Raw genomic sequence first — 113,692 nt, 5'->3', positions numbered from 1 at the left:
TCATCGGCAACGTCAAGGATTCCAGCCTCGTCTACTTTCTCGGCCTGCTGGCCTCAGAACGTGAGATCTTCCGCATCGGCCAGGACCAGGCAGTCGTTACCGGGAACCTGTCGCCCCTGCTTCTGGCCGGCATGTTCTACCTCATCATCACCGTGCCGCTGACCCACGTGGTTAACACCATCGACAACCGCTTGCGCCTCGGCAAGCAGAAGCCGGGCGGCGTGGTCAGCGGGTTGGTCGAGGTCGGCGAGTTGAAGGACACTGCTTCGTCGGGCGCGGCACGGCCGGCGATCAAGGCCGGCAGTCTCGAAGTGAGCGATCTCGACATGGCCTATGGCGAATTGCAGGTCCTGAAGCAAATAAGGCTCAAGGTCGAACCCGGCACTGTCACCTGCGTCATCGGGCCGTCCGGTTCGGGAAAGTCGACACTGCTGCGCTGCCTTAACCGGCTGGTCGAACCCAAGGCCGGTGACGTGCTGCTCGACGGCCAGAGCATCCTCGCGATGAAACCAGAGATGCTGCGCCGGCGCGTCGGCATGGTCTTCCAGCATTTCAACCTGTTTCCGAACCATACAGCGATCGAGAACGTAATGCTGGCGCTGACCAGGATCAAGGGCATGCCGGCAAGCCAGGCCAGGCGCACAGCCGAAGCGCGCCTAACTGAAGTGGGACTTGCCGCCCGCGCGGACTACCGTCCGAGCCGCCTTTCGGGCGGCCAGCAGCAGCGCGTGGCGATCGCGCGGGCTCTCGCGATGGAGCCCGAGGTCATTCTCTTCGACGAAGTCACCAGCGCGCTCGATCCCGAACTCGTCAAAGGCGTGCTCAACCTGATGGCCGATCTCGCTCGGCGCGGCATGACCATGATCGTCGTGACCCACGAGATGGGTTTCGCTCGCAAGGTAGCCGACCAGGTCGCGTTCATGGACGAGGGCTGCATCGTCGAGGTCGGGCCGCCGACGGAGATCTTCGACAGGCCGAAGAGTCCGCGGCTTAAGCAGTTCCTGGCCGAGGTGCTGTGAGGGACCCCGCGCCAGACGGCCGACGTGCTCAGCCTCCTTCAAACTCAACCCGTTGCGACAATCGAAAGCTGCACAAATGACTGGTAAATCCTCCCTCAAGGTCGTCATCATCGGCGGCGGCATCTTTGGCGTATCGACGGCTGTCCATCTCGCGCGGTTAGGTGCGGACACGACGCTCGTCAATGACGGTCCCGTTGCGAATGGGGCATCATCGCGCTCACTGGCGTGGCTCAATTCGGCGCGAATGCGCTCGGCGGCATATCACGAGCTGCGTGTTCAAGGCCTTGATCGCTACAAGGCTTTTGCGGCCAGTCGGGATTGCAGCGCCTGGCTGCGGTTCGGCGGCGGCGTCACCTGGGACGCCGACAATGCTTCCAATCAGATAGCAGAAATCCACCGGCACGAGCGGTCGATTGGCTACCAGACACAGCTACTCGCGCCTTCGGAACTCAGCGCCGTCACGCCTGGTGTCGACCCGCGCGCTGTCTCGCCTCAGGGCGCCATCTTCAATGCCGGCGAAGGCTGGGTAGACCTGCCTTCTCTGATCGACCTCCTCTTGAGGGAATTTCGCGAACTTGGCGGGCGCGTGATAACCGATGCCGGCGCCGCCGAGGTGACGCTCGCCAATGGCCGCGCCAACGGTGTAAGGATCGGCTCCGGCCAGGTGATTGTTGCCAATGCCGTGGTGGTTGCGACCGGTCCGGCAGTACCCGCCATGGCCGCGAAGGTCGGCCGGCGCATAGGCGACGGCACCACCCGTGCGCTCCTCGTCTTCAGCAAGCCGATCCAACATCCGCTCCGAGCCGTGCTTAACACGCCGCGCGTCGCCATCCGCCCGACGCCGAACGGCGCCTTCGCGCTGGATTCGGCCTGGTCTGAAGAGGAAGTCATCGTGCGCGACGATGGCACATACGAGGCCAAGCCATCCACGATCGCGGGGCTGCTCGATGAAGCCTCCAAGGTGCTGGAGGGCAATCCGAGGCTTGTCCTGGAAAGCCTTCACATGGGCCCGAAACCAATTCCGGCCGATGGCGAACCGGTCGTTGGCCAGTTGACCGGCATTCCTGGCTACCACGTCGTCTTCAGCCACAGCGGCGCGACGCTTGGCCTCGTGGTGGGAGAATTGCTCGCTGGTGAGATTGTCAGCGGCACACCTAATGCGTTGCTTGAGTCGTTCCGCCCGGCGCGGTTCGATAGCTGAGAAGCCGTTTGCCAAGCGATTGCCTTTCAGCTCAGATTGCGCTCGACCGGTACTCGCCGGCGCTAGCACGAGAAGCGGCAAAGGCATGGATCACTTCGACCTCGGCGCCTACCGCCGCCCCATCTCCACCTCCTCGGCCGAGACGCAGCGCTGGTTCGATATCGGGCTGAACTGGTGCTACGGCTTCAACCACGAGGAAGGGATCAAATGCTTCGAGAAGGCGCTGGAGAGCGATCCGGGCTGCGCTTTCGTGCATTGGGGCATCGCCTACGCCGCCGGGCCTTTCTACAATCTGACCTGGAAAGAGCATGGCAAGGCCGAGGCCGATCATGCCGCAAGGCGCTGTTTCGAGCACGCGCGGTTGGCGCAAGCGAATGCGGCGAGCGCTAGCCCTGTCGAACGGCGGCTAATCGAGGCGTTGGCTGATCGGTTCCAGCAGCCGCATGGCGTGAGCGCTGCGGAATTCGAGCAATGGGACGATGCCTATGCGGCCGCGATGCGCGAGGTCTATCGCGACTATCCCGACGACCATGACGTGATGGCGCTGACCGTCGAGGCGCTGATGATGCGTACGGTGCGGCGGCTGTGGAACCTCAAGACCGGCGCGCCGGCGCCGAATTCGGACGTGCTCGAAGCGCTGGAGATCTGCGAGCGCTCGATCCGGCTTTCGGACGAGGCAGGTGCCGCGCCACACCCGGCCGCCCTTCATCTGCATATCCACCTGCTTGAAATGTCGACGCAACCCGAACGCGGCATGCGCTCGGCGGAGCGGCTGGGCACGATGTGTCCCGATGCCGGCCATATGAACCATATGCCGGGGCACATTTACGTGCTGTGCGGCGAGTATGAGAAGGCGAAGATCGCCAGCGAGAAGGCGGTGCGCGCCAACGATCTCTACCTCGCCTACGCCGGCGAGCCGACCTATTACCTGCTTGGATGCTGCCACGACCTGCATCTGATGATGTTCACCTGCATGTTTCTTGGCCAGTACCGCCCAGCGCTCTGGGCGGCCGACAAGGTGCGCAGCCTGGTGACGCGCGACGTCGTCAGCATTCCGGAGCGGCCCAAGCTGACGCAGACGGTCGAGGGCTACCACGCGATGAAATCGCATGTGCAGGTGCGCTTCGGGCGCTGGCGCGAGATCATCGACGAGCCGATGAACGGTGAGCCCGGCCTCTATGTGGTGACCACCGCGCTCCAGCATTACGCCAAGGGGGTGGCGCATGCGACGCTGCGCGATTTCGCTTCCGCCGAACGCGAGCGCGATCTATTCAGCCGGCAAATCGAAAACGTTCCGCCGGAGCGCCGCTTCCTCAGCAACCCTACAAAAGCCTCGCTTGCGGTGGGCGCGGCACTTCTCGACGGCGAGATCGCCTATCACCGGGGCCGGCATGACGAGGCCTATGGTCATCTGCGGCGCGCGGTCGAGCTTGACGACAATCTGTCCTACACCGAGCCATGGGCCTGGATGCATCCGCCGCGCCACGCACTGGCGGCGCTGCTGCTGGATCAAGGCCACGCGACGGAGGCGGGACAGGTCTATCGCGACGATCTTGGCTTGAGCGGCGCCGTGCAGCGCTGCGCCCAGCACCCAGACAATGTCTGGGCGCTGCACGGGCTCGTCGAATGCCTGAAGCGGCGCGGCGAGAAAGACGAGCTGCCGGGATTGGAGGCGAAGCTGGCGGCGGCGCTTGCCAAGGCGGATGTGGCGATCACCTCGTCATGCCTGTGCCGGACGAGCGTGCAGGCGGACTGTTGCTGTTGTCACTAGACGGCTGTCGCTCCTCGACGGTGCCGGCCGCTACGAGAAAATCTCCGCCAGTTCGTCGATGCTTGCCCCTTCCTTCGCCTGGCGGAGCTCAACATAGCTCACTGCCGTGGCGATCGAGAGCACCATCGACACCACGGTCTGCACCAGCGCGGCTCCGATCTCGGCGATGATGCCGCCGAACAGCACGAGGACGAGCAAAATTCCCCACTGAATGATCATCGCGATGATGATGAGAATGAGGAACAGGCCGAACAGCGACCAGCGGCTGCCCTTGGTCAGGGCTCGGCTGCGCGACATAGAACCGAACACGCCCCGCCGTTCCTGGATCAGGACGGGCACCGACATCGACCAGCCGAGCCAAAGAATGATGCCGGGCACGATCAGCAGCATCAGGCCGATGCCCGCGCCGAGGGCGACGAGAATGCCGATCGCCAGCGTCGGCAGCAGAAAGCGGATTGCAATCTGGACGCAGTCGCCGAAGGACGGCCGCTTGCCGTTGAGGTCCTCGATGGTCGCCCGCACCAGCGCCGATTGCAGCAGAAGCGTGCACACAAAGGAAATCAGACCGGCGATGATGGTGATGTAGGAATTGCGAAATGCCGCGCTCGGATCAGGCATGGCACCAGGATCCCTTTGCAGAATGGCGTCGATCTGAGGCTGGGTCGCCATCCGGATCACCAATGTCGGCAGGCCGGCGAACAGCGCCGCCAGCCCCACGCAAAGCCCAATGTTTCGCCCGATTACCCCGAATGTATTGCTGAATACCCTGCCGATCTCGAACCTGCCGGGTCGTCCCAATGTCGCAGTGGTCATGATAATTTCCCCCGAGTCATCGTCTCATCCGATCGGTGACTTCAAAGTAAATTTGCCAAGATTGCGGGGCTGCGTCCAGTGCACTTGCAATTGTCATGGCGTATTGCCAGTGTCGGTCCCGAACCGCAGGTTGCAGGGGAAACGGGCGGGTGACAGCCGCAGGGACGGAAGACGCGGAACGGCTGGCACAGTTGCACAAGCAGCTGCTGACTGACGATTCGATCCAGTTCGGGCTGCCGACCTATGTGCGGCCCGAGCCGCCGCAGTGGCTGAAGCCGTTGCTGGACGGACTGGCCAAGCTCGGCCCCTACATGATCTATCTGTTCTGGGGCGCGGTGATCATCGGGGTCGCGATCATCGCTTTTCTGCTCCTCCTTGAAGCCAAAGGCGTCGCCTGGCGGCTGCCCTGGCGGCGCAAGCGCCAGGAGACCGAGGATAAGGAGGAATGGCGCCCGGACGCTGAAGTCGCCCAGGTCCTGCTCTCCGAGGCCGATGCGCTCGCCGCGCGTGGCGAGTTTGACGAGGCGGTGCATCTTCTGTTGCGCCGCAGCGTCGCCGATATCGCCACCCGCTTGCCAGACTTCCTGCGACCGTCGCTCACCGCGCGCGACATCGCGGCCGCCAGCTCGATCCCCACCCGGCCCCGCGCCGCCTTCAGCGAGATCGCCCGCATTGTCGAAGCCGCGCTGTTTGCCCGGCGGCCCGTCGGCGCCGAAGGCTGGCGGCAGGCGCGCGGCGCCTACGAGCGTTTCGCCTTCCGGGACGCCTGGGCATGAGCGCGGCGACGACGGAAACAGTGCAGGAACCGTTCAGCCGCAAGACGTTGTTCTGGGGCATTTTCGCCAGCCTTCTGGCCGCTGCCGGCTTCTTCCTGCTGTCCACCTATGCGCCCGATTTCCGCCAGCCTGAAGGCGGCGCCACGCCGTTTTCGAAAGGCGGCACCGGTTATGCCGGGCTTGTCGAATGGCTGAAGCTCACCAATGGACAGGCGCCGCCGATGGACCGCGGCGAGAAGGATCTGGATTCGCCGCTGGCTTCGACCTTCCTGCTCGTCGTCACCATCGCGCCGGGCAGCGACCCGGCCGCGCTCGATCACCTCATCAAGCTGCGCTCGGGCAAGGACACGCTGTTCGTGTTGCCGAAATGGCAGACCATGCCGTTGCTGGGCCGGGACGGTTGGGAAACAAAAATCGAACGGCTGCCGAACTCGGTCGTCAACGACTGGCTCGGTCGCATCGCCAAGGCGAAGCTTGGCGAAGGCAAGCCGACGGCCGACACGATCGATGTCCAAGGCCGCAAGATCGCCGCGCCGGACGAACTGCAATGGGTGGCGGACGATCATCCGCTGATCGCGGCCGGTGACGGCAAAGCCATCCTCACCGAGCTCGACAACGAACCCTTCTATATCCTCACCGATCCCGACTTCATCAACAATGCCGGGCTGAAGGACGAGCAGACGGCAGCCGCCGCGCTCGACATGATCGCCATGCTGGAGCCCGCCAAGGGCGCGGTCATGTTCGACCTGACGCTGCACGGCATCGGCCAGAAATACGATCTCGCCAAGCTCCTGGTCGAACCGCCTTTCCTGGCGCTGACGCTTTCGGTGCTGGTGGCGGCCGCGCTTGCCTTCCTGCACGGACTCGGCCGCTTCGGGCCGCCAAGGGCGGAAGGCCGCGCCATCGCCTTCGGCAAGCGGGCGCTGGTCGACACCACGGCGACGCTGCTCAGGCGCGCCGGGCGGTTGCAGGGGCTCGGCGACCGATACGCGGCGCTGGTGCGGCAGCGCGCCGGCGCGCTGCTTGGCGCGCCGCACGGGCTGCAGGGCGAGGCGCTCGACCGGTGGCTCGATTCCCGCGATAAAAGCGAGGCGCACGGCTTCACCCGGCGCTTCCAGGCCGCGAACGAATCCAACAATTTGGCAGCAATGCATGAAGCAGCCGAACAGCTGCATGACTGGACGACAAGGAGGCTCGGTGAACGTCGATGAAGTGAAGGCCCTGGCGAACGCGATCAGGGAAGAAGTGGCGAAAGCGATCACCGGCCAGCACGACACGGTCGACCTGATGTTGACGGCGCTGTTTGCCGGCGGCCATATCCTGCTCGAAGGCCCGCCGGGCACCGCCAAGACCATGACGGCGCGCTGCTTCGCGCAGGCGCTCGGCGTCGCCTATGGCCGCATCCAGTTCACGCCCGACCTGATGCCCGGCGACATCGTCGGCGCCAACATCTACAATTTCCAGACCGGGCAGTTCACGCTGACGCGCGGCCCGATCTTCTGCGATCTGCTGCTCGCCGACGAAATCAACCGCACGCCGCCGAAGACGCAGGCCGCCCTGCTAGAAGCCATGCAGGAACACGCCGTCACCTTCGACGGCACGACGCATTCACTTGGGCGGAATTTCATGGTGGTGGCAACGCAGAACCCGATCGAGCATCAGGGCGTCTATCCGCTGCCCGAGGCTCAGCTCGACCGCTTCCTGTTCAAGCACCGGGTAAGCTATCCGGACCTCGCGGAAGAGCGCGCCATCATCGTCAACCACGGCGGCGGCTCGGCCTCGCACGATATCGGGCAATACGGCATCAGGGCGCAGACCGACCGCAAGACGCTCGAAGCCGCACTTGCGACCGTCGGCGACGTCACGCTGGTCGGTGATGTCGTCGGCTATATCGCGGCACTTGTGCGCGGCACGCGCGAAAGCCCCGACCTGGAGGTCGGCGCCAGCCCTCGCGCGGGCGCCATGCTGGCGAGAGCCGCACGCGCCAGGGCGGCGCTCGACGGCCGCAACTATGTCATCCCGGACGACGTCAAGGCCTTGGCCGTACCGGCGCTGCGCCACCGCGTCGTGCTTTCGCCGGCCGCACAGATCGACGGGCGGCTGGTCGAGCAGATCGTCTCCGACCTCGTCGACCATACGGAAGCGCCCCGTTGATCTATCCGAGCGGGCGAGCGGTCTGGGCAGCGGCGGCGGGGGCGATCCCCGCCTTCCTGATCGCGCTCGCGCTGCCCTCTGTCTGGTATCTCGGCCTGTTGTGGATCTGCGTTCTGCTTGCCTTCCTGGCGGTGGATGCGGCCGCGGGCAGAGGCCGCGCCTCGCTCGATGCCACGCTAACGGCGCCGCCGCAGGTGGGCATCGGCGGTCGCTTCACGTTGCACATCGCGGCCGGTGTCGGGGCAAAGTTGCGGCGCCTGCAGGCGCGTGTCGGGCACGACCAGCGGGTTCAGCCGGTCGCCGGCACAGGCGGCGCGCTGCCGGCCGGTGGCGGCACGATCGATCTCGAATTCGAGGCCATCCGCCGCGGCATGGCCAGCTTCGACCGGCTCTGGCTGCGCTGGCAGGGCCCGTTCGGGCTGGTGTGGAACCAGGTCATATTGCCGGTCGACCGCAAGGTCGCGGTGCTGCCCAACGTCAACAGCGCGCGCGACGAGGCGATCACGCTCCTGCAGCGCTCGGCCCTTGCCGATGGCCATGCCAAGAAGCGCGCTGGACAGGGCCGCGAGTTCGAGGCGCTGAAAGACTACCAGCCCGGCATGGGCCGGCGCATGATCGACTGGAAGCGCAGCGCCCGCCACGGCAAGCTTTTGGCGCGCGAGTTCCGGATCGAGGAAAACAACAACATCGTTCTGGCGATCGACGGCGGCCGGCTGATGTGCGAGCCGGTCGACGACGTGCCGAAGGTCGACCGCGCGGTGACGGCGGCCCTTCTGTCGGCCTTCATCGCGCTCAAGAGCGGCGATCTCGTCAGCCTGTTCTCCTTCGACGCCAGGCCGCGCGTCTCCAGCGGCGCGGTGCGCGGCTCGCCGAGTTTCACGATGATCCAGAAGCGCGCCGCCGAGATCGACTATTCGACCGAGGAGACCAACTTCACCCTGGCGCTGACCACGCTGTCGGCCAAGCTCGACCGGCGCTCGCTGGTCATCGTCTTCACCGATTTCGTCGACCCGATCAGCGCCGAATTGATGCTGCGCACCGTCGGCCGGCTGACCGAGCGGCATCTGGTGCTGTTCATGCTGATGCGGGACGTGGAGCTCGAAACGCTGGCCGACATGGCGCCGGCGGCGCCCGAGGATGTCGCCCGCTCCGTCACCGCAGGCGACCTGTTGCGGCAGCGGCAGGTGGTGATCGGCCGGCTCAGGCTGCTCGGCGCGCATGTCATCGAGGCCGACCATCAGCGGCTCGGCCCGGCGCTGGTCGAGCGCTATATCCAGCTCAAGGAGGAGAACCTTCTATGACGCTCGCCGCCGGCACCGATGCGGTGCGCCAGTCGCTGGCGAGCTTCCGCCAGGAGCGCGAGGCCGACTGGAAAGCGTTCGAGGCGCTGCTGGCGCGGGTCGAGAAGCGCGCGCCGCGCGCGCTGTCGGAAGACGAATTGTTGTCGCTCCCCCTGCTCTATCGTTCGGCGCTGTCCTCGCTTTCGGTGGCGCGCGCGACCTCGCTCGACAGCGCCCTGATCGCCTATCTCGAGGCGCTCTGCCTGCGCGGCTATTTTTATCTCTACGGGGCGCGGCGGAGTTTGCGCACGCGCATCGGCGATTTCTTCCTGCGCGATTGGCCGGCGGCAATCCGCGATCTGTGGCGCGAAGTGTGGGCGTCGGTCGCCCTCACCGTGATCGGCGCGATCGCCGGCTATTGGCTGGTCGCCTCCGACAAGCGCTGGTACGACGCCATCATCGCGCCGAGTCTGGCCGGCGGGCGCAATCCTGATTCGTCGGCCGAGGTCTTGCGCAGCGTGCTTTACGGCGGCGGCGACCATTTCCTGTCCGGCTTTGCCGCCTATCTCTTCACACATAACACGCAGGTGTCGATCCTGGCCTTCGCGCTTGGCTTCGCCTTTGCCGTGCCGAGCGTGCTGATCGTCCTGATGAATGGCTGCATGCTCGGCGCCATTTTCCAGATCTATGCCGCCAAGGGCCTTGGCTTCGAGCTCGGCGGCTGGCTTTCGATCCATGGCACGACGGAACTGTTCGCCATCGCCATCGCGGGTGCTGCGGGTATGCGGATCGGCACCAGCATCGCCTTTCCCGGCGAACTGACCCGGATGGCGGCTGCCGCCCGGGCCGGACGCGTCGCGGCGACCGCCATGATCGGCGTCACGGTGATGCTGCTTTTCGCCGGATTGTTGGAGGGCATCGGCCGGCAGACGATCACCAGCGACATCGTCCGCTATTCGATCGGTGGCGGCATGCTCGCCTTATGGATCTGCTATTTCTACCTGTTCCGGATGGTGCGGCATGGCGACCGCTAGGACAGCGAAGGTCAAGAACCCGGCGGCATTGATCCGCCCGCTTGTCACGCCGGAGGGCATCGACCTGCGCGTGAAACTGGCGGATGCCGGCACCCGGGCTTCCGGATTCCTGCTCGACGTGGTGATCATCGTCGTGGCGGCAATCGTGGTCAGCCTCGTCGCGCTGTTCGGCCTTGGCGGGCTTGGCGTCCAGGATGCCGAGCCGCTGTTCATCGTCTGGATCATCTTCATCTTCTTCCTGCGCAACGTCTATTTCATCGCCTTCGAAGCGGGACGGCGGGCAGCCACGCCCGGCAAGCGCATGGTTGGCGTCAGGGTCGCGTCGCGCAGCGGCGCCGGCCTCACGCTGGACCAGGTCATCGCGCGCAACCTGATGCGCGAGATCGAGGTTTTCCTGCCGCTGTCGATCCTCGCCGCGCGCGCCAGCGCCGATGTCGCCGATACGCTGTCGACCATTTTCGGCCTGGTGTGGGCGCTGCTGTTCTCGCTGTTCCCGCTGTTCAACCGCGACCGGCTGAGGATCGGCGACCTGCTCGCCGGCACCTGGGTGGTCGAAGCGCCGAAAGTGGCGCTGGTCGAGGACCTGTCGCTGCGCAGGGACCCGATTGCCTCCCGCTTCCAGTTCAGCCCGGCGCAGCTCGACGCCTATGGCATCGCGGAGCTGCAGAAGCTGGAAGAAGTGCTGCGCCGCGACGATCATTCCGCGCTCAAGGCAGTGGCGGAGACGATCGCCCGCAAGATCGGCGCCAGGGTCGAGCCGATCGATTCAAAGGCTTTCCTCACCGCCTATTACGGCGAGCTCCGCGCACATCTGGAACGCAAGCTGCTGCTCGGGAACCGCAAGGCGGATAAGTATGCGCGCTAACGGGAGCCGAGGATGCCCGCCAGAACTAGCAAAGCAGAAGCGGCCAGGATCGAGCGTGCCATTGATGCCGCGGTTTCGGGATCCTGGGAGGAATTCGCAAAACTCACAGATGAACCGTTCGCAAACGATGCATCGATGAGGGAGCAATTCGAAGACTCTGCTCCCCGACTTCAGCAGGCCGGCGGAAATTGGGAAATGACCTCAGGCATAGGTATCGTGCCTGAGGATGGGACACGCGTGATCACAGTGATGATCAAAGCGCCGCCCACCGTGGACATCATCCTCACGCTGCACAGCATGAGCGATAGCGATGACAGCGCCATCAGCATTTGGACGTTTTTTCAGCAGTTGAATTGGGACGACTAGGCCCTGGGCTACCCCACCCACTTCTCATAATCCGACACCAGAAGGTGCAGCGGCGCGACGTCCTCGTCGATGTTGGAGAAGCGCCCGATCGGCTCGCGGAAGACGTTGTCGGTGAGATCGTCATTGACGGTTGAGACCTCGCCGATCAGCACATCCTTGCCCTCGGCCCAGAAGGCGTGCCAGACGCCGGGCAGCAGCGTGACGCTCTGGCCGGGATCGAGCTTCAGGAGCCCGCCGGCCGGCAATCTGGTGATGGTGCCGTCGACCGGCACCGAGACTTCGGCCTTGGGGTCGATGCCGCCGTCGCGGTCGTGCATGAACAGTTCCAGCACCAGCTTGCCGCCGCCGCGGTTGATGATGTCCTCGGCCTTGATGTTGTGGCGGTGCATCGGCGAGAGCTGGTCCTTGCGCGAGATCATGATCTTCTCCGCATAGAGCATGCCCATGCCGAGCTTCATGTCCTCGTATCGGCCGTTGCGCACGGTGAACAGGAACAGGCCAAGCTCGTCGAACTTCTCCTGGCCGTAGTCGGTGATGTCCCAGCCGAGGCGCGAGGTGAAGATTGCCGATGAGTCGGCCTTGTGCGCCTTCATCTCTTCCGGCGACCAATAGGCGAAGGGCGGCATGATGTAGCCGAACGAACGGATGAAGGCGTCGGCTTCGCGGATGATGTCGTTGATCTTGGAGCGTTTCATGGTGATTCTCCTCCGGCCGATGCCTTGCTGAAATCTGACCATCCGAATAGCCCAATGCCGGTCGGCTGTCGACGCAAACCCGCTGTTCTGGCCCCGTGACATCCGGCCGGATCGGGACCATAAACCCAGCCGGACTTTTCGATTTTGCGCATGTCTTTGTCCAGAAACCGGATCCCGCTCCCGGGAGACATGCTTTGAATGGTGACTTTCATGCCAAGCATAGACGACCTCGACACGCCGGCGATCCTGATCGATGCGGCCCGCGCCGAAGCCAACATCAAAAAGGCGCAGGCGCATGCCGACGCCCATGGATTGAAGCTGCGGCCGCACATCAAGACGCACAAGCTGCCCTATTGGGCCAAGAAGCAGGTAGCGGCCGGCGCCGTCGGTATCACCTGCCAGAAGATCGGCGAGGCCGAGGTGATGGCCGATGCAGGGCTGCAGGATATTTTCCTGCCCTACAACATCCTTGGCCGCGCCAAGCTGGAGCGGCTGAAGGCGCTGCATGGGCGCGTCACTCTTTCGGTGACGGCGGACAGCCATGAGACGCTGGAAGGCCTGGCCGCCACCTTCACCGATGCCGGTCATCCGCTGCAGGTGCTGGTCGAGTGCGACACCAGCATGGGCCGCTGCGGCGTGCAGACCCCGGCCGATGCGGTGGCGCTGGCCAAGGTGATCGACCAAGCCAAGGGCCTCGCCTTCGGCGGGCTGATGACCTACCCGGCGGCCGGCCGCGCGGCGCAAGCCGAGGCCTGGATGAAAAGCGCGCAGGACGCGCTTGCCGCGACGGGGCTTGAATGCCCGCGCGTCTCCAGCGGCGGGACGCCGGATATGTGGCGCTCGGGCGAGAACAGCATCGTCACCGAATACCGGCCCGGCACCTACATCTATCTCGACCGCTACCAGGTCGCCAAAGGCGTCGGCACGCTGGACGACTGCGCGCTGACGGTGCTTGCCACCGTCGTCAGCCACCCGACGCCGACCCGCGCCATCCTCGACTCAGGCAGCAAGGCGCTGTCCTCCGACACGCTCGGCCTGCCGGAGTTCGGCGAGTTGCTGGGCATGCCCGGCGCCCGCGTCACCGGCTTGAGCGAGGAGCACGGCACCGTCACGCTTGCCGATGGCGCGGGGCTTCGCATCGGTGAGCGGGTGCGCGTCGTGCCCGATCATTGCTGCGTGGTGACGAATTTGTTCGATCAGGTGCATCTGATCGACGGCGACACGGTGCTGGAAACGCTGCCGGTGGCGGCAAGGGGTAAGATGGGGTGAAGCGCGCCTCTCCTTCTCCCCTTGTGGGAGAAGGTGGATCGGCGCGTTAGCGCCGAGACGGATGAGGGGTGTTCCAGCGGAGTGAGAGGATGGCGTTCCCTGGAACACCCCTCATCCGGCCGCTTCGCGGCCCCCTTCTCCCACAAGGGGAGAAGGGGGAGCCTTCTCAGCCTGCCTTGCCGCAACTCTCCGCATCGCCGTCACCCGCCGCCTGAATATCTCCGTGCGCATGGCCATCAGATGCAAGGCGAAGAACAGCACGGTGAAGCCCAGCGCCATCACGGCAAGCGGCCACAGCATCGACGGGTCGATGGTCGGGCCGCCGAGGCGGAAGACGGAGGCGGGCTGGTGCAGCGTGTTCCACCAGTCGACCGAGAATTTGATGATCGGGATGTTGATGAAGCCGACCAGCGTGATGATGGCCGCCGCCCAGGCGGCGCGGCCGGCATCGTCCAGCGCGCGGGTCAGCGCGATGATGCCCAGATACATCAGGAAAAGCACGAAGACAGAGGTCAGCCGCGCATCCCAGACCCACCAGGTGCCCCACATCGGCTTGCCCCAGATGGAGCCGGTGATCAGCGCGAGCGCGGTAAAGGTGGCGCCGATCGGAGCGGCCGATTTCAGCGCGACGTCGGCCAGCGGGTGGCGCCAGACCAGCGTGCCCAGCGCCGAGATCGCCATGATCGTGTAGCACATCATGGCGAGCCAGGCGAAGGGGACGTGGATATACATGATGCGCACGGTGATGCCCTGCTGGAAATCCTCCGGCGCTGTGAAGCTCATATAGAGGCCGACCGAGAGCAGGATCGCCGCCACCACCGCCAGCCACGGAATGACCTTGTCGGCCAGCCCGACAAAGCGAGTCGGGTTGGCGAGATCGATCCAACCGGCAAAGCGTGAAGTGGTGTCGCTCATGGCGACCTAAATAGACCGGCAATGTGTCGGGGGCAATTCCCTTCCCCTGTTGTGGAGAAGGTGTCGCCGATGGCTACGGATTAGGGGCGTTCCAGATGACACCAACGTCTCACTCCGCTGGAACACCCCTCATCCGTCTCGGCGCTATCGCGCCGATCCACCTTCTCCCACAAGGGGAGAAGGGAGAGCTCTGTGCTTTTACGCCGCTTCCGTCACCGGACGGCTGAGGCGGCGGACCTCTTCGTCGTTGAGCAGGCCGCCGGCACGCAGCAGGGCGGCGAAGCGGCCGTTGCGCAGCGACAGCTCGGTGAAGCCGCCCATCTCGACCACCTTGCCCTTGTCCATGAAGACGACGAGGTCGGCGTCGCGGACCGTGGTCAGGCGGTGGGCGATGATGAAGGTCGTGCGGTTGCGGCGCAGCTCGTCGATCGCTTCCTTGACACGGTCCTCGGTCTCGACGTCGAGCGCGCTGGTGGCCTCGTCGAGCACCAGGATCGGCGCATCCTTCAGCACGGCGCGGGCGATGGCGATACGCTGGCGCTCGCCACCCGAGAGCTGGCCGCCGCGCTCGCCGACGACGGTGTCGTAGCCGCTGCTCTTCGCCAGGATGAAGTCCTGCGCGGCGGCCGCATTGGCCGCGGCGTGCACTTCGTCATTGCTCGCATCGGCGCGGCCGACGCGGATATTGTCCTCGATCGAGCGGTTGAGCAGGCCGGCGTCCTGGAAGACGGTGGCGATCGAGTGGCGCAGCGACTTGCGGGTCACGGTCCTGGTGTCGATGCCGTCGATCAGGATACGACCGCTGGACGGCGTGAAGACCCGCTGCAAGAGATTGATCAGCGTCGTCTTGCCGGCGCCGGTCGGACCGACGATGGCGACCGTCTGGCCAGCCTGGACCTCGAACGAGACGTCCTCGATGCCGTGGCCCGAATTGGCGAACTCGAAGCTGACATCCTCGAAGCGCACATGGCCGGTGACGTTGGTGAGCTCGCGCAGGCCATCCGGCTCGATGGTCTCGGCAGCCGAGTCCTCAAGGCGGTAGAAATCCTCGAGCTTGGCGCGGGCCTCGGAAATCTGGGTGGTGAAAGCCGACATCTGGTCGAGACGGGCGATCAGCATTCCGGCAAAGCCGGTGAAGGCGACGACATCGCCGACGCGGAGCTGGCCACGGGTGACCAGATAGGCGCCGATCGACAGCACGATCATCATCGAGATGGTCGACGACAGGCGGTTCAGCGCATTGGCGATCGCCCACCAGTCGAGCACAGGGTTCTGCGCGTCGAGCAGGTCCTTGACGTAACGCTTCAGCGTCGCGGTCTCGTGGCCGATGCGGTTATAGCTCTGCAGCACGGCGACATTGCTGACCGAGTCGGACACATGGGCAAAGACGGTGTGGTAGTGGCGCTCGACGGCGGTCTGCCCCGCCTTGGTGCGACGCATGACGATACGGCCGATGCCGACATAGAGAATGCCGAGGCCGAGCAGCACGACGGACATGCGGATATCCATGGCAAGCGCGGTCGGCACCAGCAGCACCAGCGCGATGGCCGTCGACAGATGCACGCGCATGAATTCGAGCCATAGGCTGAACAGGGTCTCGACGGCGCGCAGCAGCGTGTGCAGCGAATTGGACGTGCCGCGCTGGTGATGCCAGGCAAGCGGCATGGTGATCACGCGCTCGAAGGACTGGCACAGCACTTCCGAGCGGCGGGCATGGGCGAACCGGTCGGCGCCGCGCGCCACCAGCACGAAGGCAATGACGTTGAAAGCACCAAGCGCGGCCCATACGGCGAGCGTCGAAAACACAGGGCCTTTCTCGGAGATGGCACCGATCACCCTGCCCAGCAGGATTGGCTCGAGGATCGCGATCGCGGCGAGCGCGATGTTGGCGCCGCAAATCAGCGCGACGCGCTTCTTGTCGGCCGCCAGATAACCCAGCGCTCTAAAGTAGATCTGCAGAAGTGACACTTCAGCTACTCCGCCAAACTCTTGTCTGTGCTCAATGCCCGAATTGTGCACCGCACCATTTTGTGACACGTAACGGTAAACGTGTCGCGAAACAATGCGTCGTCTATCCCTTCCGTTCCGATTTAGCGAACAAAAGATGACGACGGTACGAAATCTGACGTGATCACCTAACGGTTTGAGATAAAAGGTGAAATGTCAGCCTTGCGGCAAAATAGTGGCACTTTGCTCCCACTGCCACATTTTTAATCACAGCCTGCTTGCTTAGCCTGCCCTAAAGGAAGGCCCGCGATCGCGCGCGGGAGCGGCGCCAAGTAAAAAACGGCGATCGGCCGCGCACCACGAGGGATGCGCGGCCGACAAGCCAAGTCTTTGATTTTATGCAGGTATCCTTACGACGACCTCGGTCTTGTCGCCGGCTTTCGGCTCAAAAGATGCAGATTTTTTCTTCGAACCATCGACTTCTAGCGAGATCGACTTGGTCTTTTTGTCGCGGATGACCCGAACCTTGATCTCGCCGCCGAACATCTTGAGCGTCGCGGCGTAACCATCCCAGTGTCCGGGCAGCTTCGGCCTAAACGTGATCTCCCTGCCGCGCCGCTCGATGCCGAGGATGCCTTCCACCGCGGCGCGGTAAAGCCAGCCGGCCGAGCCCGTGTACCAGGTCCAGCCGCCGCGGCCGCCCTTGCCTTGGCCGGCATAGATGTCGGCGGCCACGACATAGGGCTCGACACGGTAATGCTCGGCCGCCGCCTCGTCCGAGGCGTGATTGACCGGGTTTAGCATCGAGAAGCAGCGATAGGCTTCGTCGGTGCGGCCCATTTCGGCCAGCGCGATCACGAACCAGGTGGCGGCATGGGTGTACTGGCCGCCATTCTCACGCACGCCCGGCGGATAGCTCTTGATGTAGCCGGGGTCCTTCTCGCTTTTCGAGAAGGGCGGCGTGAACAGCTTGACGATCTTGAGCTCGTCATCGACCAGCATGTTGGTCGCCTGCTCCATGGCCGTCGTCGAGCGGGCCGGATCGCCCTCGCCCGACAGCACGCTCCAGGATTGAGCGATCGAGTCGATCTTGCACTCGTCCGAATTGTGCGAGCCGAGCGGCGTGCCGTCGTCGAAACTGCCGCGCCGGTACCATTGACCGTCCCAGGCGGTGCTTTCCAGCGCCCGCTTCAGCATGTCGGCGTGCTTCAACCAGGCCTGCGCCCGCTTGGCATCGCCCTGCCCTTTGGCGACAGGCGCAAAGTCGGTGAGGGTCTTCAGGAGGAACCAGCCCAGCCACACGCTCTCGCCCTTGCCGCCCTCGCCGACACGGTTCATGCCGTCGTTCCAGTCGCCGCCCAGGATGAGCGGCAGGCCGGCAGGGCTGCTGCGCTTGATCGCGAGATCGAGCGCCCGCGCGCAATGATCGTAGAGCGAAGCGGTGTTCTTGGTGATCTCGGGCGTGAAGAAGGCGTCATGCTCGCCTTCGCCGAGTTGCTGCCCGTCGATGAAGGGCAACTGCTCCTTGAGGATAGCGGCGTCGCCGGTCACCTCGATGTAGCGCGCCGTCGCATGCGCCAGCCAGACGACGTCGTCCGAGATCATGGTGCGGACGCCGGCATCGGTGCGCGGCAGCCACCAGTGCTGCACGTCGCCCTCCGGGAACTGCCGGCGCGCCGCATTGAGGATCTGGTCGCGCGCCAGCTTCGGATCATGCGCCAGAAGGGCGAGCGTGTCCTGCAACTGGTCGCGGAAGCCGAAGGCGCCGCTGGCCTGGTAGAACGCCGAGCGCGCGCGGATGCGGCAGGCCAGGCTCTGGTAAGGCAGCCAGTGGTTGACCATGGCGTTCATCGCCTCGTCCGGCGTCTCGACCTGGATGGTGTCGAGGAAGCCGCGCCAGGCCTTTTCATTGTCGGCAAGGCGCTGGTCGAAATCCTTGCCGCGATGGGTCTGCACCAGCGCGCTTGCCTCGGCGGGCGTTGCCGCGTCGCCGAGCAGCCAGGACAGCGTGACGTCGCCGCCGGCGGGGATGTCGATGTCGCTGGCGACGACCGCGCAAGGGTCATCGCCCGCCTCGATGCGACCGGAGAGCGCAAGCCCGCCCAGCACGGCCTGCGGATACTCCGTCGTGCCGTGCCTGCCGATGAATTCGGAGCGGTCGGCGGTCACCGAATGGATCGGATGGCTTGCGCCCAGGAAGGCGACACGCTCGCCGAAGTCGAGGCCGTAGGGGTTCTGCGCCAGCATGGCCCCTGTTGCCGTGTCCCGCGCGGGCACGATGGTCGCCGCCGTGCGCGAGCGATGGCCGCCCAGCACCCATTCGGCATAGGCATAGACGCGCAGCCGCGCCGGCACCGATCCGGAATTCTGGATGCGCAACCGGCTGATCTTCACCGGATCGACGGGATCCACCACCTGCGTCAGGTCCATCGACAACGGGCCGCGCTTGGAGCGGAAGGTCGAAAAGCCCTGGCCGTGCCAGGTCTCATACGTCATCGACGGATCGCGGACCGTCGCCGCCATCGGCGAGAACGCCTTGCCGCTGGCATGGTCGAAGACATAGAAGCCCTCGCCCGGCCGGTTCGACACCGGATCGTTCGACCATGGCGTCAGCTGATAGTCGCGGCTGTTGCGGCTCCAGGTGAAGCCTGCGCCTTCGGCCGAGACGTGGAAGCCGAAGGAGGCGTTGGAGATGACGTTGATCCAGGGCTGCGGCGTCACACGCCGTCCGGTCAGCCGCGTGACATAGTGGCGGCCGTCGCCGTCGAAGCCGCCATAGCCGTTCCAGAGGCTGAGGCCTCGGCCGTCGGCGGCGATATCGGCTCCAGCCTGGCTTGCCGGCACCGGCAAAGGCAGCGGAGGGCTGGGTTCGCGCGGTGAACCGCCCTCGGCCTGCAGCAAGGCATCGCGGGCCTGCAGCGCCGCGGTCTCGGCGCGTTCGAGCTGATCGAAGATCGTGCCGTTGCGGGTGTGAAGAACCACCCGCGCGACCGACAGCAGGGTCTTGTAGGTCGGCTCGTCCATCAGGTCGCGGCGCACCGCGAAGATGTGCTGGCGCGGCCCAAGCTCGCGGCCGCGCAGGCGGCTGTTCTCGCACAGCGTCTCCACCGCGCGCTGCAGGTCCTGCACATAGGACGAGGCCTGCTCGTTGACGACGACGAAGTCGATCATCATGCCGCGCGCCCGCATATATTCCTGGAAGCGCAGCGCCTGGGCGACGATCTCGAGATCGGCGACGTCGCCGATGCGCACGAGGAAGATCGGGAAATCGCCGGAGATGCTGGTCGGCCACAGGCTCGACTGGCGGCCGAGACCCGAGGCGATGGATTCCGCCGGCAGGCGCAGGAACGGATCGGGATAGATCAGGTAGCGCGCCAGCTTCTGCACATTGGCGGCGTCGGTGAGGCTGAGGCCCAGATGGCGCGTCTGCACCTGGCTGCGCGTCCAGGCAAGCATCGCCTGGCGGGCGAAGCTCTCCTGATGGTCGAGCCGGGCGATCGCCTCGTCGAGCTCGGCGCGATTGGCGCCGACGGCGGTCCAAAAGGTCAGCGAGATCTTCTTGTTGGCCGGCACGCGCACCTGGCGGCGCAGCGCCGCCACGGGGTCCAGCGTGAAGCCCTGGCTGCCGGAAAGCCGGACGCCGGGGTCGAAGGCGACGGCATCGGCGATGGTGCGGCCGCGGCCGATGAAGGCGCGCCGATCGGTTTCGGCCTCGGCATCGCGCGACGGGCCCGACGGGTCGGTGACGAAATGCACCATGGTAAGGTCGGGGTCGTTCTTGTCGCGCTTGCGGCGCGTGGCGAAGATCGCGCTGTTGTTCGGCGCGATCTCGGTCTCGACGAACATCTTGGAGAAGGCCGGATGGGCGTTGTCCGAGGCCTCGTTGCCGAGCACCAGCTCGGCGAAGGATGTCACCTCGATATGCCGGTCGGTGACACCGTCATTGTAGAGGGTGATGCGGCGGCCTTCGCCATTGCCCTCGGAAATGACGATGCACTCGACCTCGGAACGCAGCGAGCCGACGGACTTGGTGAAGCTCGCCTTGTCGTCGCCGAACAGCGTCTGGACGCGCTCGCCCTCGGCGCGCTTCGGCTCGGCGGTGGCGGACCACCAGTCGCCCGTCGCGGTGTCGCGCAGGAAGATGTAGGAGCCGAGGCGATCCTCGCTCGGATCCGGCTGCCAGCGGGTGACGGCAAGCTCGCCGAAGCGGCTGTAGCCGGAGCCGGTCGCGGTGACCATGACCGAATAGCGGCCGTTGGACATGACGTTGGTCGCCCGCAGCGCCTTGATGGGATCAAGGATGACGCGGCTGTCCGGGCTCTCCGTCTCGGTCTCGTCCTTCGATCGCTCGTCGGCTTCCGTCCTGACGGTCGCGGTCGGAATGTCGCGCGGCGCCTTCTCCTGCAGGAGAAGCTCGGCCGACTCGATCACCGGATCGCTGTGGAAACGCTCGCGCAGCCGGCCCTCGAAAATGGCGTCGGCGACAGCGGCAATCGACATGCCGGAATGGTGCGCCATATAGTTCTGCACCACCGCATGGTCGGTGCCTTCAGGCACGCGCTGCGGCGTGAAATCGACCGCGTCATAGAAACCGTGGCGGCCAAGCGCGCCGATCGAGCGCAACCTCTGCAGGTTCTGCACCGCCTCGCGCGGGCTGAACTGCGCCGCGAGAATCGTCGCATAGGGCGCGATCACGGTGTTCTGGCCAAGGCCGCGCTTCAGGCCGAGGCCGGGCACGCCGAAATTGGTGTACTGATAGGTGAGCTCGCGGTCGCGGGCGTTGTAGGCCGCTTCCGAAATGCCCCAGGGCACGTTCTTGGAACGCGCATACTGGATCTGGCGCTTGATGATGAGCTTGCTGGTCTGGTTGAGGATCGAGCCCTGCGGCTCCTTCATCACCAGAGGCGGCATCAGATACTCGAACATCGAGCCCGACCAGGACATCAGCGCGCCCTGGAAGCCGATCTCGACGATCGGGCGTCCCAGACGGAACCAATGCTCGGTCGGCAGGTCGCCCTTGGCGATGGCGAACAGGCTCGTCAGCCGCGCCTCGGATGCGAGAAGGTCGTAGCAGCTTTCGTCGAGCTGGCGGTCCTCGACGCGGTAGCCGATCGAGAGCAGCTTGCGCTCCTGGCGCATCAGGAAGGAGAAATCCATCTCGAAGGCGTAGCGGCGGCAGCGCTCGCGCAGAGCGAGCAGCTTGGCGCGCAGAGCGGCGACGGCGCTCTCGTCATTGTGCGAATCGTGCACATGCGCCTCGCAGGTCGCCTCGAGCCTCGCCGCCCAGTCGGCGATGACATCGCTCTTGGGCGAGGCCGCCTCGGTGTGGATGGCGGTGGCGAGCTTGCGGATCTCGCCGGCGAGCACGGCAAGGTTGATGGTGCGGATCGAGGCCATCTCCGGCTGCGCCTTGATGGTCGCAACCGCGCGGCGCATGCCGTCGAGACGGTCGGCCAGGCGCTGGCGCAGCGGCCGCAGCTGCCGGCGATCGTCCGGCAGCTCTTCCAGGCTTTCGTCGAGGATGGTGACGGTGTCGATGATGCCTTCGAAATCACCCTGCAGATGCACGGACGGCGCTTCGGCCCATTCGGCGCAGGAGGCCGCAACCGCGACCAGATGTCCGGCGAGATTGCCGCTGTCGACCGCCGAGATGTAAAGTGGATAGAGCGGCTTCAGCGTCGTCGTGTCATACCAGTTGTAGAGATGGCCGCGGTCGCGCGGCATGTTCTCGATGGTCGTCATCGTGGCGTCGATGCGGGTGATGGCATCCGACAGGCTGATCCAGCCGAAATCGCGCGCCGACACCACCGACAGCAGATAGACGCCGATATTGGTCGGCGAGGTGCGCGGCGCCACCACCGGCGCCGGGCTTTCCTGGAAATTGTCCGGCGGCAAATGATGCTGCTCGGGCGTGACGAAGGTCTCGAAATAGTGCCATGTGCGGCGCGCGAAGGTACGCAGCACCTGGATGTCGGCGCTCGAGATGCGCAGCCTGTCCTCGGTCTCGGCCGAACGGCTGATCCAGCAGGCGACGGCGGGAGACGCGATCCAGAAGATGGCGAAGAAGAAGGCGACGAAGGCGCCGGTGGAATCGGCCAGCACCGGAATGGCGAGGCCCACCACGCCGATGATCACCGCGCCATACATCATGCCGTAATAGGCGCCGAGATCGTTGCCGCCCTTGGCCGCCTGCGAGGCGGTGCGCCATTCGAGCAGGTTCTGCCGGCTGACGAAGAGGCGGTAGATGGTGCGGATGATGGCGTCGCCCATCATCCAGGCGAGATGCGCCATCAACAGCACCTTCAGCGCCACAAGCGCAGTGCCGAACACAGTGTCGCGCGCAAGCGCCGAGAAGTGGCCGCGCGGCGTCTGGTCGCCGCTCTTGGGCAGGATGCCGTTCACGATGTCGAAGGTAGGCGCCATGAACAGGCTGAGGATCATAAGCGCCTGCCACTGCGCCGCCTGGGTGAAGGGCAGCAGCGTCCAGCCCGCGACGCAGGCCATGACCCAGAAGATCGGGGTGACCGAGCGGCGCAGATTGTCGACCATCTTCCAGCGCGACAGCGCCGGCACGCCGGAGCGCGGGTCGAAAATGTAGCCGAGCAGCTGCCAGTCGCCCCGCGCCCAACGGTGATGGCGCGAGGCGTCGACCGAGTAGCGGGTGGGATAGTCCTCGACCAGCTCGACGTCGGTGACCAAAGCGGCGCGCGAGAGCGCGCCTTCGAGCAGGTCGTGGCTGAGGATGGTGTTTTCGTCGATGCGGTTCTTCAGCGCCGCCTCGAAGGCGTCGACATGGTAGAGGCCCTTGCCGGTGAAGGAACCGTCGCCGAAGACGTCCTGGTAGACGTCGGATACGGCGAAGACATAAGGGTCGAGGCCGCGATTGGCCGAGAAGACGCGCTGGAAGAAGGAGGCATCGTCGCCGCTGGTCAGCGAGGCCGTGATGCGCGGCTGCAGGATGGTGTAGCCGGCCGTGACGACGCGCTTGACCGGATCGAAATGCGGGCGGTTCAGCGGATGGGCGAGCTTGCCGACCAGGCTCGAAACCGCATCGCGCGTCGTGCGCGTGTCGGCGTCGAGCGTCATCACATAGACGACCTTTTCCGGCAGCGGCACGTCGAGCGGCAGGAAGGTGGTGTCGCTGTCGCCACGCAAGAGAAGGTTCAGCTCGTGCAGCTTGCCACGCTTGCGCTCCCAGCCCATCCAGCAGCCCTGCGCCTGGTTGTAGAGCCGGCGGCGATGCAAGAGGTAGAAGCGCGGCGAGCCTTCCGACGGATAGCGGGCGTTGAGCCTGGCGATCTCGTCACGGGCATATTGCAGGATCTCGATGTCGGCGGCGTCGATCTCGGTCTTGGAATCCGGCCAGTCGGACAACAGCGCGAAATGGATCTCTTCGGCCGTGTTGGCGAGGTGGTGCACCTCGATGTTGCGGATGTTTTCCTCGACGTCGTCGCGCGAGCCGATCAGCGAGGGCACCACGACCAGCGTGCGCGCCTGCACTGGAATACCGTGCTTGTTGTAGTCGTAGCCGACAAGCCGGGTCGGCTTGAGAAACAGCGCCACGACGGTGTTGAAGAAGGCCAGCGCGCCTTCGCTTGCCGGCACCGCGAACAGCGCCAGCATCAGCGTGATCGATTCCACCGACAGGCCGAGATTGGCGAGCGCCCTGCCCGACAAAACCAGCAGCAGCGCCGTCAGAAGGAAAACCGGGCCGACGATGCCCATCCAGCCAGCGCTGGCAAAGGCACGCTTGAAGGTCACATAGAAAGGCGGCCGGTAGCCGATCGCCTTTTCCAGCTCCTGACGGCGCGGCCCGACCAGGAAGAAGCCGACATCGGTATGCACGTCCGGGTCCGCCGTTTCCGGTACACCGGATGCATCGGTGACGCCGGGCGTGTGGCCGGCAAGCTCGATCGCCTTTTCGGCCACCCGATATTCGGACAGCTCGGAGCGCCGCGCCAGTTGCTCGATCGCGGTGCGGTACTGGTCGCGCGAGAAGAAATCGAGGTCGGCGAAATCGGTCTTCTCACGCAGCAGCGTGTCGATGCGGCTGACGCCTTCGAACCAGACCGTCCAGTCGACGTCGTTGATAAGGCGCAGGCCGCGGATGATGTTGCCGGTGGTGACGTTGCCGCTGGACAGCGTCTGATGCTCGGAGATGATGATCTCCTCGGCGTCGGAGCCGGTCTTTTCCAGCTCGCCTTCCAGCCATTCCAGCGCCCGGCCGGCGTTCTGCGACCCGTCGCGCAGGCGGTAGAGCAACTGGGTGGCAAAAGTGGTGTCCTGCGCATGCGCGCTGTAGTTGGACAGGATCCTGGTGCGGTCGGCATTGTCGTCGGTCGCCAGCACTCGGTCGGCAACCTCGTTGGCGATGTGTCGCATCTGCCTGGTGCGGTCGACGCGCACGGCGATGCGACGCAGGTTCTCGATCAGCACAAAGCGCAGCAACGAGGGCAGCGCCCAGAGCTCGCCGATCTTCATCGGCTCGACCGACTGGAAGCCCTCGACGATGGCCTTGAACATGTTGGCCGAGACGGAGCTGTCGGAATGCTCGACATAGCTCCAGGCAACGACGAAGGCGCGCGGCAGCACCGTGCCGTCGCCGAGCGTGAGCGTCGGCAGCTGGCGGTAGAAGCGGCGCGGCAGGTCGCGCTTGACCTGGAAGATCGTCTCCTCGACCAAATAGTTGTTGTCGAGCAGCCACTGCGCGGCCGGCGTGATGGTCTCGCCCTTGGCCTGGGCGGCATTGGTCGAACGGTAGACTTCGAGGATCTTCTTGGCGCTGTCGCGGATGCGGGCCTGGAACTCGAACGGGGCGAGGCCGAACAGGTCCTTGACCTCGCCCTTGGCTAAAGCGACGCCCAAGGCGCGCAGCCGGTCCTCAGGCAGGAAATTGGAGCGTATCGGCGCTTCCGTCACCAACGGGAAGCCGGCGCTTGTCTGTTCGATCTTGTTGGGATTGGTCTGAATGTTCATTGAAAATTCCGTAAGCGGGGGCGCAATGCGGCGTCACCGCCACGGCAATGGCCCTAAAACCGGTTCAATTGCAATTGGTTGCATGACTGATCCGCCGAAAGTTTGTTCTGCGCACCACAACAGGGGCGTGCCCTTTCGACAGCTTGCGGGCGAACGCCCCTCGCTCTTCGCCCCCGGTTGGATCAGGGCAAGGAATCAGGCTTTTTCGTGATACATGCAAGGGGCCGGGCGATAATTCGCCCGCGCCGCGATCATGTTTGGCAACAGCCGTTAATGGTTGGCGGCAAGGCGATCGATCGCGATCACGAAAAGCAGCCCCTGCCCCTCAGGCTGGAGCCGCAATTCCGGGCTGTCGCTCTCGAGGATCAGCGTATCGAGCGGTCCGAGGCTCTGCCTGTCATCCGTGAGAAGCGTGAAGCCTGCGCTGACGGCCAGAACCAGCGTCGTGTCGGCGCGCGACGTGATGCGAATCTCGCCGGAGAGCGGCCTGCGCTCGACGGCATGGACCATGCGGCCACGGCGGGTCATGACGTTGAGATCGGTGATCGGACCGCCGATCAGCGCTGCGCTGGTCGGCACGTCGCCCGCAAAGGCGAGCGGCACTGACGCCGTGGTCAACCGAGCCGTCGGCTGGCCGGCGATATCGAGGACAATCCCCTCGCCTTCCAGCACCGAGAGCGTGCGATCAATGCCGGCAAAGCTGGAGAACGGCCCGCTGGTTTCGACGCGCGCCATGGAGATGCGCCAGTCGAACTCGTCGAGCCCGGCGCCGTCGGGCGAAACCGCGATCTCGGTGGTCGTGCCGCCGCCATTCTTCCACGGCATGACGCGGTAATCGGCGGCACGAAGGATGCGCATGGCTTCAGCCCAATATGCCCGGCAGGTTGAGCTGGTGCTCCTTGGCGCACTCAATGGCGATGTCGTAGCCGGCATCGGCATGGCGCATGACGCCGGTCGCCGGGTCATTCCACAAAACGCGCTCCAGGCGCTTGGCAGCATCCGCCGTGCCGTCGGCGACGATCACCATGCCGGCGTGCTGGGAAAAACCCATGCCGACGCCGCCGCCGTGGTGCAGCGATACCCAGGTCGCGCCCGACGCGGTGTTGAGCAGCGCGTTGAGCAGAGGCCAGTCGGAAACGGCGTCGGAGCCGTCCTTCATCGCTTCGGTCTCGCGATTGGGCGAGGCGACCGAGCCGGAATCGAGATGATCGCGGCCGATGACGACGGGCGCCTTGAGCTCGCCCTTGGCGACCATCTCGTTGAAGGCGAGACCGAGCCGGTGACGGTCGCCGAGGCCGACCCAGCAGATGCGCGCCGGCAGGCCCTGAAAGGAGATGCGCTCGCGCGCCATGTCGAGCCAGTTGTGCAGATGCGTGTTGCCGGGAGTGAGCTCGCGCACCTTGGCGTCGGTCTTGTAGATGTCCTCCGGATCGCCCGAGAGCGCTGCCCAGCGGAATGGACCGATGCCGCGGCAGAACAGCGGGCGGATATAGGCCGGTACGAAGCCGGGGAAGGCGAAGGCGTTTTCAAAGCCTTCGTCCTTGGCGACCTGGCGGATGTTGTTGCCGTAGTCTAGCGTCGGCACGCCGGCGTTCCAGAACGCCACCATCGCCTCGACATGCTCGCGCATCGACGCGCGCGCCGCCTTTTCGACCGCCTTCGGGTCCGAGGTGCGCTTCTCGCGCCACTCGGCCATCGTCCAGCCCTTGGGCAGGTAGCCGTTGATCGGGTCATGCGCCGAGGTCTGGTCGGTGAGGATGTCGGGGCGGATGCCGCGCTTGAACATTTCGGGCACGATCTCGGCCGCGTTGCCGAGCAGGCCGACCGATTTTGCCTCGCCGGCCTTGGTCCAGCGATCGATCATCTCCATCGCTTCGTCAGGCGTCTCGGCCTTCTCGTCGAGATAGCGGGTGCGCAGGCGGAAATCGATCGAGTCCGGGTTGCATTCGATGGCAAGGCAGGAAGCGCCGGCCATCACCGCCGCCAGCGGCTGGGCGCCGCCCATGCCGCCGAGACCGCCGGTCAGGATCCACTTGCCCTTGAGGTCGCCGTTGTAATGCTGGCGGCCGGCCTCGACGAAGGTTTCGTAGGTGCCCTGCACGATGCCCTGCGTGCCGATATAGATCCAGGAGCCGGCCGTCATCTGGCCGTACATCATCAGGCCCTTCCTATCGAGCTCGTTGAACTTCTCCCAGGTCGCCCAGTGCGGCACGATGTTGGAGTTGGCGATGAGCACGCGCGGGGCATTGGAATGGGTCTTGAAGACGCCGACCGGCTTGCCGGACTGAACCAGCAGCGTCTCGTCCTCGCCCAGCGTCTTCAGCGAGGCGACAATGCGGTCGAAATCGTTCCAGGTGCGCGCCGCCCGGCCGATGCCGCCATAGACGACCAGCTCATTGGGGTTCTCTGCGACCTCCGGGTCGAGATTGTTCATCAGCATGCGCAGCGGCGCCTCGGTCGTCCAATAGCGGGCGTTGAGCTTGTCGCCGCGGGGCGCACGCACTTCGCGAATGTTGTGGCGCGGATCGTTCATCATTGTCCCTTTCGAGTAAGGCGGCGCGTCAGCGCCCAGCCCATTCAATGGCGGTTTCGAGAATGGTTTTCAGCGTGGCGCGGATCGGCGCGGCATAGCTTGGGTCGTAAGGCACCGGCCAGTTTTCCGGCGAACCCTTTTCGGCCGGCTCGCGCATATAGCCGCGATTGGAGAGCTCCATCTGAAGCGCGTGGACGCCGTTCTCGGGCTGGCCGAAGCTTCTGGTGATCCAGCCGCCCTTGAAACGGCCGTTCACCACCCAGCTCTCGCCGGTCGCGGCAAGGATCTCGCCGACCTTTTGCTGCAGCGACGGATCGGTGCTCCTGCCGTCATTCGTGCCGAGGTTGAAGACCGGCAGCGTGCCTTCGAACAGGCGCGGCAGCACCGAGCGGATCGAATGGCAGTCATAGAGCACGATGTTCTCATGCATGCCGCGCAGCCGGTCGATCTCGGCCTGCAGGGCGGCATGATACGGCACGAAATAGGTCTCGCGGCGCTGGTCGATCTCGGACGGCGTCGGTTCGTCACCCATATTGTAGAGCGGATCGCCGTCAAAAGTGTCCGTCGGGCAGAGCGTCGTCGTCGCCTGGCCCGGATAGAGCGAAACGCCGGACGGGTCGCGGTTGACGTCAATGACGGTGCGCGAAATGGCGGTGTGCACGACGGTTGCGCCAAGGTCTGCGGCAAAATCATAGAGCTTGTCGATCCACCAGTCGCAGTCGCGCCGGCCAAGCCAGGTCGAGACCAGGCGGGAGTCCAGGCCCGCAAGATCGATGCCTGTGTGCGGGATCGAGACCAGCAGAGGCGCAGTGCCTCGGGTGACGGCAAGCCAGTTGGGCGAGGTCATGAGAGATCTCCCATCGCTGGAGTTCTACGGCGCCCCCCTCTGCCCTGCCGGGCATCTCCCCCACGAGGGGGGAGATTGGCGGCTTCGGCGCCTCGCTCGATCCTGTGACGTTGAAGGTTGGCGCAAGCCGGCGTGATATCTGATCTCCCCCCTTGTGGGGGAGATGTCCGGCAGGACAGAGGGGGGCGCGACAGAACTCGGTCCGACATGGTTAGCGTTCTCACGACGCAATCCCCGGCAGCGCGACCGCGCTCGCCGCATTCACCGCGGCGCCGCTGCGCACCATGGCGATCGCCTTTTCCATGTCGGGATGGAAATGCCGGTCATTGTCGAGATACGGCACCTCGGCGCGGACCAGCCTGCGCACCGCTTCCAGCGCCTCGCTCGAAGCAAGCGGCGCTTGGAAATCGCAACCTTGCGCCGCGGCCAGCAATTCGATGCCGATAACGGCGGTCGCATTCTCGATCATGCCGAGCAGCCGGCGCGCGCCGTGCGCGGCCATCGAGACATGGTCTTCCTGGTTGGCCGAGGTCGGGATGGAATCGACGCTCGCCGGATAGGCCTTCTGCTTGTTTTCCGAAACAAGCGCTGCCGCCGTCACCTGCGGAATCATGAAACCGGAATTGAGCCCCGGCTTGGGCGTGAGGAAGGCCGGCATGCCCGACAGCGCCGGATCGACCAGCATGGCGATGCGCCGCTCGGACAGCGAGCCGATCTCGCAGACCGCCAGCGCAATCATGTCGGCGGCGAAGGCCACCGGCTCGGCGTGGAAATTGCCGCCGGAGAGCGCCGTGTCGTCCTCGGCGAAGATCAGCGGATTGTCGGTGACACCATTGGCCTCGGTCTCGAGCGTGTCAGCGGCCTTGCGCAGCACATCGAGCGCGGCGCCCATCACCTGCGGCTGACAGCGCAGGCAGTACGGATCCTGCACGCGCTCGTCGTCGACGCGATGCGATTCACGGATGGCGCTGCCGGCCATCAGATTGCGCAAGGCATCCGCCGTTTCGATCTGACCGCGATGCTTCCGCAACAGATGAATGCGCGGATCGAAGGGGGCGTCGGAGCCCTTGGCGGCGTCCGTCGACAGCGCGCCGGCAACCAGCGCCGACTGGTAGAGCACCTCGGCCTCGAACAGGCCGGCCAGCGCAAAAGCGGTCGAGAACTGCGTGCCGTTGAGCAGCGCCAAGCCTTCCTTGGCGCCGAGCGTCACCGGCTCCAGCCCATGCGAGACGAAGGCGACCTTGGCCGGGAAGCGCCCATGCGGGGTAAAGCATTCGCCGACGCCGATCATGACGGCGGTCATGTGCGAGAGCGGCGCGAGGTCGCCGGAAGCGCCGACCGAGCCCTGCGCCGGCACGACCGGAATGACGTCGTTGGCGAGCATCCCTTGAAGCAGGTCGATGGTCTCGGCGCGCACGCCGGAGGCGCCCTGGGCGAGGCTGGCGAGCTTCAGCGCCATCATCAGCCGCACCACGGCGACCGGCATCGGCTCGCCGACGCCGGCGGCATGCGACAGCACGATGTTGCGCTGAAGCGTTTCGAGATCGCTTTCTGGGATACGAACGCTGGCCAGCTTGCCGAAGCCGGTGTTGATGCCATAGACCGGCTCGCCCTTGGCGAGGATGCGGGCGACCGCCTCGGCGCTGGCTCGGATCTTCGGCCGGCAGGCCGCATCCAGCTTCGGCACGGCACCGCGATAGATGGCGCGCCAGTCGGCAAGCGTCGCGCTGCCGGGCGTCAGGGTCAGTTCGGTCATTGTCCTCTCCAGATGCGGGCATGGAGCGGGTTGAAGCCCATGCGGTAGACGAGTTCGGCCGGGCGCTCGATGTCCCAGATGGCGAGGTCGGCCGATTTGCCGGCTTCCAGCGTGCCGGTCTTGTCGAGGAGCCCGAGCGCACGCGCGGCCTCGCGGGTGACGCCAGCGAGACATTCGTCGACGGTCATGCCGAAGAGCGTCGCGGCCATGTTCATGGTGAGCAGCAGCGAGGTGAGCGGCGAGGTGCCGGGATTGCTGTCGGTGGCGACCGCCATCTTCACGCCGTGCCGGCGGAACAGATCGACCGGCGGATTTTTCGTTTCGCGGATGAAGTAGTAGGCGCCGGGCAGGATCGTCGCCACGGTGCCGGCCTTGGCCATCGCCGCGGCGCCCTCTTCGTCCGTGTATTCAAGATGGTCGGCCGACAGCGCGCCATAGCGCGCGGCAAGCGCTGCGCCATGCAGATTGGAAAGCTGGTCGGCATGAAGTTTCACCGGCAGGCCGAGCGCCTTGGCCTTGTCGAAGACGCGCGCCATCTGCTCCGGCGAAAACGCGATGCCCTCGCAAAAACCGTCGACGGCGTCGGCGAGCTTTTCGGCGGCGACCTGCGGCAGAATGGTATCGGCGACGAGATCGATGAACGCGTCCTTGTCGCCCTTGGCTTCCGGCGGCAGCGCATGGGCCGCGAGACAAGTGGTGCGGATCGTGACCGGGCGCTCGTCTGCCAGGCGGCGGGCGGCGCGCAGCGATTTTTTCTCGTTGTCGGCATCGAGGCCGTAGCCCGATTTGACCTCGACGGTCGTGACGCCTTCGGCGATCAGCGCATCGAGGCGCGGCAGAGTCTGGGCGACGAGCTCGTTCTCGCTGGCGGCGCGCAGCGATTTGACCGAGGAGACGATGCCGCCGCCGGCGCGCGCCACTTCTTCATAGGTGGCGCCGGCCAGCCGCATCTCGAATTCATTGGCGCGGTTGCCGGCATAGACGAGGTGCGTGTGGCAATCGACCAGGCCGGGCGTGATCCAGCGTCCGGCGCAATCAACGGTCTCGGCGCCTTGCCCGGCCGCGAGCGGCATATCGGCCTCGGGACCGGCGTAGACGATAAGTCCATCGCGCGCGACGACCGCGCCATTCTCGACGATACCGAGACCGGCCGCGCCCTCAGCCATGGTCGCCAGGCGCGCATTGCGCCAGACCCGATGGCCGCTCTTCCCGCTTGCTCCACCCATTATCTTTTCCGTTTGCTTGGATAGCGATTATGTATATACATATTGAAACGCGACGCAAGTGATAATGTCGCTCGGACTTCAGATTCGGAGAGGAACGTGACGGCAATCTTTGCGGAACAGGCGCTGCTGCCCGAGGGCTGGCAAAGCAATGTCAGGATCGCCTTTCAGGACAGCCGCATCTCCGCGGCCGAGGCCGGCGCTTCGGCGCAGGCCGGCGACGAGCGCCATGCCATCGTCGTGCCCGGCATGCCCAACCTGCACAGCCACGCCTTCCAGCGCGGCATGGCGGGTTTGGCCGAATTGCGCGGCCCTTCGGCGGACAGTTTCTGGAGCTGGCGCGAGGTGATGTACCGTTTCGCTTTGTCGATGACGCCGGACCAGGTCGAGGCGGTGGCGGCGCAGCTTTATGTCGAGATGCTGGAAGCCGGCTTCTCGCGCGTCGGCGAGTTCCACTACCTCCACCACGACCGCGACGGACAGCCTTACGCCAACATCTCCGAGATGGCTGAGCGGATCGCGGCGGCAGCCGGAGAGACTGGCATCGGCCTGACGCTCCTGCCGGTCTTCTATGCACATTCGGCCTTCGGCGGCGCCGCTCCCAATGAAGGCCAGCGGCGATTCATCAATGATGTCGAACGTTTCGGACGTCTGCTTGAGAAAGCCCGCGAGGCTGTTCGTCCGCTTGAGCAGACCGTTGTCGGCGTCGCGCCACACAGTTTGCGGGCCGCAACGCCCGACGAGCTCAATTCAGTCGCAGCGCTGACGCCGAACGGTCCGATCCACATCCATGTCGCCGAGCAGGTGAAGGAGGTCGAGGATTGCGTTGCATGGTCGGGCCAGCGTCCGGTCGAGTTCCTTCTCGCCAACGCCAGGGTGGACAGCCGTTGGTGCCTGATCCATGCCACGCATATGACCGAGGCCGAAACGATCACCATGGCCCGGACCGGAGCGATCGCCGGGCTCTGCCCGATCACCGAGGCCAATCTCGGCGACGGCACTTTCGCGGCGCCGCTTTTCGTTGAGCATGGCGGCCGTTTCGGTGTCGGCTCCGATTCCAACGTGCTGATCGGGCTGCCGGACGAGCTGAGGCAGCTCGAATATTCGCAGCGCCTCGCCCATCGTGCCCGCAATGTGCTGGCGCATCCCGGCGGTTCCAACGGGCGCGCCCTGTTCGATGCGGCGCTCGACGGCGGCAGCCAGGCGCTGGGCGCCGGCTCGTCGCAGATTGCCGCCGGCGGCGCTGCCGATCTCGTCTCGCTCGATGCCGGCCACCCTTCGCTGGCCGGCAAAACGGGCGATGCGATCCTCGACACCTGGATCTTCGCCAATGGTAGCACGATCGATTGCGTCTGGGTGCATGGCAGAAAGCAGGTCAGCGGCGGCAGGCATGTCAAGCGCGAGGCCGTTGCCAAGCGGTTCCGCGAAGTCATGGCCGCATTGTCGCAAGGCTGAACGGACCGTTCGATGAGCCTGGTAGAGACAGACGATGTCGATGGCGGCGAGATCCTCTCGCTGCATCAGCGGATCCTGTCCGACATCCGTGAAAAGATCCTCTCAGGCGCCTGGGCGCCCGGCCATCGCATCCCCTTCGAGCACGAGCTGACGGCTCAATACAATTGCTCGCGCATGACGGTGAACAAGGCGCTGTCGCAGTTGGCCAAGGCCGGACTGATCGAACGGCGGCGCCGTTCCGGCAGCTTCGTGCGCCAGCCGCAGTCGCAGGCGGCGGTGCTGGAACTGCACGACATCAGGATCGAAGTCGAGGCACTCGGCCTGCCTTATCGGTATGAGCGGCTGGAACGCCTCAGGCGGCGCAGCAGTGCCGAGGACCGCGCGCGGCTCGGGCTTTCCGCCGCGGGTCCGGTGCTTGCGCTGGAAGGCCTGCATTTTGCCGGCAAGCGACCGTTCGCGCTGGAGCAGCGGCTGATCAATCTTTCAGCCGTGACCGAGGCCCGCGAGGAGGAATTCCTCGACATCGCGCCAGGCCCCTGGCTGATCGGCCGCGTGCCGTGGAGCGAAGCCGAGCACCGCATCCGAGCCATGGCCGCTGATGAGAATATCGCCGACGCGCTCGACATCGATCCGGGCGCGCCCTGCCTGGTGGTCGAGCGCCGCACCTGGAGCGCTGAGCACCCTGTGACGCATGTGCGGTTTATCTACCCGGCGGAAAGCCACACGCTGGTGGCAAGGTTTACGCCGTCACAGGGGTAGCGCCTCTTTACCCTCCCCCCTGTGGGGAGGGTCGCCGCAAAGCGGCGGGGCGGGGGTCGGCGCAGTCCCCCACCCGGGCCTTCGGCCCGACCTCCCCACAAGGGGGAGGTAGAAGGCAGGCGCTAGATCGCCGCCGTCACAATGATCTCGACCAGATATTCCGGCGTGGCCAACTTGGCTTCGCCGGTGGCGCGGGCCGGGGTGTGGCCCTGCGGCACCCACTTGTCCCATTCCGAGTTCATCTCGGCGAAGGTGCCCATGTCGGCCAGCCAGATGATCGCCTGGACGATCTTGGTCTTGTCGGTGCCGGCCTTGGCCAGCAATTCGTCGATGGTCTTCAGGATGTCGCGCGTCTGCGAGGCGACGTTGCCGCCGGGCTGACCAACCTGACCGGCCAGGTAGACGGTATTGCCGTGGATGACGATCTGGCTCATGCGCGGGCCGACATCGATGCGACGAATGCTCATTGAAGGTTCCTTCGTTTCTTGGAGTCGCGCTTGTTTAGAGTCCGGACCGCCCTGGGGCAAGGCCGGTGGCAGTGAAACCAATTGAGCCAATTGCCTGGTCCCTGCCCATCCGCCTACACGGCGAGTTGACCGGCCATGTCACAATTCCGCCGGACCGCGATGTTGACTAATGTAATAACATCACATATCGACAAGCTACCCGATTTCGCGGACCGACGCCTGATGACCAACGCCTGCCTGACCTTCCGCGACCTGACGCTCGGCTATGGCAGCCATCCGGCTATCCATCATCTGAACGGCGTCGTCCGCAAAGGCTCGTTGACCGCGGTGGTTGGCGCCAATGGCTCGGGCAAGTCGACGCTGATGAAGGGCATTGTCGGCGTGCTGAAGCCGATGGAAGGCACCGTGGTCCGCATGCCGGGCGTCCGCACAGCCTATCTGCCGCAGCAGTCGGAACTCGACCGCTCCTTTCCGGCGCGGGTCGTCGACCTGGTCTCGCTTGGCCTGTGGCCGAAGCGCGGCATGCTCGGCCGCTATACGAAAGAGGATCGCGAGTCGGTCAGCAAGGCGCTGATGGCGGTCGGGCTCGGCGGCTTCGAGACGCGGCCGATCGATACGCTGTCCGGCGGCCAATTGCAGCGCACGCTGTTTGCCCGCGTGCTGCTGCAGGACGCCGATCTCATCCTTCTCGACGAGCCTTTCAATGCGGTCGACGCCAAGACCGTCGGCGACCTCATCCAATTGATAAAGCGCTGGCATGGCGAGGAGCGGACGATCATGGTCGTCGTGCATGACCTCGATCTCGTGCGGCAGAATTTCCCGGAAACGCTGCTGCTGGCACGCCAGCCGGTCGCCTGGGGCGACACAAGGGAAACGCTACGGCCGGAAAACCTGCTCAAGGCACGGCGCTTCCATGAAGCCTGGGAAGAGAATGCACCCTGGTGCGAGCCAAGCGGGCATGATCACGCGCATGACCATGGGCACGACCATCATGATCATGCGCATGATCACCAGCACGGCTCCGGACCGAGGGCGGCGTGATGGAATTTTTCTACGGCCTGTTCATCGCGCCCTTCGCCGATTTCGCCTTCATGCAGCGGGCGCTGTTCGGATCGCTGATGCTGTCGCTCGGCGCCTGCCCGGTCGGCGTCTTCCTGATGCTGCGGCGCATGAGCCTTTCGGGCGACGCGATGGCGCATGCCATCCTGCCGGGTGCCGCCGCCGGCTTCCTGCTCTATGGGCTCGAAATCCTGCCGATGACAGTCGGCGGGCTGATCGCCGGCATCATCGTCGCGCTCGGCGCGGGCGCCGTCTCGCGCTTCACCATCCAGCGCGAGGACGCCTCGATGGCGGCCTTCTATCTCATCTCGCTTGCCGTCGGCGTGCTGATGGTGTCGATCCGCGGCTCCAGCGTCGACCTCATGCATGTGCTGTTCGGCACGGTGCTGGCGCTCAACAATGAGGCGCTGACCTTGATCGGCGGCATCGTGGCGGTGACGCTCGCCTGCCTCGCCATCTTCTGGCGTGCGCTGGTCGCCGAATGCCTCGATCCGCTGTTCCTGCGCTCGGTGAGCCGCATGGGTAGCCCGGTGCATTTCATCTTCTTGGGCCTTGTCGTGCTCAACCTCGTCGGCGGCTTCCAGGCGCTTGGCACGCTGCTCTCTGTCGGGCTGATGATGCTGCCGGCAGCCGCCGCCCGCTTCTGGACGGTGCGCGTGGAACCGATGTGCGCGCTCGCGGTGTTGATCGGCTTTGCCTCCTGCATCGCCGGACTGCTTTTGTCCTACCACGCCTCGCTGCCTTCCGGCCCTGCGATCATCCTTTCGGCCGGCGTCGTCTATTTCAGCTCGATCCTATTCGGCACGCGCGGCGTGCTGCGCGCCCGCATCGTGCATCACCGGCACCGCACCGCCTGACCAATCCCCAAGCAAGGAGACTGTCCCAGATGCTGAAATCCTTCCGTGCCGCCCTGGCGTTGAGCGTTATAACATTAAGCGCCTTCGCGACCTCTTCCGCCTTCGCGGCGCCGCTCAAAGTGGTGGCGAGCTTCACCGTGATTGCCGATTTCGCGAAGAATGTCGGCGGCGACCGGGTCAACATCACCACCATTGTCGGGCCGGACGGCGACGCGCATGTCTATGAGCCGAGCCCGGCCGACGCGGTGGCGATGGCAGGCGCCGACGTGGTTCTGGTCAACGGCCTACATTTCGAAGGTTTCCTGCAACGCCTGGTCGATGCCAGCGCCACCAAGGCCGCGATCGTGACGCTGACCAAGGGTGTCACGCCGATCGACTTCAAGCCGGAATTCGCCGATGCGGACGCCGCCGAAGGCGCCGGCACGGGCGGCGGCAAGACCGTCACCGATCCGCACGCCTTCCAGTCGATCGCCAATGCCAGGATCTATGTGAAGAACATCGCCGAGGCTTTCTGCGCGGCCGACAGTGGGGGTTGCGACAGCTACAAGGCCAACGCCGCCGCCTACACCACCAAGCTTGACGCGCTGGAAGGCGAAGTGAAGGCCGCGATCCAGTCTATCCCGGAAGCCAAGCGCGTCGTCATCACCTCGCATGACGCCTTCGGCTATTTCGAGCATGAATACGGCCTGACCTTCCTGGCACCGCAGGGCATCTCGACCGATTCCGAGCCTTCCGCGGCCGACGTCGCCAAGCTGGTCGAGCAGGTGAAGCAGGACAAGGCTGCGGCGATCTTCGTGGAAAACATCACCAATCCGCGGCTGATCGAGCAGATTGCCGGTGAGACCGGCATCAAGGTCGGCGGCACGCTCTATTCGGACGCGCTGTCGGGGTCGGACGGCCCGGCCTCGACCTATATCGACATGATGCACAACAACATCACGCAGATCAAAGGCGCGATCCTGGGAAGTTGAGCCCGGCTTGTCGGGCGTGGCGAAACGGCCAACGCCGCCTTTCCAGCCGGACCATTTCCGGCTGGATTCCCATGCGAAAATGCCTATCTGCTGAAAGAGCATCTCCTGATCGACGCGGATTGGCCTTTCCATGACCGACTTCACGCCTTTCCAGTCTCTGCTTGGCGGAGCCCTTATCGGCCTGTCGGCCGTGCTGCTGATGGCCTTGCATGGCCGCATTGCGGGAATGACCGGGATATTGACCGGCGTTATCCCGCCGGTGTCCGCCGACTGGAAGTGGCGCGCTGCCTTTCTCGCCGGCGCGATCGGCGCGCCGTTGCTGATCCAACTCGCCGGCAAGGATATCGAATTGAATGTGCCGGTGCCGACGGTGGCCCTTATCGTCGGCGGCTTTCTCGTCGGTGTCGGCGTGCATTTCGGCGGTGGTTGTCCGAGCGGCCACGGCATTTGCGGCATCGCGCGACTGTCGCCGCGCTCGTTCGTCGCCGTCGCGACCTTCATGGCCACAGCCTTCGCCACTGTTTTTGTCGCCCGTCATGTGATTGGAGGCTGAACCATGAGCAAGCTCGCCTCGGCCTTCCTGATCGGCGGACTTTTCGGTTTGGGCATTGCCGTGTCCGGCATGATCAATCCGGCGAAGGTGCTGAATTTCTTCGACATCGCCGGAAGCTGGGACCCCAGCCTGATCTTCGTGATGGGCGGCGGCCTGGCCGTGGCCTTCGCCGGTTACCGTCTCATATTCGCCCGACGCAAGAGACCGGTGTTCGAAACGGCTTTCGCCTTGCCGGGCAGGAAGGACATCGACAGCCAACTCGTCGGCGGCGCCGCGCTGTTCGGCATCGGCTGGGGCATCGCCGGCTTTTGTCCAGGCGGCGCCATTCCGGCGCTCGGCCTTGGCCGCACGGAGACGCTTATCTTCGTCGTCGCGATGGTGGCGGGCATCGCGGTGGCGCGCTTGGCCAGTATCCGGCTTGCCCGCGTGGCGACTACATAGGATTTTTCGCCAAGGCAGTGGTTGCCCCCCGGTCCGCAGAGTGGCAGAACTGCGCCCAAGCCAACAGGCGCCTAGGATTGCGAGGACGACACCATGGAATACCGCCAGATCAGCGACGACTATTCGGTCTCCGGCCAGATCCAGCCGCAGGATATCGCCGCCATCAAGGACGCCGGGTTCAAGAGCGTGATCTGCAACAGGCCGGATGACGAGCAGCCTGGCCAGCCTTCGGCCGAAAGCGTTCAGGCCGCGGCCGAGGCGGCAGGCCTCGCCTTCCGTTACATTCCGGTCATCAGCGGCCAGATCACCATGGACAATGTCGAGGATCAGGCAGCCGCGCTCGACGAGCTCGAAGGGCCGGTGTTCGCTTACTGCCGCTCCGGCGCGCGCTGCACCAACCTTTACGGGCTGATCCAGCAGCAGTGCGGCTGACGATTTGCCGAGAAGCGGCTTAAATCGGCAGCGCGCCGGTCTCCTTAAAGTACGTGAGCACCGGAAGCGCAGGAAGCCGCCATTTGCAGGCCGGCCTCACCTGAATATCGGCACACTTTAAATCGGCAGCGCGCCGGTTTCCTTCAGCGTCTCCAGCACGATCGCCGTCTTCACATGCTGCACGGATTCATGCGGCAGCAGAACGCCGTTGACGAACTCCGACAGTGACTTGAGGTCAGGCGTCACCACCTTCAGGATATAATCCATCTCGCCGGTAAGCGCGTGCGCCTCCTGCACCTCGGGCAGGCGCGCCACCAGTTCGCCGAAGCGGCGGGCATTGTCGCGGTTGTGGGTGGCCAGGGTCACCGAGATGACGTTGACCAGCGAAAAGCCGAGACGATCGCGGTCGAGCACGGCGCGGTAGCCCTTGATGTAGCCATCGTCCTCCAGCCGCTGGCGGCGGCGCGAGCATTGCGAGGGCGACAGGTTCACGCGCTCCGAAAGATCGTTGTTGGTGTATCGCGCATCGTCCTGCAGAAGCGCCATTATCTTGCGGTCAAACTGGTCAAGGCGCGCATCGTCCATGCGTATTCCTCCAATCATGCACAATTTGCGCACATGATGCACATTATGGGCGACTGAATGCAAGCACCGTGCGGCGGCTCCGCGCTATCCTGATGAAAGACGGCCAAGCCCGGCCGCAACAGCTTTCGGAGGATTGCCATGGGCCCCTTCCCGCACGACGCGCCACCCGCGAAAATCAGCAAGCAAAATCCCGCCGGCACCGACGGTTTCGAATTCGTCGAATTTGCGCATCCGGAGCCCGCCAAGCTCGCCGAACTCTTCACCCGCATGGGCTATGTCGCAGTGGCGAGGCATCGCTCGAAGGACATCACCGTCTGGCGCCAGGGCGACATCAACTATGTCGTCAATGCCGAGCCGGGCTCGCATGCGATGAAGTTCGTCGAAAAGCATGGCCCTTGCGCCGCCTCGATGGCCTGGCGCGTGGTCGATGCCAAGCACGCCTTCGAGCACGCCGTGTCGAAGGGTGCGACGCCCTATGAAGGCACCGACAAGGCGCTCGACGTGCCGGCAATCGTCGGCATCGGCGGTTCGCTGCTCTATTTCATCGAAGCCTATGGCGAGAAGGGCTCGGCCTACGATGCCGAGTTCGAATGGCTGGGCGCGCGCGACCCCAAGCCTGAAGGCGTTGGCTTCTATTTCCTCGACCACCTCACCCACAATGTCTATCGCGGCAACATGGACAAATGGTGGGATTTTTATCGCGACCTGTTCGGCTTCAAGCAGATCCATTTCTTCGACATCGACGGCAAGATCACCGGCCTGGTGAGCCGCGCCATCACCTCGCCCTGCGGCAAGATCCGCATTCCGCTGAACGAGTCTAAGGACGAGACCAGCCAGATCGCCGAATATCTGAAGAAGTATAATGGCGAAGGCATCCAGCATATCGCCGTCGGCACCGACGCCATCTACGAGGCAACCGACAAGCTGGCCGCCAATGGGCTGAAGTTCATGCCAGGCCCGCCCGACACCTATTACGAGATGTCGCATGAGCGCGTGCACGGCCATGACGAGCCGATCGAGCGCATGAAGAAGCACGGCATCCTGATCGACGGCGAAGGCGTGGTCGACGGCGGCATGACCAAGATCCTGCTGCAGATTTTCTCCAGGACCGTAATCGGCCCGATCTTCTTCGAGTTCATCCAGCGCAAAGGCGACGAAGGCTTTGGCGAAGGCAATTTCCGCGCCTTGTTCGAGTCGATCGAGCAGGACCAGATCAAGCGCGGCGTTATCAAGCTGAGCGGCAAGGCGGCGTAGAGCCGGCTTGCGGCTCGACTTCTTATGACCTAAATTCTGGTCATAAGAGGTCGACTATGAACATTCCAATGGCAAAAGCCAAGGCGCAGCTTTCCGAGTTGGTCAAACGTGCCCAGGCTGGCGAAAAGATCCATCTGACAAAGCATGGAGAGGTTGTCGCAACCTTGAGCGCTCCCATTCGGCCTGGCGGGAGCAAAGGCCTGTTTGGGGCGCTGAAGGGCCAAATCTGGATAGCGGACGATTTTGATGAACTCGGTCCCGAATGGGACGAGTATACTAAATGAGCCCCAGATATCTGGTCGACACCCATATTCTCCTTTGGGTGCTCAACGCCGACTCACGTCTTTCGGATCACCATCGCGACATTTTTCTGGCGGGCAAGGATGTGACCGTCAGCGCCATCTCAGTGGCCGAGATTGCCATCAAGAGGTCGCTCGGCAAAATCACACTCACTGGCAACATCGTCGACATTCTGCAATCGAATGGAATTCCAATCCTCGGGGTGAATGAACTGCATGCGGCAAGGCTTGAACACCTGCCGCTCCATCATCGCGATCCCTTTGACCGCCTGCTCATCGCACAGGCTCAAATTGAAGGCCTGACTCTGGTCACCGCGGATCGGCATTTCTCAGCTTATGATGTCGCGCTGGCTTGATCATTCCAGCCCCAGCCGCTCGACCTCGTCCCTTCTCAGCTTGATGTCGTAGTCGAGCAGAAACTCATCCAATTGCGGCGGCGCGACTAAATGTGGCGCGCCGAGCCATTGGCGTCGATGCGGTGGTGTTTAAAGCTACTTTTGGAGGCCGGCGGCTTTGCGCAGGATATCGTTGATGCGGCTCTGCCAGCCGGGTCCGCCGGCACGGAAGCGGGCAACCACATCGCTATCGAGGCGCAGCGTCACCTGTTTCTTCGGATTGTCGAGCGCCGGCCGGCCGCGCGAACGGCGAATGCTTTCGGCAAGATCCGGAAACACGTCGATGAAGGGACGAGCGTTCCGAAAATCCTCCTCGGTCCATTCGGGATTGTCCGAAACGGCGTCCCAATCTTTCTGGGTAAAGCCCTTGCCTGGCTTGAATTCCTTGTCAGGCTTCGTGATGTGCAGCTTAGTTTTCGCCATCGAACAATCGCCTTTCCGTCTGGTTGGCCGGCCGCATCGAAACAATCGAGATGCCTTCGGAGCCAAGTCGGGCAAAGACCACGGCAACCACGCCGCTAACTATCCGGCCAATCGCCATGAAACGACCGGCTTTAGCCGCCCGGATCGTCGACGCAAGGAAAAACTCCTCGTCCAACGCAGCAAAATCCAAGCCGTGTTTGTCAATGTTGGCCAACCGTTTCGTTTCATCCCAAACGATCCTCATCTGAATTTATGTACCTACAATAATTAAGTCAACAATTTTTGTAACTACGATAATTCCCGAAGCGCTCTCGCTCGTTCACAGCCCTAGCCGTGCGACCTCGTCCTTCCTGAGCTTAATGTCGTAGTCGAGCAAAAACTCATCCAATTGCGGCGGCGCTACCGAGGTGCCGGAGAGCATGGCATGCACCTGGCCGCGATGATGGATGTCGTGCAGGAAGACGTGGGCGAGGATGTCGCCGATGCGTTCGGGGATCTTGCCATCCTCGCGTCGGTCGGTGATGACTCGCCGGTCGAGATCGGCTTCCGACAGGCCGTCGCAGAAAGCGATCAGCCTGTGGTCGAAATCCGCCTGTGCCGCCGCCAGGCTCGCCGCATCGTCGAACGGCACGAAAGTGTCGTATGCCGAGGCGCCGAGACCACCATCGGTCAGGAAATCGAGATAGAGACGGTCGACCGCGAGGATGTGGTTGAGCGTCTCCCGGATCGATGGAAAGAAGCTGGTGCGACCGGCCTCGAACTCGCCGGGCTGCAACGCAAGCACGGCGCGGTAGAGCCGGTCGTTCGACCACAGATTGTTGCGCGCCATGCGGCGCAGATGCTCGAGCAGGGTCACCGTTTCGGCCTCCTCCCCGGCCGCGCCTATTTGACGTATTTCTCGACCTTCTGCTCGATGGCACCGAAGATCGAGTGACCGGCCTTGTCCTTCATCTCGATCCGCACCGTGTCGCCGAAACGCAGGAACGGCGTCTTCGGCTCGCCGCTTTCGATGGTCTCGATCATGCGCAGTTCGGCGATGCAGGAATAGCCGGCGCCGCCGGCCGAGACGGGTTTGCCCGGCCCGCCGTTCAGCTTGTTGGAAACGGTGCCGGAGCCGATGATGGTTCCGGCGGCGAGCGGCCGGGTCTTCGCGGCATGCGCGATCAGCGCCGGAAAGTCGAAGGTCATGTCGACACCGGCATTGGCGCGGCCGAAGGGCTTGCCATTGAGATCGGCGAGCAGCGGCAGGCTGACCTTGCCGCCATCCCAGGCATCGCCCAACTCGTCGGGCGTGACCGCGACAGGCGAGAAAGCCGATGAAGGTTTCGACTGGAAGAAGCCGAAGCCTTTGGCCAGCTCCGGCCCGGTAATGGCGCGCAACGTCACGTCATTGACCAGCATGACGAGGCGGATCGCCTCCCTCGCCTCTTCCAGGCTCGCGCCCATCGGCACGTCGTCGACGACGACCGCAACCTCCGCCTCCATGTCGATGCCGAAGGCTTCATCAGCCATGCGGATCGGATCGCGCGGCGCAATGAAGGAGTCAGAGCCGCCCTGGTAAATCAGCGGATCGGTCCAAAAACTTGCCGGCATCTCGGCGCCGCGCGCCTTCCGCACCAGTTCGACATGGTTCACATAGGCCGAGCCGTCGGCCCATTGATAGGCGCGCGGCAGCGGCGAATGCGCGTTGTGCTCATGGAAGCGCTCCGACGGTACCGCGTTGGTCTCGAGCGATTCCGCCAAGGTCGCGAGATGCGGAGCAATGCGGCGCCAGTCATCGAGCGCGGCCTGCAGCGTCGGCACCAGGAAGGAGGCATCGGTGAACCGCGTCAGATCGCGCGAGACCACGACCAGCTTCCCGTCGCGCGTCCCGTTCTTCAGTGTGGCAAGCTTCATGCGGTTTCCTCTCCTCGCGCGGCTTTGGCGCCGCTTAGTTGTACAACAAGGCCGTCGCGTGCGATCGTCAAGTCACCCGGCCAAGTTTTCCTGACAGCGGCGACCCAATCCGCTTCGCCAATGGCTGGATCGTCGGCCGGAATGAGGTGGTTGAGCACCAGCCGCCGCACGCCGGCATCGCTGGCGATCCGGCCGGCATCCTCAGCGAGGCTGTGGCTGGCGAAGAGGTGCTCGCGAAGTCGCGCGCCGTTGCCGGTCCGGGCGATCAGGCTTTCCACGCCTTCCTCCAGCATGGCCTCATGGACAAGAATGTCGGCCTCTTTGGCAAAGCCGGCCAGCGGCGGAAAGAAGGTCGTGTCGGCGGAAAAGACCACGCCCCTGCCGCCATGCTCGAAACGCAGCGCAAAACAGTCGGTCACCGGCGGATGGTCAACGCGCAGCGCCGTCACCGTCAGGCCTCGCTCGTCCAGAACCGAGCCTTCGCCGAACTCTTCGACCGAAACCAGCCTGCGGATATCCGGCCGACCCTCGTCGACGATGCGGATCGCGATGTCGAACTCCATCGCCCGGCAGAAATGCCGCCAGTAGTCCTGTGTGCCGGGTGGGCCGAAAACAGTCGCCGGCGTCGCCAGTCCCGCCGTCCAGGCGGTGTGGATCAGCGGCCCGAGTTCCAGAACATGGTCCGAATGGAGATGCGTGATAAAGATCAGGTCGAGCGCCTTCAGGCTGATGCCGGCATCGACCAGGCCGCGCGTGACGCCCAGCCCGCAATCGACGACGATGTTGCGTCCACCGAGTTCCAGCAGCGACGAACTCGGCCATGGCCCGCCCGGCCGCAACGCCGGACCGCCCTTGGAGCCGAGCAGCACGAGTCGGTCTGCTGCTTCGGCGCTCAAGACCAATCGCCCTCCGGCGTGCCGTTGAAACGCTTCTTCAGGTCGGCCCAGCAGTCGATATAGTTCTCCTGCAAGGTGCCGAGCTCGGCGGCGTAGCGCGTCAGCATCTGGGGAAAGCGCGTCTCGAACATGAAGGCCATGGTGTTGTCGAGCTTGACCGGCTTCAGCTCCGCACGCGTCGCCTTCTCGAAGCCGGAAGCGTCCGGTCCATGCGCCAGCATCTGATTGTGCAGGCTGATGCCGCCCGGAACAAACCCTTCTTCCTTGGCGTCGTACTGGCCATGGATCAGGCCCATGAACTCGCTCATGATGTTGCGGTGGTACCAGGGCGGCCGAAAGGTGTTTTCCGCCACCAGCCAGCGCGGCGGGAAGATGACGAAGTCGACATTGGCCGTGCCCTCCTCGCCGCTCGGCGCCGTCAGCACGGTGAAGATCGACGGGTCGGGGTGGTCGAACAGGATGGCGCCGACCGGCGAAAAGGTTGCGAGATCATATTTGTAGGGCGCGTAGTTGCCGTGCCACGCGACAACGTCGAGCGGCGAATGGCCGAGCTCGGTTGCGTGGAAGGAGCCGCACCATTTGACGATCAGCCGGCAGGGCGTCTCCTTCTCTTCGAACCAGGCGCAGGGCGTCTTGAAGTCGCGCGGGTTGGCCAGGCAATTGGCGCCGATCGGGCCGCGGTCCGGCATGGTGAATTTGGCGCCGTAATTCTCGCAGACATAGCCGCGCGCCTCCTTGTCGGCGAGCTCGACCTTGAAGACCAGCCCGCGCGGCAGCACGGCGATCTCGCCGGGCCGAAGCTCGATGACGCCCATTTCGGTGACGAAGCGCAGCGCGCCGACCTGCGGCACGACCAGCAACTCGCCGTCGGCATTGAAGAAGTGGTCGTCGACCATCGAGCGGTTGGCGACATAGACATGCGCGGCCATGCCGGATTGCCCGACAGCATCGCCGGCCGTGGTGAAGGTGCGCATGCCTGAGATGAAGTCCGTCGGCTCGGAAGGCATCGGCGTCGGATTCCAGCGGTATTGGCCGAGCGCCAGCTCATGGTCGCCGATGTTGGGTCCGGTCTTCCACAAGGGATAGCTGGCACTTTTGAAGCGGCCGGTATGCTTTACGCTCGGACGAATTCGGTAGAGCCAGGAACGCTCATTGGTGCCGCGCGGCGCGGTGAAGGGCGAGCCGGAGAGCTGCTCGGCATAAAGCCCATAGGCCGGACGCTGCGGCGAATTGCGGCCCTGCGGCAGCGAGCCGGGCAGCGTCTCGGTCTCGAAGTCATTGCCGAAGCCCGGCATATATGAAAAGCCCATCCGATCCTCCCTGATCCCGACGTCCAGCCTCACGGTGCTAGCCCGTTGGCGATGTTGACCAAACTGGTTTCATTTGTAACCATCGAAAATGTAACTATCAACGGCGCGCTGCGTCCCGGGAGCGCTTCATGGAACCTGAAATCCTCGAGCTGGAAAGCTTTCTCCCGTACCGCCTCTACCGGCTTGCGGACACCGTCAGCCGCGAGTTCTCCCGCATTTACAAGGAGCGCCACGGCCTGACGAGGCCGGAATGGCGCACGCTTTCAGGACTCGGCCAGCGCGGCACGATGACGGCGACGGAGCTCGGCCGGCAGTCGGCCATGCACAAGACCAAGGTGTCGCGCGCGGTGACCGAGCTGGAGCGCCGGCGCTGGCTGACGCGCACGCCGGACGAGATGGATCGGCGGGTCGAGCATCTGGCGCTGACCAAGGTGGGGCTTGCGGCCTATCGTGAGATGGTGCCGCTGGCGAAGGCGTTTGAACGGGAGTTGCTGGCGAGGTTGAGCGTAAAGGAGCGCGCGGCGGTTGCTACGGGAGTGGCGGCGCTGGAGGGCGCCTTGGAAGAAAAGAACTGATAGGCAGGTGCGAAGGAACTCGACGTTTCCTTAGAAGCCCCTCACCAATCCATCACCACCTTGCCCGAGCTGCCGCTGCGCATCGCATCGAATCCAACCTGGAACTCATCGATCCCAATGCGATGCGTGATCAGCCCCGACACATCGAGGGGCCCCTGCACCAGGGCGATCATCTTGTACCAGGTCTCGAACATCTCGCGGCCATAGATGCCTTTCAGATGCAGCATCTTGAAGATGACCTTGTTCCAGTCGATCTCGAAGCCGGTGGGCGCGATGCCCAAAATGGCGATCTTGCCGCCATTGTTCATGGTGTCGATCATGTCGCGGAAGGCGGGTGCTGCGCCCGACATCTCCAGGCCGACATCGAACCCTTCGCTCATGCCGATCGAAGGCATGACGTCGCGCAGCTTCTCCTTCGAGGCGTCGACGACGTGCTGAACGCCAAGCTTGCGCGCCAGGTCGAGCCGGACCGGGTTGATATCGGTGATGACGACCTTTCGCGCGCCGACGCACTGCGCCACCAGCGCGCCCATGATGCCGATCGGGCCGGCGCCGGTGACCAGCACGTCCTCGCCGACCAGATCGAAGGACAGTGCGGTGTGAACCGCATTGCCCAGCGGATCGAAGATCGCCGCGATCTCGTCCGGAACGTCGTCCGGGATCGGCACGACATTGTGCTGCGGGATCGCCATGTACTCGCCGAAGGCGCCGGGACGGTTGACGCCGACGCCCAGCGTGTTGCGGCAAAGATGCCCCCTGCCCGCGCGGCAGTTGCGGCAATGGCCGCAGACGATGTGACCCTCGCCCGAGACGCGCTGGCCGACCTTGTATTCGGTGACCGCGGCGCCGAAATCGGCGACCGTGCCGACGAATTCATGGCCCGTCACCATCGGCACCGGCACGGTCTTTTGCGCCCACTGGTCCCAATTGTAGATGTGGACGTCGGTGCCGCAGATCGCGGTTTTCTTGACCTTGATAAGCACGTCGTTGGGGCCGATCTCCGGCACCGGCACCTCTTCCATCCAGATGCCCGGCTCGGCCTTGGCCTTCACCAGCGCCTTCATCATGTTGGACATTCTTTTCTTCCTTGAATCGCTCGATCCGGGACCGTTTTTCAGCGCCAGCCGTTCACGAAATCACGCCCAGTTCCTTGCCGACCTCGCCGAACGCTTCAACCGCCCGATCGATGTCGGCGCTGGAATGGGCGGCCGACATCTGGGTGCGGATACGCGCCTGGCCCTTCGGCACCACCGGGAAGGAGAAGCCGATGACATAGATGCCGCGCTTCAGCATGCGCGCGGCCATCTCCTGCGCCAAAGCCGCATCGCCCAGCATCACCGGGATGATCGGGTGATCGGCGCCGGCCAGGGTGAAGCCCAGCTTGCCCATGCTGGAGCGGAAGCGATCCGCATTGGCATATAGGCGCTGGCGCAGCGCGTCGCCATGGCGGATCAGGTCGAACACTTTGATCGAGGCGCCGGCGATGGCCGGCATCAGCGTGTTGGAAAAGAGATAGGGCCGCGAGCGTTGGCGCAGCCAGTCGACCACCTGCCTCTTGCCGGACGTGTAGCCGCCGGAGGCGCCGCCCAGCGCCTTGCCCAGCGTGCCGGTGATGATGTCCACCCTGCCCTCGACACCGCAATGCTCGGCCGAGCCGCGGCCGTTCCTGCCCACGAAGCCGACCGCATGGCTGTCGTCGACCATCACCATCGCATCGTATTTCTCGGCCAGATCGCAGACGCCGCGCAGATTGGCGATGATGCCGTCCATCGAAAACACGCCGTCGGTGGCGATCAGCCGGAAGCGGCAGTCCTTCGCCTCCTTCAGCCGGGCCTCGAGATCGGCCATGTCGTTGTTGGCGTAGCGGAAGCGCCTGGCCTTGGAGAGCCTGACCCCGTCGATGATCGAGGCGTGGTTCAAGGCATCGGAGATGATGGCGTCCTCCTCGCCAAGCAGCGTCTCGAACAGGCCGCCATTGGCGTCGAAGCAGGAAGAATAGAGGATGGTGTCCTCCATGCCGAGGAAGGATGAGATCGTCGCCTCGAGTTCCTTGTGCTCTTCCTGCGTGCCGCAGATGAAACGCACCGAAGCCATGCCGTAGCCGTAGCGGTCGAGCGCCTGCTTTGCCGCGTCGCGCAGGTCCACGCTGTCGGCGAGGCCGAGATAGTTGTTGGCGCAGAAGTTCAGCACCTTTTCGCCGCCGACCTCGATCTCGGCGGACTGCATGGAGGAAATCACCCGCTCGGATTTGTAGAGCCCGGCCGATTTGAGGCCCTGGAGCTCGCTGTCGATGTGGGAAAGGAATGCTTTGCTCATGGGTCCAGCCCTGTTCGGTTCGAGGCCGGACTGTCGCGCCACGGCTGCAAAAAATCCATCGCAAAAGCGACCGCTTCGGTGGCGTCGCGAAGGCCGGAAGGCAATCCTTCCCGGCGACGCACCAGCAATGCGATCAAAAAGCTGTGCGCGGGAAACGACATGATAACCATCTTGCGAGCTTTGTCGCGCCGCCGCGATCGCCATCAGCCTCCTTTGCCGAGCTGTTAACCCTTTCAAGGCAAGTGTCTTCCCGTAACGAATCCAAGGCGGGAATCCGTCGACCGGAGGGTCACTTAAGTCATGTCGCAGCAGCCAGTGCAGAGCGTTTCGCGCAAGCTGATCCTGCTCATCAAGACCGGCTACTGGCTGGCGCTCACGATTATTGCCGCCATGGTGGTGGCCTCCTTCATTCTTCTGCAGCAGCTGATGGCGCAGCAGCAGCACAATGATGCCCTGCTCGACATCGTCTCGACGCAGAAGGCGCTGTCGCAGCGCATCGTCTTCCTGGCGAGCGCCACGGGCGCTGCCTCGCGCGACAAGCAGCCGGCGCTGGTAACCGCGCTCAAGCAGGCGACGGGCGAATTCGAAACCAGCTACGACCGGCTGCTCAAGGAAACCGGCGCCGATCCGCTGTCGCCGGCGCGCAACGATCCGAAGTCGATCGAATATGTGCTGTTCAACAAGCCGTTCCACCTCGATTACTTCTCGGTCGGGCTCGTCGCCAATGGCGAAAGGCTGGTCTCGTCCTTCGAGTCGCAGCTCGGCATGCAGAGCAACGGCTACAAGGCCGGTGGCGAACGCGCCGGCCTCGACGCTTCCGTCGCCAATGCGACACTGTCCGGCTATGCCGCGCTCGGCCAGCGCATCAGCGCCTTCGCCGACGCGCAGTCCAGCAACATCCTCGACCTGCACCGCACGCTGTTCTTCGCCACCCTCGGCGTGATCGTGCTGGTGGCACTGTTCATCTTCCGGCCGATGTCGAACGCCATCCTGCGCAAGACCCGCGAGCTAGTCGACGCGCGCAACTCCATGGCCTTCATCGCCGTGCATGACGGCTTGACCGGTCTCCACAACCGCACCTTCCTCACCGACCATTTCGATACGCTGATCAAGGGCGCGCACCGGCGCCGCGAGCGCCTGGCGGTGGTCCAGTTCGATCTCGACCGCTTCAAGCAGATCAACGACACGCTCGGACACGCCGCCGGCGACTATGTGCTGGTGGTGACGGCGCAGCGCATGCGCGATTCCTGCCGGGCGTCGGACCTCTGCGCTCGGCTCGGCGGCGACGAATTCGTCATGATCCTCAACGGGGCCGGCACCACCGAGGACATCCATGCGCTGGCCAAGCGCATCCTTGCCGAAATCAACGAGCCGATCACGTTCCAGGGCACGACCATCATGCCTGGCGCCAGCGCCGGCATCGCGGTCTATCCGGTCGACGCCGACAATGCGCAGGACCTGCTCGTCCATGCCGACCTCGCGCTCTATTCGGCCAAGAAGCTTGGCGGCGGCAATTTCTCCTTCTTCTCGGAGGAGTTGCGGCGCGAGCTGGACTACCGCAAGCAGCTCGAACAGGACATCCGCACGGCGATCGCCGACCGGAGCTTCGAGGTCTATTTCCAGCCGCAGGTGTCGCTGACCAGCGGCAAGATCAGCGGCATCGAGGCGCTGGTGCGCTGGAACCACGCCACGCGCGGCATGATCTCGCCCGGCGAGTTCATTCCCGTCGCCGAGAAATGCGGCTTCATGCCGGATGTCGGCCGCATCGTCATCAGCAAGGCGATCAACGAGGCCGCCGAATGGGACCGCGCCGGCATCGATTTCGGGCGCATTGCCGTCAATGTCTCGGGCACCGAGCTGCGCGAGCCTGATTTCGACGCGTTCCTGTTCGGCACGCTGGAGCGCGCCGGGCTGGCGCCGCAGAAGCTTTCGCTGGAGATCGTCGAATCCGTCATCCTCGACGACGAGAAGACCGGAATCGCCGCCAAGCTCCGCCACATCCGCGCCGCCGGCGTGCATCTGGAGCTTGACGATTTCGGCACCGGCTATGCTTCGCTGAGCCACGTCAACCCCAACGAGATCGATCGGCTGAAGATCGACCGCCGCTTCGTTCAGAACATCAACGAGAACGGCGACAACAGCAAGATCGTGCGCGCCATCACCGAGCTTGCCAGGGGGCTGGGCATCTCGATCGTCGCCGAGGGCGCCGAGACCGAGGCCGAGCTCGACTCCCTGATGGCGATCGGCTGCGACCAGGTGCAGGGCTATTCCATCGCCTTCCCGATGCCGCAGGACAAGGCGCGCGAATGGCTGGCGGCGCGCAGTCCGAAAAGGGCGAAGCTCAAAGTGCTGCAAGGCAGCCTGGGCTAGCGCAACCGTCGACAAGCTTGATACAACCGGGCGTTATGGCGGCCTATCGTGACCGCAACCGGGTTTTGCGAATGCCGCTTCGTTATATCCTGCCGTTCCTGCTGCTTGTCGCATCGCCCGCCTCGGCCGCCGATCGCATCATTTACCTCACTTTCGATGACGGTCCGCTGAACGGTACAGCCAACATCCTCGACGTGCTGCAGGCCGAGCAGGTGCCCGCAACTTTGTTCATGGTCGGCATGCATGCCGAGGCCGACGCTACCAACCGGGCGTTGTTGCAGCGGGCGAAATCGATGCCGCTTGTGACGATCGGCAACCACAGCTACAGCCATGCCTATAATCACTACCGGCATTTCTACGGCGACACCGAAGGCGTGGTCGCCGACATGCTGAAGGCCAATGTTGTGCTCGGGCTGAAGCCGGCCGTGCATGCGCGGCTGCCCGGACGCGACGTGTTCCGGCTGCCCAATTACTCGAAGGACGACAATTCGCTCGGACCGGCCGAGGCCGGCCGCGAGGATCCGGACTACGAATTCGTCGCGGCATCGGGCTTCTGGCTTTACGGCTGGGATCACGAGTGGGTGCATGAGGACAGCGGCAAGCCGGTTCAGAGCGTCGACCATCTTGTCAGCGAGATCGACCATCTGTTCGGTTACGGCCATTTCGCCAGGCCGAACAAGCTGATCCTGCTTATGCATGACGAGATGTTCCAGGACGCTTTCGACGGCAAGACGAAGCTGACGGCTCTGATCGCGGCGCTCAGGCTGCGTCACTACGCCTTCGGGGCGATAGTGGGTTATGATCGCTAGAAGATCATGACTTGATTGCGCGAGCCGGCCTGCCAGGGCGAGGCGGGATGTCGTTTTCGTCACCGGGGAAAGACGCCAGCAAACGTCCGAAGCTCGACGCTTCGACGTTCGCCCGCAGCGCTGCGAGCACCTCGGCGAATTCGGCCAGCCTGTCATCGGGAATGCCGGCCCGCAGCCGCTTGTCGAAGTCGACGGCAGCGAGACGCAATTTCTCGAACAGCGCTTCTCCGGCTTCAGTCAGCGCCACCTGATGGACCCGGCGGTTTTCTGGATCGCGGCGGCGCGTCAGCAACCCCTGCGCCTCCATGGCGTTGAGGTGATGCGTCAGCGTCGCGCCCTGGATGCCGATCATGCCGGCAAGCTCGCGCTGGTTGGCCAGTTCCTTCGACTTGACCGACAGCAAGGTCAGCCAGACCGGCAGCGTGCCGCCGGCCTCGACCAGCGCGGCATCGAAGGCCTGCGCCACCACTTTCGAGGTGCGGGCGAGGTTCATGCCGATGGGCGGGCGATCAAATGGTGTCATGACGTGACAGTAGAGCATGCAATGAGAACGTGAAACTCGGCTTTATGAATTGACATCTAATCGTTAGATATCTAACTTTGTCTTATTGATGGCGTCGCGACATGGCAGCGACGTGCGGCGGGAGGCAGAGAGGAATGCGGTCATGCAATATATCTACATCGTCGTCATCGGCCTGCACGTCATGGCCGGCGTATTCTGGGCCGGCACGACCATTGCGGTCGCACGCGATCCGGAGATCAAGGCGGAGCGCTTCATCCGGCCGCAGCTCGGCGCCTCCAGCGTGGTGTTCCTGACCGGCATACTGCTCTGGTATTTCTTCCACGAGGGCGCGTTCGGCCCGATGGAGAAGGCGCTGGCGCTGGGCATCTTGACGGCACTGATCGCCGCCGGCGTGCAGGGCGCGCTCGTCGCCTCCGCCAGCCGGCAACTGGCCGGCGCCGATCAAGCGACGCAGACGCAGCTGCGGGCGAAGATGACCAGGGGCGAACGCATCGCCGGCGGGCTGCTGGTCATCACGGTGTTTTGCATGGCCACCGCAAAGCTTTTCTGAAATCGCACGGCCGGCGAAACCGACCGGGCGCGGCGCGCAACGGACCCAAGCGGCAGGTGGCTCTCCTTGCAAAGGTCCGTTGCGCACCACAAGCGGGCGGACTGGGCGACACGCCTAAGCCATTTCGGGGCGCCTGGATGCCTCGCGAATGGCTTTGTGGACATTGCGCTGCAGGTCCATGAAAGCGGCGCTTTCCATGACCTCCTCACGGCGCGGCCGCTCGATGTCGACGTCGAAAGTCCGCATGATGCGCCCTGGGCCGATGCCCATCACAACGATGCGGTCCGACAGATAGACGGCCTCTTCTACGTCGTGGGTGACGAAGAGCACGGTCAGCCTGTGCTCCTCCCATATCTGGGTGAGCAGCTCCTGCATCTGATGCCTGGTCAGAGCGTCGAGGGCGCCGAAGGGCTCATCCATCAAGAGCATCTTGGGGCGGTAGGAAAGAGCGCGCGCAATGGCGACGCGCTGCTTCATGCCGCCCGACAGCTCGGATGGATAGAGATTGGCCGAGCGCGGGAGCTTGACCAGGTCGAGATGTTCAAGCGCGATCCTGCGGCAGGTGGCGCGGTCATGGCCGGCGGCCTTGAGAGCGAACTCGATGTTCTGCTGCGCCGTCAGCCAGGGCAGCAGCGTATAGGACTGGAAGACGACGCCGCGATCGAGACCCGGCTTCAGGATCGGCGATCCGTCAATGTCGAGCTCGCCCGAGTCGAAATCCTGCAGTCCGGCGACGATCGACAGCAGCGTGCTCTTGCCGCAGCCCGACGTGCCGACCAGCGACACGAACTCGTTGTCGGCGAGGTCGAGATTGATGTCGCGCAGCACTTCGGTGCGCCGCGCTGCGGTGCCGAAGCTCTTGTGAAGACCCTTGATCCGCAGTTTTGGGGAATTCATCGACCGGACCTCGTCATGAACGGCTGTCCTGACGGAACAGCACCTTGCCCAGCGCCTTCATGACCTGGTCGGTGATCAGGCCAAGAATGCCGAGCAGAAGGATGTAGCCGATGATGGTGTTGGTCTGGAAATAGCGCTGCGAGACGGTGATGCGATAGCCGAGGCCGGACGTCGCCGCGACGAGCTCGGCCAGCACCAGCCAGGTCCAGGCCCAGCCCAGGCTGATGCGCAGCGTATCCCAGATGCCCGGCAAGGCGCTGGGCACCACGATGCGCGTCAGGATCTTGCGGTCCGGCAGGCCGAGCGTCCGGCCGAGACCGACGAAGTCGGCCGGCACGCGCTTGACGTTGTCCATGATCATCAGCACCTGCTGGAAGAAGGTGCCGATGAAGATGATCAGGAATTTCTGGACGTCGCTCGTGCCCGCCCACAGGATGGAGAGCGGCACGAAGGCAACGACCGGCATATAGCGGATGAAATCGACCAGCGGCTCGATGGCCGCTTCCCAGGTCCGGAAGCTGCCGATCAGCACGCCGATCGGAATGGCGAGCGCCGAGGCGATGAGGAAGCCGACCGAAATACGGTAGATCGAGGCCTCGAGATCGGTGAGCAGCGTGCCGTCGGCCCAGAGCTTGCCGAGTTGCGTCGCCACGCTGGCGGGCGACGGCAGGAAGATCGGCTTGACCAGGTCGAGCCCCGTCGCCGCCCACCAGGCGACGCCGAGGCCGGCAAAGACGGCCACGGCGATGATCAGAAAACGGGCGCGCGCGATGGGCGCACCGATCCCGGAGGATCGGCGGCGGCGCATCGCCTGGCCGGCGGCAGGTCCCGTCGCCGGGCCAGGCGGGCTCGCTCTGCCGGCAGGCTCGTCGGACATCTCGGCGGCCGCTACGAACCGGCCTACTGCGCGGCCTTGACGAAGGCCGGATCGATCATCTGCTCCGGCGTCACGTCGGCCTGAAGCAGCCCGGCATTCTTGGCGGCTGCCTCGACATCGGCGAAAGTCTTGGTGGAAAAATCGCCTGTCAGCGCGCTCTTGTTCTCGGCCAGCGAATAGTAGCGCACGCCGTCGAAGGCGGTGTTGAGGTCCTCGACGCTCGAGCCGACCGCCTTGGAGATGATGGTGCGGCCGCCGGGCGTGTCGGCATTGTAATCCTTGAGCGCGGCATCCCAGGCCTTGATCATGGCCAGCACCTGGCCGGGCCGCGACTTGATCACCTCGTCGCGCACCACCAGCACGTCGCTGATCAGGCCGGGATCCTCGCCGGCGGTAAAGAGAAGCTTGACGTCCTTGTTCTGCGCCCTGGCCGTGGTGAGATAGGGCTCATAGGTGACCGCGACCGGGACGCGGCCGGCGATCAGCGCGCTGCCGGCATCCGCGGCCGGCATCGGCACCGGCTGGACGTCGGCGATCGACATGCCGTTCTTGGCCAGCGCGTATTTCAGCAGGATGTCGCTGGTCGTGCCTTCCTCGAAGGCGACCTGCTTGCCCTTGAGATCGGCAACAGAGTTGACGTCCTTGCCGGCGATCATGGCGTCGGCGGTCATCGAGACGTCGAGCAGCAGCACGATCTTGACCGGCAGGCCGGCCGCGACCATGCCCATGGCGGTGTGGGTGGCGATGTTGGCCGCATCGAGCTGGCCGCTCGCCAGGGCGGCGTTGATGTCCTTGTCCTCGGTGAAGTTGACGACCTGGACGTCCGACAGACCGCTCGCCTTGAACAGGCCCTTGGCTTCGGCGACATGCCACTGGCCGTAGCCCAGCCATGGCTCAATGCCGATCTTGAACGATCCGGCCTCGGGCGTCGCGGGAATGGCCGTATCGGCGGCGTGGGCGAGTGGGGCGAAGCCGATGGTCGCCGCTACCACGAGCGCACGGAATTGTCCTGTGAGGTTACGCATCATCTTTGTTCCCCTTGATGATCCAGAGCGCTTTTTTGAACCAAACTTCCCGTCCGGTGAGAATGCGGCTTCTGCTTCTTGCGGCACTGTGCCTCGGCGTCTTACCTGCCACGTCGACGGGAGTGAAACGATATTCAACGTCGGCGACGATGGATGTCAAGGCTAAAATACATACATGCATATACAAGCTGGAGAGGCTGGTTTTCGTGCTCTTGGGAGCATTTGGGCGGGCCGATCCCTGCCCCCTCCCGAGCGGTGCCGGAGGCATGAACAATTCACGTCTTGCGCGACGGAGAATAGCGGCTGCCCAGCGAGTAGCGGCTGCCGACATAGGTGAGTTTGCTGATGGTGGCGACGACCGCGCCGGTCCATGTCCGGCGATGCAGGAGAAGGCAGCAACTGCCGACGTCGATGGCGAGGCGCCGCGCCGTCTCGGCATCGGCCGGGACCGCCGAAATGATGTGTTCGACCTCGGTCACCGGCGTCTTCTGCATCAGGTAATCATAGGTCGCCGTCTTTGAGAAATCCTGCTTGTCGTAGTCGGGTATCAGGCTCGGATTGACGAAGCGCTCTTCCAGTTGCACGGGTAGGTCGTTCTCGAAATTGACGACCACCGAATGATAGATCGCCGCGCGCTTGGCGAATTCGAAGGACAGCGAGAGCTCCTTGGTCGGCGTGATCCTTTCGAGGACGAGAACCTCGGAGCGATGCCTGTTGCCGCGCGCGACGATCTCGGCCGCGATGTTGTTGATCTCGATCAGCGTCGATTGTGGCTTTGGCGGCGCGATGAATGTCCCCACGCCCTGCAGCCGAATCAGAAAGCCGGCCGAGGTCAATTCCCGCAAGGCGCGGTGGACGGTCATGCGCGACACACCGAGCGCGGCCACGAATTCATTCTCGGACGGCAGCTTGCTGTCCTTGGCCCACTTGCCGGTTCCGATGTTGGTCAGGATGTAGTCCTTGACCTTCTCGTAGAGGGGGCTGGCCGTATCGGGCAAAGCACTCATTTCAAAGTCCTTTCCGGCGAACATCGGAAATCAGGTCCCGGCAGGCTGCCGCAGCCGGATGATGGTTTTCAAGCCGTCGCCCTGTCCCACCAAAAGACGCTCATAAGCGGCGCGAATGTCGTCCAGGCCGATCTCGCGATCGATCAGGCTGATCAGCGGTCCGGACAGCTCGGCCAGCATCCCGATGGCGTCGGGCAGCTCATCGGCAAAGGCATGGCAGCCCAGCAGACCGATCTCGCGTTCGACCAGCATGTTGGGATCTATGTCGAGGCGGCCGTGGAAAATGCCGACCAGCGCCACGGTGGCGCCGGAACCCAGAACACCCAGCAGCTGGTTGAGCGCGGCGATGCTGCCGGTCGCCTCGACGGCGGCAAGCAGAGGCGCATCGGCGGTCGCGGCGGCAATGGCCTCGCGGTCGAGATGGACGATGGTGGCGCCGGTCACCCGGGCGACGCGCTCGCAGCGGGCCTGGTTGCGGTCGGCGATCAGCACCCTGCCCGGGAACGTCCGCGACAGGAGCAGCGCCGCCAGGCCGCCGATGGTGCCGCAGCCCACGACAAGCACCGAACCCGCGGTCTTCGGCAGGCGCCGCACAGCATGCAGCGCGACGGCGAGCGGCTCGGCCATGGCCGCCACTCTTTCATCCAGCGCGGCGTCTATGACATGCAGCAGGCGCGCCGGCAGCACCGTCTCCTCGGCAAAACCGCCGTCGCATACTTCGCCGACGAAGCCCAGCGAGGCGCACAGATGCCGCCTGCCCGCAAGGCATTGCGCGCATTCTCCGCACCAGAAACGTGAATCGGCGACCACCCGGTCGCCCACGGCGACGGTGCCGACGCCCTCGTCGACCGCAACCACCGTGCCGGTCAGTTCATGGCCGGCGGTCGACGGCGCGTGGCTTATCCATTGTCCGGTGCGGAAATTGTGGAGATCGGAACCGCAGATGCCGGCGGCGTCGACATTGAGCTTCACCCAGCCCGCCTCGGGAGCCCCCGGCGCGGCGATGTCCTCGACGCGCAGGTCGCCGGGTCCATAGAGTCTGGCGGCCTTCATCGCGCCGGCCCGTCAGGCGCCGATATAGCGGTCGCGGATTTCCGAGACCGCGTTCTCGTGCGAGCTGAAGCCTTCGTAGCGGGCAAGCCTGCGGGCATGGCCGGCAAGCTCCGGATAGGCGGCCGAGGTCACATAGCCGACCGACGAACGTTTCAGGAAATCCGTCACTGAAAGCGGCCCGTAAGTGCGCGCCCAGCGGCTGGTCGGCAGCACCGCATTCGGCCCGAGGACGAAATTGGCTAATGTCACCGGCGTGTGCGGACCCATGAGGATCTCGGCCGCCTCGGTGATGTGGCCGAGATGCGCGAACGGCTCCCTGGACAGGATTTCGAGGTGCTCGGGCGCATAGTCGTTGATGAAGCGGTAGCTGTCCTCCAGTGACGCGGTCAGCACGATGCCGCCGCGCTTGCCTGTCAGCACCGCGCGCGAGAACTCGACCCGCTGCTCGGTCATACGGGACCAATGGTCGGGAAGTGCTGCCAGGGCCGCGTCGGCGACCTTGCGGCTGTGCGTCACGAGATAGGCGGAAGAGTCCGGTCCGTGCTCGGCCTCGATCAGAAGGTCGAGCGCGGCGAGGCCGCCGTCGACGCTGTCGTCGGCCAAGATGATCGCTTCCGACGGGCCGGCCGGAAGGCCGGTGTCGATGATCGAGGACAACAGGCTCTTGGCCGCCACAACCCAAGGGCTGCCCGGGCCGACGATCTTGAGCGCGGGCTTCACCGTCTCGGTGCCGTAGGCGACGGCCGCGACCGCATGCGCGCCGCCGCATTTGTAGACGGTCTCGACCCCGGCGAGCCGAGCGGCGACCAGGGTCGCGGCATCGACGGAACCGTCCGCGGTCGGCGGCGTCACGATGGCGATCTGCGGCACGCCGGCGATGACGGCCGGAACCGAGGTCATCATGGTCACCGACGGGAAGGCGCCCTTGCCGCGCGGAACGTAGAGCGCGACCGAGCCGATCGGCGTGTAACGGTCGCCGGCATAGGCGCCGGGGCGGACTTCCTTGAGCCACATCGTCTCGGGACGCTGCTCCTCATGGAAATGCCTGATGTTTGCGATGCCGAAGCGGATGCTGTCGATGACATCCTTGTCGACCTTGCCGAAGGCCGCGTCGAACTCAGCCTCCGAGACCTTCAGATTGCCCGCGGCCACATCGGCCTTGTCCAGATCCCTGACGAAGCGGAGCAGGGCCGCGTCGCCTTCGGTCCTGACCGCCTCGAGGATCGGACGGACCTTCTCGACGAAGACCGAGAGGTCGGCCTCGGCGCGCTTCAGCAGGCTCGCCCGCTGTTCGGCGCTGGCGGATGAGAGGTCGTGGAAGCTGATCTCGGACATGGCTGCTCCTCAGAAACGCGTGAAAAGTATATACATGTATGTATAATGCTCGCCAGTATTTTTCTGCATCCTCCGGGCGGACCGGCCACGGCAAACCGATCAGATCGAGGCAAGAAAGCCACCGTCCACCGGAAAGCACTGCCCGGTGATGTAGGCCGAGGCGTCCGAGGCCAGGAAGACCGCAATGCCGTGCAGATCCGAAAGGTCGCCGAAGCGGTGCTGCGGTATCTTGGCGAGCATCGATTGCTGCCACCCCTCGTCGGCGTAGAACACCTCGGTCATCGCCGTCCTGAAATAGCCGGGCGCAATGGCGTTGACCCTGATCCCGAGACCCGCCCATTCCGCCGACAGCGCCCGCGTCATGCCGAGCAGGCCCGACTTCGACGAACCGTAGGGCACGGCCGTGGGTATGCCGACCTCGGAGGTCAGCGAGCACATATTGATGATGGCGCCCGGGCGCCCGGCATCGCGCATGTGGCGGGCGGCGGCCTGGGCGCAGAAGAAGGCGCCCTTGAGATTGGTGTCGACGATCCGGTCCCAGAGCGCTTCATCGACATCGAGCGAAGGCCTGACCTCCTCCATGCCGGCATTGTTGACCAGGATGTCGAGACCGCCAAGCAGGCTGGCTGCCTCGGCGGTCGCGGCGCGGCAGCGAGCGACGTCGGTGACATTCAGGGCAATGGCATGCGCGACCCCGCCGGCGGCCCGGATCGCCGCCGTCGTCTCCTGCAGCGAAGCAAGGCTGCGCGCCGTGACGGCGACAGCGGCGCCGGCAGCGCTCAGCGCCTCGGCAATGCCGCGCCCAATGCCGCGGCTGGCGCCGGTGACGAGCGCCTTCCTGCCCGACAGGTCGAAGAGGGAAGCATTGCGCATGTCGATCCTCCTTGGCCTCGCCGGCCTGCCCTCGCCCGCTAGACTAACCGATTTGGTTATACATACAAGCATATACAATGACTTTGGCAGCCGCTGTGAACAGCCAACTGCGGGGAGCGCGCTACCCGCGACCGATGCCGCAAGCCCGTATGGCGCTTTTCCTGCCGCCGCGATTTCGCGCCGCGGCCTGTCAGTCAGATCCTGATGCCGAACCGGATGCCGTCATAGATGGCGGCGTGGATGTTGCGCGAGGCGACCGCGTCGCCGATACGGAACAGCACGAAGCCGCCGTCGGCATTGCGCGATGGGAAGATGTCGCCGCCGTTCACCAGCCGCTCATAATCGACCGCGCCGCCATTCTTCGACAGCGGTTTGAGCGCAAGGTAGAGGTCGTCGAGTGGCGCTGTGCCATGCTCGACCACCACCTGGTCGACGCGCCGTTCGCCGCGCCAGCCGTCGGCAAAATCCGAAGCCAGCTCGGCGATGAGCTGGTTGCCCTCGCGCCGCACCGAACGCAGGCGGGTGTTGATGGTGACGGTGACGCCTTTCTCGTGGAAGGCGCGCATATAGGGCACGTGGTTCATGCCGCCCATTTCCGGCGCGAAGAAGCGTTCCGGCGAGACCAGCTCCAGCTTCGAACCGCTGTTGGCAATGAGTTCGGCCGCGCCCATGCCCTGATGGCCGCCATTGTCATCGTAAAGCAGGACATTCTCGGCCGGTTTGACGCTGCCGGCCATGATATCCCAGCTCGAGGTGACGAGATTGTCGCCTTCCGTCAGCGGCGGGTTCTGCGGCATGCCGCCGGTCGCCACGATCACCACGTCCGGCGCCAGCGCCAGCACATCGTCCTTCTCCGCCCAGGTGTCGTAGCGGATCTCGACACCGAGGCGGTCGAGCTCGGCCAGCCGCCAGTCGATGATGCCGATCAGCTCCTTGCGGCGCGGATTCTGGGTCGCCAGCCTCACCTGCCCGCCGGCCTGGCTTGAGGCTTCGAGCACCGTCACCTGATGGCCGCGTTCGGCCGCGACGCGGGCGGCTTCCAGGCCACCGGCGCCCGCGCCCACCACCACGACTTTCTTCTTCGGTCCTTCGCTCTTGGCGATGATGTGCGGAATGGTCGCCTCGCGGCCGGTCGCGGCGTTGTGGACGCAAAGCGCCTCGCCGCCTTCGTAAATGCGGTCGAGGCAATAGGTTGCGCCAACGCAAGGCCGGATCTCGTGCTCGCGACCCTCCATCACCTTCTTGACGATATGCGGATCGGCGATATGGGCACGCGTCATGCCGACCATGTCGAGCTTGCCGGTGGCGATGGCGTGGCGCGCCGTGGCGACGTCGGAGATGCGCGCGGCGTGAAAGGTCGGGAACTTGGTCGCCGCCCTCACCTCGCCGGCGAAGTCGAGATGCGGCGAGGACCGCATGCCGGTCACCGGGATGACCTTGGTCAGCGACGCGTCCGTCTCGATCGTGCCGCGGATGATGTTGAGGAAGTCCACCTTGCCGGAATTGGCGAGCCGCTTGGCAATCTCGACACCGACTTCCTTTGAGATGCCGTTGTCGAGATCTTCGTCGGCAACCATGCGAATACCGACGACGAATTTCTCGCCCACGGCGGCGCGGACCGCGTCGAGCACCATGTCGGTGAAGCGCAACCTATTGTCGAGCGAGCCGCCGAACTCGTCGTCGCGATAATTGGTCAAAGGCGACCAGAAGCCATCCATCAGATGCCCATAGGACTCGAACTCGATGCCGTCGAGGCCGGCCGCCTGGCAGCGCTGCGCGGCCGAAGCATAGTCGGCGACGATGCGCTCGATGTCCCACTCCTCGATGGTCTTGGGAAAGGCGCGATGCGCCGGCTCGCGCACCGGCGAAGCCGACAGCACCGGCAGCCAGTCGGCCTTGTTCCAGCCGGTGCGGCGGCCGAGATGGGTGATCTGGATCATCACCTTGCAGTCATGCTCATGGCAGGCATCGGCAAGCTCGGTGAGCCAGGGCACGATGCGGTCGTCATAGACATGCAGATTGCCGAAGGCGGCCGGGCTATCGCGCGAGACGATCGCCGAGCCCGCCGTCATGGTCAGCGCCATGCCGCCCCTGGCCTTCTCGGCATGGTAGAGCCGGTAGCGCTCCTTCGGCATGCCGTCCTCGGAATAGGCCGGCTCATGGCTGGTCGACATCACCCGGTTCTTCAGCGTCAGGTGCTTGAGCTGGTAGGGTTGGAGAAGCGGGTCGTTGCTGGTCATCGTCTTCCTGTCGTTTCACATTGCACGGGAGCGTCGCGCCGCTCCCGCTTCCATTTCTCGCATCGGATTCGTCCGAAAACCGCTGCGCACTTTTCGGTCCGATGCTATTGAGCGGCCCAAACCCGCCGCGTCCGAAAGGTTGCGGCGCAATTTCCGCTTGTTTTGCCTGCCGCCCGGACCTTGGACGGCAGCGAGGAGCCGCCCATGACAGACGCCAAGAACCTCACCCAGCTCGGCAAGCACGTCGAGACGCCACAGAGCCCCGAACAGGCGGTCCTGGAGACCGTGCCGTTCCAGCGCGGCGACGGTCCGCCGGCGATCGTGCGCTTCACCTGCCCCGAATTCACCTCGCTGTGCCCCGTCACCGGCCAGCCCGATTTCGCCCACATCGTCATCGACTACGCACCCGACCGGACGCTGGTGGAATCGAAGTCGCTGAAGCTGTTCATGACTTCGTTCCGCAACCACGGCGCCTTCCATGAGGAATGCACGGTGATGATCGGCCGCCGCATCGTCGAGGCCACGAAGCCGCTCTGGCTGCGCGTCGGAGGCTACTGGTTCCCGCGCGGCGGCATCCCGATCGATGTCTTCTGGCAGACCGGCGCGCCGCCCAAGGACGCATGGCTGCCCGACACCGGCGTTGCGCCCTATCGCGGCAGAGGTTGAAATTTGTTGCGAAACGCTGGCGGGACAGCGCCCCCCTCTGTCCTGCCGGACATCTCCCCCACAAGGGGGGAGATTGGCAGCCTCGGCGTCCCGCTTATCTTGCAACGTTGGAGATTCGCGAAAGCCGGCGTGACCTCTGATTTCCCCCCAAGTGGGGGAGATGGCCGGCAGGCCAGAGGGGGGCGCGAAGGATCGCCGACGCAGAGCTTTGGTCACTTTCACTCGCACTGATACTGACTCAGCGCCCATTCGCCGGTCACCGACAGAAGATCGGAGACTTTCCAGGCGCCGCCGACCTTCTTCAGCTTCCATTCCAGGCGGTGCTGGTGGCCTTCGACGACGAAGGCGACGACTACCTTGGCCTGGTCGCCATTGATGGCCTGAATGGTGCGCAGGCTCTTGTCGATGGCGAGCTTGTCATAGTCGGCATTGTCGAGCGCCATGTTGGGGTCGAGACACTCGCCCTGCCCCGAAGCGCGCAGCGCGTCGCTCTTGTCGAGCACGGTTTTCGCCGGATCGGTGAAGTTCCTGCGCTGGGCCGGATCCAGTTCCAGTCCGGGATGCTCGTAGAAGGGCTTCACCACCGCGGTCGGCGACCCGGGCAAAACGGGGGCGACCGGCGCCGGTTCGGCCGGCTTGCTGTCCGGCGCAGCGGCCGCAGGCGGCGACGTATCGATCGCAGGCGGCGAGGCATTGTCGCCGGATGAGGCTTTCGGCGGCGGCGCGCCGAACAGCCCCTGCGCAGAGGCGCCGCCGCTCAGCCCCGCGGCCAGCATCGACAAGCTCGACAGCGCGAGGACGAGACGGCGAGGCACGGCGTCACTCCGTCGAGGCGCCGCATCCCAGCGCGCTGAGCTTCCAGTCGCTGGTCTTGGAACTGATGTCGGCGATCTTCCACTTGCCGTCCACTTTCTTCAGCGACCACACCATTTCGCGTTTGGAGTCATCGCCTTCCGGGAAAAGATTGAAGTTTGCCGTCACCTCGGCGGTGTCGCCATTGACGGCCTCGGTGAGCTTCAGCGTCTTCGATAGGGTCTTCTGGTCGAAGTCCTGCGCGTCGAGGCCTGGATCGAAGTCGAGGCAGGACACCTCGTCGGGCTTCTCCTTCTGCGCCTTGTCGTTGGCCTCGAACAGCTTGGTGACCGGCTCGGTGAAACGGTCGCGGTATTTGGCGTCTCCCTCGAACTTCACTTCAGGCACGTAGAAGAACTTCACGGCGCTGGAGGCCGGCCCGGCGAGCACGGCGCCGGGCAAGGCAATCGAGAAGACAGCGGCAAGCACTATCGGCTTCATGCAGGATCTCCGGGGTTCGGCGCGTGGCGGCACGCTTGCCACCACGCATCCTGCATATCGCCTTTTTTGCGGCTCACGAAGTCTTTGCGGCTCATGAAGCCCGGGCGCGCTCAGGCATCCAGCCAGACGTTCTGGAAGTCCATCTCATAGGTCTGATGCATCGAATAGTTCTTCACCTTCTTGTTCATGTGACAGTAGAGCTTCTGCCAGAAGGGCTGGATGATGACGCCGGAGTCCTGCAGAATCGCCTCGACGTCCTTCATCACCTCCTTGCGCTTGGCGACGTCGATCTGCGACAGCGCCTCCTTGAGCTTGGCGTCGAACTCCGGATTGGAGTAGGCCGTCTCGTTCCAGGCCTCGCCGGTGCGGTAACCCAGCGCCAGCACCTGAACGCCCAGCGGGCGCATGTACCAGATGGTCATGGAATAGGGATATTTCGTCCAGTCGTTCCAGAAGGTCGAGCCGGGCAGCACGGTGCGCTTCACCTTGATGCCGGCATCGCGCAGCTGGCCGGCGATGGCGTCGCCGGTGTTCTTCTGCCATTCGTCCTCGACGGTGATCAGCTCGTGCTCGAAGTCGGCCTGGCCGGCTTCCGCCATCAGCTTCTTGGCGCCAGCGGCGTCGCGTTCCTTCTTGGGCAGCGGGTAGTATTCCGGATGGATCGGCGCGACGTGGTGGTTCTCACCGACCGTGCCGCGGCCATTATAGCCGAGCTGCATGACCTGATTGTTGTCGACCGCCATCTGCAGCGCGTTGCGCACCCGCTTGTCGTCATAGGGCTTGTGGGTGACGTTGGTGCGGGCAACCAGCGTGGTCGCGGTCGCGACCTCCGACTTCACCAGGCCCATCTTGTCCAGCGGGTCGATGTAGTCGGCCGGCGTTTCGAAATCGAGGTCGACCTCGCCGGAATCGAAGGCATTGAGCGTGGCATTGAAGTCGGTGCCGTAGTCGATGAACTCGACGCCATCGAGCGGCGCCTCGCCACCCCACCATTTGCCGTTCTCGCGGCGCTTGACGACCGCCTTCTGGCCGACATCGTAGGAGACCAGCTCGAACGCTCCGGTGCCGATCGGCTTCTTGATCGGATCGGCGCCGTCCTTGTCGAAGTCGCGATGCACGACCAGCGCCGGATAGTCGGTGAGGCCAGGAATGATTGCGATGTCGGCTTCGACGAGCTTCAGCTTGACCGTGTGGTCGTCGACCTTCGTGATCGCGCCATCCTTGGCCTTGCCGGTCTTGGTGTCGATCAGCGCGCCGACACGGGCGGCCATGGAGTTGCCGGAAGCCGCCTTGTCGCACCAGCGGTTCAGATTGGCGACCACGTCGTCGGCGTTGAAGGCATCGCCATTGTTCCAGGTAACGCCCTTGCGCAGATGCAGCGTGTATTCGGTGGCGTCGTCATTGACGTCCCAGCTTTCGAGCAGCACCGGCTCGAAGGTGAACTGGTGGGTGTAGCGCACCAGCGGCTCCAGCCAACAGCGGGTGACGTTCGCCATCTCCGTCCAGTCATAAGTGCGCGGATCCTTCTGCGCCTTGACCGACATGGCGACATGCAGCGTGCCGCCCTTCTTCGGCTCGTCGGCCAGCGCTTTGGTCGGCGCGGCAAGGCCGAGCATGCCATAGGCGAAAGCCGTCGATGCGCCGAAGGCGCTGGCCAGCGCCAGGAATTCGCGCCGATCGACGCGGCCCGCGCGCGCCTCCTCGGCCATCGCTTCGATAGCGGCCGGGACCCGGTCACCATTGCTTCTGAAAAGTGTCATTCTCGTTCTCCCATTGATTTCTTCGGATCTTCGCCCGGTTGGCTTAACTCTTTGTTGGAGCATGATCTTTTCCGAAAACCGGTTCCCACTTTTCGGGATCATGCTCCGACGCTGCCTTCCATCAACTAACGCTGTCGGGCAGCTTTTCCTCGCGCCGCGCGATCAAGTCCCTGAGACCTTCGGCAATGCCCTCGTCGAGCTTCGGCTCCTGGTAGTCGGCCAGCATGGCGCGCGCCTTTTCGCGGCCGCGCGTGTCGTGGTCCTTGGCGCCTTCGGCGCTCCATTGCTCGAAAGAATTGAAGTCCATGATGTTGGGCATGAAGAAGGCGCTCTCGAAATGCTCGAGCGTATGCTGCGTGCCGAGGAAATGCCCTTGCGGGCCGACCTCGCGGATGGCCGCCATCGCGTCCTTGAAATCGTCGAAGGACACACCGCCGGCATATTTGTACCAGCCGACGAGCTGCTCGCAGTCGGTGGCGAATTTCGAATAGCCGCAGGTCAGGCCCGCTTCCAGCCAGCCGGCGGAATGCCAGATGTAGTTGGCGCCCGAAAGGATCGCGGCATGCATCAGCATGTTCGCCTCGTAACCCGCCTGGGCGTCGTTAAGCTTCGAGCCGACATGGAAGCCGGAGGTGCGCCAGGGCAGCTTGTACTTCCTGGCCAGCGCTCCCATCAGATACATCATCTGGGCAGCCTCCGGGGTGCCGCCCATCGGCGCGCCGGTCTTCATGTCGACGGTCACCATGAACTGACCGTAGAGTTGCGGCGAGCCGGGCCGGATGAGCTGGGTCAGCGCCACGCCGGCAAGCGCCTCCGCGTTGACCTGCGCCACCGCGCCGACGGCGGAGGCCGAGGTCGAAGCGCCGCACAGCGCGAAGGGCGCCAGGATCAGCGGCTGGTTGTGGCTCGCATAAACCCGCATGGCGTCGATCATGGTGGCATCCCACACCAGCGGCGAATTGCAGTTGGTGATCGAAACCAGCACCGGGTTGTCGCGCACGAACTCCTCGCCGAAGACGATGCCAGCCATCGCCATCGTGTCCTCGGCGCGCTCCTTGGACGTGACGATGCCCATGAAGGGCTTGTCGGAATGTTTCAGCGCCGAATGAATGATGTGAAGGTGCCGCTTCGGCACCGCGATTTCCATCGGCTCGCAGATGACCGAGCTCGAGGAATGCAGCGCCGGCGCCATGTAGGCCATCTTGTGGAAATTGTTGAGGTCGGCCAGCGTGCCGTAGCGGCGCTTGTTGTCGAGGTCGCGGACATAGGGCGCGCCATACATCGGCACGAAGATCGAGTTCTTGCCGCCGACGCGCACCGTACGCTCCGGGTTGCGCGCGTGCAGTGTGAACTCTGGCGGAACCTTCGAGACCAGCTCCATCAACAGCGCGCGGTCGATGCGGACACGCGTTTGCCTGACATCGGCGCCGGCCGCCTTCCAGAGCTCGATCGCGCCGTCGTCGCGGAATTCGCAGCCCACCTCCTCGAGAATCTTCAGCGATTCCTCATGGATCAGCTCCACCGCCTCGTCGGGCACGATCTCGTAGGCGGGGATCTTGCGCACAAGGGTCGGAAAGGACGCAATCGGCGCGCTTCTCAGCGCCTTGCGGCCGAGCCGGCCGCCGCCGCGGCGGTGGGTCTGTTCGGTCAATTCAACGGCCGGTGCGTTCATGGAGGCTCCTTCTTCCCGCCCGACCAAGTTAGCGAGAGGAAATATGGATGTGATGCTGGAAAATCCTGATCTCTTGTATAAGCTGCACTTATGCGAAACCTACGCCAGCTCCTGCCCTCCGCCGGCAGCCTCATCGTCTTCGAGGCCGCGGGCCGGCTGTCGAGCTTCACCGCCGCCGGGCGCGAGCTTGGCATGACGCAGGCGGCCGTCTCCTACGCGGTGCGCGGGCTGGAGGAGCAACTTGGCGCCAAGCTCTTCCAGCGGCGCCACCGCCAGGTGCTGCTGACGGAAGCCGGCGAACGTTTCCATGCCGATGTCTCGCTGGGCCTCTCGCATATCCGCAAATCCGCGGAGGACCTTCGCCTGCAGGCGACCGGCGGTCATGTGACCTTGGCCGCCTCGACCGCCTTCGGCTCCTTCTGGATGATGCCGCGCCTGCAGCAGTTCCGCGACGAATTGCCAGGCGTCGACCTGCGCATCCAGACCGCCGATCGCGACCTCGACATCATCGCCGAAGGCATTCCGCTCGGCGTGCGCGGCGGGGTGCCGCGCGACTGGCCGGACTATCACTCGCTGTCGCTGTCCGACGAAGAAATCTTCCCGGTCGCCGGCCCCAGCTATCTCGCCAGGTTCGGCAAGCCGAGGACGGTGGAGGAACTGGCCACGCACCGGCTGATCCATCTGGAAGAACCCTATCGCGAGGCGCCGACCTGGGACGAGTGGTTCGCATCCGCCGGAACCAGCCTGCGCAATGCCGAGCGCGGCTTGCGCATCAACGATTATGCGCTGGTGATCCAGGCGGTGATGGAAGGGCAAGGCATCTCGCTCGGATGGCGCCATCTGGTCGAGCGGTTGGTTGCCTCAGGGCTGCTGGTGCCGGTGACCGACCATGTGATGCGCACGGGCATCGGCTTCCATGTTATCTGGCCGAAGAACCGCGACCTCAGCGACAATGCGCGCAAGGTCAGAGACTGGCTGGTGGCGCAGGCGTGAATTGACCCCTCCCCCGCGCCGTTCGAATCCGCCTATAATCGCCGCATGCCCATCCGCCAGCTTTCCGAAACGATGATCAACCAGATCGCCGCCGGCGAGGTCATCGAGCGTCCGGCGAGCGTGGTGAAGGAGCTGGTCGAGAATGCGCTCGACGCCGGCGCGTCGCGCGTGGAGATCGTCACCGCCGGCGGCGGGCTGAACCTGATCCGCGTCACCGATGACGGCTCGGGTATCCCCGAACAGGAACTCGCGCTGGCCATTGCCCGCCACTGCACCTCGAAGCTTTCCAACGACATCCACGACATCCGTTCGCTGGGTTTCCGCGGCGAGGCGCTGCCCTCGATCGGTTCGGTGGCGCGACTGTCGATCCGCTCGCGCACGGCGTCCGGCGACAGCGCGGCCGAGATCGGCATCGACGGCGGGCGCGTCTTACCGGTGAAGCCGGCGGCGGCGAACCGCGGCACCACGGTCGAGGTGCGCGACCTCTTCTTCGCCACGCCGGCACGCCTGAAATTCATGAAGGGCGAGCGCGCCGAGAGCTCGGCCACCAGCGACGTGGTGAAGCGGATCGCCATCGCCTTTCCGGCCGTCCGCTTCACGCTGGCCGGCTCGGACCGAACCACCTTGGAGTTGCCGGCGACGGACGACACGCCGGAAGGCCGGCTGGCGCGTGTCGCGCAGGTGATGGGCAAGGATTTTCCGGACAATGCGATTGCCATCGATGCCATGCGCGACGGCGTGCATCTGGCCGGCCATGTCTCGATCCCGTCCTACACGCGCGCCAATGCGCTGCAGCAATATGCCTATGTCAACGGACGGCCGGTGCGCGACAAGCTGATCGCCGGCGCGATCCGCGGCGCCTTCGCCGACGTTCTGCCGCGCGACCGGCATGCAGTAACGGTGCTTTTCCTGTCGCTCGATCCCTCGACGGTCGACGTCAATGTGCATCCGGCCAAGGCCGATGTGCGGTTCCGCGATCCGGGACTGGTGCGCGGGCTGATCGTCGGCGCCATCCGCGAGGCGCTGACCGGCGCCGGCATCCGCGCCGCGACGACAGGCGCCGTCGGCATGATGGCGGCTTTCAGGCCTGGCGTGGCGCCCTATTCGCATCCCGGCCCGACCGGCGGCCATCGCAGCTACGAGGCCGCATATCACGCCTCCGGTCCCGGAGGCTTTGACTCGTTGCGCTCACCGCAGCGGCCGCTCGACATGGGCTATGGCGAGATGGGCTATGGCGGGGCGAGGCACCAACGCAATGGCTTTGCCGAGAACGACCAGGCGGCCTTCGACACCGGCCCGCTCGCCAGCGCCGACGCCCGCGCCGGCATGGCCGAGCCGGCCGAGGCACTGCTCGGCATGGTGCTGGGCGCGGCGCGCGCGCAGGTGCATGAGAACTACATCGTAGCCCAGACCAGGGATTCGCTCGTCATTGTCGACCAGCATGCCGCGCATGAGCGGCTGGTCTATGAGGCGTTGAAGAACGCGTTGCATTCGCGCGCGGTGCCGTCGCAGATGCTGCTTTTGCCCGAGATCGTCGACCTGCCGGAAGAAGACGCCGAGCGGCTGGCGATGCACTCCGAGACGCTGGCCAAATTCGGCCTCGGCCTGGAGCGCTTCGGCCCCGGCGCGGTGGCGGTGCGCGAGACGCCGTCGATGCTCGGCGAAACCAATGTGCAGCAGCTGGTGCGCGACCTTGCCGACGAGATCGCCGACAACGACACCGTCGAGACGTTGAAGGAGCGGCTGGACAAGATCGCCGCGACCATGGCCTGCCATGGTTCCGTCCGCTCGGGCCGGCTGCTCAAGGCCGAGGAGATGAACGCGCTGCTGCGCCAGATGGAGGCTACGCCCGGCTCCGGCACCTGCAACCATGGTCGCCCGACCTATATCGAGCTCAAGCTCGCCGATATCGAAAGGCTGTTCGGACGGCGGTGAGAAACCGCATAGGGCGCAGACCCCCGCCCGGACCTTCGCCCCGACCTCCCCACAAGGGGAGGTAGGGCGCCGCGCCTTTACCCTCCCCCATGTGGGGAGGGTCGCTGCGAAGCAGCGGGGTGGGGGGCAAGAAAAGAGCCGCTCGAAGCGGCTCTTTTCTTGAATCAGGAAACGACTTCAACCCACTGGTCTACCGCTTCAAATTCACCACGATCACGCCACCCAGCGCCAGCGCTCCGCCGAGGATGCCGAGCAGGCTCGGCACTTCGCCCAGCCAGAAGAAGCCGATCAGCGCGGAGGTCGGCGAGACAAGGTAGAGGAAGTTCGAGGCGCGGGCGGCAGGCAGGCGCGACAGCGCGGTCGCCCAGGCGGCATAGGCGATCAACGAGGGCACGATGCCGAGATAGATGACGGCGCCAAGGCCGGCAGTGTCGGCGACCGCCGCCTGCGAAAACGCTTCCGGCAGGAATGGCGACAGGCAGAGCGCGCCGAGCACCATGTTGGAAGCGGATATCGTCAGCGGATGATGGCGGGCGAAGAGCGGCTTCTGCACGATGGTGTTGACGGCTGAGCAGAGCGCCGAGCCCAGCACCAGCAGCGCGCCGGTATTGAAATGCAGGCCGTGCCCGTCGGCCATCGCGATGATGCCGATGCCAGCGAAGGAGATCACCGTGCCCAGCCAGGCGATGCCCGAGAATCGCTCGCCGAGCAGCGCCATCGCCATGATCGCCGTGAAGATCGGGCTGACATTGATGATGAAGCCGGCCGCGCCCGCCGAGACGGTGAGCTCGCCGAAATTGAGCATGGCGGTGTAGAGCGCGACGAAGATGGCGCCGCCGAAGGCAAAGCGCCAAATCTCGTCGATCCTGGGCAGCGCCGGGCGCTTCACGGCCAGGAAGATGGCGGCCGGAACCGCCGCGATGGCAAAGCGCAGCGCTCCGAGCTCCAGCGGCTGGAAGGCGGTCAGGCCGGCGCGGATCGCCGGGAAAGCCGAGGCCCAGCCAAGCACCGTGAGCGCCACCGCGATGGCCGCGGTGCTATCCACGCGCTGTGTCTCATTCAACGTGCCGGTGTAAGCGCTCATTGCCGTAACCTCGTCTTTTTGTGCCATGGACCCAGAAAACGCCATTGCCGGCCAATTGACAAACGAGCAAATCGAGGGTCAGCTGTGAGCATGGATCACAGCTCGGACCAGATACTGCCGTTGGAAACCTTGCGCGCCTTCGATGCCGCTGCACGCACGGGGAGTTTTTCCGCCGCGGCCGAAAAACTCAACCTCACACATGGCGCGGTGAGTCGCCAGATCGCCAAGCTCGAGGACTGGCTCGGCTTGAAAGTCTTCGAGCGAAATGCGCGCGGCGTGACGCTGACCATCGAGGGCAATCGCCTGCATCTTCGCACCACGGAGGCCTTCGCGCTGATTTCGGTTAATTCCGACCGCTGGGTCGAGCCGCGCGGCACGGCCGTGGTGCGGCTGGCCTCGATCCCCTCGGTGAGCGGACTATGGCTGATGCCGCGCATGGCCGCATTGGAAAACCATCCGACCAGGCTGCGCATCGTGCTCGATGTCGACAACCGCCAGGCCGACCTTGCCGACGAGGGCATCGACCTGTCGGTGCGCTGCGGGCGCGGCCGCATCCCTGGCCGCGTCTCGGTGCAGCTTTTCGAGGAGCAGATTTTCCCCATCGCCTCGCCGGAGCTCGCCAAGGAGATCGGGCTGGGCGACCCTGCGCGGCTGCTGAAGTACCCGCTGATCAACGATTCCGATGCGTCCGGATGGCGCGCATGGCTCGCCGCGCAAGACATCGATTATCGCCCCCGTCCGCAGGACCGGCGTTTCGAGGATTACAATCTGGTGCTGGACGCCGCGGCGCATGGGCTGGGCATCGCGCTGGCGCGGCCGCCGCTGACCGCGGACCAGCTGCAATCGGGCCGTATCGTTGCCGTCGACGAGCGCGTCGCGCTCAATCCGGTGTCCTATTGGATGGACCGCCCAGTCGGCCGGCCGCGCGCCGCGGCGGCAGATCTTGCCCGGCGCATTGCCGAACAGGCGGGGCTTGCTCGGGAAAAGCTCGAAGCTTTCCTTCAGGACGATGTCTAGCGAAGCAGCAGAACCATGATTGTTGCCGTCACCGCCGAGACGATGGCCGTGACAATCGAGATCGTCCAAAGGGATATCGGCGCGGATTCCGATCGCGGCGCGTGACCAGCCGGGCGGATCGCGGCGCCGCGAGGCTGCGGCGCGTTGGCGTTGGCTGCTACCAGCACCGCGGTGGAAGCGACGGCCGGCGAAAATGTGGACAATGCCGGCGCAACCGCGGGCCTGGACACATTGTCTGCAACCGCTGCCTGCGGTGAGGCGAAGCCGCGCGGAGCCTGATCGGCATCCGTCGCCGCCCTGCCCGTCGAGGGTCTTGCCGGCGAGGCGTCGGTGACGGCATCGGGCTCCATTACGGCGCGGTAAGCATCCTCGACCTCTGAGGATGACAGGCGCGGCGATGCCTGGGCGGCAGGGCGCGGCTGCGCGCTTTGCAGCGACTGGGCCGCGATTTGCGCCGCCTGACCCGTCGAAGGCGCCGGCGGCTGGACCAGCGTCTTGATCAAAGCCGCCACCGCCGGATCAGCCTTGGGCGACGGCACCGGCTGCGGGGTGAGCGCCTCACCGATCAGCGCGTTCAAGCGGGTCGAGGTGATGTCCATGCCGGCTTCCGGAAACTATTTTGACGCTCAGCCATACCGGATGAGCATTGCGTCAAGCTTGACGTTGCTTGCGATTTGTGGCGATTGAAACCTAGATGAACGCAAGCGTCCTTTCATGATGAACCGTTTCGAAGGCCCGGGCGGCAGGGAAGCCCGGATCCGCTATCTCGACGGCGACTTCCAGGTCACCAGTCCGGGCTCGTTCGTGCGCTGCGCGGTGACGGGCGAGAACATTCCGCTCGACGAGCTCAAATATTGGAGCGTCGCCCGGCAGGAGCCCTATGTGAACGCGGCCGTCTCGCTTGCCCGCGAGATCGAGATGCACCCGGAACTGCGCAAACGGGTATAGGCCTGCGAGCCCACGACGCCGTGACGGTCACCTCGATTGCGCCTAGGCTACCGAATTGAAAAACTTCAAGAAGTCTCTCAAGACCTTTCTTCGCATGCCGCTTATCATGCGTGCGAGAATGCGCGATCGGGCGGTATCGAAAGCCCCACGGTTCAAGCTGGCGGCCTGCGCCATCTTCCGTGAAGAAGCGCCGTTTCTGGCCGAATGGATCAGGTTCCACCAGGGTGTGGGATTTGAGCATTTCTATCTCTACAACAACTTCTCGACCGACGACTTCAAAGCCGTATTGGACCCGTTCATCCAGCAAGGGCTGGTTACGCTGGTCGACTGGCCGCGGCCGGTGGGACAGCTGTCGGCTTATAGGGACTGCATCCGCAGGCGCTGGCGTGAAGCATTGTGGATCGGATTCTTCGACATCGATGAGTTTCTTTTCGCGCCCGACGGACGTGACGTGCCCTCGGTTCTCGGGGACTATCGCGACCTTCCAGGCGTTTGCGTCTGGCAGGCGTTCTATGGCTCTTCCGGCCATGTCGAGCGGCCGGAAAGTCCACTGGTCGAGGCCTTTACGATTGCGAGCCGGGCCGGACATCACGACGGTCAAGACTATCCTCAACCCTCGCATGGTCTACAGGCCTGGCGTCCATCAGTCGAAATTCCTGTCCGGTGAAGGGGTGGACTCTGATCGACGGACCATCGTGCCCGGCATGCCTCCCAAGCTCGATATATTGAGGATCAATCACTATTGGTCGCGATCGCTCGCCGACCTCGACCAGAAGATCCGGCGCGGCGACGCCTCGACTTCCACGCCGCGCGACAGGGATTGGCATTTCGACTTCGAAAGCAAGCTCAATGTCGAGCGCGACGAGACCATCCTCGAGGCGATGCAGCGTCAGCGCTGAGGCAACCTGCAGCTTGGCCTGTGGCGGCTTCACGGCCGGCGCCATTCGCCCGGGAGGCCAGGCCATGCAGGTTCCTGGGCGAGTGCGGCAACAATCGATTGTCGCGACGAAAAACCCTTCTTCCAACGCACGTGACAGGTTCGTGACTCTGCGGCTATAGACAATGTCGTGGGTATGGGGGATTTGCTGTGAGGGCTCTGGTGACCGGCGGCGCCGGCTTTATTGGTTCGCATCTATGCGACCTGTTGCTGGCAAGAGACCATGAAGTAATATGTCTCGACAATTTCTCGACTGGTTCGGATGAGAACATCCGTCACCTGTCAAACAATGCGCGGTTCAGCTTGCTGAGGCACGACGTCACCCTGCCGCTTCAGGTCGAGGCTGATGAGATCTTCAATCTCGCTTGCCCGGCCTCGCCTGTTCACTATCAGCGCATTCCGATCGAGACGACAAAAGCCTGCGTCTATGGCGCCATCAACATGCTCGATCTTGCATGCGCTTCGGGCGCCAGAATCCTTCAGGCGTCGACGTCCGAGGTCTATGGCGATCCGCAAGTCCATCCCCAGACCGAGGCCTATTGGGGCCATGTCAACCCGATTGGTCCGCGCAGTTGCTACGATGAAGGCAAAAGATGCGCCGAAGCGCTGTTCTTCGACTATCGGCGCCGGTCGCAACTGCCGATCAAGGTGGTGCGCATCTTCAATACATTTGGACCTCGCATGCACCCTTCGGATGGGCGCGTGGTCAGCAATTTCATCGTCCAGGCATTGCGCAACGACCCCATAACCATCTACGGCGACGGAAGCCACACCCGCAGTTTCTGCTATGTCGACGACCTGGTGGATGGGATGGCCCGGATGATGGCGACGCCCGACGATTTCGTCGGGCCCGTCAACATCGGAAACCCGACGGAAGTCACGATCCTCGAGCTGGCCGAGCTGGTGCTGGGCATCGTCGGCGGCAAGTCGAAGATCGAGTTCAAGCCACTCCCGCAAGACGACCCCCAACAGCGCCAGCCCGATATAGGCCTGGCGCGTTCGGCGCTGGACTGGTCGCCTCGTGTTGCCCTCGAAGACGGGCTTGGCGAGACGGTTCGCTATTTCCGTGGGCTCATCAACTGACGGCAGGGAACCGGATCGACCAGGCGCGGCGCAAAACTCAACCCCGCATCTTGCGCTGGCGCCAGGCATCGAGCGTCTCGCCGATGATGCGTTCGGGCACGTGATCGAGCTCGAACACGGCCTCGATATCGAGCACGTCCAGTTGATCGAGGAAACCGGCGGGAACCTCGCCGTGGCGCAGCCGCGCGGCGTCCTTCGCCGTGGTGACCAGGCGCAGCCCCTCCTGCCGGGCGAGCGCCAGAAGGTCGGCAAGCTCATCCTGGGCGTAGAAATGATGGTCCGGAAAGGCGCGCGAAAGCGCGACTTCGCCGCCCGCGCCGCGCACCGTGTCGAAGAATTTCTCCGGATGGCCGATGCCGGCGAAGGCCAGGAACCGGCCGCCGGCGAAGCGTGACGGATCCGCCGGCTCGACATGGGCCAGGAAGATCGGCCGGCCGGCACGCGCCGCCTGGCGCACGACGCCGTCGGCGGCGGCGCCCTCGCCCATCTTCAGCAAGCCGCTGGTGAAGACCAGCTGGTCGACGATCTTGGCGCGGAGCGGTCCACCCGGAATGACGCGGCCGTTGCCGACGCCGAAGCGGGCGTCGACCACGACCAGCGCATAGTCGATATGGATGCGCGCCGACTGGAAGCCGTCATCCATGATCAGGAAATCGCAGCCATGTCCCTCGATGAGCAGTTTTGCGCCCGCGGCGCGGTTCGCCGTCACCGCCACCGGCGCATGTTCGGCCAGAAGCAGCGGCTCGTCGCCGACATGCTTGGCGGCGTCGTGATGCGCATCGACGACATGCGGCTTGGCGAACGAACCGCCATGGCCGCGCGACAGGAAGCCGGGCGTGAGCTGCATGCGCCTGGCTTGTTTGGCCAGGGCAATGGCGACCGGGGTCTTGCCGCTGCCGCCGACGGTCAGATTGCCCACGCACAGCACCGGCGCGTCGACCTTCTCGCGCGGGGCATGCCGCATGCGGCGGCCGGCAACCATGCCGTAAGCAGCCGACACCGGCGACAAAGCGAGCACCCGCCAGTCCGGCTTTTCCCACCAGAAGGGCGGCGCCTCGCTGGTCATCGCGCGGCTTCCGCGCAATTTGATTTTGCGCATGACCTTCTCCAAAAATCGGGTCCGATTTTTGGGATCATGCTTTAGCGCCCGTTGGCGCCTTTCAGGCGCGCCTTGACGACCAGCGGCTGGATATAGGGCTCCAGAGATTTCAGCGTGCGGGCAAGCGCGCCGCGCATCTCGTCGACCGTGGCGGCACCCGCCGCGATCATTTCGTGGCGCGCCACTTCGTTGGTCAGAAGGAAATTGACCGCGCCGGTCAGCATGTCGCGGTCGCGCACAAGCTTGGCGCCGCCGCTGTCGAGCAGGCGCTGATAGGCCTCGCGGAAATTCTGGACGTTGCGGCCGGCAAGCACCGCGGTTTCGAGCATCGCCGGCTCGAGCGGGTTCTGGCCGCCTTCCGAGGTCAGCGAACGGCCGACGAAAGCGATCTCGGTCAGCCTCAGGTAAAGCCCCATTTCGCCGATCGTGTCGCCCAGAAGGATATCGGTGTCGGGCGAGATGCGGTCACCCTTGCTGCGCCTTGCCACCTTCAGGCCCATGCCGGAAATCTGCGCGGCAAGCGCGTCGGCGCGGTCGGGATGACGCGGCACGATGATGGTCAAAAGCCCATGATGGCGCCTGTGCAGGCTGGCGTGGACCTCGGCGGCCACGGCCTCTTCGCCGTCATGGGTCGAGATCGCCGCCCAGGTGGGGCGATCGCCGATCTGGCGCTGCAGGGTAGCCAGGGCCCGTTCGTCAACCGGCGGCGGGTTGGTGTCTACCTTGAGGTTGCCGGAAACCGTGACCGGCCGGGCGCCGAGCGCGCGGAACCGCTCGCCGTCGGCATCCGATTGGGCAATGACATGGGCGAGATTCTCGAACAGCGCCTCGGCAACGCTTGCGCGCTTCTTCCACGAGGTGAAGGAGCGGTCCGACAGCCGGCCGTTGACCAGAACCTGCGGCACGTTGCGGGCGCCGAGTTCCAGGATGGTCATCGGCCAGATTTCCGATTCGGCGATGATCGCCAGTTCCGGCCGCCAGTGATCGAGGAAACGGCTTACCGCGGGCTTGAGATCGAGCGGCACATATTGGTGGATGATGCGGCTGCCGAGGCGCTCGTCGGCGACCTTGGCCGAAGTCACGGTGCCGGTGGTCAGGACGACGTTGACGCCGTAGTCGAGGATGCTCTCGACCAGCGGCACCACCGCGATCGTCTCGCCGACGCTTGCCGCATGGATCCAGATCACCGGCCCTTCCGGCCGGGGCCGGCCGGCGACGCCGTAGCGCTCGCGGCGCCGGGCGCGATCCTCCTTGCCGCGCGAGGCGCGCCAGGCGACATAAGGACCAATTAGCGGATAGGCGGCCGCCCCCGCATAGCGGTAGGCGGTCAGAGCGGCACGCGCCCAGCGCTCGCTCATTTGCCGCCATCCACGAGGCGATAGGCCTCGGCCGTCGCGGCGTTGAGGGAGGCGGTGACCTCCTGGCGCTTGCGCTCCATCTCGGCATCATCGGCATCGGCCGGCACGAAGACTGGGGGGCCCACGATAACCGCGGAGCGCCCGAAAGGCAGGTTGATGGTGGTCTTATCCCAGCTCTTTTCCAACACCTTGCGGCGACTGGTGGCGATAGCCGAAGGCAGGATCGGCCGGCCGGAAAGCCTTGCCAGAAGGACAATGCCAAGCCCGGCGTCGCGCGGCTTGCCGTGCGGGATATCGGCGATCATGGCGACGTTCTTGCCGATGACAAGCGATTTCTTGAGCGCGATCAAGGCCTTGGCGCCGCCCTTGTCGAGGTGTTTCGAACTGTCGCGGCCGCCGGAACCGCGCACTGCCTCGATGCCGAATTTCTCGAGCATCAGTGCCTGGAGCTCGGCGTCGGCGCTGCGCGAGACCATGGCGACCAGCGGCCGGCCCTTGGGGTAATAGGCAGGGGTCAGGAGTTGCTGGCCGTGCCAGAGTGCGATGATGCCGGGCTCAAGATGCGCGTAAGCGCCGCCGGCAACCTTCGTCGAGCCCTCGACAAGCGGGCTGGTGAGGCGAATCAGCCGCAGGAACCAGGCGAACAGGCTGGCGATGAAATTCTTGACGAACCCCGACTGCGCCAACGGCTCGCGGATGCGCCGCCACAGCGTACGCGTTCCGCCGCGTCTGGCAGCGCGCCGCCTGGTCGCCCCTTTCACCGCCTCATGCTCCATCGACGTCAACCGCCGACCTTTGTTTCTGGATCGAGCAGACGGTGCAGATGAACAACGAAATAACGCATATGGGCATTGTCGACACTGGCCTGCGCCTTCGCCTTCCACGCAGTGTGCGCAGATTGATAGTCGGGGTAGATTCCGACGATGTCGAGCGCGTCCAGGTCACGAAACTCGGTTCCACCCAGCTTTTTCAGCTCTCCACCGAAAACCAGGTGCAAAAGCTGTTTCTTTCCGTCTTCCACGGCCATGCCGATCCTTCGTAGATTCATGAATTTTGTGAAACGTTTAGCCCAAAGCAGACGATTTTGGAACTGCGGGCCGACTCACCCTTGGTCAATCTCCGCGATAACCCTGCCGAGCACGCCGAGCAGTTCACCGCTGCCGGCGGCAAGCGCGCCGTGATTGATCACCTCGCCGGCATAGCGCGGCGGCTTGCCGGCGCGATCAAGCAGTGCGCCGCCAGCCTCGGCGAGGATAAGATCGGCGGCGGCGATGTCCCAGTCATGCGCATTCGGCTTGACGAAGGTGGCATCGAGCTTGCCGGCGGCGATCATCGCCAGCCTATAAGCAAGCGAGGGGATGTAGGCGGCCCGCCGCAGCCTGTCGTGCCAGGCTTCCGGCATCAGGTCGACCAGCGGCTTGGGTCCGCCGATATCGACGCTCTCACCCAGCGGACGCACATGGATGCGCTTGTCGTTGAGATAGGCGCCCTCGCCCGGCAGCGCCCAGTAGGTCTCATGCTTGGCCGGGCATTCGAGCACGCCGGCCAGCGAGCGGCCGTCCTCGACCACGGCGACGCTGACGCACCAGGAATGCAGGCCGTCGAGAAAGCCGCGCGTGCCATCGATCGGGTCGACGACGAAGGTGCGGCGGGCCGACAGCCTGGCATGGTCATCGGCGGTCTCTTCCGACAGCCAGCCGTAATCCGGACGCGCCTTGAGCAAGGTCTCGCGAAGATAGGCGTCCGCCGCATGGTCGGCCTCGCTCACCGGCGAGGTGCCGCCCTTCATCCAAACCTGCGGGTTGTTGCCGAAATAGTCCATGGCGATGGCGCCGGCTTCGCGGGCGGCTTCGCGCAGCAAGGCAAGGTCGTCGCCAGCCTCGCTCGATGTCAGTTGGTCAAGCGCCGGCAAGGGTCATCCCTTCGATCAGGAGCGTCGGGGCAGCCGTTCCGAAATTGCGGTCGAGGTCGCTTGCCGGCACCATGTTGAGGAACATGGCCTTCAGGTTGGAGGCGATCGTCACCTCGGCCACCGGATAGGCCAGCGCGCCGTTCTCGATCCAGTAGCCGGAGGCGCCGCGGCTGTATTCTCCGGTCACCATATCGACGCCCTGGCCGAACACCTCAGTGACGTAAAAGCCGCGCTTCAGCGACGCGATCAAGTCGTCCGGCGAATGCTCGCCGGGCTCGATGGCGAGATTGGTCGAGGATGGCGAGACCGACGAGCCGCTGCGCGAGCCGCGTCCATTTGTGACGAGGCCGAGCTCGCGCGCGGCCGAGGTCGACAGGAACCAGTGGTTCAAGATGCCCTTCTCGACCATCAGCAGCTTCCCGCCCTCGACGCCTTCGCCGTCGAACGGGCGCGAGGCCTGACCCCGCCGGCGCAAAGGCTCGTCGGTAACGGTGATCGCGGCCGAAGCCACTTGCTTGCCCATCATGTCGCGCAGGAAGCTGGTCTTGCGGGCGACCGCCGCGCCGTTGATGGCGCCGGCGAGATGGCCGGCAATGCCGCGCGCGACGCGCGGATCGAACACCACATCGACGGGGCCGGTCGCCGCCTTACGGGCGCCGAGGCGGCGCACGGCGCGTTCGCCGGCCTTGCGGCCGATCTCTTCCGGCGCGTCGAGGTCGGCGAAATGCTGGCGCGAGGAGAATTCATAGTCGCGCTCCATCGCCGTGCCCTCCCCGGCAATGACGCTGGTCGAACGCGAGAAGCGCGAGGCGACATACTGGCCGACAAAGCCATGCGAGGTGGCAAGCACGAGTCCGCCCAGGCCGGCGCTCGCGCTGCTGCCCGAGGAATTGGTGACGCCCTTGACGGCCAATGCGGCCGCTTCGGCGGCAAGGGCTGCCTCCTTCAAATGGTCGGCCGGAACCTCGGTCGGATCGAAAAGGTCGAGATCGCGCAAATTGCGGGCAAGCAGCGCGGGATCGGCGAGGCCCTGGAACGGATCCTCGGGCGAGACTTTGGCCATGGCGACGGCGCGCTCGGCAAGCGATTTCGGATCGGAAGCGGCGGTCGCCGAGACGCTCGCCACGCGCTGGCCGATGAAGACGCGCAGCGACACATCCTCGCTCTCCGACGATTCGGTGCCCTCGACCTTGCCCAGCCGCACCGACACGCCGGCAGAGCGGCCGCGCACCGCCACCGCGTCGGCCGCATCGGCGCCGGCGCGCCTGGCGGCCTCGACGAGCGTCGTCACGCGATCGGTCAATTTCGCTGCGTCGAGCTGGTTGGTCATACAATTTTTCCTGTTTGTTCGAGCAGTCCATTAAGGCGTCATTCCGTCGACGCCCCGCAGGGTTGCCCCTGCCGCACCATCGCGGGTGCAGCGCAACATCCATGGATGCCTCGCACCATCTATTGTTCCGCCGGCGCTTGCGCAATGGGCGACGGCCGATCCAGGCGCCGCGACCAAATCGCCCAAGGGGCCAGCACAACGTCCGCGGTTCATCCTCGTTCCGGGGTTTTTCGCATAACGTCCCCTCAACTCGCCTTGCCGGTCCGTGATCCCGACGAAATCCGCGCTTTCTATGACGAGCGCTCGGCTTATTCGTGGCTCGTCCGGCACTCGGGCCAGTTTCGACCTCCATCGTCAGCAGATTTCGGCGCAGCCCTTCGGATTCACGCGCAGTCTGTCATCGACGGGGCCGAGTGACCGATGGTACGCTGCAGGCTTGCCCGTGATTTTCGGGCAATGGGGATTTGAATTCAAAAGGGGGGCGCCGATCACCGGGCAGGTGTTGCGCGCCGGCAATTGGGGTTGGTCATGCGCTCGCTTCGGGCGCCGGACCTCATGGGGGAAGAATGGATTATTTCGCAGGTGGACGGTTTACCTATGACTGGACCTCCCATCACCTGAACCTTTGGGAGGGACTCCTCCGCGACAAGATCGACACCGCGACCGCAGTTCTGGAAATCGGCTCATTCGAGGGCCGCTCCGCGCTGTTTTTCCTGCAATTCCTGCCAAAATCCCGCATCACTTGCGTGGATAGCTTCCAGGGCAGCGAAGAGCATGTCGAGCGCGGCTCGAAATATGAATCCGACATGGTCGAGGTCGAAAGACGCTTCGACCAGAACCTGGAACCCTTTGGCGACCGTGTCGACAAACACAGAGGCGACTCGGTGGTGGTGCTGCCGGCGCTGGCAGCCGAGCAGCGACTGTATGACGTGGTCTATGTCGACGGCGATCATTCAGCCGCATCCACTTACACCGATGCGAGGCTGGGTTGGGACCTGCTCGACAATGATGGCGTGATGATCCTGGACGACTACCGGTGGGGCGCGCGCCTGCCGACGGCGAAACGTCCCGCCGCGGGAATCGAAGCCTTTCTGCGGCAGATCGCCGGCGAATTCGAACTGCTGCACCGGGACCAGCAGGTCATCATACGCAAGAGCAGGATCGTTGCGACCAGATCGTTCACAATTGCCGGGCGCGACATCGGCGAACTCGCCGGCGGCGCGTTGTCGCCGCCGCTCGTCAGCTTCGTTGTCATCAACTGGAACTACGGCCGCTATGTCGGCGCCACAATCGACTCCATCCGCAGGCAGGACTATCCGCACTTCGAGTGCATCGTCATCGACAACGGGTCGAACGACGACAGCGCGGAGGTGATTGCCCGGCATGTCGAAGGCGATCCGCGTTTCCGTGTGGAAACCCTGGCGCAGAACCATGGCCAGCTCGGCGCCGCCCTGTGGGCGCTTGACAAGGTGAATGGCGGGTTCGTGACCTTCGTGGACGCGGACGACGTGCTGTTCGACAATTATGCCTCGATGCACATCCAGGTGCATATGGCGCTGCGGCGAAACGTCGGCTTCACCTCGGCCAACGTCACCGAAATGGATTCGACGGGCAAGACCTTGACGGCCTCGTACTCGCAACTCAGGCTGAACATGCCTGACGCGAAACGAGGCCTTCGAGGCGAGCAGACCGTGCTGCGGCTGCCCACGGTCTCTCCCTCGCAATACCGGCTTCTCGACGACAATACGGCGACCATACCGAAGCGGCACATAGGCTGGCTCTGGGCGCCCGGTAGCGCCAACATGTTCCGCACCTCGGTGCTGCGTCTGTTGCGGCTGGATGATGGCAGCAAACCGCGGATGACGGCAGCAGACGGATATTTCAACACGATCTGCCACGCGGTTGCCGGCAGCGCGCTGATCGACATGCCGCTGTCGGGCTATCGTCTCCATTCAAGCAATTACTTCGCAGTCGGCGAAAGCATCGAGGGCATACGCGGCGGAACCAGAAGCTTCGCGGCCAAGACGCAGCAATTCACGTATGAGAGCGTGAGGTTCTTGATAGAACGGAGCGAGCGTTTCGAGTGGTTGCTCGGACCGGAATTCTGGCCGACTGTCGACAGGGTCACGCGCGAGGACGGAGCGGCGTTACGCGACTATTTCAGGAATGAACTCGCGGTTGAAATTTTCAGGCAAAACGCACCGCAACTAAGGTCGGTTTTCGGCGACGGGAAATTCCGCAGGGAGATCACGAACCGCTTCTCCGGTGCACAAGCCAGGTCAATCCTGCGAGCCGGTTTCGGAGGTCGAATTCCGATACGCCACCTGCACAGATCGCTGTTCCGCGATTTCCGCGCATTCCTGGGGATGACGCGGAAACGGTGATGACCCGGCCGGGATGCGCCAGCGTGGCTGACGGGATTCCGTTGGATGGATATTTCAACACCCTCCTTGCAGTACCGGAGAAAATCCCGAGCGGCCTGAAGGGCTGACGCAGCGGGATTACGCCACCGGCGCCCAGATCACGTCCTCGATCCTCGTTGCCCCCGTCGCCAGCATCACCAGCCGGTCGAAGCCCAGCGCCGAGCCGCTTGCCTGCGGCATGATGGCCAAAGCCGCCAGGAAATCCTCGTCCAGCGGATAGCGCTCGCCATAGACGCGCTCCTTCTCGTCCATCTCGGCGAGGAAGCGGCGGCGCTGCTCGGCCGGGTCGGTGAGCTCGCCGAAGGCGTTGGCGAGCTCGACGCCGCAGCAATAGAGCTCGAAGCGCTCGGCAACGCGCGGATCCTTGGCGCTCGGGCGGGCAAGTGCCGCCTCCGCAATCGGATAGCCATAAAGGATGGTGGCGCGTTCCTGCCCCAGCACGGGCTCGATCTTTTCCACCATCACCCGGCTGAACAGATCTGCCCAATTGTCGTCGGGCGCGGTGCGCAGGCCAGCCTTGACCAGCGCGGCATGAAGTCCGTCGCGATCCGTGCTCCCGTCAGCCGCGACGGTCGCCAGGAGGTCGATGCCGGCATATCGAGCGAAGGCCTCCGCCACACTGAGCCGTTCCGGCTCGGCGAGGGGATCGGCCTCGCGGCCGCGAAAACGGAAATTCCTGGAGCCGGCCTTTTCCGCGGCGAGCGCCAGGAATTCGGCGCAGTCGTCCATCAGGCGCTCATAGGTTTCGCCGACGCGGTACCATTCGAGCATGGTGAATTCGGGATGATGCAGCGGCCCGCGCTCACGGTTGCGCCAGACGGCGCCGAGGCTGAAGATGCGCTCCTCGCCGGCGGCAAGCAGCTTCTTGCAGGCGAATTCCGGCGAGGTGTGGAGATAGAGCGGCTGGCGTGACGCGTCCGGTCCGATCGCCTCGGTGGCGAAGGCGGCAAGATGCGCCTCATTGCCCGGCGAAACCTGCAGCGCCGAGGTCGTCACCTCGATGAAGTCGCGTGTCGAGAACCAGCCGCGAAGCGCGGCGGCAATGGCGTTGCGCGCCATCAGCCGGGGCCGGCGATCGGCATGGATATCAGGCATCCACCAGGGCGAAGCGGCGGTCATAGGCAGGAAAATCGCCGGAAAGGCTGGCGGTTCGGCGCAAGATGCGCTAGGGCGCACGCGATGGCCGCCGTCGCCGCTTCGCGGAAATCGACGCTTGCAGGCCGAAAAACTCGAACGGGATCGAATATCGTGGTCAAGGTCATCGCCAGTTCCTTACGCAAAGGCAACGTCGTCGATAAGGACGGCAAGCTCTATGTCATCCTCTTTGCCGAAAACATCCACCCTGGCAAGGGCACGCCGGTGACGCAGCTCGACATGCGCCGTATCGGCGATGGGGTGAAGGTGTCGGAGCGCTACCGCACGACCGAAATGGTCGAGCGCGCCTATGTCGAAGAGCGCGAGCACACCTTCCTCTATTCCGACGGCGAAGGCTTTCACTTCATGAATCCGGAAAGCTACGACCAGGTCGTGGCCTCGGAAGCCGTGGTCGGCGATTTCGCGCCCTATCTGCAGGAAGGCATGGCCGTTCAGCTCGCCCAGTTCAACGGCGTGCCGATCTCGCTGACGCTGCCGCAGCGCGCCACCTTCGAGGTGGTGGAAACCGAGCCGGTCACCAAGGGCCAGACGGCGTCTTCCTCCTATAAGCCGGCCGTGCTCTCCAACGGCGTGCGTACCGCCGTGCCGCCGCATATCTCGGCCGGCACGCGCATCGTGGTGATGACCGCAGACGGCTCGTACGTGGAGCGCGCGAAGGACTGATATTTTACGGCAGCACGATTAGCGCGGCTCGCCTGCATGGGGCGGGCTACGTCGCGAACTGTGTGCTTGCGGGCCTTCTCCGCTGGAAGTTCAGGCTGAACTACTCTCCCGACGGCGACGATATCAGCACATATCCGCGGGTTTTGTTCTCATTGTCGCTGTCGACCGTGTTCATCGCTCCGAACAGGTCGGCCGTTGTCACCCATACCGGCGGATATTTGTAGCGGGCGACATCGAGGATCAGGAACCTGTCCGCTTTCTCGTCGTAAGCGGCCAGCGGCGATATGTGCCCGCCTTTCTCCTGGCCCATCGCCTTGCGCAGATAGTTGACGATGACAAAGTGCCCGGGCTTGGCAAGGAACGAACTGGCCTGGGTGCGGAACTGCTCAAGGCTGGCATCCGAAGCATGGCGGACCTCGGCCTTGATCGGCTGGGTGGATAGAATGGCCCCGATCTGGTCGAGCGTCATTCCCTGCTTGTCGAGGACCTGACGAGGAAGAATGGTTTCCGTGCGCTCGTTCAGGACATTATCCTGCGTGAACGTCTTGTAAGGTTCGTATTCGGGCACCGCGGGCGCCGGAACGTTGAGCGCGTTCAACACCATGACGATGCTGGCCACGCCGCAATAGGCCTGCGTCTTTTGCGTGAGAAAATTGCTCGCGAGGGGGAAATAGGCTTCCTTCGCCATGCTCTCGGCAAGAAAGCTCTCTCCGGCAGGGGAACTGAATCCCGTCAGATTGTCCGGAAGCTTCAGCGTTTCGGCAAAGGCGCCGGGCGCAGCCAGGAGAAACGCCAGCAGGAGCGAATAAAAACGCGCAGACATCGTGACCCTCAACCTCGTGGAGAAAGCATCGAGGGATGCTATCAGCTTTCGCAGGCCATCGCACGTTGATCTGCCGGCGCGCCCGGGTCAATCAACTAGCCGCACCATCAGGCGGCCGCCGCCACCGGCAAGCCGGCGGCTTTCCATTCCGGCATGCCGTCCTCGGGGCGGCGCGCGGAACGCCCGACCGAGCGCAGCGCCGCGACAGCCCGACAAACCCTCGGCTGCGGTTTAGTCGTTCTCCAACCCTTTCCCGGAAACTGTCGAAACGCTTAATATGCCCACATGCAGGGGACTCGCATCGCTTTTGGTCCGTTCGTACTCGATCCCGACACCGGGACGCTCCTTAAAGAGCGTATCCCGATCGCCGTTGGGCATCGTGGGCTGACGTTGCTTGCCGCGCTTGCGGCACGGCCGGGCGAAATCCTGACCAAGGCCGAGCTGATGGACGCTGCCTGGCCGGGCACCGCCGTCGAGGAAGGCAACCTTACCGTCCAGATCGCGACACTAAGAAAGGTTCTTGGCCCGGCTGAGAACGGCGGCGAGTGGATCGCCACTGTGCCTCGTGTCGGCTACCGCTTCACCGGGACGATTGAGCCGGTGGCGAGCACATCCTCCAAACCGATGCCGGCATCCGGCAAACCGTCGATTGCGGTGCTGCCTTTTGCCAATTTGGGCGGCGATCAGGACCAGCAATATCTCAGTGACGGCATAACCGAGGACATAATCACGGAGCTGGCCAGATTTCGCTCCCTCCTCGTCATCGCACGCAACTCGTCTTTTCAGTTTCGCCATCCGGCACCGGACATCGCCGAAGTCCATCGCAAACTCGGGGTTCGCTACCTCGTCGAAGGCAGCATACGAAAGCTCGGCGATCGCATTCGCATCACTACACAATTGATTGACGCCGCCACCGGCACCCACCTGTGGGCCCAACGGTACGACCGGGCCCTCAACGACATCTTCACATTGCAAGACGAGGTTGCCGCGCTCATCGCCTCAATGGTCGAAGGCCAAACGGAGGCCGACTCGGCAAGCCGCTCCAGGCGCAAGCCTCCAGCCGATTGGGATGCATACGACTACTATCTGCAAGGGCGCGCGCTCTTCCATCGATATGAACTGGACAAGTCCGAGCCGCTGTTCGTTCGGTGCGTCGAACTCGATTCGACCTTCGCTCAAGGCCACGCCTTCCTCGCCCAGGCCCTCGTTGGCAGATTTTGGTATGACAACGATCCGAGGACGCTACAGAAGGCTTGGGACTCGGCGCGAACGGCGCTCGATCTCGACAGGAGCGACGGCGTCTGTCACCAGAGCATGGGGCTGGTGCTTACGCACATGCGCCAGCACAGCGATGCGGGAATGCATTTCGAGCGAGCACGCTCGCTGAACCCGCTGGACGTGAACATCGCAGGAGATTACGCAAGCTGGCTCAACTATGGCGGACGGGGCGAGACGGCGTTCAACGTGCTCGAAAGCGCGTTACTGCGCGACCCCTTACCTCCGACATGGTTCTGGGAGGTGAAGGGCAGCTCGCTCTTCCTGCTTGGAAGGTACTCGGAAGCCGTCGGTTCGTATCAGAAGGCCGGAGACCATTTCTTCATTCATGCCTTCCTCGCGGCGACTTACGCGCATTTGGGCGAGATGGAGAAGGCGCGCGCTGAAGTCGAGGAAACACTGATGAGGAAACACGACGTGACTGTTCGGCTGATTTCAGGTCTCCCGTTCGCCGACCCGGTCGCTCTCGAGCTTTTCACATCAGGCTTCAGAAAGGCCGGTTTTCCAGTGTGAACGCCACCGCCGTCGCGCTCGGCCTCAAGGCCAACTGGAAGCAGTTTTCGCTGCTCGTGCTGATCAACGCCTTCGTCGGTGGCATGGTCGGCATCGAACGGACCGTCGTGCCGCTGATCGGCGCGGAGGAATTCGGCGTCGCTTCCACCACGCTGGTCGTCTCCTTCATCGTCAGCTTCGGCGTGGTCAAGGCCTGCGCCAATCTCGTTTCCGGCCAACTCGCCGACACATGGGGCCGCAAGCGCGTGCTGATCCTCGGCTGGCTGTTCGGCCTGCCGGTGCCCTTCATCATCATCTGGGCTCCGAACTGGGGCTGGATCGTGGCCGCCAATGCCCTGCTCGGCATCAACCAAGGGCTCGCCTGGTCGATGACGGTGATCATGAAAGTCGATCTGGTCGGACCGAAATCGCGCGGGCTGGCCGTCGGCCTCAACGAGTTCGCCGGCTACCTCGCCGTCGGCATCACCGCCTTCCTCACCGGCTATCTCGCCAGCCGCTACGGGCTGCGTCCGGTGCCGATCTATCTCGGCGTCGGCTATGCGATCCTGGGTGCGACGCTGTCCATCCTGCTGGTGCGCGACACGCGCGAGCATGTGCGGCTCGAGCTGGCGGACCACCCAAAACAGGCTTCGCCGCTCAGCTTCCGCGAGATCTTCATTCTGACCTCGTTCGGGGACCGTAACCTGTTCGCCGCCTCCCAAGCCGGCCTGGTCAACAACCTGAATGACGGCATGAGCTGGGGGCTGTTCCCGCTCTTCTTCGTCGCCAACGGGCTCGGCGTCGAGCGCATCGGCATCCTCAAGGCGGTCTATCCGGCGGTGTGGGGCGTCCTGCAGGTCGCGACCGGGCCGCTGAGCGACCGGTGGGGCCGCAAGGGCCTGATCGTCGCCGGCATGTGGGTGCAGGCGGCGGGGCTTCTCTTGACCGCCATGACGCGCGATTTCGGCTGGTGGTTGCTGGCGAGCCTGCTGCTCGGCCTCGGCACGGCGATGGTCTATCCGAGCCTGATCGCGGCGGTTTCGGACGCCTCGCATCCCTCATGGCGGGCGCGCTCGCTCAGCGTCTACCGCTTCTGGCGCGACCTCGGCTACGCAATTGGCGCCCTCGCCGCGGGCCTGATCGCCGATTTCTTCGGCTTCGCCGCGGCGATCGGGGCCATCGCGGCGCTGACCTTCCTGTCGGGCGCAATTGTCGCGATAGCAATGCGCGAGACGCATGCCGCCGCCCCGTCTCCCGCGTCAGGCGATGGTTAACGCAGGCACCGAACAAGGTTTCCGTTTACGATATCGTAAGCTTGTTGCTGCGAGGCATTCGCCGGTCCGCTACAATCGCGGCAGTTGAATTTTCCTCGAGATCGCGCATGAGCAGCCCCAACCGCATGCCGTGGGTGGACACGGCAAAAGGCCTTTCCATCATCCTGGTGGTGATGATGTATTCGGCCTACAACACCGGTGAATACACTGGCGGCGTCGGCTTCCTGCACTATGTCATCGGCTTCGCGACGCCCTTCCGCATGCCGGAATTCTTCCTGATCTCGGGCCTGTTCCTGTCGCAAGTGATCGACCGGCCGTGGCGGCGTTATGTCGACCGTCGTGTCGTCCACTATCTCTATTTCTACGTGCTGTGGGCGATCATCTCGATCGGGCTGAAGATCGGCATCTTCAGCCGCGATCCCGCCGGCATGCTGCACGACCTCGTAATGGCCGTCGTACAGCCTTATGGCGTGTTGTGGTTCATCTACATGCTGGCGGTTTTCGGTATCGTGATCCGCGTGCTGCGCGAGCTTCGCGTGCCGCACTGGATCGTCATCCCGTTCGCTGCCGCGCTGCAGATGTGGGCGCCGAAGCCGGACAGCTACGCGCTCGAGCAGTTCGCGGCCTATTTCGTGTTCTTCTATCTCGGCTTCGTGCTCGCGCCGCTGATCTTCCGGCTGGTGGAATGGACGCAGGCTCGTCCGGCGATCGCCGTCGCGGGCCTGCTCACCTGGGCGCTCGTCAACGGGCTGCTCGTCTATTCGCCGGGCTATGCGATGCAGCCGGTCGGCATGCAGATGGGCCTGGCGGCATGGCCGCCACTGCATCTGACGCTGGCCGTCGCCGGCGCGGTGGCGCTGTGCGTGGCCGGCGGCTTTCTGTCGAAATTTGCTTCCATGGAGTGGCTGCGCTGGCTCGGCGAGCATTCGCTGGTGGTCTATGTCGCCTTCACCATTCCGATGTCGATCTTCCGCGGTGTCATGCTGGCGAGCGGCCTCCTGACCGACACCGGGATGCTGAGCCTAGCGGTGCTGATTGTCTCGGTCATCAGCCCGGTCGCGCTCTATTTCATCGTCAAGCGCATTGGCTTCGGCGCCTTCCTGTTCGAGCGGCCGGCCTGGGCGCATGTCGATGAGCCAAACGCCGCGAAGGCCTCCAAGCCAATGACGCGGCCGGCGCGCGAGGCGGCCTGACCGGGCCGCCTTTCCACTGTTCCTTACTTGCTTTCGTGTCCCGGACGCTTTGCGGCCTTGATCTTGCCGCTGCTGCCGCCGCCACAGAAGAAGCAGCCGCCGCCGTCCGATTCCAGCCCCGACACGCCGGAGGGCATCGCCAGCTCCTGCAGCACGTCGCCCGTGTCGGGATCGACGCGCACCAGGTCGCCCTCCTCGCCCTCCCAGGTGGCGTGCCAGAGCTCGCCATCTACCCAGGTGACCCCGGTGACGACACGCTTCGATTCGATGGTACGGATCACCTTGCCCGTTTCAGGATCGATCTGATGAATCTTGTGCGCCCGGTATTCGCCGACCCAGAGCGAACCCTCGGCCCAGGCCATGCCTGAATCGCCGCCATTGCCGGGAGCCGGAATGGTGGCGACGACCTTGCCGATCTTCGGGTCGACCTTGTGGATGCGATCCTCGGCAATCTGGTAGAGATACTCGCCATCGAAGGCAGTCCCGGCATGCGACGCGACATCGATCGTACGCACGATCTTGCCGCTGTCGGGATCGAGCGCGTTCAGCTTGTCGCCACTGGCGAACCAGACGTTCTTGCCGTCATAGGTAACGCCGTTGACGCGCTCGACGCCGGGGAACGGTCCGTATTCGCGCAGGATCTCGGCAGCGGCTCGTTTCATTTTCGATCTCCATTCGAACAATGGCCGCACACTAGTCGGTCGGCAGCGGCCCCGGGAGTAACAACACAGTCGGGAATCCGGTCACCGGCGGCATCATCCAGCGGCGCGCCCGGCCGCGACCGACCGGCTGCACCTTGTTCTGCGTCGACAGTTCTTCCAGCGCCCGCTGCACGGTGCGCGCGCTGGCGCCGAGCGCGATCGCCAGCGCCGAGCTCGACCAGGCCTCGCCATCGGTCAGAAAGGCAAGCACCGCGCCATGCTCGTCTTCGACCGGCGGCGCCAGCACCACGACCTCGGCGGCCTTCAACGGCGTCAAGGCAAAGCCGCCGGCCGTGGCATTGATCTCGGCCAACCCGGTGAGCTCGGCGCGCAGCCGCCCCATCTCGACCCTCAGCCGCGCGCGATGCGATTCATCCGCGTGCCTTGCCCGAAAGGCGCGTCTCAACAGCATCTCACGCGAGGCATCCGCCGGCCATGCCTCGGCAAGCGTGCGCGCCAGCGCGAACAACACCGGCCGTGTCGCCAACGAGACGACCGCATCGGCCTCGCGCACCACGTTGCGGCAGGCATCGATGACCAGCGCGCCCGAGGTCAGCAGCATCTCGACCTCGTCAAGCAGCAGATCTTTCTCCGCGCCTCCCGAGATCAATCGGCCGACCGGCGTGTTCAGGACCAGGGATGCCGCTTCGACTTCGGCCTTCAAGGCCGGGATGTTGGCTTCGTAAGCGGCCAGCGATGCTCGGCCGAACGCCGAGCGCGCCGCCTTCGTCCTCAGGCGCCGGACCGCGATGCCGGCCGCGGCCAGTTCATGCGCGACGCGCGCAACCGGCGGCAGCGGCGCCGGATCGAAATCCGAAAGCAGCCGCTCGGCCTCGTCGAGCCGGCCGATCAGGATGAGCCGGCGCGCCTCGAGGCTGCCGGCATAGGCGGCGTTCAGCCGGTCGCCATGCGCGGCAAGCGTGGCGCGTGCGGATCGCAAGGCCTTCTCCGACCAGCCGAGGTCGCGCGAGACCAGGGCAATCTCGGCCTCGGCGACGACGCAGCGGGCGCGCGCGACAGTCTCCCTCGAACTGAAGGCCCTCGCCGCGTCCTTCAGCAGCGCCTTGGCCTTGGCGAAATCGCCGAGCTGCGCCATCGCGATGCCGCGCAGCGCCAGCGCCGGCGCGTCGTCGCGCAGGGCGACGCGCTTCAAGGCGCCGAGCGGATCGCCCGCGGCGAGGGCGCGGCCGGCGGCGTTGATCAGCGAGTCCATGCCATCGCCTCAGGGCCCGCCAGATCAAATCGCGTCACACTTGTAACTCTCACCATCGAACCATGCGGCCTATGTCTGTCCCTGTCACCCCCAACCAAACCCAAGAACGGGACAAGAGCAATGACCCAACAGATGAAGACACCGCCGGTCGTTTCGCAGGAAGCGTGGGAAGGCGCCTATGAAGAAATGCTGGTCAAGGAAAAGGCGATGACCCGCGCCCGCGACGCATTGGCCGCCGAACGCCGCCGCATGCCCTGGATGGAAGTCACCAAGGACTATGTGTTCGAAGGCCCGAACGGCAAGGCAAGCCTGCTCGACCTCTTCGAAGGCCGCCGCCAGCTCGTCATCTACCGCGCCTTCTTCGAGCCGGGCGTCTTTGGCTGGCCCGAACATGCCTGCCGCGGCTGCTCGCTCGGCGCCGACATGGTCGGCAACCTTGCCCATCTCAACGCCCGCGACACCACGCTTGCCTATGCCTCGCGCGCGCCCCAGGCCGACATCCAGCGGTTGAAGCAACAGATGGACTGGAAGATGCCCTGGTACACCATCACCGACAGCTGGGATAAGGATTTCGGCGTCGACCAATGGCACGGCCACAACGTCTTCATCCATGACGGCAAGCGCATCTTCCGCACCTATTTCGTCAACAACCGCGGCGACGAAGCCTTCGGCACCGTCTGGAGCTATCTCGACGTCACGCCGCTCGGCCGTCAGGAGGTGTGGGAGGACTCGCCCGCGGGCTATCCGCAGACCCAGACCTACAAATGGTGGAACTGGCACGACAACTACGAAGCGGGCACCGCCCCCGATCAGAGATGGGTCGAGGTCTCGGATGCCGGCGAAGCGGCGTTCCGCAACAAGAGCGCCTGAACGTGAAGCGACTCCGGCGGCGCGAACCGCGCCGCCGAAGCCGATCCCGGCATCTCTCCGAACATTTAAAAACCCGACCACTTCGGGAAGGTGAATATCATGAGCATCCACAATTCCGCCCCTCGCCCAACCGGCTTGAGCGGCTTCGGCCTCGCCGACTGGCTTTGCCTCGCCGCGGCGCCGACCTTCGCCATGATGGCGCTGCTGACGGCAGCCTATGGCGATCACGACATGACGTGCATGTCGGAAGCCTCGGTCCTCAGCGGCATGGCGCCGATGTATCTGTTGATGGCGGGCTTCCATCTGACGCCTTGGCTGCGGCTGATGGCGAGGCGCACCAACGGGATTTGACGCAAGCGCTCAGCGTTCCCGTTACGTTGCGTTTAGCTCTGCCATGTAGAGAATTCGGATGCGGAGGCGGCGTCTGAATGCTGGATAATTATGAGGCGGACGAATTCGGCGTGATCCACCAGATCGACTTCACGCCGATCAAGTACGACAAGAAATACATCTCGTACTACGAGGACCTGAGCGACCGGACCATCAAGCTCGGCTATCAGCGGCTTGGCTGGGTGCTGGGGATCACCGGCGAAATTCCGCGCTCGGTGCTGGAGATCGGATACGGCACCGGCACATTCATCGAAGCCGCCAAGATTACCGGCGTCGCCGATTGCGCCGGCTGCGACATCGCCGAGTTTCCGCTGCCCCAAGGTGTCCGCTTTGTCGATTGGGAGGAGGCGCTCGCCGGCTCGTGGGATCTCGTCGCCATGTTCGACGTGCTCGAGCACATCCCGGATCTCAGCTTCCTCGCCCGCCTGCAGACCCGGCATCTGGCCGTCGCCGTCCCTTATTGCCGCTGGCGTGAGCTCGGCGCCGACGGCGACGCCTGGTTCCGGACCTGGCGCATGCGCCTCCCCAACGAGCACCTGCACCACTTCGACCGCGACTCGCTGGTGGCGCTGCTCGCGCACAACGGCTTCGACTGTGTGACCCTGAACTGTTTCGAGGACGGGATCAGGCTGCGGCCCGGAGAAGCGGGTCCGAATATTCTGTCGGGCTTCTTCAGGAAGCCATAGACCGAGGAGCCGGCTGAGCGCCAATGGCGGCTACTCCGCCCAGGCAAGCTCGCCCAGATGGCGACGGACCCAGTTCATCTCTTCAGAAGCCGTGCGCCCAAAATGCCGCTTGAAATCACGGCTAAACTGAGCCGCGCTCGCATAGCCGACCGAAGCCGCGGCCTGAGCAATCGTGCCCTTGCGCGCGATCATCAGTCTTGCCTCGTGCAGCCGCATGGCTTTCACGTACTGCATCGGGCTGCTTCCGGTCATCTCCCTGAAATGGAGGTGGTAGGAAGGCACGCTCATGCCTGCTTCTCTCGCCAGATCGGCGACCGAGATTTCGCAGCTGTAGTTTTCCCGCAGCCATGCAAGGCTCCGCACGATCCTTCCCGACCTGCCCCTTTGCTGCAAGGCTGCGATCATTGCGCCGCCTTGCGGGCCAATCAGCACCCGGTAATGCAGCTCGCGCAGCAGGCCTGATCCAAGAATGGCGGTCTCGGCAGGGTTGCGAAGCGCCTTCAAAAGGCGCAGCAGCACATCCTCAATATCGGCCTCCATCCTGCTCGATATGAGGCTTTGCGGCCTGTCGCTTCCCATTGCGGAATGCGTCTCCAGCCGCCCTGCAATCTCGGCCGCCAGCCGCATGTCAAACTCGACATAGACGGCAAGCAGCGGACGATCGGGGCTGGCCATCGACTCCATTCGAAACGGAACCGGCACCGACACCGCCAAATAGTGTTCTTCGTCGTAGAGGTAGACCTCCCGTTCGAGGATGCCTCGCTTGCTTCCCTGCAGGACGAACACCGCGCCCGGCTCATAAAGCACCGGGACGTCATGGAGCACGGCCTCCGTCCGGAGCACCCGCACGCTCTGGAGTGCGGTGGCGTTGTATCCAATGCGTTCGCCGAGACCTTCGGCCAGATCGACCAGTTCCCGTTTTCGTCCGGGATCTGCTTCGATAGGATTTGGCAAGGAATTCATAGAAACCGCAATCGGGATGCCCACCGCACAATACTATCTGTCAAGCCACACTCCATCAACAAGGACGGCAGACAATGGCGAAAAAGACCTTCTTCATCACCGGTGCCAATTCCGGCTTTGGCCTCGCCATCGCTTCCGCCGCCATCCAAACAGGCCATACGGTCATCGGCGCCGTACGGTCCGAGACGTCACGCGCGGCACTCGGCAGATCCCTGCCTGCGATGCGGACGGTCATGTGCGATGTCACGGAGTTCGACCGCGTGCCGGACGTCGTCGCGCAGGCGGAGGAAGAGCACGGGCCCGTCGATGTCCTGATCAACAATGCCGGCTATGGCCACGAAGGCGTGCTTGAAGAGTCACCGCTCGAAGAGATGCGGCGTCAGTTCGACGTGAACGTCTTCGGCGCCGTGGCGGTCGCCAAGGCGTTTCTTCCGAAGTTCCGCGAGCGACGCCGTGGCTTCATCGTCAATGTCACCTCGATGGGCGGCATGATCACGATGCCGGGCATTGCTTACTACTGTGGCAGCAAGTTCGCGCTCCAGGGCATATCGGAGGTGATGCGTTCGGAAATGGCCCCGTTTGGCGTTCGCGTTACGGCCGTCTGCCCCGGTTCCTTCCGGACGGACTGGGCCGGGCGCTCCATGGTCCGGACCGAAAGGTCTATCGCGGATTATGACGCGCTGTTCGACCCGATCCGTGAAGCCCGGCAGGCGAAAAGCGGCAGGCAGCTTGGCGACCCCGGCAAGCTTGCCAAGGCCGTGTTGGCTTTGGTGGAATCCGAAGCTCCGCCGCAGCAGCTCCTACTTGGCAGCGACGCCCTCAAGCTCGTGTCCGAACGTATCGAACGCCTGCAGCAGGAGATCGAAGCCTGGAGGGCCGTAACCATCTCGACCGATGGCTGAATGAGCGCGGAATAACCCGCCGCATTGCCTTTCCGCCCCGGCTCGCTCCATAGTCGGGACAATGCTTGACGCGATTGCGAGTCACTGGTCGACGCTTATCCTGATCCTCTCGCTGGCGATGGCGGCGGTCGGCATCGTGCACGCCATCATGACCAAGGAGGACGTGCGCGCCGCCACCGGCTGGGTCGGCGTGATGCTACTCTCGCCCTTTCTCGGCGCGATCATCTACGCCATCGCCGGCATCAACCGCATCCGCCGCGCGACGATCAGCGCGATGCGGCCGTCGCCCGACGCCGCCGCCAGGCATGACCGCGACGTCGCCCTAGAAGCCCTGATCAACGCAGAATACGGACAACGCTTCACCGGGCTGAAGACGCTCGGCGACAGGGTGGCGCGGCGTCCGCTGACCTCCGGAAACACCATCGCCGTGCTCAAGACCGGCGACGAGGCCTATACGGCGATGTGCCGGGCAATTGATGCGGCGCAAAGAAGCGTCCTGCTCGAAACCTATATTTTCGACAATGACGCGGTGGGGGCGCTTTTCGTCCAGTCGCTCGGCAACGCCGTCAAGCGCGGCGTCACCGTGCGCGTGCTGATCGACGCCGTCGGCGTGCGCTATTCGGTGCCGAGCATCCTGAAACAACTCAGGGAGGCCGACGTCACCGTCGACCTCTTCAACGGCAACATCGTCATGGGCCTGAGACTTCCCTATGCCAATCTGAGGACGCACAGGAAGATCCTGATCGTCGACGGCGCGGTGGCGTTCACGGGAGGCATGAACATCCGAAAGGGATTCTCGGCCGAATTCGCCGGTTCCGACAGTTCGCGCGACACGCATTTCGAGGTCACCGGACCGGTGGTGGCCGACCTGTTTTCGGTTGCCGCCGAGGACTGGCGCTTTGCCGGCAACGAGGCCTTGAAGGACGGACCCTGGCAGGTCGAGCGCGCCGCGCCACCGCCCGGGCAGCCGGTGCTGGTGCGCGCGGTGGCGAGCGGGCCGGACGCCTCCAACGAAACCAACCTCAAGCTTTTGATGGGCGCGTTTTCGGTCGCCCGCAAATCGATCCGCATCATGTCGCCCTATTTCCTGCCGGACCGGGAGTTCATCAGCGCGTTGACCACGGCTGGCCGGCGCGGCGTCGAAATCGACATCGTCGTGCCGGCGGTGAACAACCTTTTCCTCGTCGATCATGCGATGACGGCGCAGTTCGACCAGGTTCTGAAGCATTATTGCCGGGTCTGGCGCCACGAGGGCTCGTTCGACCATTCCAAGCTGATGGCGATCGACGGCGTGTGGGCCTATGTCGGCTCCTCCAATCTGGACGCGCGCTCGCTGAGGCTGAATTTCGAGATCGACATGGAAGTCCTGGACAAAAACTTCGCCGCCGAGATCGACGCACGCATCGCGGCCGCCATCTCGACCGCCCAGCCGGTGACGCTGGAGACGCTGAATGCAAGGCCATTCGTAATCCGCGTCTTCGACCGTTTGCTGTGGCTGGGATCGCCCTATCTTTAGAGCAGGAAATCGAGCAGCAGGATCATGGAGATAGACGACATCAAGGGACGCAGCCTGCCGGAGACCGTGCTCCTGTCGATCCGCGCCAGGAACGCGCGCAAGGCGAAGGCGACGCCGCGCAAGCGAGTCAACGACACTGAAATCGTCGTCGCCTCCTACAACGTCCACAAATGCATCGGCACGGACCGCAGGTTCGACCCTGACAGGACGGCCCGCGTCATCCGCGAGATCAGCCCCGACGTGATTGCCCTGCAGGAAGCCGATAACCGCTTCGGCGACAGGGCCGGGCTGCTCGATCTCGCCCGCCTGGAACTGGAGACGGGACTGGTGCCGGTGCCGGTCTCGGGCAACGGCAAGGGGCATGGCTGGCGCGGCAATGTGCTCCTGTTCAAGCGCGGCACCGTGCGCGACGTCCACCAGCTCAAGCTGCCGGGACTGGAGCCGCGCGGCGCGCTGGTCGCCGAAATCGATCTTGACGAGAAACGCAGCTTGCGCGTCATTGCCGCCCATCTCGGCCTCCTGCGCCGCTCGCGCTCGGAACAGGCTCGCGTCGTGCTCGACATCATGAGCAGCGCCGACGAAAGGCCGACGCTCTTGCTTGGCGACCTCAACGAATGGCGGCTCGGCAACCGCTCGGCGCTGAACACGCTGCACACGACCTTCGGGCCGACGCCACCGGCGGTGCCCACTTTCCCGTCCGGCCTGCCGGTGCTGGCGCTCGACCGCATCATGGGCAATCGGCACGGTCTGGTTTCAGGCGTCGAGGCGCATGACACGCCGCTGTCGCGCGTCGCCTCCGATCACCTGCCGCTGACGGCCTTCGTGCATCTGTAGCCGGGCCCGTCTACCCCTCCCTCAGCCAGACCAGCATCTCACCGGGCTCGCGATTGTCCCAGGCGAAATAGGGCACCGCCTTGAGCTTCGTCGCCTCAGTCGCCGGCGGCTCGGGACGATAGAGATCGGCGCCCCAGTTTTCCGTCTCGGCCCTGCTGCCGATAGCCGAAAGGGTGACGACGCCGCCGAGCAGGTTTGGCTCCTTATGGGCCTCGAGCTTTGCCTCGCGCGGCAGAGCGATGCGATGCAGCCCGCCGCCATTGTCGGTTTCCTCAACGCAGTAGACCAGCGGGCCGCGCGCCAGCGCTACGCGACCGATGTCCTGGCGCACCTGCGGATTGGCGAAGAGGCGCGCCATCGACATTTCGAGGTCGAGCTCGACCTTGTCGCCCTGGCGCCACTCGCGCCGGATCGCGGCATAGCCGTCGACCGTCGCCGCCTCGAGATCGACCAGCTTGCCGTTGACCCGCAGCGCGGCCTTGCGACACCACGCAGGGATGCGGAGATAGAGCGTGAATTCCACCGGCGCTTCCGGCCCGACCTCGATCGCGACCGCGCCGTCCCAGGGATAGTTGCTGGTCTGGACCAGGGTAACCTGGCGGCCGCCAATTTCGAAGCGAGCGGTCGAGTCGCCGTAGAGGTGCACCGCCAGCGCGTCATCGGCGAGGCCGTAGAAATAGCTGCCGATCGAGGCCACCATGCGGCCGATATTGGGCGGGCAGCAGGGGCAGCGGTGCCATTTCCAGCGATGATGGCCGCCCCTGCTCTCCAATGGATTCTCGTAGAAGAACAGCGAGCCGTCGAGCGACAGGCCGGAGATCGAGCCGTTGTAGAGCGCGCGCTCCATCATGTCGGCGTAACGGGCATTCGGGCCCATGCCGAGCATGCGGCTTGCCCAGAACACCAGGCCGACCGAGGCGCAGGTCTCGGCATAGGCGGTCTCGTTGGGCAGGTCGTAATCGCTGGTGAAACCCTCATTGTGCGCCGACGGCCCAAGGCCGCCGGTGACGTAGAGGCTCTTGGTCATCAGATCGTCCCAGAGCCGGTCGAGCGCCACGCGCAGCGTGTCGTCGCCATATTCGGTGGCGATGTCGGCCATGCCGGAATAGAGATACATGGCGCGGACCGCGTGGCCGACGACCTTGTCCTGGTCGCGCACCGGCTTGTGCGACTGGTTATATTCGTAGGTCTTGAAGTGATAGGCCTTCGGATCGGCGCCGCGGGCGCGCGCCTCCTCGTCGAAATAATGCGGCTCAAGGCCGCGCTGATCGATGAAATATTTGGCGAGCTCCATGTATTTCTGCTCGCCCGTTACCCGCGCCAGCTTGACCAGCGCGAGCTCGATCTCCTCATGGCCGCAGTAACCCTTTTTCTTGCCAGGCTCCGGGCCGAACATCGAGGCGATGTGGTCGGCGTAGCGGCACATGATGTCGAGCAGCTTGCGCTTTCCGGTCGCCTGGAAGTAGGCGACCGCGCCCTCGATCAGATGGCCGGCGCAGTAGAGCTCGTGGCAATCGCGCAGGTTGGTCCAGCGCAGGCCGGGCTGGATGCGCTGGTACCAGCTGGAGAGATAGCCGTCCTCCTGCTGCAGTTTTTCGTACATGTCGATGACGGCGTCGATCTTCTTTTCCAGCTCCGGATTGCGGCGGCGGTAGAGCGAATAGGCGGCGGTCTCGATGGTCTTGCCCCAGTCGGAATCCCAGAACATCTGCGTCGTCACCGTCGAGCCGGTGAACTCGGCGTCCTGCCCGTCGGCCTCGTCGGGCGACGGCGAATGGAAGGGAATGACGACGCCTGGCGACGGCCGGTCCGGATCGATCTGCTCCAGCATACGCGCCTCAACGCAGCGGTCGTAGAGGATGCCGGCGGTCTTGCTAGCCACCGCATCGACACGGTCGCCCCAGAAGCCGCGGACATCGACCTGCGGCACAGGCAACGGCCGGAAGGCGAGTTTTGGCCTGGCGGACGTGCCGGCCTCTTTGGTGGGCTGCGATGCGGTCATGAGGTTCACTCCATTCGAATTACTTGACGGCCCCGGCCATTAGGCCGCGGATGTAGAAGCGCTGCAGCGCCAGGAACAGGATCAGGCAAGGCACCATCATCACCGTGACGCCCGCCTGCACCGCGCCCCAGTCGATGGCGCCGAAGCGGCCGGACTGCAGCGCCGTCATCATCACCGGCAGGGTGAATTTGGACTGGTCGGTCATCAGCACGAGTGCCGCCAGGAACTCGTTCCAGGCGCCGAGAAAGGCGAACAGCGCAATGGTGACGACGCCCGGCCAGACCAGCGGCAGCATCACCTTGACGAGCATGGTGACATTGTTGGCGCCGTCCATGCGCGCCGCCTCCTCGATCTCGCGCGGCACCGCGTCGAAGGCGTTGCGCATCATGAAGATCGAGAAGGGCAATTGCAGCGTGACATAGACGCAGACCAGCCCGGTCAGCGTGTTGTGCAGGCCGAGCCTGGTCAGCACCAGGAAGATCGGCGTCAGGATCGACTGGAACGGGATCATGATCGTCGACAGGATGAGGACGAAGAAGAAGTCCCGGAACGGAAAGCGGAAGCGCGAGAAGCCGTAGCCGGCAAGCACGCTGACCAGCACCGACAGGAGCACCGTCATCACCGAGACATAGATGCTGTTCTGCGCCGAGACCCAGAGCCCGTCGCCGAAGGCGTTCAGCGTCTCGTAGTTCTCGACCGAGAAGCCGGTGGTCGGCCAGGGCGGCAGCGGCGGCTGGCGCGCTTCCTGCGCCGGCTTGAAGGTCGAAAGCACCGTCCACACGATCGGCGCCAGGAACAGCACCGAGGCGATGATGCCGGTGGAATGCCTGGCGAGGCTGAAGGCGGCCTTGCGGTTTTGCGACATCGCCTCGGCCATCAGTCGAGCCCCTCGGGCTTGCGCAGCAGCCAGAGCTGGACGAGGCTGAGCGCCACCAGGATGGCCAGCAGCACCATGGAGAGCGCGGCGCCATAGCCGAGCTTGAACGACACGAAGGACTGGTTGAAGATCCAGTAGACCGCCGTCAGCGTCTGGTTGCGCGGGCCGCCGCGCAGGATGATGTAGAACTGGTCGAAGGCGAGGATCGAGCCTGCCACCGACAGGATCAGCGCCAGCGCCAGTGTGCGGCGCATCAAGGGCAGCGTGATCGCCCGGAACCTGGCGAATGGCCCTGCCCCGTCGATGACGGCTGCCTCCTGCAGGTCCTGCGGGATCGACTGCAGGCCGGTCATCAGGATGATCATGGTGAAGCCGGCGACCTTCCACACCACCATGGCGATGATCGACCAGAACGCCGGCTGGAAGGTGGCAAGAAGATTGACCTTCTTTTCGGTCAGGCCGAGGTCGTAAGCGGCCGGGCTGAACAGGCCGGAATCGACATTCAAGAGCCAGGACCAGAGCAGGCTCGCCGAAGCGAAGCCCACCACCGCCGGCATGAAGAAGGCGGTGCGGTAGAGATTGGTGAGCGGCCGCGGCTTTTCGATGAAGATCGCCAGCGGGAAGGCGACGGCGAAGATCGCTATGGTGACGATCACCGTGTAGTAGAAGGTGAATTTCAGCGCATTCCAGAAGCGGGTGTCGCGCAGGATCGCGACATAATTGTCGAAGCCGATGAAGGCATGCTCGCCCATCAGCGGCCAGTTGTTCAGCGACATCCACGCCGTCATGCCAAGCGGGATGACGAAGAAGACGGTGACGAAAGCGACGGCCGGCAGGACATAGAGCAGACCCACCCATTGCCGCAGGCTGGCGCTGGTGCGCGAGCGGGCGGGAGCGGAGGCGGCGGTCATGGCGGTCATGGTTTCACTCCTCCTTCTCCCCTTGTGGGAGAAGGTGTCGCCGAAGGCGACGGATGAGGGGTGTTCCAGCGGAGCGAGGCGCTGGCGTTCCCTGGAACACCCCTCATCCGTCTCGGCGCTGCGCGCCGATCCACCTTCTCCCACAAGGGGAGAAGGGGGGCGCGAACCTCTCGGCGCCTCAAACAGGCGATGCCAGTGAGAGTGAGCTTTCTCAACGCTATAACCCTGCCGTTCAGCGATGCAACATCCCGGCCGCCCGGCCAGGGAGACGGGGCGGGCGGCCGGTCAGGGCCTTGGCGGCGAGGCGTTGCGCGATCCCCGCCGCCGGCCGGCCCTGGTGTTCTACTTGTTCGGCGCCTGGTCGATGATCGACTGCATCGTCTCCTGCGCGTTGGCGATGGCGCCGTCGACGTCGTCGCCGAAGAACACCTCGTTGATCATCTGCGTCCAGGGACCGTTGGCGGAGTTGATCAGGTCGTTGAACACCACCGAATAGGGCGTCCTGCCCTTGGCCATCGCTTCGGCGGCTACCTGGTAACGCGGGTCGAGATCCTTCAGCGCGTCCTTGGCGATGTCGTTGCGCACCGGCAGGCTGCCATATTTGGCGAGGATGGTCTGGCCCTCCAGCGAATAGGCGAAGTCCAGGAACTCCTTCACCACGGCGATCTTCTTGGTGCCCTTGGTGACGACGAAATTGTCGCCGCCGGCGAAGGACGACCAGCCGCCATCCTTGCCCGGCAGGAAGGTGATGCCGTAGTCGATATCAGGATACTGCGTGTTGAGCGCGCCGATGGCGAATGCGCCGGAGGGCGAGATGCCGATCTTGCCCCCGGCGAAGGCGGCGAAGAAATTGGCGCCGGTGTCGGTCTGCGCGCCCTCGGGCACCAGCCCTTTCTTGATCATCGAGCGGTAGAGGTCGATCGCGCCGCGCAGCTGCGGGCTGTCGAGCGTCGCCTTTGAGCCGTCCTCCGACAGGATGTCGCCGCCCGAGGCCCAGATCAGCGGCGTGAAGGTGAAGATGTTGCAGCCGCCGCAATTGCCAGAGAAGTAAAAACCCTTGATGTCGCCGCCGAGCGCGTTGACCTTCTCGGCGTCGGCCGCGATCTCGGCCCAGTTGGTCGGCCCCTTCTCCGGGTCCAGCCCCGCCTGCTTGAACAGCTTCTTGTTCCAGATCAGCACCGAGGCGTCGGCCGAAAACGGCAGGCCGTAGATGCGGTCCTTATAGGTGCCGGTCTTCACATGCGCCAGCGACAGGCTCGAAAAATAGGGCAAGGATTTCGCCCAGTCGGTGATGTCCTCCAGTTGGCCGGCGGCGGCGAAGGACGGCGTGTAGATCAGGTCGAGCGAGAGCGCGTCGGGCGCGGTGCCGCCGGCGGCGGCCGCGCCATATTTCGGGATGATCTCGGCATTGGGAATGATGTCGAGCTTGATCTGGTCCTTGTTCGCCTTGTTGAAGGCGTCGACGATGCGCGGCATGAAGTTCGAGCCGTCGGCGCGCACCCAGATGTTGGCGGTCTCGGCGGACGCCGCCTCGAGGCCGCCGCCGATGACGGCCGCCGCAAGCATCAGCTTGGCAAGCATGGTCTTCATGTTACTCCTCCTCATGGTTCTCCTCCCAGTTTGGCCACGCCGCCCGGCGGATGCGGGCGCGCGGCCTCGTTGCTTCATTCCGGCGGACCTCCGCATGACTGACGCACCACCAGCCGGCACGGCAGTTTCCTGATGCCCGGCGCGGCCGGCTGGCCGTCGACGAGCGAAAGCAAAGCAAGCCCGGCCTCGCGGCCGAGCGTCGAAAGATTCATGTCGACGGAGGTGAGCGGCGGGCGCGTCGCCTCGGCCACGATCTCCCAATTGTCGAAGCCGATGACGCCGACATCCTCGGGCACGCGGATGCCGCGCTCGCGTAGCGCGTCGATGACGCCGCGGGCGATCTGGTCGTTGCCGCAGAAGACAGCATCCGGCCACTCTTCCCTCCCCGCACGGCCGAACAGTTTTTCGACTGCATCATGGCCCCAGGCTTCCGACCAGGCGCCGAGCAGCGGCTCGCTCGCGGCCAGGCCGTTCTCCTTCAGGACGTCGCGCCAGGCTTGCGCCCGCGCGTGCACCACCGCAAAGCTCGCCGGGCCGCTGACATGGGCGATGCGCCGGCGGCCGAGCCGCAGGAAATGCTCGACCGCCAGCCGCGCGCCGCCGGCGTCGTCGGAGACGAGGCCGACAGCGCCGGGATCGGGCTGGGTGAAGGCGTAGACGACCGGAATGCGCAGGTTGGAGAGATCGACCGGCAGATGGCGGTCGATGCGTTTTCCGGTGGCGACGATGCCGTCGACGCGCTTGTCGAGCATGGCCTCGACATGCAGCTGGCCGAGCCGCTGGTCGTCCTCGACATTGCACAGGAACACCGACACGCCCTTGTCGACCAGCGCATCCGAAACGCCGGCCATCAGCGGCAGCGAAAAGCGGCCATAGGTGTCGTTGGTGAGCAGCCCAACTGTGAAGGAGCGTTTTCTGAGCAGGCTCTGCGCCAGGCTGTTCGGCCGGAAGCCGAGCAGCCGCGCCGTCTCGCGAATGCGCTCGCGCGTCTCGGCGGTCATGCGTCCCTGCCCGTTCAGCGCCTTGGACGCCGTGGCCACGCTGACGCCGGCCGCGGCCGCCACCTCGCGCAGCGTGACCGGCGGCTTGGCGGAAACTGGCGCTGGCTCGGCGTTGGAAGGCATGGGCGCGGCGGAATCCCTGAGCTGGGAAAAGGTTTTCTCTTATCGCCCTGCGCGGTGATGACGGGTGAGGTCAGCGGGCGAGCGGCGGGTTGGGAAAAGGTTTTCTCATGCAGGAGATTAGGGGAAGGTGGGGAGGTTGGCAAGGGGGATGGGGCAGAGCCGCGACGCGATTGTTCGTCAATGGTGCCCTTCGGCGGAACCGCCAGAGCCGCGCATGGTGTACGCGGAGCGTGTCGATAAAAAACGGGAGCTTGGTGCGAAGGGCCGCGCCTACTTCTTCACCATTTCGAGGAGGTCCACCAAATTGGGCGGCGCAATCTCCGTGTGCGTGCTTCCGTCGACTGGACGGAACAGAGCGTTCAGGACGATCGCCAATTCCGCGGGGGAAGCATCCTGTTCGAGGGTTAACGCGCTGTAGGTGGTAGCAATCGTTCCTCTCAACCGAGCATCTGCCCCAAGTGCCATGTTCTGTACAATTACCCGACTCACGTGGCGCAACAGCCATGCGAACGCGAGAGTGGGCAATGTAATGAATGCTAGAGGCACGAGGGCGAGGAGACCTGGGTCTTGAGCGTTTCCCACGATCCGCTCGTGCGCCGTTGCTACCAGGTCAACTCCCCAATGCGTGAGCCAGTAGATTCCGAAGCCGAGAGAACCAAGGAAGATCAACCCAAAAAGCGCAGCGATCTTGGTGTGTGAGTTAGCCTTGTTCGACCAATAGGTCGTCGGCGCTTCTAGAATCAAGCGCTTCCGAACCTTATCCTCGAGTTCCGCAGTCCGGGTATTTGAATCAAGGAGCGACTGGGCGAGTTGTGACCTAACACTTTTGAACGTATCAGCACTGCTTTGCCTGAGGGCCTCAATTTCAGCCTGGAATTCCTTTCGCGTGGCGTCCTGCCAATTCTGGAATTCCAGTTTGATCTCCTCTGCCTCAGCACGGTGGGCTTGGGCGGTCGTGATAACTCTTTCGAGTGCTTTGGCCTCCGCTTTTGTCGATCTCGTTTGAGAAAGAAATTCGATTGTCCCCCCCAACCCCGAGAACCACTGTCCTATGGAGAGAGGATTGCGGCTAGCATCCGGCCACGTATTGTGCGGCCCAAGATATGCGGCGACAGCCGCCGCGGCACCAACATACAGTTTCGGCTTCTCCTGACGGATGGTCTTCAGGTGGCGCCCGTAAATCCCGTCACTTATGATGGCGCCCTTTGTTTCCAAGAGGCCTATCGCGTCGAGAGGTTTTTCTTGAATTCTAAGCGCCTCTTCGAAAGGTGTGGCCATCATTGCATTGAGAAATGAAACTGTCCCGTTTCCGCCTGGCAATGAAATGCTAGATGGCTCGTTTTGCTGCCGCCAATGGTCTCGTTCGGACGTCAGGAAACTGGCTATTTCACCGGCATTTCGGAATAGTCGATCAACCTGTTGGTTAGGAAGGGTAAGCCTGATTGGAAAAGCACCCTCTTTTGATTTAACCGGCATTTTCGCGTAGCCCCGAAAGGGGATTAGTAGCGGTGAGTCTTCCGGTGATTACTACTGCGGATAGCTGTGGAAAGCGGGGACAGAATGAGCCGCGCGATCTCGCGTTCTGCCGCGAAGCCAACCGCGCTTGTCGCGAATGACCAACCGGAGCGAATCTTTGACGGGTCAGCCATATATCCCCTCGATCGGTGAAGTACTGAAGATGACGCCGAAGCTCAACGAGTGGGCTTCCATGGCTGCGCACGCTTATGGAATCTATGCAGGGATCAATCGGGCAATCGGCGAGACCAAAGACAAATCCGCCCCGGTCGTCAGTCATGCCGACCATTACCGCCAAATGGCAGCACTGCTATGCGTCGTTCGCGTCTTCGCTACTGTCGATAGGCAAGCCAAGATATCGCTGCAGTCGGTCCATCGCTACCTTAAGAAGCCGGAATCGGTGATGGAGGTCGCGCGGGCCTACGCCGCTTCACCGCCGGAAGAGAAGCCAAACCTTGTGCAATCACAAAAATTCATCGATCAATTCAATGCCGACTATGCGCATATCGATTGGAAGGCTCTCGGCAATCTTCAGAGTTTCAGAAACACTGCAATAGCGCACATTGGCTGGGATGAGGTGAAACGCTTTGTTACCTTTGGGCAGCTGGAATCGTTGCTGGAAATCGTCTCTAAGCTCGCAGGCCAACTGACCTTGATGACGTCAGGTTTAAACAACTGGCCTTATGAACATCGGGAGAGTGCTTGCGACAACGCTTATCACAAATGGGCGGCGATTTTCGCCGCTGACGCAGCCGACAGAATTGACTACTGAGCGGACCAGTGCGAACTATGTTTCGGTAATGCGCGGCCACCCGTTAAAACGCGCACGCATTTGCAGCTAAGCGACCGCCGAATAGGGCCAAAGATGAGAAGATGAATATTCATCGTCTCTCACCTTAACAGACACATTGAAGCGCGCGCCGGGCGCGCTGTCTGAAACTGCCTTGGGGCAGCGTTTAATATTTATCGTTATATCCAGTCCCTGGCCGTCTACGGCCCGAACCACTTTCCTCTTTCCGTCTTGTATTACCTCTACTAGGTAACTTTGATAGGGTGTATGTCCACCCTTGGCGTCGCTATGGTCCGGAATGAAAGTGAGCGCGCAAGGAATTCGCGCGAAGTCAAGCCGCTGCATGTTTCTCATCAAGCTAAGCTTTGAAAAAAGGGGGAGGTTCCCGGACGCTCCCGCCGTGCCCTTGTGAGTGATGATACCAAACACGATCTTGTAGTCCGAGTGCACAAACGGCGCCAAAAAGTCAGTGGGATCTGCGCCGGCTAGCTTTTCCGTTATGATCGCTTCTATCTTATCACGAGAAGCCGCCTCATGCGTGATTAGTTCAACAGAATTCACGCCTTGGTTGAACAGATGACTGAGGTGCGACGAGCGCGTGGAAATCTTGATGTGATAAAATATACCTCGCTGACCGGATGCCGCGGCTGCATCGGCGCGCGCAGTGTATAAGTCGCAAGGCTCAATTGCTGTGTTTCCAGAGGGGCTGATATCAGTCTGATCAAGGCAAAGAACTCCCAGGTGAGCTGCAGCCATTGCCTCGTTGTAGTTCTCCTCACTGTAAACCCGCTTCCCCTTGCTCATAACGTCGTGATCGTAAGGGCTTAGGTCTGTCACTTCGCATTTGGCGTCCAAATAAGTTCTCAGCCGCGCGGCGAAAGCCTTTTCAACTTTATACCAAGCACCCTCGCATAAATGGTAGATCACGTCCTCACCCGGTGGCTCTATGTCGAATAGGACGCTGCGATAGAGCCCGTATGACTTTTCGGCCACACCTTCTGTGTCGGTGAGGACAAGGCGGAATTCACGTTTCAGGGCATCCAAAGTGAGATCGGCAAGTTTCTCATCACCGACGTATTCGTAGAATTGCTCTATGGAAATATCAGGATAAATCTGGCTCGGGCCTTCACCTCCCCCAAACATGCAGCAGGTGTTATCCTTGTAGTCGACGATATCGGGAATGGTGAGAGTCGTCGCCCCGTTCTTCTCTCTGATCGAGGCAAGCAGGTGAGCATCCAACGGCGCAATATCGGCTGGATTTCGCACGGGTGTTATGTTTTCGATATTTGGAAACGATGCCTTGTATTCGTCACTCTCATAAAGCTCCAGAAATCGGCTGCATCGATCAGACAGTTCTTTCGGCTGGATTTTGAGGCTGATTTTAAGGCTAGCTGAGCCTGTAGCACTCTTGAAAAGTTCTTCAAACTCCGGCTTCACTTTACCGGTGAGACTCTTGATGATCTCACTGTTGGCGTCAAAATCCAGGTACGTCAATTCAGTGGAAATCGGCACTTGTGTGCGCTTTCGTCGCGCGGGTCCGGGTTCGACCATGTCGGCGCTTCGTAGTTCTTTTGGATCAAGCATATTCAGAGTAACACGTAGGCCAAAGTCGTACTCGTAGGCGGCGTCTTTGAGATTGTGATGAACTTGTCCAAAGCAGATAGCAAAATGACGCTCGCCTACCGGCAAGAACAAGAGAGCCCCTTTGAACTCCTGCCAAATGTCATCCTCAATGCCGAAATACGAGCGCCACCAGGGGCGCTTACGGTCGGCGTCAGATATATAAATAACCGCGCCTTCGGGCGCGTTGTTGGCCTCGGCGAGATCCAGTTGATGATCGTCTACGAGAGCGTTGTCTGCATCATAATTTTCGCACAAAAGATAAATGGAAAACGGTCTCGATTTTTCGGCCATTTCATCCCCCCAGACAATTGGCTATTCAATAACAACTGATCACAGAAATATGCATATGACAACAATATCGCTGCAGTCCCAACACCGAATGGATGTACAGCATAGTCCCCCGCACTCACTGCTTGAAACAATGCTCGCGGTGCCATTGTAGGAAACGGGGATGCGGGCGTTCAAATGGTCGGGCCGGCTGAAGCGCGGCACGTCTTGTTTATGAGCCCCCGCACGCTGTCGAGGTCGTTGACCTGCCGCGAGATCAGTATCTCCAGATCATCGGATAGGCTGATCAATCCTCGATCGAACATCCAATGCGCTGTGCCGGACAGCGCGATGCCATTGTTGATGACGTCCGGGCCATTCCTTTCGACCGGTCGAATATGGGCGGCTGACACCTCGGCTCGGCCGCCGCCATTGATCAGCTTCAGCCCCGTGATCGCGCAGCGTTCGTCATAGGCGCGCAGGACGATGCGGCGAAAGATACGATCCCGCACTATCCGCGATCCGATGTAGTTCACCCGGTCGCGGCTCTGCTCAAACTGAAACGGCGCCTGCTCTTCCTGAAAGCCGGCTTCATCGACGCGCGGCAGCATCACCTCGCTAGCATCGAAAGCCAGATCGATGATGCGGTTGAAGTCTGCAGCACTAAGCGGGCGGACGGCGGATTGGGCGCGGCCGGATATTCTGCCCTCGTTATTGAGCAAACCGCGTTCGACAAGACCACCGGTTCCATTGAACGGCACAGGATTGACGAAATCGAGGTAGGTTCCGGGTTCAATCAGAGCGAGGTACATGCCAGGCGCCGCGGGATCGGGAATGACCTGCTGGACCTTGGCCATCGCGAAGTAACCGCGCGTCTCGGTCACCTTGCTGGGTTCGTAATAGATGATCCAATCGCCGACGCAGGCTTCGACACGGCTCAGATACTGACGAGGGAATTGATACTGCTCAGCGGGGCTGTCGTCGTAGATCGAATCTGTGCGGTGAATGAAAACCCCAAATGCCATGGTCTTCTGCTTGCTTGGAGTACGTCCGCGCCGATACAGCCTGATGTCGAGTGTTTAGTCTAGGTAGGAGAAAGCTTTTCCTCTGCCGCGAGCGGATGACTGACCATTCCACCCCGCCCGCTTTCTGCTTGATACCGCCTCCGCCATCCAGAAGCCTCGCTATCTCCGGCAACCCCTTCGCTCCCCTACAACAACGCTCCCTCGCCCGCGCCGATCAGCTCGCCGGGCTGGCGGCCATCGCGCATCGGCCAACTCCCCTCCCCGGTGACGATTCGCTGATTCGGCTCGCCCATCCGCTCGCCGGCGCGGCGGGCGCGGTCGGCATTGCTGAAGTCAGCGCGCGGAACTCAGCGCTGTAGACGCGGCTGGCCGAGAAGGACAAGCGTGCGCGGCGTTCGAGATCACGATGTCGAGGTCCTCGCCCATCGAGTCCCGCGGCGGATCCGACCAGCCCTCACGGCTTCTGCAACCAAACTGACCTTTTTTGGGTGCATTTTTACCGGAATCGCCGAGTCCTGGGGAAAGCTGCCCAGGAATTGGGCAGTTCGATCCTCGAGTGTTGCATTTTTGCCATCACAAATTTCAACAACCCCTGCTAGAAGCGCGTCGGGTTTTAATTGGGGTTATGGGCTATGCTTCTTCTTCGTGTTTCCGCGAAATCCGTTCTGCTGGGCGCTGTTTCGGCCGTTGCCTTGATGTCGGCCGCGCATGCCGCCGACGTTGTCCAGGAGCAGGCTGCTCCCGGCTTCAACTGGAGCGGCGTCTATGTCGGCTTCGGTGTCGGCGCCGGCGCCAATGTGCATAAGATCAGCGGCGACATCCTTCCGGGCGTCTCGCTCAACGGCATTGGCGGCGAAGGCATCTTCGGCCAGGCGACCGTCGGCTACGATTACATGGTCTCGCAGCGCTTCCTGCTTGGCGGCCTGATCGACACGCATGTCGGCACGCTCAAGACGTCGCTTGATGTGGGCGCCCTGGGTGGCCTCAGCGCCGACGTCAAGGAAACCTACGGCTTCGATGTCGGCGTTCGCGCCGGTTACCTGCTGACGCCGAGCACGCTGGGCTATGTGCTGGGCGGCTATGCCTGGCAGAAGTACAAGCTCGACACTAATGCCGGTTTCGGCATGGACTGGGATCAGGGTGGCTACTTCGTCGGCGCCGGCGTCGAAACGGCGATCAACAGCAACTGGACGCTGAAGGGCGAGTATCGCTACACGCGGTTCAGCACCAAAGACGATCTCCTGTCGCAGTTCGGTGCGCCGGACGGCACACTCAACCTCGACACTTCGCGCCACACCTTCGAAGTGGCCCTGAGCTACCGCTTCAACGCCAATGACGGCGGCGCGGCCAGCTTCGAGACGCCTTCCTACAACTGGACCGGCTTCTATGTCGGCGGTGGCTTTGGCGCCGGCGCGTCCGTGCATTCGATCGACTCCGACCCGCTCGGTGTCAACTTCAACGGCCTGGGCGGCGAAGGCGTGTTCGGCGAAGGCAGCATCGGCTACGACCAGGACATGGGCAGCTGGGTGGCCGGTATCCTCGTCGATGCGCGCTACTCCGGCATGACCTCGAAGCTTGAGGTGCCTGGCGGGCAGATCAACCTCGACACCGACTACGGCTTCGACGTGCTCGGCCGCATCGGCATGAAGGTGAATGAAAGCACCCTCGCCTACGCGCTTGGCGGTTACAGCTGGCAGCATTTCGACCTCAATGCTTCCGACCCGATCGGCGACATCCTCGATTGGGGTTCCAGCGGGTTCTCGGTCGGTGCCGGTCTGGAAACGGCCGTTTCGGACAAGATGACGGTCGGCATCGAATATCGCTACTCGCAGTTCGCCAAGAAGGACTTTTCGTCTGACCTCGGCGCACCGGTCGATGACTTCCTCACCTCGACACCGTCCTTCCACACCGTGCGGATCGACGCCAAGTACAAGTTCAACTAAGCAAAGGCCTCCAGCCAAAGCAAAGGAAGCCCGCCGATTGGCGGGCTTTTCTTTTCGTACTGTCCCGGCAGAACCTGCGCGTCGCCCGCCAGCTTGCCGGCGCCGGACTGGTCGACCGCGCCAATTGCCCGGCAACGACGCAGAACAATGGGGGGCAAGGTGCCCCCCCATCGCTGTTTGCGCGAGGTCAGCGCGCAGCTTGCTAGACGAGGAAGACGCTAGCGTCCGGATGCGTCTGGTTGTTCATCGCGTCGAAGGCGTTGGCGACATCGTTGATCCCCGGTTGACCGGTCAGGCCGAAGTTGGAGGTCGGGGCGTTGGTGTCGTTAAGGACGTCCCTCACCGCGGCAGTCACCTCGCCTGGTTGGAGCGTGTGATCATCGTTCGTGTCGATCAGATTGAGAATAGAGATGATGGTCGGGTCCGCACTGGTCGCCGCGGAGAAACTGAAATTGAGCTCCGGTTTACCGCCCGGGCCGTCGGGCACGGCGGTGACTGCAGCCGAGAGATACGCCGCCGCCGAGGAGCGTTCGAGGTGATGGATGCCGCCACCCTTGGCTCCCAACGCATCCGCGATCGAGGGATTTCCAGAGATAATGTTAAGGTTCTGGAACTCGAAGATCTCCTCAAAGGAGGTCTTGGAGGTCCAGCCCGAATGGTACTCGCCCAGCTCCTGATTCAAGATATCGATGTGGTTCTTCCAGAAGCCAGGCGTCAAGCCCTGGCCCGGCGGTGGCAGGAAGTTGGTGAAGTCGTTGCCGGTGTCAACGCCGCCGCTGCCGGGGTTGTCGACCGTTTGCACAAGGATGCCGGTCTGCTGGGAGCCGGCCGGCACCACTTCGTAGATGCTCTTGCCGACATCGGCCAGTGTCAGACCGCCGATCGACCAGGCCCCGCCGGCCCCCGTCGTCGTCGAAAGGTCGCCGGCGTCAAACACGTGGTTGTCGTTGATGTCGATGTAGATGGTCACAGGATCGTGCGACCATGGCGTGTCGTCGGCCGTCTTGCCGTCGCCGGTCAGGTCCTCGTACTTGGTGCCCGAGACCGAGAAGTTCTTGAAGTTGGCAAAGTCGAGATCCGTCTGGTCGTGGCCCGAGGTGCCGACGATCGTGTAGCCGGCGCTGCCCAGCGTCTGCTCATAGCCGTTCGGCAGGACCTCGTAGACCTTGTCGCCGGCAACCGTGTAGTCGAGGTTGTCGATCGACCAGGTGCCGTCCGCAGCCGTCACCGTCGACACGTCGCCGGCCGTCAGGCCCGCGATGCCGTCCTTCTCGATATAGATCGTCACGCCGCCAAGGCCGACATCGCCCGCCGTGCTGCCGTCGCCATTGGCGTCGGTGTACTTCGTGCCCGAGATCGAGAACTTCTCGAAGTTGTCGAAGTCGAGCCCGGTCTGGTCGTGGCCCGAAGTGCCGACGATCTGGTAGCCGGCCTGGCCGACCGTCTGCACATAGCCGCCCGGCAGGACCTCGTAGACCGTCTTGCCCGCATAACTGGCGTCGAGGCCGGTGAAGGACCAGCTGCCATCGGCGGCCGTCACCGTCTGGTTGGCCGCGCCGTCATTGTTGAGCCCATCGCCGTTCTTGTCGATGAAGATCGTCACGCCGGCCAGGC

The 113,692-nt window shown here is 64.0% G+C and carries 101 protein-coding genes and 3 pseudogenes (1 of these 104 only partly in view); 47 read left to right on the top strand and 57 right to left on the bottom strand.

Features of this window, described 5'->3' with window-relative positions; genetic code table 11:
* From E5X34_RS10165 to E5X34_RS10155, 3 genes are all read left to right on the top strand, one after another.
* Positions 1 to 1,019, top strand: the 3' portion of a protein-coding gene (locus E5X34_RS10165; protein WP_292563665.1) for an amino acid ABC transporter permease/ATP-binding protein. The gene continues 496 nt to the left of window position 1, outside the view; 1,019 of the gene's 1,515 nt are visible here — the last part of the coding sequence; its start codon lies off the left edge, out of view; its stop codon occupies positions 1,017 to 1,019.
* A 76-nt stretch (positions 1,020 to 1,095) separates the two neighbouring features.
* Positions 1,096 to 2,220, top strand: a complete 1,125-nt coding sequence (locus E5X34_RS10160; RefSeq protein ID WP_292563733.1) for an FAD-binding oxidoreductase — start codon at positions 1,096 to 1,098, stop codon at positions 2,218 to 2,220.
* 85 nt (positions 2,221 to 2,305) lie between these two features.
* On the top strand, positions 2,306 to 3,991 hold the full coding sequence (locus E5X34_RS10155) for a hypothetical protein (RefSeq protein WP_292563663.1): 1,686 nt from the start codon (positions 2,306 to 2,308) through the stop codon (positions 3,989 to 3,991).
* A 30-nt stretch (positions 3,992 to 4,021) separates the two neighbouring features.
* Here the strand turns inward: E5X34_RS10155 and E5X34_RS10150 are convergent, their stop codons facing one another.
* Positions 4,022 to 4,804 (bottom strand): hypothetical protein, encoded by a 783-nt coding sequence (locus tag E5X34_RS10150; RefSeq protein ID WP_292563660.1) that lies wholly within the window; start codon positions 4,802 to 4,804, stop codon positions 4,022 to 4,024.
* A gap of 149 nt (positions 4,805 to 4,953) precedes the next feature.
* Here E5X34_RS10150 and E5X34_RS10145 point away from each other — a divergent pair, with 149 nt between their 5' ends.
* The 7 genes from E5X34_RS10145 to E5X34_RS10115 are packed head-to-tail and all read left to right on the top strand — an operon-like array spanning position 4,954 to position 11,279.
* A complete protein-coding gene (locus tag E5X34_RS10145; protein WP_292563657.1) occupies positions 4,954 to 5,580 on the top strand; it encodes a DUF4129 domain-containing protein in 627 nt (208 codons plus the stop codon).
* Positions 5,577 to 6,791, top strand: coding sequence for a DUF4350 domain-containing protein (locus E5X34_RS10140; RefSeq protein ID WP_292563654.1), 1,215 nt, complete (start codon positions 5,577 to 5,579; stop codon positions 6,789 to 6,791). Before E5X34_RS10145 ends, E5X34_RS10140 begins: the two co-directional genes overlap by 4 nt.
* Positions 6,778 to 7,734: a MoxR family ATPase gene (locus E5X34_RS10135; protein WP_292563651.1), complete on the top strand. Its 957-nt coding sequence runs from the start codon at positions 6,778 to 6,780 to the stop codon at positions 7,732 to 7,734. Before E5X34_RS10140 ends, E5X34_RS10135 begins: the two co-directional genes overlap by 14 nt.
* Positions 7,731 to 9,035, top strand: a complete 1,305-nt coding sequence (locus tag E5X34_RS10130; protein ID WP_292563648.1) for a DUF58 domain-containing protein — start codon at positions 7,731 to 7,733, stop codon at positions 9,033 to 9,035. The genes E5X34_RS10135 and E5X34_RS10130 overlap by 4 nt, the downstream gene beginning before the upstream one ends.
* Positions 9,032 to 10,048, top strand: coding sequence for a stage II sporulation protein M (locus tag E5X34_RS10125; RefSeq protein ID WP_292563645.1), 1,017 nt, complete (start codon positions 9,032 to 9,034; stop codon positions 10,046 to 10,048). The genes E5X34_RS10130 and E5X34_RS10125 overlap by 4 nt, the downstream gene beginning before the upstream one ends.
* Positions 10,035 to 10,913, top strand: coding sequence for an RDD family protein (locus E5X34_RS10120; protein WP_292563642.1), 879 nt, complete (start codon positions 10,035 to 10,037; stop codon positions 10,911 to 10,913). The genes E5X34_RS10125 and E5X34_RS10120 overlap by 14 nt, the downstream gene beginning before the upstream one ends.
* 12 nt (positions 10,914 to 10,925) lie before the next feature.
* Positions 10,926 to 11,279, top strand: coding sequence for a hypothetical protein (locus E5X34_RS10115; RefSeq protein ID WP_292563639.1), 354 nt, complete (start codon positions 10,926 to 10,928; stop codon positions 11,277 to 11,279).
* Positions 11,280 to 11,287: 8 nt separating this feature from the next.
* Here the strand turns inward: E5X34_RS10115 and E5X34_RS10110 are convergent, their stop codons facing one another.
* Positions 11,288 to 11,974 (bottom strand): D-lyxose/D-mannose family sugar isomerase, encoded by a 687-nt coding sequence (locus E5X34_RS10110; protein ID WP_041011546.1) that lies wholly within the window; start codon positions 11,972 to 11,974, stop codon positions 11,288 to 11,290.
* A gap of 210 nt (positions 11,975 to 12,184) precedes the next feature.
* Between E5X34_RS10110 and E5X34_RS10105 the strand changes: the two genes are divergently transcribed.
* Complete coding sequence (locus E5X34_RS10105) at positions 12,185 to 13,243, top strand: D-TA family PLP-dependent enzyme (RefSeq protein ID WP_292563636.1); 1,059 nt, start codon at positions 12,185 to 12,187, stop codon at positions 13,241 to 13,243.
* Between the two features lie 111 nt (positions 13,244 to 13,354).
* Here the strand turns inward: E5X34_RS10105 and E5X34_RS10100 are convergent, their stop codons facing one another.
* The 8 genes from E5X34_RS10100 to hutI all read right to left on the bottom strand — a co-directional run bounded on the left by E5X34_RS10100 (position 13,355) and on the right by hutI (position 31,443).
* A complete protein-coding gene (locus tag E5X34_RS10100) occupies positions 13,355 to 14,158 on the bottom strand; it encodes a heme ABC transporter permease (RefSeq protein ID WP_292563633.1) in 804 nt (267 codons plus the stop codon).
* 198 nt (positions 14,159 to 14,356) lie between these two features.
* On the bottom strand, positions 14,357 to 16,126 hold the full coding sequence (locus E5X34_RS10095) for a glucan ABC transporter ATP-binding protein/ permease (RefSeq protein WP_292195924.1): 1,770 nt from the start codon (positions 16,124 to 16,126) through the stop codon (positions 14,357 to 14,359).
* Between the two features lie 375 nt (positions 16,127 to 16,501).
* Positions 16,502 to 25,081: a glucoamylase family protein gene (locus tag E5X34_RS10090; RefSeq protein WP_292563629.1), complete on the bottom strand. Its 8,580-nt coding sequence runs from the start codon at positions 25,079 to 25,081 to the stop codon at positions 16,502 to 16,504.
* A 270-nt stretch (positions 25,082 to 25,351) separates the two neighbouring features.
* On the bottom strand, positions 25,352 to 25,939 hold the full coding sequence (locus E5X34_RS10085; protein WP_292563626.1) for a HutD family protein: 588 nt from the start codon (positions 25,937 to 25,939) through the stop codon (positions 25,352 to 25,354).
* Between the two features lie 4 nt (positions 25,940 to 25,943).
* On the bottom strand, positions 25,944 to 27,617 hold the full coding sequence (hutU, locus tag E5X34_RS10080) for a urocanate hydratase (RefSeq protein ID WP_292563623.1): 1,674 nt from the start codon (positions 27,615 to 27,617) through the stop codon (positions 25,944 to 25,946).
* 25 nt (positions 27,618 to 27,642) lie between these two features.
* Complete coding sequence (gene hutG, locus E5X34_RS10075; protein WP_292563620.1) at positions 27,643 to 28,461, bottom strand: N-formylglutamate deformylase; 819 nt, start codon at positions 28,459 to 28,461, stop codon at positions 27,643 to 27,645.
* 220 nt (positions 28,462 to 28,681) lie between these two features.
* The gene (gene hutH / locus E5X34_RS10070) at positions 28,682 to 30,217 is read right to left on the bottom strand and encodes a histidine ammonia-lyase (RefSeq protein ID WP_292563617.1); all 1,536 of its coding nucleotides are present in this window, start codon (positions 30,215 to 30,217) and stop codon (positions 28,682 to 28,684) included.
* Positions 30,214 to 31,443 carry an imidazolonepropionase gene (hutI, locus tag E5X34_RS10065; protein ID WP_292563614.1) on the bottom strand — a complete coding sequence of 410 codons (1,230 nt, stop codon included), beginning with the start codon at positions 31,441 to 31,443 and terminating at the stop codon, positions 30,214 to 30,216. Before hutI ends, hutH begins: the two co-directional genes overlap by 4 nt.
* A gap of 96 nt (positions 31,444 to 31,539) precedes the next feature.
* Between hutI and E5X34_RS10060 the strand changes: the two genes are divergently transcribed.
* Complete coding sequence (locus tag E5X34_RS10060; protein ID WP_292563610.1) at positions 31,540 to 32,895, top strand: formimidoylglutamate deiminase; 1,356 nt, start codon at positions 31,540 to 31,542, stop codon at positions 32,893 to 32,895.
* A 12-nt stretch (positions 32,896 to 32,907) separates the two neighbouring features.
* On the top strand, positions 32,908 to 33,654 hold the full coding sequence (gene hutC, locus E5X34_RS10055) for a histidine utilization repressor (RefSeq protein WP_292563607.1): 747 nt from the start codon (positions 32,908 to 32,910) through the stop codon (positions 33,652 to 33,654).
* Positions 33,655 to 33,776: 122 nt separating this feature from the next.
* Here the strand turns inward: hutC (E5X34_RS10055) and E5X34_RS10050 are convergent, their stop codons facing one another.
* Positions 33,777 to 34,121, bottom strand: coding sequence for a RidA family protein (locus E5X34_RS10050; RefSeq protein ID WP_042646274.1), 345 nt, complete (start codon positions 34,119 to 34,121; stop codon positions 33,777 to 33,779).
* Between the two features lie 222 nt (positions 34,122 to 34,343).
* Here E5X34_RS10050 and aztA point away from each other — a divergent pair, with 222 nt between their 5' ends.
* The 6 genes from aztA to E5X34_RS10020 all read left to right on the top strand — a co-directional run bounded on the left by aztA (position 34,344) and on the right by E5X34_RS10020 (position 38,434).
* The gene (aztA, locus tag E5X34_RS10045; protein ID WP_292563603.1) at positions 34,344 to 35,162 is read left to right on the top strand and encodes a zinc ABC transporter ATP-binding protein AztA; all 819 of its coding nucleotides are present in this window, start codon (positions 34,344 to 34,346) and stop codon (positions 35,160 to 35,162) included.
* Positions 35,162 to 36,037: a zinc ABC transporter permease AztB gene (gene aztB, locus E5X34_RS10040; RefSeq protein WP_292563599.1), complete on the top strand. Its 876-nt coding sequence runs from the start codon at positions 35,162 to 35,164 to the stop codon at positions 36,035 to 36,037. The genes aztA and aztB overlap by 1 nt, the downstream gene beginning before the upstream one ends.
* A 29-nt stretch (positions 36,038 to 36,066) precedes the next feature.
* On the top strand, positions 36,067 to 37,008 hold the full coding sequence (aztC, locus tag E5X34_RS10035; RefSeq protein ID WP_292563596.1) for a zinc ABC transporter substrate-binding protein AztC: 942 nt from the start codon (positions 36,067 to 36,069) through the stop codon (positions 37,006 to 37,008).
* A 130-nt stretch (positions 37,009 to 37,138) separates the two neighbouring features.
* Positions 37,139 to 37,561, top strand: a complete 423-nt coding sequence (locus E5X34_RS10030; protein ID WP_292563594.1) for a YeeE/YedE thiosulfate transporter family protein — start codon at positions 37,139 to 37,141, stop codon at positions 37,559 to 37,561.
* A 3-nt stretch (positions 37,562 to 37,564) separates the two neighbouring features.
* On the top strand, positions 37,565 to 38,002 hold the full coding sequence (locus tag E5X34_RS10025) for a DUF6691 family protein (protein ID WP_292563591.1): 438 nt from the start codon (positions 37,565 to 37,567) through the stop codon (positions 38,000 to 38,002).
* A 93-nt stretch (positions 38,003 to 38,095) separates the two neighbouring features.
* Positions 38,096 to 38,434, top strand: a complete 339-nt coding sequence (locus E5X34_RS10020; RefSeq protein ID WP_292563588.1) for a TIGR01244 family sulfur transferase — start codon at positions 38,096 to 38,098, stop codon at positions 38,432 to 38,434.
* Positions 38,435 to 38,551: 117 nt separating this feature from the next.
* Here E5X34_RS10020 and E5X34_RS10015 read toward each other — a convergent pair whose 3' ends face one another.
* A complete protein-coding gene (locus E5X34_RS10015; protein WP_042646286.1) occupies positions 38,552 to 39,019 on the bottom strand; it encodes an Lrp/AsnC family transcriptional regulator in 468 nt (155 codons plus the stop codon).
* A gap of 138 nt (positions 39,020 to 39,157) precedes the next feature.
* Here E5X34_RS10015 and hppD point away from each other — a divergent pair, with 138 nt between their 5' ends.
* From hppD to E5X34_RS10000, 3 genes are read left to right on the top strand one after another with little or no spacing between them, the layout of a single operon-like run.
* Positions 39,158 to 40,273: a 4-hydroxyphenylpyruvate dioxygenase gene (gene hppD / locus E5X34_RS10010; protein WP_292563585.1), complete on the top strand. Its 1,116-nt coding sequence runs from the start codon at positions 39,158 to 39,160 to the stop codon at positions 40,271 to 40,273.
* A gap of 56 nt (positions 40,274 to 40,329) precedes the next feature.
* Entirely contained in the window at positions 40,330 to 40,557 is a 228-nt protein-coding gene (locus tag E5X34_RS10005; protein ID WP_292563582.1) for a type II toxin-antitoxin system prevent-host-death family antitoxin, read from the top strand.
* Positions 40,554 to 40,928 (top strand): type II toxin-antitoxin system VapC family toxin, encoded by a 375-nt coding sequence (locus E5X34_RS10000; protein WP_292563580.1) that lies wholly within the window; start codon positions 40,554 to 40,556, stop codon positions 40,926 to 40,928. The genes E5X34_RS10005 and E5X34_RS10000 overlap by 4 nt, the downstream gene beginning before the upstream one ends.
* Here E5X34_RS10000 and E5X34_RS09995 read toward each other — a convergent pair.
* The 7 genes and pseudogenes from E5X34_RS09995 to hmgA form a co-directional block, all read right to left on the bottom strand.
* Positions 40,929 to 41,015: pseudogene (locus E5X34_RS09995) on the bottom strand (damage-inducible protein DinB); the annotation flags it as partial.
* A 48-nt stretch (positions 41,016 to 41,063) separates the two neighbouring features.
* Positions 41,064 to 41,390: a BrnA antitoxin family protein gene (locus E5X34_RS09990; RefSeq protein ID WP_292563578.1), complete on the bottom strand. Its 327-nt coding sequence runs from the start codon at positions 41,388 to 41,390 to the stop codon at positions 41,064 to 41,066.
* Positions 41,377 to 41,634, bottom strand: a complete 258-nt coding sequence (locus E5X34_RS09985; RefSeq protein WP_292563575.1) for a BrnT family toxin — start codon at positions 41,632 to 41,634, stop codon at positions 41,377 to 41,379. The genes E5X34_RS09990 and E5X34_RS09985 overlap by 14 nt, the downstream gene beginning before the upstream one ends.
* 75 nt (positions 41,635 to 41,709) lie before the next feature.
* Positions 41,710 to 42,246, bottom strand: a complete 537-nt coding sequence (locus tag E5X34_RS09980; protein ID WP_292563572.1) for a DinB family protein — start codon at positions 42,244 to 42,246, stop codon at positions 41,710 to 41,712.
* 26 nt (positions 42,247 to 42,272) lie between these two features.
* Positions 42,273 to 43,286: a fumarylacetoacetate hydrolase family protein gene (locus tag E5X34_RS09975; RefSeq protein WP_292563569.1), complete on the bottom strand. Its 1,014-nt coding sequence runs from the start codon at positions 43,284 to 43,286 to the stop codon at positions 42,273 to 42,275.
* Entirely contained in the window at positions 43,283 to 44,182 is a 900-nt protein-coding gene (locus tag E5X34_RS09970; RefSeq protein WP_292563566.1) for an MBL fold metallo-hydrolase, read from the bottom strand. The genes E5X34_RS09975 and E5X34_RS09970 overlap by 4 nt, the downstream gene beginning before the upstream one ends.
* Positions 44,179 to 45,492, bottom strand: coding sequence for a homogentisate 1,2-dioxygenase (gene hmgA, locus E5X34_RS09965; protein WP_292563563.1), 1,314 nt, complete (start codon positions 45,490 to 45,492; stop codon positions 44,179 to 44,181). The genes E5X34_RS09970 and hmgA overlap by 4 nt, the downstream gene beginning before the upstream one ends.
* Positions 45,493 to 45,620: 128 nt before the next feature.
* On the opposite strand from hmgA, the gene E5X34_RS09960 reads away from it, so the two are divergent.
* Positions 45,621 to 46,067, top strand: a complete 447-nt coding sequence (locus E5X34_RS09960; RefSeq protein ID WP_292563560.1) for a MarR family transcriptional regulator — start codon at positions 45,621 to 45,623, stop codon at positions 46,065 to 46,067.
* 41 nt (positions 46,068 to 46,108) lie between these two features.
* Here the strand turns inward: E5X34_RS09960 and tdh are convergent, their stop codons facing one another.
* The 3 genes from tdh to E5X34_RS09945 are packed head-to-tail and all read right to left on the bottom strand — an operon-like array spanning position 46,109 to position 48,544.
* Positions 46,109 to 47,143: an L-threonine 3-dehydrogenase gene (gene tdh / locus E5X34_RS09955; protein WP_042646380.1), complete on the bottom strand. Its 1,035-nt coding sequence runs from the start codon at positions 47,141 to 47,143 to the stop codon at positions 46,109 to 46,111.
* A 52-nt stretch (positions 47,144 to 47,195) separates the two neighbouring features.
* Positions 47,196 to 48,383 carry a glycine C-acetyltransferase gene (locus E5X34_RS09950; protein WP_292563555.1) on the bottom strand — a complete coding sequence of 396 codons (1,188 nt, stop codon included), beginning with the start codon at positions 48,381 to 48,383 and terminating at the stop codon, positions 47,196 to 47,198.
* On the bottom strand, positions 48,380 to 48,544 hold the full coding sequence (locus E5X34_RS09945; RefSeq protein WP_292563552.1) for a hypothetical protein: 165 nt from the start codon (positions 48,542 to 48,544) through the stop codon (positions 48,380 to 48,382). Before E5X34_RS09945 ends, E5X34_RS09950 begins: the two co-directional genes overlap by 4 nt.
* A 139-nt stretch (positions 48,545 to 48,683) precedes the next feature.
* On the opposite strand from E5X34_RS09945, the gene E5X34_RS09940 reads away from it, so the two are divergent.
* Positions 48,684 to 50,753: an EAL domain-containing protein gene (locus E5X34_RS09940; RefSeq protein ID WP_292563549.1), complete on the top strand. Its 2,070-nt coding sequence runs from the start codon at positions 48,684 to 48,686 to the stop codon at positions 50,751 to 50,753.
* 71 nt (positions 50,754 to 50,824) lie between these two features.
* Positions 50,825 to 51,562, top strand: a complete 738-nt coding sequence (locus E5X34_RS09935) for a polysaccharide deacetylase family protein (RefSeq protein WP_292563546.1) — start codon at positions 50,825 to 50,827, stop codon at positions 51,560 to 51,562.
* A 4-nt stretch (positions 51,563 to 51,566) separates the two neighbouring features.
* On the opposite strand, the gene E5X34_RS09930 is transcribed toward E5X34_RS09935, so the two are convergent.
* Entirely contained in the window at positions 51,567 to 52,085 is a 519-nt protein-coding gene (locus tag E5X34_RS09930) for a MarR family winged helix-turn-helix transcriptional regulator (protein WP_292563543.1), read from the bottom strand.
* Between the two features lie 142 nt (positions 52,086 to 52,227).
* Here E5X34_RS09930 and E5X34_RS09925 point away from each other — a divergent pair, with 142 nt between their 5' ends.
* Positions 52,228 to 52,635 carry a hypothetical protein gene (locus E5X34_RS09925; RefSeq protein WP_292563540.1) on the top strand — a complete coding sequence of 136 codons (408 nt, stop codon included), beginning with the start codon at positions 52,228 to 52,230 and terminating at the stop codon, positions 52,633 to 52,635.
* 114 nt (positions 52,636 to 52,749) lie between these two features.
* Here the strand turns inward: E5X34_RS09925 and E5X34_RS09920 are convergent, their stop codons facing one another.
* The 8 genes from E5X34_RS09920 to E5X34_RS09885 all read right to left on the bottom strand — a co-directional run bounded on the left by E5X34_RS09920 (position 52,750) and on the right by E5X34_RS09885 (position 61,942).
* The gene (locus E5X34_RS09920; protein ID WP_292563537.1) at positions 52,750 to 53,532 is read right to left on the bottom strand and encodes an ABC transporter ATP-binding protein; all 783 of its coding nucleotides are present in this window, start codon (positions 53,530 to 53,532) and stop codon (positions 52,750 to 52,752) included.
* A 13-nt stretch (positions 53,533 to 53,545) separates the two neighbouring features.
* Positions 53,546 to 54,340 carry an ABC transporter permease gene (locus E5X34_RS09915; protein ID WP_292563731.1) on the bottom strand — a complete coding sequence of 265 codons (795 nt, stop codon included), beginning with the start codon at positions 54,338 to 54,340 and terminating at the stop codon, positions 53,546 to 53,548.
* Positions 54,341 to 54,432: 92 nt separating this feature from the next.
* Positions 54,433 to 55,434 (bottom strand): ABC transporter substrate-binding protein, encoded by a 1,002-nt coding sequence (locus E5X34_RS09910; protein WP_292563729.1) that lies wholly within the window; start codon positions 55,432 to 55,434, stop codon positions 54,433 to 54,435.
* Positions 55,435 to 55,709: 275 nt separating this feature from the next.
* Positions 55,710 to 56,441 (bottom strand): histidine utilization repressor, encoded by a 732-nt coding sequence (gene hutC, locus E5X34_RS09905; protein WP_292563535.1) that lies wholly within the window; start codon positions 56,439 to 56,441, stop codon positions 55,710 to 55,712.
* A gap of 30 nt (positions 56,442 to 56,471) precedes the next feature.
* Positions 56,472 to 57,494 carry an alcohol dehydrogenase catalytic domain-containing protein gene (locus tag E5X34_RS09900; RefSeq protein ID WP_292563532.1) on the bottom strand — a complete coding sequence of 341 codons (1,023 nt, stop codon included), beginning with the start codon at positions 57,492 to 57,494 and terminating at the stop codon, positions 56,472 to 56,474.
* Between the two features lie 12 nt (positions 57,495 to 57,506).
* A complete protein-coding gene (gene hisD / locus E5X34_RS09895; protein WP_292563529.1) occupies positions 57,507 to 58,829 on the bottom strand; it encodes a histidinol dehydrogenase in 1,323 nt (440 codons plus the stop codon).
* Positions 58,830 to 58,928: 99 nt separating this feature from the next.
* A complete protein-coding gene (locus E5X34_RS09890) occupies positions 58,929 to 59,702 on the bottom strand; it encodes a glucose 1-dehydrogenase (protein ID WP_292563526.1) in 774 nt (257 codons plus the stop codon).
* A gap of 194 nt (positions 59,703 to 59,896) precedes the next feature.
* Positions 59,897 to 61,942: an NADH:flavin oxidoreductase gene (locus tag E5X34_RS09885; RefSeq protein WP_292563523.1), complete on the bottom strand. Its 2,046-nt coding sequence runs from the start codon at positions 61,940 to 61,942 to the stop codon at positions 59,897 to 59,899.
* Between the two features lie 204 nt (positions 61,943 to 62,146).
* Here E5X34_RS09885 and queF point away from each other — a divergent pair, with 204 nt between their 5' ends.
* On the top strand, positions 62,147 to 62,608 hold the full coding sequence (gene queF / locus E5X34_RS09880; RefSeq protein ID WP_126083116.1) for a preQ(1) synthase: 462 nt from the start codon (positions 62,147 to 62,149) through the stop codon (positions 62,606 to 62,608).
* Between the two features lie 218 nt (positions 62,609 to 62,826).
* Here queF and E5X34_RS09875 read toward each other — a convergent pair whose 3' ends face one another.
* From E5X34_RS09875 to E5X34_RS09860, 4 genes are all read right to left on the bottom strand, one after another.
* Positions 62,827 to 63,423 carry a hypothetical protein gene (locus tag E5X34_RS09875; RefSeq protein ID WP_292563520.1) on the bottom strand — a complete coding sequence of 199 codons (597 nt, stop codon included), beginning with the start codon at positions 63,421 to 63,423 and terminating at the stop codon, positions 62,827 to 62,829.
* Positions 63,424 to 63,427: 4 nt separating this feature from the next.
* Positions 63,428 to 63,901, bottom strand: coding sequence for a DUF3828 domain-containing protein (locus E5X34_RS09870; protein WP_292563518.1), 474 nt, complete (start codon positions 63,899 to 63,901; stop codon positions 63,428 to 63,430).
* Between the two features lie 110 nt (positions 63,902 to 64,011).
* The gene (locus E5X34_RS09865) at positions 64,012 to 65,661 is read right to left on the bottom strand and encodes an ABC transporter substrate-binding protein (protein WP_292563516.1); all 1,650 of its coding nucleotides are present in this window, start codon (positions 65,659 to 65,661) and stop codon (positions 64,012 to 64,014) included.
* A 121-nt stretch (positions 65,662 to 65,782) separates the two neighbouring features.
* Positions 65,783 to 67,333 carry a trimethylamine methyltransferase family protein gene (locus tag E5X34_RS09860; RefSeq protein WP_292563513.1) on the bottom strand — a complete coding sequence of 517 codons (1,551 nt, stop codon included), beginning with the start codon at positions 67,331 to 67,333 and terminating at the stop codon, positions 65,783 to 65,785.
* Between the two features lie 90 nt (positions 67,334 to 67,423).
* Between E5X34_RS09860 and E5X34_RS09855 the strand changes: the two genes are divergently transcribed.
* Positions 67,424 to 68,326, top strand: a complete 903-nt coding sequence (locus E5X34_RS09855) for a LysR substrate-binding domain-containing protein (RefSeq protein ID WP_127250636.1) — start codon at positions 67,424 to 67,426, stop codon at positions 68,324 to 68,326.
* 45 nt (positions 68,327 to 68,371) lie between these two features.
* Positions 68,372 to 70,261, top strand: coding sequence for a DNA mismatch repair endonuclease MutL (gene mutL / locus E5X34_RS09850; protein ID WP_292563510.1), 1,890 nt, complete (start codon positions 68,372 to 68,374; stop codon positions 70,259 to 70,261).
* Positions 70,262 to 70,451: 190 nt separating this feature from the next.
* On the opposite strand, the gene E5X34_RS09845 is transcribed toward mutL, so the two are convergent.
* The gene (locus E5X34_RS09845) at positions 70,452 to 71,345 is read right to left on the bottom strand and encodes a DMT family transporter (RefSeq protein ID WP_292563508.1); all 894 of its coding nucleotides are present in this window, start codon (positions 71,343 to 71,345) and stop codon (positions 70,452 to 70,454) included.
* A 90-nt stretch (positions 71,346 to 71,435) separates the two neighbouring features.
* Here E5X34_RS09845 and E5X34_RS09840 point away from each other — a divergent pair, with 90 nt between their 5' ends.
* Complete coding sequence (locus E5X34_RS09840) at positions 71,436 to 72,362, top strand: LysR substrate-binding domain-containing protein (protein ID WP_292563505.1); 927 nt, start codon at positions 71,436 to 71,438, stop codon at positions 72,360 to 72,362.
* On the opposite strand, the gene E5X34_RS09835 is transcribed toward E5X34_RS09840, so the two are convergent.
* On the bottom strand, positions 72,359 to 72,961 hold the full coding sequence (locus tag E5X34_RS09835) for a hypothetical protein (protein ID WP_292563503.1): 603 nt from the start codon (positions 72,959 to 72,961) through the stop codon (positions 72,359 to 72,361). The genes E5X34_RS09840 and E5X34_RS09835 overlap by 4 nt on opposite strands.
* A 115-nt stretch (positions 72,962 to 73,076) precedes the next feature.
* Here E5X34_RS09835 and E5X34_RS09830 point away from each other — a divergent pair, with 115 nt between their 5' ends.
* The 4 genes from E5X34_RS09830 (at position 73,077) to E5X34_RS09815 (ending at position 75,330) form a co-directional block, all read left to right on the top strand.
* Positions 73,077 to 73,310 (top strand): DUF2093 domain-containing protein, encoded by a 234-nt coding sequence (locus tag E5X34_RS09830; RefSeq protein ID WP_292563500.1) that lies wholly within the window; start codon positions 73,077 to 73,079, stop codon positions 73,308 to 73,310.
* Between the two features lie 55 nt (positions 73,311 to 73,365).
* Positions 73,366 to 73,977, top strand: a complete 612-nt coding sequence (locus E5X34_RS09825; RefSeq protein WP_292563497.1) for a glycosyltransferase family 92 protein — start codon at positions 73,366 to 73,368, stop codon at positions 73,975 to 73,977.
* 4 nt (positions 73,978 to 73,981) lie between these two features.
* Positions 73,982 to 74,209, top strand: a complete 228-nt coding sequence (locus tag E5X34_RS09820) for a hypothetical protein (protein ID WP_292563494.1) — start codon at positions 73,982 to 73,984, stop codon at positions 74,207 to 74,209.
* A 200-nt stretch (positions 74,210 to 74,409) separates the two neighbouring features.
* Entirely contained in the window at positions 74,410 to 75,330 is a 921-nt protein-coding gene (locus E5X34_RS09815; RefSeq protein WP_292563491.1) for a UDP-glucuronic acid decarboxylase family protein, read from the top strand.
* A 37-nt stretch (positions 75,331 to 75,367) separates the two neighbouring features.
* On the opposite strand, the gene lpxK is transcribed toward E5X34_RS09815, so the two are convergent.
* The 6 genes from lpxK to E5X34_RS09785 all read right to left on the bottom strand — a co-directional run bounded on the left by lpxK (position 75,368) and on the right by E5X34_RS09785 (position 81,029).
* A complete protein-coding gene (gene lpxK / locus E5X34_RS09810) occupies positions 75,368 to 76,396 on the bottom strand; it encodes a tetraacyldisaccharide 4'-kinase (protein WP_042646391.1) in 1,029 nt (342 codons plus the stop codon).
* A 74-nt stretch (positions 76,397 to 76,470) separates the two neighbouring features.
* Positions 76,471 to 77,787 carry a lipid IV(A) 3-deoxy-D-manno-octulosonic acid transferase gene (waaA, locus tag E5X34_RS09805; RefSeq protein WP_292563488.1) on the bottom strand — a complete coding sequence of 439 codons (1,317 nt, stop codon included), beginning with the start codon at positions 77,785 to 77,787 and terminating at the stop codon, positions 76,471 to 76,473.
* Positions 77,784 to 78,563: a lysophospholipid acyltransferase family protein gene (locus tag E5X34_RS09800; RefSeq protein WP_292563485.1), complete on the bottom strand. Its 780-nt coding sequence runs from the start codon at positions 78,561 to 78,563 to the stop codon at positions 77,784 to 77,786. The genes waaA and E5X34_RS09800 overlap by 4 nt, the downstream gene beginning before the upstream one ends.
* A gap of 5 nt (positions 78,564 to 78,568) precedes the next feature.
* The gene (locus E5X34_RS09795) at positions 78,569 to 78,814 is read right to left on the bottom strand and encodes a DUF4170 domain-containing protein (protein WP_042646392.1); all 246 of its coding nucleotides are present in this window, start codon (positions 78,812 to 78,814) and stop codon (positions 78,569 to 78,571) included.
* 75 nt (positions 78,815 to 78,889) lie between these two features.
* Entirely contained in the window at positions 78,890 to 79,699 is an 810-nt protein-coding gene (locus E5X34_RS09790; protein ID WP_292563482.1) for a 3'(2'),5'-bisphosphate nucleotidase CysQ, read from the bottom strand.
* Positions 79,686 to 81,029: a TldD/PmbA family protein gene (locus E5X34_RS09785; protein WP_292563479.1), complete on the bottom strand. Its 1,344-nt coding sequence runs from the start codon at positions 81,027 to 81,029 to the stop codon at positions 79,686 to 79,688. The genes E5X34_RS09790 and E5X34_RS09785 overlap by 14 nt, the downstream gene beginning before the upstream one ends.
* 566 nt (positions 81,030 to 81,595) lie before the next feature.
* Between E5X34_RS09785 and E5X34_RS09780 the strand changes: the two genes are divergently transcribed.
* A complete protein-coding gene (locus E5X34_RS09780; RefSeq protein ID WP_292563476.1) occupies positions 81,596 to 83,413 on the top strand; it encodes a glycosyltransferase in 1,818 nt (605 codons plus the stop codon).
* Between the two features lie 117 nt (positions 83,414 to 83,530).
* Here the strand turns inward: E5X34_RS09780 and epmA are convergent, their stop codons facing one another.
* Entirely contained in the window at positions 83,531 to 84,571 is a 1,041-nt protein-coding gene (epmA, locus tag E5X34_RS09775) for an EF-P lysine aminoacylase EpmA (protein WP_292563473.1), read from the bottom strand.
* A gap of 129 nt (positions 84,572 to 84,700) precedes the next feature.
* Here epmA and efp point away from each other — a divergent pair, with 129 nt between their 5' ends.
* The gene (gene efp / locus E5X34_RS09770; RefSeq protein WP_042646394.1) at positions 84,701 to 85,270 is read left to right on the top strand and encodes an elongation factor P; all 570 of its coding nucleotides are present in this window, start codon (positions 84,701 to 84,703) and stop codon (positions 85,268 to 85,270) included.
* A gap of 100 nt (positions 85,271 to 85,370) precedes the next feature.
* Here efp and E5X34_RS09765 read toward each other — a convergent pair whose 3' ends face one another.
* Positions 85,371 to 86,105 (bottom strand): phytochelatin synthase family protein, encoded by a 735-nt coding sequence (locus tag E5X34_RS09765; RefSeq protein ID WP_292563471.1) that lies wholly within the window; start codon positions 86,103 to 86,105, stop codon positions 85,371 to 85,373.
* A 273-nt stretch (positions 86,106 to 86,378) separates the two neighbouring features.
* Between E5X34_RS09765 and E5X34_RS09760 the strand changes: the two genes are divergently transcribed.
* The 3 genes from E5X34_RS09760 to E5X34_RS09750 all read left to right on the top strand — a co-directional run bounded on the left by E5X34_RS09760 (position 86,379) and on the right by E5X34_RS09750 (position 90,327).
* Positions 86,379 to 87,881 carry a winged helix-turn-helix domain-containing protein gene (locus E5X34_RS09760; RefSeq protein WP_292563468.1) on the top strand — a complete coding sequence of 501 codons (1,503 nt, stop codon included), beginning with the start codon at positions 86,379 to 86,381 and terminating at the stop codon, positions 87,879 to 87,881.
* A complete protein-coding gene (locus tag E5X34_RS09755) occupies positions 87,878 to 89,134 on the top strand; it encodes an MFS transporter (RefSeq protein WP_292563465.1) in 1,257 nt (418 codons plus the stop codon). The genes E5X34_RS09760 and E5X34_RS09755 overlap by 4 nt, the downstream gene beginning before the upstream one ends.
* A gap of 107 nt (positions 89,135 to 89,241) precedes the next feature.
* The gene (locus tag E5X34_RS09750; protein ID WP_292563461.1) at positions 89,242 to 90,327 is read left to right on the top strand and encodes an acyltransferase family protein; all 1,086 of its coding nucleotides are present in this window, start codon (positions 89,242 to 89,244) and stop codon (positions 90,325 to 90,327) included.
* Positions 90,328 to 90,350: 23 nt separating this feature from the next.
* On the opposite strand, the gene E5X34_RS09745 is transcribed toward E5X34_RS09750, so the two are convergent.
* Both E5X34_RS09745 and E5X34_RS09740 read right to left on the bottom strand, forming a co-directional pair.
* Positions 90,351 to 90,989: a DUF5074 domain-containing protein gene (locus E5X34_RS09745; protein ID WP_292563458.1), complete on the bottom strand. Its 639-nt coding sequence runs from the start codon at positions 90,987 to 90,989 to the stop codon at positions 90,351 to 90,353.
* Between the two features lie 31 nt (positions 90,990 to 91,020).
* On the bottom strand, positions 91,021 to 92,241 hold the full coding sequence (locus E5X34_RS09740) for a helix-turn-helix domain-containing protein (RefSeq protein WP_292563455.1): 1,221 nt from the start codon (positions 92,239 to 92,241) through the stop codon (positions 91,021 to 91,023).
* Between the two features lie 120 nt (positions 92,242 to 92,361).
* On the opposite strand from E5X34_RS09740, the gene E5X34_RS09735 reads away from it, so the two are divergent.
* The 3 genes and pseudogenes from E5X34_RS09735 (at position 92,362) to E5X34_RS09725 (ending at position 94,187) form a co-directional block, all read left to right on the top strand.
* On the top strand, positions 92,362 to 93,111 hold the full coding sequence (locus E5X34_RS09735) for a DUF899 family protein (protein ID WP_292563452.1): 750 nt from the start codon (positions 92,362 to 92,364) through the stop codon (positions 93,109 to 93,111).
* 153 nt (positions 93,112 to 93,264) lie between these two features.
* A pseudogene (locus tag E5X34_RS09730) lies at positions 93,265 to 93,462 on the top strand (hypothetical protein); the annotation flags it as partial.
* A gap of 77 nt (positions 93,463 to 93,539) precedes the next feature.
* Entirely contained in the window at positions 93,540 to 94,187 is a 648-nt protein-coding gene (locus E5X34_RS09725) for a class I SAM-dependent methyltransferase (RefSeq protein ID WP_292229305.1), read from the top strand.
* Between the two features lie 30 nt (positions 94,188 to 94,217).
* On the opposite strand, the gene E5X34_RS09720 is transcribed toward E5X34_RS09725, so the two are convergent.
* Complete coding sequence (locus E5X34_RS09720) at positions 94,218 to 95,150, bottom strand: AraC family transcriptional regulator (protein WP_292563726.1); 933 nt, start codon at positions 95,148 to 95,150, stop codon at positions 94,218 to 94,220.
* Positions 95,151 to 95,224: 74 nt separating this feature from the next.
* Here E5X34_RS09720 and E5X34_RS09715 point away from each other — a divergent pair, with 74 nt between their 5' ends.
* From E5X34_RS09715 to E5X34_RS09705, 3 genes are all read left to right on the top strand, one after another.
* Complete coding sequence (locus tag E5X34_RS09715; RefSeq protein WP_292563448.1) at positions 95,225 to 96,052, top strand: oxidoreductase; 828 nt, start codon at positions 95,225 to 95,227, stop codon at positions 96,050 to 96,052.
* A 61-nt stretch (positions 96,053 to 96,113) separates the two neighbouring features.
* On the top strand, positions 96,114 to 97,568 hold the full coding sequence (locus E5X34_RS09710) for a phospholipase D-like domain-containing protein (protein ID WP_292563445.1): 1,455 nt from the start codon (positions 96,114 to 96,116) through the stop codon (positions 97,566 to 97,568).
* Between the two features lie 24 nt (positions 97,569 to 97,592).
* Positions 97,593 to 98,402 (top strand): endonuclease/exonuclease/phosphatase family protein, encoded by an 810-nt coding sequence (locus E5X34_RS09705; RefSeq protein ID WP_292074136.1) that lies wholly within the window; start codon positions 97,593 to 97,595, stop codon positions 98,400 to 98,402.
* 10 nt (positions 98,403 to 98,412) lie between these two features.
* On the opposite strand, the gene E5X34_RS09700 is transcribed toward E5X34_RS09705, so the two are convergent.
* The 6 genes from E5X34_RS09700 to E5X34_RS09675 all read right to left on the bottom strand — a co-directional run bounded on the left by E5X34_RS09700 (position 98,413) and on the right by E5X34_RS09675 (position 106,391).
* On the bottom strand, positions 98,413 to 100,404 hold the full coding sequence (locus E5X34_RS09700; protein ID WP_292563442.1) for a glycoside hydrolase family 127 protein: 1,992 nt from the start codon (positions 100,402 to 100,404) through the stop codon (positions 98,413 to 98,415).
* A 19-nt stretch (positions 100,405 to 100,423) separates the two neighbouring features.
* Positions 100,424 to 101,281: a carbohydrate ABC transporter permease gene (locus E5X34_RS09695; RefSeq protein WP_126083150.1), complete on the bottom strand. Its 858-nt coding sequence runs from the start codon at positions 101,279 to 101,281 to the stop codon at positions 100,424 to 100,426.
* Positions 101,281 to 102,201: a sugar ABC transporter permease gene (locus tag E5X34_RS09690; protein WP_292563439.1), complete on the bottom strand. Its 921-nt coding sequence runs from the start codon at positions 102,199 to 102,201 to the stop codon at positions 101,281 to 101,283. Before E5X34_RS09690 ends, E5X34_RS09695 begins: the two co-directional genes overlap by 1 nt.
* 342 nt (positions 102,202 to 102,543) lie before the next feature.
* Entirely contained in the window at positions 102,544 to 103,791 is a 1,248-nt protein-coding gene (locus E5X34_RS09685; protein ID WP_292563436.1) for a sugar ABC transporter substrate-binding protein, read from the bottom strand.
* 74 nt (positions 103,792 to 103,865) lie between these two features.
* A complete protein-coding gene (locus E5X34_RS09680) occupies positions 103,866 to 104,915 on the bottom strand; it encodes a LacI family DNA-binding transcriptional regulator (protein ID WP_292563432.1) in 1,050 nt (349 codons plus the stop codon).
* A 270-nt stretch (positions 104,916 to 105,185) separates the two neighbouring features.
* Positions 105,186 to 106,391: a DUF6161 domain-containing protein gene (locus tag E5X34_RS09675; protein ID WP_292563429.1), complete on the bottom strand. Its 1,206-nt coding sequence runs from the start codon at positions 106,389 to 106,391 to the stop codon at positions 105,186 to 105,188.
* Between the two features lie 202 nt (positions 106,392 to 106,593).
* Here E5X34_RS09675 and E5X34_RS09670 point away from each other — a divergent pair, with 202 nt between their 5' ends.
* A complete protein-coding gene (locus E5X34_RS09670) occupies positions 106,594 to 107,202 on the top strand; it encodes a hypothetical protein (protein WP_292563427.1) in 609 nt (202 codons plus the stop codon).
* A 66-nt stretch (positions 107,203 to 107,268) separates the two neighbouring features.
* Here the strand turns inward: E5X34_RS09670 and E5X34_RS09665 are convergent, their stop codons facing one another.
* Positions 107,269 to 109,134 carry a DUF6119 family protein gene (locus E5X34_RS09665; protein WP_292563424.1) on the bottom strand — a complete coding sequence of 622 codons (1,866 nt, stop codon included), beginning with the start codon at positions 109,132 to 109,134 and terminating at the stop codon, positions 107,269 to 107,271.
* A 115-nt stretch (positions 109,135 to 109,249) separates the two neighbouring features.
* Positions 109,250 to 110,135: pseudogene (locus E5X34_RS09660) on the bottom strand (HNH endonuclease).
* Between the two features lie 695 nt (positions 110,136 to 110,830).
* Here E5X34_RS09660 and E5X34_RS09655 point away from each other — a divergent pair.
* Positions 110,831 to 112,078: an outer membrane beta-barrel protein gene (locus E5X34_RS09655; protein WP_292563723.1), complete on the top strand. Its 1,248-nt coding sequence runs from the start codon at positions 110,831 to 110,833 to the stop codon at positions 112,076 to 112,078.
* A gap of 202 nt (positions 112,079 to 112,280) precedes the next feature.
* On the opposite strand, the gene E5X34_RS09650 is transcribed toward E5X34_RS09655, so the two are convergent.
* Positions 112,281 to 113,681, bottom strand: a complete 1,401-nt coding sequence (locus E5X34_RS09650; RefSeq protein WP_292563421.1) for a hypothetical protein — start codon at positions 113,679 to 113,681, stop codon at positions 112,281 to 112,283.
* Between the last annotated feature and the right edge of the window lie 11 nt (positions 113,682 to 113,692).

Origin of the sequence: Mesorhizobium sp. (genome assembly GCF_004963255.1) — a bacterium.
In the GTDB taxonomy this organism is placed as follows: Bacteria; Pseudomonadota; Alphaproteobacteria; order Rhizobiales; family Rhizobiaceae; genus Mesorhizobium.
The sequence above is the reverse complement of the archived record's forward strand: the minus strand, read 5'-3'. Positions and strand labels throughout refer to the sequence as shown.

Bases quoted from the DNA above. Each gene is read 5' to 3' on its own strand.
- E5X34_RS09830 (WP_292563500.1), top strand. From the start codon at position 73,077: ATGATGAACCGTTTCGAAGGCCCGGGCGGCAGGGAAGCCCGGATCCGC.
- E5X34_RS09795 (WP_042646392.1), bottom strand. From the start codon at position 78,814: ATGGCCGTGGAAGACGGAAAGAAACAGCTTTTGCACCTGGTTTTCGGT.
- E5X34_RS10100 (WP_292563633.1), bottom strand. From the start codon at position 14,158: ATGAGCGACACCACTTCACGCTTTGCCGGTTGGATCGATCTCGCCAAC.
- E5X34_RS09900 (WP_292563532.1), bottom strand. From the start codon at position 57,494: ATGAAGGCCGCCAGACTCTATGGACCCGGCGACCTGCGCGTCGAGGAC.
- hutC (WP_292563535.1), bottom strand. From the start codon at position 56,441: ATGAGTGCTTTGCCCGATACGGCCAGCCCCCTCTACGAGAAGGTCAAG.
- E5X34_RS09720 (WP_292563726.1), bottom strand. From the start codon at position 95,150: ATGAATTCCTTGCCAAATCCTATCGAAGCAGATCCCGGACGAAAACGG.
- E5X34_RS10150 (WP_292563660.1), bottom strand. From the start codon at position 4,804: ATGACCACTGCGACATTGGGACGACCCGGCAGGTTCGAGATCGGCAGG.
- E5X34_RS09985 (WP_292563575.1), bottom strand. From the start codon at position 41,634: ATGAGGATCGTTTGGGATGAAACGAAACGGTTGGCCAACATTGACAAA.
- E5X34_RS09700 (WP_292563442.1), bottom strand. From the start codon at position 100,404: ATGACCGCATCGCAGCCCACCAAAGAGGCCGGCACGTCCGCCAGGCCA.
- E5X34_RS09890 (WP_292563526.1), bottom strand. From the start codon at position 59,702: ATGCGCAATGCTTCCCTCTTCGACCTGTCGGGCAGGAAGGCGCTCGTC.
- hutU (WP_292563623.1), bottom strand. From the start codon at position 27,617: ATGATGAACGATCCGCGCCACAACATTCGCGAAGTGCGTGCGCCCCGC.
- E5X34_RS09785 (WP_292563479.1), bottom strand. From the start codon at position 81,029: ATGACCAACCAGCTCGACGCAGCGAAATTGACCGATCGCGTGACGACG.
- E5X34_RS10090 (WP_292563629.1), bottom strand. From the start codon at position 25,081: ATGAACATTCAGACCAATCCCAACAAGATCGAACAGACAAGCGCCGGC.
- E5X34_RS09975 (WP_292563569.1), bottom strand. From the start codon at position 43,286: ATGAAGCTTGCCACACTGAAGAACGGGACGCGCGACGGGAAGCTGGTC.
- E5X34_RS09715 (WP_292563448.1), top strand. From the start codon at position 95,225: ATGGCGAAAAAGACCTTCTTCATCACCGGTGCCAATTCCGGCTTTGGC.
- hppD (WP_292563585.1), top strand. From the start codon at position 39,158: ATGGGCCCCTTCCCGCACGACGCGCCACCCGCGAAAATCAGCAAGCAA.
- E5X34_RS10125 (WP_292563645.1), top strand. From the start codon at position 9,032: ATGACGCTCGCCGCCGGCACCGATGCGGTGCGCCAGTCGCTGGCGAGC.
- E5X34_RS09845 (WP_292563508.1), bottom strand. From the start codon at position 71,345: ATGAGCGCTTACACCGGCACGTTGAATGAGACACAGCGCGTGGATAGC.
- E5X34_RS10015 (WP_042646286.1), bottom strand. From the start codon at position 39,019: ATGGACGATGCGCGCCTTGACCAGTTTGACCGCAAGATAATGGCGCTT.
- E5X34_RS09740 (WP_292563455.1), bottom strand. From the start codon at position 92,241: ATGGACTCGCTGATCAACGCCGCCGGCCGCGCCCTCGCCGCGGGCGAT.
- E5X34_RS10140 (WP_292563654.1), top strand. From the start codon at position 5,577: ATGAGCGCGGCGACGACGGAAACAGTGCAGGAACCGTTCAGCCGCAAG.
- E5X34_RS09710 (WP_292563445.1), top strand. From the start codon at position 96,114: ATGCTTGACGCGATTGCGAGTCACTGGTCGACGCTTATCCTGATCCTC.
- E5X34_RS09855 (WP_127250636.1), top strand. From the start codon at position 67,424: ATGCGAAACCTACGCCAGCTCCTGCCCTCCGCCGGCAGCCTCATCGTC.
- E5X34_RS09865 (WP_292563516.1), bottom strand. From the start codon at position 65,661: ATGACACTTTTCAGAAGCAATGGTGACCGGGTCCCGGCCGCTATCGAA.
- E5X34_RS09920 (WP_292563537.1), bottom strand. From the start codon at position 53,532: ATGAATTCCCCAAAACTGCGGATCAAGGGTCTTCACAAGAGCTTCGGC.
- E5X34_RS10020 (WP_292563588.1), top strand. From the start codon at position 38,096: ATGGAATACCGCCAGATCAGCGACGACTATTCGGTCTCCGGCCAGATC.
- E5X34_RS10005 (WP_292563582.1), top strand. From the start codon at position 40,330: ATGAACATTCCAATGGCAAAAGCCAAGGCGCAGCTTTCCGAGTTGGTC.
- queF (WP_126083116.1), top strand. From the start codon at position 62,147: ATGACAGACGCCAAGAACCTCACCCAGCTCGGCAAGCACGTCGAGACG.
- E5X34_RS09760 (WP_292563468.1), top strand. From the start codon at position 86,379: ATGCAGGGGACTCGCATCGCTTTTGGTCCGTTCGTACTCGATCCCGAC.
- E5X34_RS09990 (WP_292563578.1), bottom strand. From the start codon at position 41,390: ATGGCGAAAACTAAGCTGCACATCACGAAGCCTGACAAGGAATTCAAG.
- E5X34_RS10110 (WP_041011546.1), bottom strand. From the start codon at position 11,974: ATGAAACGCTCCAAGATCAACGACATCATCCGCGAAGCCGACGCCTTC.
- E5X34_RS09945 (WP_292563552.1), bottom strand. From the start codon at position 48,544: ATGTCGTTTCCCGCGCACAGCTTTTTGATCGCATTGCTGGTGCGTCGC.
- E5X34_RS10000 (WP_292563580.1), top strand. From the start codon at position 40,554: ATGAGCCCCAGATATCTGGTCGACACCCATATTCTCCTTTGGGTGCTC.
- E5X34_RS09925 (WP_292563540.1), top strand. From the start codon at position 52,228: ATGCAATATATCTACATCGTCGTCATCGGCCTGCACGTCATGGCCGGC.
- E5X34_RS09680 (WP_292563432.1), bottom strand. From the start codon at position 104,915: ATGCCTTCCAACGCCGAGCCAGCGCCAGTTTCCGCCAAGCCGCCGGTC.
- E5X34_RS10050 (WP_042646274.1), bottom strand. From the start codon at position 34,121: ATGAGCATTCGTCGCATCGATGTCGGCCCGCGCATGAGCCAGATCGTC.
- lpxK (WP_042646391.1), bottom strand. From the start codon at position 76,396: ATGACCAGCGAGGCGCCGCCCTTCTGGTGGGAAAAGCCGGACTGGCGG.
- epmA (WP_292563473.1), bottom strand. From the start codon at position 84,571: ATGACCGCCGCTTCGCCCTGGTGGATGCCTGATATCCATGCCGATCGC.
- E5X34_RS09690 (WP_292563439.1), bottom strand. From the start codon at position 102,201: ATGACCGCCATGACCGCCGCCTCCGCTCCCGCCCGCTCGCGCACCAGC.
- aztB (WP_292563599.1), top strand. From the start codon at position 35,162: ATGGAATTTTTCTACGGCCTGTTCATCGCGCCCTTCGCCGATTTCGCC.
- hutG (WP_292563620.1), bottom strand. From the start codon at position 28,461: ATGACCTCGCCCAACTGGCTTGCCGTCACCCGAGGCACTGCGCCTCTG.
- tdh (WP_042646380.1), bottom strand. From the start codon at position 47,143: ATGTCCAACATGATGAAGGCGCTGGTGAAGGCCAAGGCCGAGCCGGGC.
- E5X34_RS10120 (WP_292563642.1), top strand. From the start codon at position 10,035: ATGGCGACCGCTAGGACAGCGAAGGTCAAGAACCCGGCGGCATTGATC.
- E5X34_RS09935 (WP_292563546.1), top strand. From the start codon at position 50,825: ATGCCGCTTCGTTATATCCTGCCGTTCCTGCTGCTTGTCGCATCGCCC.
- E5X34_RS09800 (WP_292563485.1), bottom strand. From the start codon at position 78,563: ATGGAGCATGAGGCGGTGAAAGGGGCGACCAGGCGGCGCGCTGCCAGA.
- E5X34_RS10025 (WP_292563591.1), top strand. From the start codon at position 37,565: ATGAGCAAGCTCGCCTCGGCCTTCCTGATCGGCGGACTTTTCGGTTTG.
- E5X34_RS09835 (WP_292563503.1), bottom strand. From the start codon at position 72,961: ATGGACATCACCTCGACCCGCTTGAACGCGCTGATCGGTGAGGCGCTC.
- E5X34_RS09655 (WP_292563723.1), top strand. From the start codon at position 110,831: ATGTCGGCCGCGCATGCCGCCGACGTTGTCCAGGAGCAGGCTGCTCCC.
- E5X34_RS10115 (WP_292563639.1), top strand. From the start codon at position 10,926: ATGCCCGCCAGAACTAGCAAAGCAGAAGCGGCCAGGATCGAGCGTGCC.
- E5X34_RS10105 (WP_292563636.1), top strand. From the start codon at position 12,185: ATGCCAAGCATAGACGACCTCGACACGCCGGCGATCCTGATCGATGCG.
- E5X34_RS09685 (WP_292563436.1), bottom strand. From the start codon at position 103,791: ATGAAGACCATGCTTGCCAAGCTGATGCTTGCGGCGGCCGTCATCGGC.
- hutC (WP_292563607.1), top strand. From the start codon at position 32,908: ATGAGCCTGGTAGAGACAGACGATGTCGATGGCGGCGAGATCCTCTCG.
- E5X34_RS09725 (WP_292229305.1), top strand. From the start codon at position 93,540: ATGCTGGATAATTATGAGGCGGACGAATTCGGCGTGATCCACCAGATC.
- E5X34_RS09950 (WP_292563555.1), bottom strand. From the start codon at position 48,383: ATGAGCAAAGCATTCCTTTCCCACATCGACAGCGAGCTCCAGGGCCTC.
- E5X34_RS09940 (WP_292563549.1), top strand. From the start codon at position 48,684: ATGTCGCAGCAGCCAGTGCAGAGCGTTTCGCGCAAGCTGATCCTGCTC.
- E5X34_RS09915 (WP_292563731.1), bottom strand. From the start codon at position 54,340: ATGCGCCGCCGCCGATCCTCCGGGATCGGTGCGCCCATCGCGCGCGCC.
- mutL (WP_292563510.1), top strand. From the start codon at position 68,372: ATGCCCATCCGCCAGCTTTCCGAAACGATGATCAACCAGATCGCCGCC.
- E5X34_RS10085 (WP_292563626.1), bottom strand. From the start codon at position 25,939: ATGCGCATCCTTCGTGCCGCCGATTACCGCGTCATGCCGTGGAAGAAT.
- waaA (WP_292563488.1), bottom strand. From the start codon at position 77,787: ATGAGCGAGCGCTGGGCGCGTGCCGCTCTGACCGCCTACCGCTATGCG.
- E5X34_RS09695 (WP_126083150.1), bottom strand. From the start codon at position 101,281: ATGGCCGAGGCGATGTCGCAAAACCGCAAGGCCGCCTTCAGCCTCGCC.
- E5X34_RS09745 (WP_292563458.1), bottom strand. From the start codon at position 90,989: ATGAAACGAGCCGCTGCCGAGATCCTGCGCGAATACGGACCGTTCCCC.
- hutH (WP_292563617.1), bottom strand. From the start codon at position 30,217: ATGACCGAACTGACCCTGACGCCCGGCAGCGCGACGCTTGCCGACTGG.
- E5X34_RS09675 (WP_292563429.1), bottom strand. From the start codon at position 106,391: ATGCCGGTTAAATCAAAAGAGGGTGCTTTTCCAATCAGGCTTACCCTT.
- aztC (WP_292563596.1), top strand. From the start codon at position 36,067: ATGCTGAAATCCTTCCGTGCCGCCCTGGCGTTGAGCGTTATAACATTA.
- E5X34_RS09930 (WP_292563543.1), bottom strand. From the start codon at position 52,085: ATGACACCATTTGATCGCCCGCCCATCGGCATGAACCTCGCCCGCACC.
- E5X34_RS10160 (WP_292563733.1), top strand. From the start codon at position 1,096: ATGACTGGTAAATCCTCCCTCAAGGTCGTCATCATCGGCGGCGGCATC.
- E5X34_RS09910 (WP_292563729.1), bottom strand. From the start codon at position 55,434: ATGCGTAACCTCACAGGACAATTCCGTGCGCTCGTGGTAGCGGCGACC.
- hmgA (WP_292563563.1), bottom strand. From the start codon at position 45,492: ATGGGCTTTTCATATATGCCGGGCTTCGGCAATGACTTCGAGACCGAG.
- E5X34_RS09860 (WP_292563513.1), bottom strand. From the start codon at position 67,333: ATGAACGCACCGGCCGTTGAATTGACCGAACAGACCCACCGCCGCGGC.
- E5X34_RS10030 (WP_292563594.1), top strand. From the start codon at position 37,139: ATGACCGACTTCACGCCTTTCCAGTCTCTGCTTGGCGGAGCCCTTATC.
- hutI (WP_292563614.1), bottom strand. From the start codon at position 31,443: ATGGGTGGAGCAAGCGGGAAGAGCGGCCATCGGGTCTGGCGCAATGCG.
- E5X34_RS09870 (WP_292563518.1), bottom strand. From the start codon at position 63,901: ATGAAGCCGATAGTGCTTGCCGCTGTCTTCTCGATTGCCTTGCCCGGC.
- E5X34_RS09705 (WP_292074136.1), top strand. From the start codon at position 97,593: ATGGAGATAGACGACATCAAGGGACGCAGCCTGCCGGAGACCGTGCTC.
- E5X34_RS09665 (WP_292563424.1), bottom strand. From the start codon at position 109,134: ATGGCCGAAAAATCGAGACCGTTTTCCATTTATCTTTTGTGCGAAAAT.
- E5X34_RS09885 (WP_292563523.1), bottom strand. From the start codon at position 61,942: ATGACCAGCAACGACCCGCTTCTCCAACCCTACCAGCTCAAGCACCTG.
- E5X34_RS09960 (WP_292563560.1), top strand. From the start codon at position 45,621: ATGGAACCTGAAATCCTCGAGCTGGAAAGCTTTCTCCCGTACCGCCTC.
- aztA (WP_292563603.1), top strand. From the start codon at position 34,344: ATGACCAACGCCTGCCTGACCTTCCGCGACCTGACGCTCGGCTATGGC.
- E5X34_RS09670 (WP_292563427.1), top strand. From the start codon at position 106,594: ATGACGCCGAAGCTCAACGAGTGGGCTTCCATGGCTGCGCACGCTTAT.
- E5X34_RS09750 (WP_292563461.1), top strand. From the start codon at position 89,242: ATGAGCAGCCCCAACCGCATGCCGTGGGTGGACACGGCAAAAGGCCTT.
- E5X34_RS09780 (WP_292563476.1), top strand. From the start codon at position 81,596: ATGGATTATTTCGCAGGTGGACGGTTTACCTATGACTGGACCTCCCAT.
- E5X34_RS10155 (WP_292563663.1), top strand. From the start codon at position 2,306: ATGGATCACTTCGACCTCGGCGCCTACCGCCGCCCCATCTCCACCTCC.
- hisD (WP_292563529.1), bottom strand. From the start codon at position 58,829: ATGTCCGAGATCAGCTTCCACGACCTCTCATCCGCCAGCGCCGAACAG.
- E5X34_RS09840 (WP_292563505.1), top strand. From the start codon at position 71,436: ATGGATCACAGCTCGGACCAGATACTGCCGTTGGAAACCTTGCGCGCC.
- E5X34_RS09735 (WP_292563452.1), top strand. From the start codon at position 92,362: ATGACCCAACAGATGAAGACACCGCCGGTCGTTTCGCAGGAAGCGTGG.